This is a genomic window from Shewanella sp. MR-4 (genome assembly GCF_000014685.1).
Lineage (GTDB): Bacteria > Pseudomonadota > Gammaproteobacteria > Enterobacterales > Shewanellaceae > Shewanella.
Genome location: NC_008321.1, coordinates 748337 through 863679 on the forward strand (window position 1 = coordinate 748337; position 115343 = coordinate 863679).

The 115343-nt window shown below is 48.4% G+C and carries 102 protein-coding genes, 1 pseudogene and 2 riboswitches (2 of these 105 running past the window's edge); of the genes and pseudogenes, 37 read left to right on the plus strand and 66 right to left on the minus strand.

Translation table 11 applies throughout. The features are described from left to right. On the plus strand, window positions 1-410 hold the 3' end of the coding sequence (locus tag SHEWMR4_RS03360; RefSeq protein ID WP_011621441.1) for a dicarboxylate/amino acid:cation symporter. It extends 841 nt beyond the left edge of the window; the window shows 410 of its 1251 coding nt (coding positions 842-1251); the start codon falls outside the window, past its left edge; it ends in the stop codon at window positions 408-410. A 35-nt stretch (window positions 411-445) separates the two neighbouring features. On the opposite strand, the gene SHEWMR4_RS20685 is transcribed toward SHEWMR4_RS03360, so the two are convergent. From SHEWMR4_RS20685 to SHEWMR4_RS03395, 6 genes are all read right to left on the minus strand, one after another. Then, window positions 446-1674 (minus strand): IS3-like element ISShes2 family transposase gene (locus SHEWMR4_RS20685; protein WP_086022259.1). Its coding sequence is split into 2 segments (ribosomal slippage): window positions 446-1323 and window positions 1323-1674, totalling 1230 coding nucleotides; the frame shifts between segments, so codons are not numbered across the junction. 100 nt (window positions 1675-1774) lie between these two features. Beyond that, complete coding sequence (locus SHEWMR4_RS03375) at window positions 1775-2245, minus strand: hypothetical protein (RefSeq protein ID WP_011621444.1); 471 nt, start codon at window positions 2243-2245, stop codon at window positions 1775-1777. Window positions 2246-2653: 408 nt separating this feature from the next. Continuing rightward, window positions 2654-3142 (minus strand): TIGR00645 family protein, encoded by a 489-nt coding sequence (locus tag SHEWMR4_RS03380; protein WP_011621445.1) that lies wholly within the window; start codon window positions 3140-3142, stop codon window positions 2654-2656. Window positions 3143-3849: 707 nt separating this feature from the next. Beyond that, complete coding sequence (locus SHEWMR4_RS03385; RefSeq protein ID WP_011621446.1) at window positions 3850-4623, minus strand: hypothetical protein; 774 nt, start codon at window positions 4621-4623, stop codon at window positions 3850-3852. A gap of 142 nt (window positions 4624-4765) precedes the next feature. Then, window positions 4766-5755: a nuclease-related domain-containing protein gene (locus SHEWMR4_RS03390; RefSeq protein ID WP_011621447.1), complete on the minus strand. Its 990-nt coding sequence runs from the start codon at window positions 5753-5755 to the stop codon at window positions 4766-4768. Between the two features lie 706 nt (window positions 5756-6461). Next, window positions 6462-7454 (minus strand): class 1 fructose-bisphosphatase, encoded by a 993-nt coding sequence (locus SHEWMR4_RS03395; RefSeq protein ID WP_011621448.1) that lies wholly within the window; start codon window positions 7452-7454, stop codon window positions 6462-6464. 295 nt (window positions 7455-7749) lie between these two features. Between SHEWMR4_RS03395 and SHEWMR4_RS03400 the strand changes: the two genes are divergently transcribed. After that, on the plus strand, window positions 7750-10041 hold the full coding sequence (locus SHEWMR4_RS03400; RefSeq protein ID WP_011621449.1) for a S9 family peptidase: 2292 nt from the start codon (window positions 7750-7752) through the stop codon (window positions 10039-10041). Between the two features lie 353 nt (window positions 10042-10394). On the opposite strand, the gene arcA is transcribed toward SHEWMR4_RS03400, so the two are convergent. Then, window positions 10395-11111 carry a two-component system response regulator ArcA gene (gene arcA / locus SHEWMR4_RS03405; RefSeq protein WP_007644695.1) on the minus strand — a complete coding sequence of 239 codons (717 nt, stop codon included), beginning with the start codon at window positions 11109-11111 and terminating at the stop codon, window positions 10395-10397. Window positions 11112-11697: 586 nt separating this feature from the next. Between arcA and SHEWMR4_RS03410 the strand changes: the two genes are divergently transcribed. The 3 genes from SHEWMR4_RS03410 to SHEWMR4_RS03420 all read left to right on the plus strand — a co-directional run bounded on the left by SHEWMR4_RS03410 (window position 11698) and on the right by SHEWMR4_RS03420 (window position 15164). Continuing rightward, on the plus strand, window positions 11698-12132 hold the full coding sequence (locus SHEWMR4_RS03410; RefSeq protein ID WP_011621450.1) for a DUF3293 domain-containing protein: 435 nt from the start codon (window positions 11698-11700) through the stop codon (window positions 12130-12132). 241 nt (window positions 12133-12373) lie between these two features. Continuing rightward, window positions 12374-12548, plus strand: a riboswitch (Lysine riboswitch). A gap of 143 nt (window positions 12549-12691) precedes the next feature. Then, on the plus strand, window positions 12692-14047 hold the full coding sequence (gene lysC / locus SHEWMR4_RS03415) for a lysine-sensitive aspartokinase 3 (protein ID WP_011621451.1): 1356 nt from the start codon (window positions 12692-12694) through the stop codon (window positions 14045-14047). Window position 14048: 1 nt separating this feature from the next. Beyond that, complete coding sequence (locus SHEWMR4_RS03420; RefSeq protein WP_011621452.1) at window positions 14049-15164, plus strand: succinylglutamate desuccinylase/aspartoacylase family protein; 1116 nt, start codon at window positions 14049-14051, stop codon at window positions 15162-15164. Between the two features lie 54 nt (window positions 15165-15218). Here SHEWMR4_RS03420 and SHEWMR4_RS03425 read toward each other — a convergent pair whose 3' ends face one another. Further along, on the minus strand, window positions 15219-16184 hold the full coding sequence (locus tag SHEWMR4_RS03425) for a zinc transporter ZntB (protein ID WP_041408686.1): 966 nt from the start codon (window positions 16182-16184) through the stop codon (window positions 15219-15221). Between the two features lie 180 nt (window positions 16185-16364). Between SHEWMR4_RS03425 and SHEWMR4_RS03430 the strand changes: the two genes are divergently transcribed. Next, complete coding sequence (locus SHEWMR4_RS03430) at window positions 16365-16739, plus strand: YacL family protein (protein WP_011621454.1); 375 nt, start codon at window positions 16365-16367, stop codon at window positions 16737-16739. 89 nt (window positions 16740-16828) lie between these two features. On the opposite strand, the gene SHEWMR4_RS03435 is transcribed toward SHEWMR4_RS03430, so the two are convergent. Beyond that, window positions 16829-17458, minus strand: coding sequence for a response regulator (locus SHEWMR4_RS03435; RefSeq protein WP_011621455.1), 630 nt, complete (start codon window positions 17456-17458; stop codon window positions 16829-16831). Beyond that, window positions 17451-19247, minus strand: coding sequence for a nitrate/nitrite two-component system sensor histidine kinase NarQ (narQ, locus tag SHEWMR4_RS03440; RefSeq protein WP_011621456.1), 1797 nt, complete (start codon window positions 19245-19247; stop codon window positions 17451-17453). Before narQ ends, SHEWMR4_RS03435 begins: the two co-directional genes overlap by 8 nt. Before the next feature lie 243 nt (window positions 19248-19490). Here narQ and nrfA point away from each other — a divergent pair, with 243 nt between their 5' ends. Then, window positions 19491-20894 carry an ammonia-forming nitrite reductase cytochrome c552 subunit gene (nrfA, locus tag SHEWMR4_RS03445; RefSeq protein ID WP_041408688.1) on the plus strand — a complete coding sequence of 468 codons (1404 nt, stop codon included), beginning with the start codon at window positions 19491-19493 and terminating at the stop codon, window positions 20892-20894. A gap of 150 nt (window positions 20895-21044) precedes the next feature. Here the strand turns inward: nrfA and SHEWMR4_RS03450 are convergent, their stop codons facing one another. Then, window positions 21045-22979: an EAL domain-containing protein gene (locus tag SHEWMR4_RS03450; RefSeq protein WP_011621458.1), complete on the minus strand. Its 1935-nt coding sequence runs from the start codon at window positions 22977-22979 to the stop codon at window positions 21045-21047. Window positions 22980-23184: 205 nt separating this feature from the next. On the opposite strand from SHEWMR4_RS03450, the gene SHEWMR4_RS03455 reads away from it, so the two are divergent. Then, window positions 23185-23955, plus strand: coding sequence for a phosphatase PAP2 family protein (locus SHEWMR4_RS03455; protein ID WP_011621459.1), 771 nt, complete (start codon window positions 23185-23187; stop codon window positions 23953-23955). A 52-nt stretch (window positions 23956-24007) separates the two neighbouring features. Here the strand turns inward: SHEWMR4_RS03455 and SHEWMR4_RS03460 are convergent, their stop codons facing one another. After that, window positions 24008-24556: a DUF2799 domain-containing protein gene (locus tag SHEWMR4_RS03460; protein WP_011621460.1), complete on the minus strand. Its 549-nt coding sequence runs from the start codon at window positions 24554-24556 to the stop codon at window positions 24008-24010. A gap of 206 nt (window positions 24557-24762) precedes the next feature. Between SHEWMR4_RS03460 and SHEWMR4_RS03465 the strand changes: the two genes are divergently transcribed. After that, window positions 24763-25098, plus strand: a complete 336-nt coding sequence (locus tag SHEWMR4_RS03465; protein WP_227499227.1) for a hypothetical protein — start codon at window positions 24763-24765, stop codon at window positions 25096-25098. A gap of 270 nt (window positions 25099-25368) precedes the next feature. Continuing rightward, window positions 25369-26226, plus strand: coding sequence for a PA4780 family RIO1-like protein kinase (locus tag SHEWMR4_RS03470; RefSeq protein WP_011621462.1), 858 nt, complete (start codon window positions 25369-25371; stop codon window positions 26224-26226). Window positions 26227-26954: 728 nt separating this feature from the next. On the opposite strand, the gene SHEWMR4_RS03475 is transcribed toward SHEWMR4_RS03470, so the two are convergent. Next, a complete protein-coding gene (locus tag SHEWMR4_RS03475) occupies window positions 26955-27188 on the minus strand; it encodes a transposase (protein WP_011621463.1) in 234 nt (77 codons plus the stop codon). 655 nt (window positions 27189-27843) lie between these two features. Here SHEWMR4_RS03475 and SHEWMR4_RS03480 point away from each other — a divergent pair. Beyond that, on the plus strand, window positions 27844-28536 hold the full coding sequence (locus SHEWMR4_RS03480) for an OmpA family protein (protein ID WP_011621464.1): 693 nt from the start codon (window positions 27844-27846) through the stop codon (window positions 28534-28536). 239 nt (window positions 28537-28775) lie between these two features. Next, a complete protein-coding gene (locus tag SHEWMR4_RS03485) occupies window positions 28776-29603 on the plus strand; it encodes a molybdate ABC transporter substrate-binding protein (protein WP_011621465.1) in 828 nt (275 codons plus the stop codon). 336 nt (window positions 29604-29939) lie between these two features. Here the strand turns inward: SHEWMR4_RS03485 and mgtE are convergent, their stop codons facing one another. The 11 genes from mgtE to SHEWMR4_RS03540 form a co-directional block, all read right to left on the minus strand. Further along, entirely contained in the window at window positions 29940-31304 is a 1365-nt protein-coding gene (gene mgtE / locus SHEWMR4_RS03490) for a magnesium transporter (protein WP_011621466.1), read from the minus strand. Between the two features lie 211 nt (window positions 31305-31515). Beyond that, window positions 31516-31791, minus strand: a complete 276-nt coding sequence (locus SHEWMR4_RS03495; RefSeq protein WP_011621467.1) for an HPr family phosphocarrier protein — start codon at window positions 31789-31791, stop codon at window positions 31516-31518. Next, window positions 31778-32632 carry an RNase adapter RapZ gene (rapZ, locus tag SHEWMR4_RS03500; RefSeq protein ID WP_011621468.1) on the minus strand — a complete coding sequence of 285 codons (855 nt, stop codon included), beginning with the start codon at window positions 32630-32632 and terminating at the stop codon, window positions 31778-31780. The genes SHEWMR4_RS03495 and rapZ overlap by 14 nt, the downstream gene beginning before the upstream one ends. Beyond that, window positions 32629-33072 carry a PTS IIA-like nitrogen regulatory protein PtsN gene (gene ptsN, locus SHEWMR4_RS03505; RefSeq protein WP_011621469.1) on the minus strand — a complete coding sequence of 148 codons (444 nt, stop codon included), beginning with the start codon at window positions 33070-33072 and terminating at the stop codon, window positions 32629-32631. The genes rapZ and ptsN overlap by 4 nt, the downstream gene beginning before the upstream one ends. A 2-nt stretch (window positions 33073-33074) precedes the next feature. Then, a complete protein-coding gene (gene hpf, locus SHEWMR4_RS03510; protein WP_007650503.1) occupies window positions 33075-33362 on the minus strand; it encodes a ribosome hibernation promoting factor in 288 nt (95 codons plus the stop codon). Between the two features lie 28 nt (window positions 33363-33390). Next, window positions 33391-34866, minus strand: a complete 1476-nt coding sequence (locus SHEWMR4_RS03515; protein ID WP_011621470.1) for an RNA polymerase factor sigma-54 — start codon at window positions 34864-34866, stop codon at window positions 33391-33393. A gap of 106 nt (window positions 34867-34972) precedes the next feature. Next, a complete protein-coding gene (gene lptB / locus SHEWMR4_RS03520; RefSeq protein ID WP_011621471.1) occupies window positions 34973-35704 on the minus strand; it encodes an LPS export ABC transporter ATP-binding protein in 732 nt (243 codons plus the stop codon). Further along, window positions 35701-36252 (minus strand): lipopolysaccharide transport periplasmic protein LptA, encoded by a 552-nt coding sequence (lptA, locus tag SHEWMR4_RS03525; RefSeq protein WP_011621472.1) that lies wholly within the window; start codon window positions 36250-36252, stop codon window positions 35701-35703. Before lptA ends, lptB begins: the two co-directional genes overlap by 4 nt. Beyond that, window positions 36239-36799: an LPS export ABC transporter periplasmic protein LptC gene (gene lptC / locus SHEWMR4_RS03530; protein ID WP_011621473.1), complete on the minus strand. Its 561-nt coding sequence runs from the start codon at window positions 36797-36799 to the stop codon at window positions 36239-36241. Before lptC ends, lptA begins: the two co-directional genes overlap by 14 nt. After that, a complete protein-coding gene (gene kdsC / locus SHEWMR4_RS03535) occupies window positions 36796-37347 on the minus strand; it encodes a 3-deoxy-manno-octulosonate-8-phosphatase KdsC (protein ID WP_011621474.1) in 552 nt (183 codons plus the stop codon). Before kdsC ends, lptC begins: the two co-directional genes overlap by 4 nt. Beyond that, window positions 37347-38324 carry a KpsF/GutQ family sugar-phosphate isomerase gene (locus SHEWMR4_RS03540; RefSeq protein WP_011621475.1) on the minus strand — a complete coding sequence of 326 codons (978 nt, stop codon included), beginning with the start codon at window positions 38322-38324 and terminating at the stop codon, window positions 37347-37349. The genes kdsC and SHEWMR4_RS03540 overlap by 1 nt, the downstream gene beginning before the upstream one ends. Window positions 38325-38884: 560 nt before the next feature. On the opposite strand from SHEWMR4_RS03540, the gene mlaF reads away from it, so the two are divergent. Genes mlaF through murA form a run of 7 tightly spaced genes read left to right on the plus strand, consistent with a single transcriptional unit; the run spans window position 38885 to window position 43508 of the window. Beyond that, a complete protein-coding gene (gene mlaF / locus SHEWMR4_RS03545; protein WP_011621476.1) occupies window positions 38885-39703 on the plus strand; it encodes a phospholipid ABC transporter ATP-binding protein MlaF in 819 nt (272 codons plus the stop codon). Next, window positions 39700-40485 carry a lipid asymmetry maintenance ABC transporter permease subunit MlaE gene (mlaE, locus tag SHEWMR4_RS03550; protein ID WP_011621477.1) on the plus strand — a complete coding sequence of 262 codons (786 nt, stop codon included), beginning with the start codon at window positions 39700-39702 and terminating at the stop codon, window positions 40483-40485. Before mlaF ends, mlaE begins: the two co-directional genes overlap by 4 nt. 54 nt (window positions 40486-40539) lie before the next feature. Beyond that, window positions 40540-41013, plus strand: coding sequence for an outer membrane lipid asymmetry maintenance protein MlaD (gene mlaD / locus SHEWMR4_RS03555; RefSeq protein ID WP_011621478.1), 474 nt, complete (start codon window positions 40540-40542; stop codon window positions 41011-41013). Between the two features lie 11 nt (window positions 41014-41024). After that, window positions 41025-41678 carry a phospholipid-binding protein MlaC gene (locus SHEWMR4_RS03560; protein ID WP_011621479.1) on the plus strand — a complete coding sequence of 218 codons (654 nt, stop codon included), beginning with the start codon at window positions 41025-41027 and terminating at the stop codon, window positions 41676-41678. A gap of 5 nt (window positions 41679-41683) precedes the next feature. Beyond that, window positions 41684-41968, plus strand: coding sequence for a lipid asymmetry maintenance protein MlaB (locus SHEWMR4_RS03565; protein ID WP_011621480.1), 285 nt, complete (start codon window positions 41684-41686; stop codon window positions 41966-41968). 16 nt (window positions 41969-41984) lie between these two features. Then, window positions 41985-42236, plus strand: a complete 252-nt coding sequence (locus SHEWMR4_RS03570) for a BolA family protein (RefSeq protein WP_011621481.1) — start codon at window positions 41985-41987, stop codon at window positions 42234-42236. Between the two features lie 12 nt (window positions 42237-42248). Then, window positions 42249-43508, plus strand: a complete 1260-nt coding sequence (murA, locus tag SHEWMR4_RS03575) for a UDP-N-acetylglucosamine 1-carboxyvinyltransferase (protein ID WP_011621482.1) — start codon at window positions 42249-42251, stop codon at window positions 43506-43508. Window positions 43509-43976: 468 nt separating this feature from the next. On the opposite strand, the gene SHEWMR4_RS03580 is transcribed toward murA, so the two are convergent. The 9 genes from SHEWMR4_RS03580 to SHEWMR4_RS03620 all read right to left on the minus strand — a co-directional run bounded on the left by SHEWMR4_RS03580 (window position 43977) and on the right by SHEWMR4_RS03620 (window position 53164). Next, on the minus strand, window positions 43977-44447 hold the full coding sequence (locus SHEWMR4_RS03580; RefSeq protein ID WP_049764453.1) for a hypothetical protein: 471 nt from the start codon (window positions 44445-44447) through the stop codon (window positions 43977-43979). A 694-nt stretch (window positions 44448-45141) separates the two neighbouring features. Then, a complete protein-coding gene (locus SHEWMR4_RS03585; RefSeq protein ID WP_011621483.1) occupies window positions 45142-45474 on the minus strand; it encodes a YggL family protein in 333 nt (110 codons plus the stop codon). Between the two features lie 345 nt (window positions 45475-45819). Beyond that, on the minus strand, window positions 45820-46848 hold the full coding sequence (locus tag SHEWMR4_RS03590; RefSeq protein WP_041408961.1) for a methyltransferase: 1029 nt from the start codon (window positions 46846-46848) through the stop codon (window positions 45820-45822). A gap of 187 nt (window positions 46849-47035) precedes the next feature. Continuing rightward, a complete protein-coding gene (locus SHEWMR4_RS03595) occupies window positions 47036-48448 on the minus strand; it encodes an alkaline phosphatase (protein ID WP_011621485.1) in 1413 nt (470 codons plus the stop codon). 73 nt (window positions 48449-48521) lie between these two features. Beyond that, the gene (gshB, locus tag SHEWMR4_RS03600; RefSeq protein WP_011621486.1) at window positions 48522-49469 is read right to left on the minus strand and encodes a glutathione synthase; all 948 of its coding nucleotides are present in this window, start codon (window positions 49467-49469) and stop codon (window positions 48522-48524) included. 108 nt (window positions 49470-49577) lie between these two features. Beyond that, window positions 49578-50309, minus strand: a complete 732-nt coding sequence (gene rsmE / locus SHEWMR4_RS03605) for a 16S rRNA (uracil(1498)-N(3))-methyltransferase (RefSeq protein ID WP_011621487.1) — start codon at window positions 50307-50309, stop codon at window positions 49578-49580. Window positions 50310-50317: 8 nt separating this feature from the next. Beyond that, window positions 50318-51094: an endonuclease EndA gene (gene endA / locus SHEWMR4_RS03610; RefSeq protein ID WP_083757877.1), complete on the minus strand. Its 777-nt coding sequence runs from the start codon at window positions 51092-51094 to the stop codon at window positions 50318-50320. Between the two features lie 126 nt (window positions 51095-51220). Further along, entirely contained in the window at window positions 51221-51826 is a 606-nt protein-coding gene (locus SHEWMR4_RS03615) for a SprT family zinc-dependent metalloprotease (protein ID WP_011621489.1), read from the minus strand. Window positions 51827-52006: 180 nt separating this feature from the next. Further along, on the minus strand, window positions 52007-53164 hold the full coding sequence (locus SHEWMR4_RS03620; protein WP_011621490.1) for a hypothetical protein: 1158 nt from the start codon (window positions 53162-53164) through the stop codon (window positions 52007-52009). Window positions 53165-53513: 349 nt separating this feature from the next. Between SHEWMR4_RS03620 and blaOXA the strand changes: the two genes are divergently transcribed. Then, on the plus strand, window positions 53514-54311 hold the full coding sequence (gene blaOXA / locus SHEWMR4_RS03625) for an OXA-48 family class D beta-lactamase (protein WP_011621491.1): 798 nt from the start codon (window positions 53514-53516) through the stop codon (window positions 54309-54311). A gap of 306 nt (window positions 54312-54617) precedes the next feature. Here the strand turns inward: blaOXA and SHEWMR4_RS03630 are convergent, their stop codons facing one another. Next, on the minus strand, window positions 54618-55529 hold the full coding sequence (locus SHEWMR4_RS03630) for a LysR family transcriptional regulator (RefSeq protein ID WP_011621492.1): 912 nt from the start codon (window positions 55527-55529) through the stop codon (window positions 54618-54620). 122 nt (window positions 55530-55651) lie between these two features. Here SHEWMR4_RS03630 and SHEWMR4_RS03635 point away from each other — a divergent pair, with 122 nt between their 5' ends. From SHEWMR4_RS03635 to fusA, 3 genes are all read left to right on the plus strand, one after another. Further along, complete coding sequence (locus SHEWMR4_RS03635; RefSeq protein WP_011621493.1) at window positions 55652-60205, plus strand: biotin carboxylase N-terminal domain-containing protein; 4554 nt, start codon at window positions 55652-55654, stop codon at window positions 60203-60205. Window positions 60206-60399: 194 nt separating this feature from the next. Continuing rightward, on the plus strand, window positions 60400-61848 hold the full coding sequence (locus SHEWMR4_RS03640) for a diguanylate cyclase (RefSeq protein WP_011621494.1): 1449 nt from the start codon (window positions 60400-60402) through the stop codon (window positions 61846-61848). Between the two features lie 449 nt (window positions 61849-62297). Further along, window positions 62298-64391 carry an elongation factor G gene (fusA, locus tag SHEWMR4_RS03645; RefSeq protein WP_011621495.1) on the plus strand — a complete coding sequence of 698 codons (2094 nt, stop codon included), beginning with the start codon at window positions 62298-62300 and terminating at the stop codon, window positions 64389-64391. Between the two features lie 128 nt (window positions 64392-64519). Here fusA and SHEWMR4_RS03650 read toward each other — a convergent pair whose 3' ends face one another. Continuing rightward, window positions 64520-65407, minus strand: coding sequence for a LysR family transcriptional regulator (locus SHEWMR4_RS03650; RefSeq protein WP_011621496.1), 888 nt, complete (start codon window positions 65405-65407; stop codon window positions 64520-64522). A gap of 94 nt (window positions 65408-65501) precedes the next feature. On the opposite strand from SHEWMR4_RS03650, the gene SHEWMR4_RS03655 reads away from it, so the two are divergent. Then, entirely contained in the window at window positions 65502-65654 is a 153-nt protein-coding gene (locus tag SHEWMR4_RS03655) for a hypothetical protein (protein WP_011621497.1), read from the plus strand. Between the two features lie 225 nt (window positions 65655-65879). Here the strand turns inward: SHEWMR4_RS03655 and napB are convergent, their stop codons facing one another. From napB to SHEWMR4_RS03720, 13 genes and pseudogenes are all read right to left on the minus strand, one after another. Beyond that, on the minus strand, window positions 65880-66311 hold the full coding sequence (gene napB / locus SHEWMR4_RS03660) for a nitrate reductase cytochrome c-type subunit NapB (protein WP_011621498.1): 432 nt from the start codon (window positions 66309-66311) through the stop codon (window positions 65880-65882). Beyond that, window positions 66308-67291 (minus strand): quinol dehydrogenase ferredoxin subunit NapH, encoded by a 984-nt coding sequence (napH, locus tag SHEWMR4_RS03665; RefSeq protein WP_041408962.1) that lies wholly within the window; start codon window positions 67289-67291, stop codon window positions 66308-66310. The genes napB and napH overlap by 4 nt, the downstream gene beginning before the upstream one ends. 11 nt (window positions 67292-67302) lie before the next feature. Further along, a complete protein-coding gene (gene napG, locus SHEWMR4_RS03670) occupies window positions 67303-68037 on the minus strand; it encodes a ferredoxin-type protein NapG (RefSeq protein WP_011621500.1) in 735 nt (244 codons plus the stop codon). Between the two features lie 51 nt (window positions 68038-68088). Next, entirely contained in the window at window positions 68089-70569 is a 2481-nt protein-coding gene (gene napA / locus SHEWMR4_RS03675) for a nitrate reductase catalytic subunit NapA (protein WP_011621501.1), read from the minus strand. Then, window positions 70566-70850, minus strand: a complete 285-nt coding sequence (locus tag SHEWMR4_RS03680; protein ID WP_011621502.1) for a chaperone NapD — start codon at window positions 70848-70850, stop codon at window positions 70566-70568. The genes napA and SHEWMR4_RS03680 overlap by 4 nt, the downstream gene beginning before the upstream one ends. 240 nt (window positions 70851-71090) lie before the next feature. Then, the gene (locus SHEWMR4_RS03685) at window positions 71091-72716 is read right to left on the minus strand and encodes a collagen-binding domain-containing protein (protein WP_011621503.1); all 1626 of its coding nucleotides are present in this window, start codon (window positions 72714-72716) and stop codon (window positions 71091-71093) included. 15 nt (window positions 72717-72731) lie between these two features. Further along, the gene (locus SHEWMR4_RS03690) at window positions 72732-73274 is read right to left on the minus strand and encodes a PilW family protein (RefSeq protein WP_011621504.1); all 543 of its coding nucleotides are present in this window, start codon (window positions 73272-73274) and stop codon (window positions 72732-72734) included. A gap of 2 nt (window positions 73275-73276) precedes the next feature. Then, window positions 73277-73675: a prepilin-type N-terminal cleavage/methylation domain-containing protein gene (locus tag SHEWMR4_RS03695; protein WP_011621505.1), complete on the minus strand. Its 399-nt coding sequence runs from the start codon at window positions 73673-73675 to the stop codon at window positions 73277-73279. After that, window positions 73675-74109, minus strand: a complete 435-nt coding sequence (locus SHEWMR4_RS03700) for a GspH/FimT family pseudopilin (protein WP_011621506.1) — start codon at window positions 74107-74109, stop codon at window positions 73675-73677. Before SHEWMR4_RS03700 ends, SHEWMR4_RS03695 begins: the two co-directional genes overlap by 1 nt. Before the next feature lies 1 nt (window position 74110). After that, window positions 74111-74482 (minus strand): type IV pilin protein, encoded by a 372-nt coding sequence (locus SHEWMR4_RS03705; RefSeq protein ID WP_011621507.1) that lies wholly within the window; start codon window positions 74480-74482, stop codon window positions 74111-74113. 216 nt (window positions 74483-74698) lie between these two features. Continuing rightward, a complete protein-coding gene (locus SHEWMR4_RS03710; RefSeq protein WP_011621508.1) occupies window positions 74699-75949 on the minus strand; it encodes a lipocalin-like domain-containing protein in 1251 nt (416 codons plus the stop codon). After that, a complete protein-coding gene (locus SHEWMR4_RS03715; protein ID WP_011621509.1) occupies window positions 75946-78615 on the minus strand; it encodes an ABC transporter permease in 2670 nt (889 codons plus the stop codon). The genes SHEWMR4_RS03710 and SHEWMR4_RS03715 overlap by 4 nt, the downstream gene beginning before the upstream one ends. Before the next feature lie 154 nt (window positions 78616-78769). Further along, window positions 78770-79291: pseudogene (locus tag SHEWMR4_RS03720) on the minus strand (ABC transporter ATP-binding protein); the annotation flags it as partial. A gap of 376 nt (window positions 79292-79667) precedes the next feature. Next, window positions 79668-79793: riboswitch (glycine riboswitch) on the plus strand. A 151-nt stretch (window positions 79794-79944) separates the two neighbouring features. Between SHEWMR4_RS03720 and SHEWMR4_RS03725 the strand changes: the two are divergent. From SHEWMR4_RS03725 to SHEWMR4_RS03735, 3 genes are all read left to right on the plus strand, one after another. Further along, window positions 79945-81303, plus strand: coding sequence for an alanine/glycine:cation symporter family protein (locus SHEWMR4_RS03725; protein ID WP_011621511.1), 1359 nt, complete (start codon window positions 79945-79947; stop codon window positions 81301-81303). A 128-nt stretch (window positions 81304-81431) separates the two neighbouring features. Next, a complete protein-coding gene (locus SHEWMR4_RS03730; RefSeq protein WP_011621512.1) occupies window positions 81432-86735 on the plus strand; it encodes a PAS domain S-box protein in 5304 nt (1767 codons plus the stop codon). Window positions 86736-86800: 65 nt separating this feature from the next. Further along, a complete protein-coding gene (locus tag SHEWMR4_RS03735) occupies window positions 86801-87817 on the plus strand; it encodes a two-component system response regulator (protein ID WP_011621513.1) in 1017 nt (338 codons plus the stop codon). A 63-nt stretch (window positions 87818-87880) separates the two neighbouring features. Here SHEWMR4_RS03735 and ygfZ read toward each other — a convergent pair whose 3' ends face one another. Beyond that, window positions 87881-88837: a tRNA-modifying protein YgfZ gene (gene ygfZ / locus SHEWMR4_RS03740; protein WP_011621514.1), complete on the minus strand. Its 957-nt coding sequence runs from the start codon at window positions 88835-88837 to the stop codon at window positions 87881-87883. Window positions 88838-88974: 137 nt separating this feature from the next. Beyond that, entirely contained in the window at window positions 88975-90204 is a 1230-nt protein-coding gene (gene serA, locus SHEWMR4_RS03745; RefSeq protein ID WP_011621515.1) for a phosphoglycerate dehydrogenase, read from the minus strand. 155 nt (window positions 90205-90359) lie between these two features. Here serA and SHEWMR4_RS03750 point away from each other — a divergent pair, with 155 nt between their 5' ends. Further along, window positions 90360-90968 carry a DUF2238 domain-containing protein gene (locus SHEWMR4_RS03750; RefSeq protein WP_011621516.1) on the plus strand — a complete coding sequence of 203 codons (609 nt, stop codon included), beginning with the start codon at window positions 90360-90362 and terminating at the stop codon, window positions 90966-90968. A gap of 367 nt (window positions 90969-91335) precedes the next feature. Next, window positions 91336-92001 carry a helix-turn-helix transcriptional regulator gene (locus tag SHEWMR4_RS03755; RefSeq protein WP_011621517.1) on the plus strand — a complete coding sequence of 222 codons (666 nt, stop codon included), beginning with the start codon at window positions 91336-91338 and terminating at the stop codon, window positions 91999-92001. Window positions 92002-92184: 183 nt separating this feature from the next. Here SHEWMR4_RS03755 and SHEWMR4_RS03760 read toward each other — a convergent pair whose 3' ends face one another. Together SHEWMR4_RS03760 and SHEWMR4_RS03765 are read right to left on the minus strand one after the other, a co-directional pair. Beyond that, window positions 92185-93693, minus strand: coding sequence for a curlin (locus tag SHEWMR4_RS03760; RefSeq protein WP_011621518.1), 1509 nt, complete (start codon window positions 93691-93693; stop codon window positions 92185-92187). Window positions 93694-93707: 14 nt separating this feature from the next. Next, a complete protein-coding gene (locus SHEWMR4_RS03765; protein WP_011621519.1) occupies window positions 93708-94127 on the minus strand; it encodes a curlin in 420 nt (139 codons plus the stop codon). Between the two features lie 401 nt (window positions 94128-94528). Here SHEWMR4_RS03765 and SHEWMR4_RS03770 point away from each other — a divergent pair, with 401 nt between their 5' ends. After that, on the plus strand, window positions 94529-97036 hold the full coding sequence (locus SHEWMR4_RS03770; RefSeq protein WP_011621520.1) for a S8 family serine peptidase: 2508 nt from the start codon (window positions 94529-94531) through the stop codon (window positions 97034-97036). A 61-nt stretch (window positions 97037-97097) separates the two neighbouring features. Here SHEWMR4_RS03770 and SHEWMR4_RS03775 read toward each other — a convergent pair whose 3' ends face one another. From SHEWMR4_RS03775 to sfsA, 8 genes are all read right to left on the minus strand, one after another. Beyond that, window positions 97098-97619: a hypothetical protein gene (locus tag SHEWMR4_RS03775; protein ID WP_011621521.1), complete on the minus strand. Its 522-nt coding sequence runs from the start codon at window positions 97617-97619 to the stop codon at window positions 97098-97100. Window positions 97620-97908: 289 nt separating this feature from the next. Beyond that, entirely contained in the window at window positions 97909-98754 is an 846-nt protein-coding gene (gene panC, locus SHEWMR4_RS03780) for a pantoate--beta-alanine ligase (protein WP_011621522.1), read from the minus strand. Window positions 98755-98805: 51 nt separating this feature from the next. Then, window positions 98806-99600 (minus strand): 3-methyl-2-oxobutanoate hydroxymethyltransferase, encoded by a 795-nt coding sequence (panB, locus tag SHEWMR4_RS03785; protein ID WP_011621523.1) that lies wholly within the window; start codon window positions 99598-99600, stop codon window positions 98806-98808. A 56-nt stretch (window positions 99601-99656) separates the two neighbouring features. Then, window positions 99657-100145 (minus strand): 2-amino-4-hydroxy-6-hydroxymethyldihydropteridine diphosphokinase, encoded by a 489-nt coding sequence (gene folK, locus SHEWMR4_RS03790; RefSeq protein ID WP_011621524.1) that lies wholly within the window; start codon window positions 100143-100145, stop codon window positions 99657-99659. Further along, window positions 100145-101452 carry a polynucleotide adenylyltransferase PcnB gene (locus tag SHEWMR4_RS03795; RefSeq protein ID WP_011621525.1) on the minus strand — a complete coding sequence of 436 codons (1308 nt, stop codon included), beginning with the start codon at window positions 101450-101452 and terminating at the stop codon, window positions 100145-100147. The genes folK and SHEWMR4_RS03795 overlap by 1 nt, the downstream gene beginning before the upstream one ends. A gap of 282 nt (window positions 101453-101734) precedes the next feature. Beyond that, entirely contained in the window at window positions 101735-102634 is a 900-nt protein-coding gene (gene gluQRS, locus SHEWMR4_RS03800; RefSeq protein WP_011621526.1) for a tRNA glutamyl-Q(34) synthetase GluQRS, read from the minus strand. A gap of 135 nt (window positions 102635-102769) precedes the next feature. Next, window positions 102770-103213, minus strand: coding sequence for an RNA polymerase-binding protein DksA (gene dksA, locus SHEWMR4_RS03805; protein WP_007644947.1), 444 nt, complete (start codon window positions 103211-103213; stop codon window positions 102770-102772). Between the two features lie 163 nt (window positions 103214-103376). Then, on the minus strand, window positions 103377-104081 hold the full coding sequence (gene sfsA / locus SHEWMR4_RS03810; RefSeq protein ID WP_011621527.1) for a DNA/RNA nuclease SfsA: 705 nt from the start codon (window positions 104079-104081) through the stop codon (window positions 103377-103379). A 231-nt stretch (window positions 104082-104312) separates the two neighbouring features. Here sfsA and pepB point away from each other — a divergent pair, with 231 nt between their 5' ends. Continuing rightward, window positions 104313-105605 carry an aminopeptidase PepB gene (gene pepB / locus SHEWMR4_RS03815; protein WP_011621528.1) on the plus strand — a complete coding sequence of 431 codons (1293 nt, stop codon included), beginning with the start codon at window positions 104313-104315 and terminating at the stop codon, window positions 105603-105605. Window positions 105606-105783: 178 nt separating this feature from the next. Continuing rightward, window positions 105784-106293 carry a GNAT family N-acetyltransferase gene (locus tag SHEWMR4_RS03820; protein WP_011621529.1) on the plus strand — a complete coding sequence of 170 codons (510 nt, stop codon included), beginning with the start codon at window positions 105784-105786 and terminating at the stop codon, window positions 106291-106293. Window positions 106294-106831: 538 nt separating this feature from the next. Here the strand turns inward: SHEWMR4_RS03820 and SHEWMR4_RS03825 are convergent. The 3 genes from SHEWMR4_RS03825 to SHEWMR4_RS03835 form a co-directional block, all read right to left on the minus strand. Beyond that, on the minus strand, window positions 106832-107719 hold the full coding sequence (locus tag SHEWMR4_RS03825) for a phosphoribulokinase (RefSeq protein WP_011621530.1): 888 nt from the start codon (window positions 107717-107719) through the stop codon (window positions 106832-106834). Between the two features lie 88 nt (window positions 107720-107807). Beyond that, window positions 107808-108053, minus strand: coding sequence for a YheU family protein (locus SHEWMR4_RS03830; protein WP_011621531.1), 246 nt, complete (start codon window positions 108051-108053; stop codon window positions 107808-107810). Window positions 108054-108062: 9 nt separating this feature from the next. After that, on the minus strand, window positions 108063-109046 hold the full coding sequence (locus tag SHEWMR4_RS03835; RefSeq protein ID WP_011621532.1) for a hydrolase: 984 nt from the start codon (window positions 109044-109046) through the stop codon (window positions 108063-108065). Window positions 109047-109157: 111 nt separating this feature from the next. On the opposite strand from SHEWMR4_RS03835, the gene SHEWMR4_RS03840 reads away from it, so the two are divergent. Genes SHEWMR4_RS03840 through SHEWMR4_RS03850 form a run of 3 tightly spaced genes read left to right on the plus strand, consistent with a single transcriptional unit; the run spans window position 109158 to window position 111735 of the window. Further along, on the plus strand, window positions 109158-109664 hold the full coding sequence (locus tag SHEWMR4_RS03840) for a hypothetical protein (protein WP_011621533.1): 507 nt from the start codon (window positions 109158-109160) through the stop codon (window positions 109662-109664). Between the two features lie 46 nt (window positions 109665-109710). After that, window positions 109711-111312: a GMC family oxidoreductase gene (locus tag SHEWMR4_RS03845; RefSeq protein ID WP_011621534.1), complete on the plus strand. Its 1602-nt coding sequence runs from the start codon at window positions 109711-109713 to the stop codon at window positions 111310-111312. Window positions 111313-111324: 12 nt separating this feature from the next. Next, window positions 111325-111735 carry a GFA family protein gene (locus tag SHEWMR4_RS03850; RefSeq protein ID WP_011621535.1) on the plus strand — a complete coding sequence of 137 codons (411 nt, stop codon included), beginning with the start codon at window positions 111325-111327 and terminating at the stop codon, window positions 111733-111735. 16 nt (window positions 111736-111751) lie between these two features. Here the strand turns inward: SHEWMR4_RS03850 and SHEWMR4_RS03855 are convergent, their stop codons facing one another. Together SHEWMR4_RS03855 and SHEWMR4_RS03860 are read right to left on the minus strand one after the other, a co-directional pair. Beyond that, window positions 111752-112213 (minus strand): TIGR02444 family protein, encoded by a 462-nt coding sequence (locus SHEWMR4_RS03855; RefSeq protein WP_011621536.1) that lies wholly within the window; start codon window positions 112211-112213, stop codon window positions 111752-111754. A 35-nt stretch (window positions 112214-112248) separates the two neighbouring features. Then, entirely contained in the window at window positions 112249-114162 is a 1914-nt protein-coding gene (locus SHEWMR4_RS03860; RefSeq protein WP_011621537.1) for an ABC transporter ATP-binding protein, read from the minus strand. Between the two features lie 391 nt (window positions 114163-114553). Between SHEWMR4_RS03860 and SHEWMR4_RS03865 the strand changes: the two genes are divergently transcribed. After that, window positions 114554-114754 (plus strand): YheV family putative zinc ribbon protein, encoded by a 201-nt coding sequence (locus SHEWMR4_RS03865; RefSeq protein ID WP_011621538.1) that lies wholly within the window; start codon window positions 114554-114556, stop codon window positions 114752-114754. A gap of 20 nt (window positions 114755-114774) precedes the next feature. Here SHEWMR4_RS03865 and SHEWMR4_RS03870 read toward each other — a convergent pair whose 3' ends face one another. Next, a complete protein-coding gene (locus SHEWMR4_RS03870; protein ID WP_041408697.1) occupies window positions 114775-114999 on the minus strand; it encodes a hypothetical protein in 225 nt (74 codons plus the stop codon). Window positions 115000-115175: 176 nt separating this feature from the next. Between SHEWMR4_RS03870 and SHEWMR4_RS03875 the strand changes: the two genes are divergently transcribed. Beyond that, window positions 115176-115343, plus strand: the beginning of a protein-coding gene (locus SHEWMR4_RS03875; protein ID WP_198134662.1) for a DUF4041 domain-containing protein. It continues 1347 nt past the right edge of the window; the window shows 168 of its 1515 coding nt (coding positions 1-168); it begins with the start codon at window positions 115176-115178; the stop codon falls past the right edge of the window.

Below are 115343 nucleotides of genomic sequence, written 5' to 3' on the forward strand. Positions count from 1 at the left end.
CCCTAACGGAAAAGCTTGGGGTTAATCGCGCCGTGGCAGGTTTTGGTGTGCCGCTTGGGGCGACCATGAACATGGGCGGCGTGGCGATTTATATCACGATTGCGATTTTCTTTGTCGCCAATGCCTTCGGTATGCCAATCACCAGCGAGCAATTGCCATCGCTGCTGTTTAGTATCTTTTTATTATCTGTTGGCGCGGGTGGTGTGCCCGGTGGCGGCATGGTGATGATTGGGGTATTAATCCATCAAATGGGCTTGCCGATTGAAGCCTTTGCGATTGTGGCCGCACTGGACCGCATCATCGACATGGTGCTGACCTCCTGCAACGTGGTGGGGGATACGGCGGTGTTGACCATAGTCGACCAAACCGAAAAGACCCATCAAGTCGAGCTAGTCGATAGCGAGTCTTAAATCGCATGTCCCGTCCTAAGATAGGTTGACAGTTTTTAGGCCAGCTCCAGTAGCTGGCCTTTTCTATTGTGCACCTGATTAGGGGAGTCCATATTCAAACTCAGATGCGGTCTCATATCGTTGTATATTGCTATCGATTCTCTAACAAGTATCTTCAGCTCCGCAAATGTCCTACATCGGTGCAGTAAAAACTCCTGCTTCAGTATGCCATTCACTCTTTCTGCTAATGCATTTTGGTAGCAATCATAACCATCCGTCATTGACGGCTGGATTTGGCTCGCCTGAAGCGCATTCTGATAAACTGCTGAGCAGTATTGTAAACCTCTGTCTGAGTGATGCACTGCGTTGCCGATATAGCGCTTATCTTTTATGGCCATTTTTAACGCTTTCACCACACTCTCGGCTTTCATGTCTTTACTCACGTGATGACCGACTATCTTACGAGAACTGGCATCGGTGACCAGTGACAGGTAGTGCACACCTTGGTCTGACTCAAGATAGGTGATATCACTGACCAATACATGCCCTGCATCATGCAGTCCTTCCTCTTTCAGCAGATTAGGATGCTTCTTCATCCAGTGTTTGCTGAACGTGGTTTTGGTGTAGCTTTTCTTCGGTTTAACCAGTAAACCTTCACTTCTCAAATAGGTAAAGAACCCATCTCGCCCGAGTTTAATATCGTGCTCAACCAGCTTGGATTTTATCAACGTGTAGAGCTTACGGGCCCCTAACCTTGGCATATATTTACGCCAGTACTGGACCCAGTCTTTGATGACCGATAGCTCAGCTCTACGACTTTCCATTCGAGCAACTGCTTGATAAATACCTTGCCTCGACATACCCGCAGCACGACATGCGGCAGCGAGGTTTATTTCTCCGTTGTTTTTTGCTTGCCAGACGTACCGGATAAGTACTTTTTTCTGAGGCCTGCTCCATATTCATTGTCCATGATATCAACCATGCCATTGAGGATTTTGTTACGCAGTTTCTCTTCTGCTAACTCACGTTCAAGGCGCTTGATAGTTTCGGCAGGGGTTTCTTTTGACTTAGGCATAAGGGGATGCTGAAAAGGTTTCGACCAATCGAGTCTACCATGTTTTCTAAGCCAAACGAGTACCGTTGAACGGCCTTGAATACCAAAATGGGCTTGGGCTTGTTTGTACGTCATTTCGCCTTTTTCAACACGCTCTACAACGCCTAATTTAAAGGCTAAGGTGTAATCTCGTTGTGTGCGCTTACGGCTTGAGTTAATTGATGTTGTCATAAAGAAGTCCTCTTTATGTCAACGTATTTCAGGACTAGACAGCACAACTAAAAAAGCCACTGATTACAGTGGCTTTTTTTTATCAGGGCGAGACATGCCCTTACTGGCTACACTTCTGTTTTAGCTGGCTGACCGCTTCACTAAATCCCACGGCCACTAAGGTTGAGCTAGTGTATTTGCTTGAGCGAAACGAAACGGCCTCAAGACTTAGCTCTTGGGTTTGCAGCTGAGCTAACGCCTGCCACAGATCGTCATCAGCCTTTGGCAAACTGGTAAAGTTCATTAAGGTCGCGGTGCCGCGAAATTTCACACTGTGCTGCTTGTCGCTGCGAATAATCAACACGCTCGGATCGCTACCAAAGGCAAAGGATTCACCCATAGTGACGCTTAAAATAGGCTGGGTTTCGCCAACGGTGCAGCTTAAGCTCAGCTTGAGGCCTTTATCAATAAAGTCGATGCTATGGTTCTTGGGGGAGGGCTCTGCGGTGTCTAAGGTTGTTGCTAAATCTTCCTTGGCATATGCGTAGCCTAGATGACTGACAAGCATGAGGGCCAGTAATTTTGTTTTCACTTTACTACCTTGTTAATTGTGAGGACGAATACCGGTAATGGTTTGTGTAGCCATATCGTCAAAATGTTGGCGATTATAAGGATTTTTGACGAATTTGAATAACCCTTTTGGGTTAACTGGTCTTGAATTTGATGACAAAAGAGCAGTTTGGATTTTCAATTGCCATTTAGGTTGAAACGCTGGCTATTATCTCAAGCAATAATTTCAATTTAAACATGAGGTTATGCAATGCAGATGAAATTAATACCAAAGTGCGAGGCGCAGTTTTTGTGCAAAAAATAAAAAAGCCACTACTATCAGTGGCTTGTTTTAATCTTTGGCACTCGGCATTGTTTGGTAATGGCTGGTTTAGTGATGCTTAGCACTCACACTCAAACAGCAATGCCGCTTACGGGGCGACGTCGCTGTTTATTTACGAGTCATTTTATCCAAGTAGCCCATGGCAAAGGCCGACACCACGAAGGTGATATGGATAAGCAAATACCACATGATTTTGTCGTTATCGATATTCTTCACATCCATAAAGATTTTCAGCAGGTGAATTGACGAAATCGCCACAATGGAGGCGGCCACTTTGTTTTTGAGTGAGCCTGAATCTAATTTACCCAACCAGCTGAGCTTCTCACTGTCTTCGCCGACATCCAGCTGCGAGACAAAATTCTCATAGCCAGAAAACATCACCATCACAATCAGACCGCCCACTAGGGTGATATCAATTAAGGACAGGGTGACCAACACCAGATCCACTTCGGTCATCTCAAAAATAATCGGCAGAATATGGAAGATCTCTTGGAAGAATTTAATGCCTAAACCCAACAACACTAGACTCAGTCCCAAGTAAATGGGCGCCATAATCCAGCGTGATGCGTACATTAGCCTTTCAAATATTTTTTCCATATGGAGCAAATCCTTAGTGGTTAAAGCTTAATAATCGAATCTATGAAGCCAAAACAATAACATACTGGGTTAACGCCGCGCTATCGGCCAATCGCAAAGGCGTGAGGTATATGCAGCTAAGCCTTAGATGTGGCATAGCAGATTTGGTTTTGCGGCCTTACGGCCAAGTGAGTTAGGTTAGTGGGGTTTCACCCCACATTTGATAATAGTGCTGGTTTGTTTGGCGTTTGAATAGGCCGATTATCGGAGTGAGTATGTGGGTCATTGCGGCCTTACGGCCGAGGTAAATCAAAGTCGTGGGGCTTCACCCCACATTTGATAATAGTGTTGGTTTGTTTTGTGTTTTAATTGGCCGGTTATCGGAGTGAGTATGTGAGTCATTGCGGCCTTACGGCCGAGGTGAATCAAAGTCGTGGGTCTTCAACCCACACCCGACCAAAAGGGGAAAACGCCTGTTCCCCTTTTGGAAATCCCCCGGCGTCCCTAGCGAAATTACATGCATTGGTTAGTGGCTTCGTGCTTATTCGAAAATCACTAACGCTTCCGATGGTACATCCTGTACCCCGAAAGCTAGCGAGGCATCCATGCCTCGCACACGCGATTTTCTTCAACGCCCTTCAGCAACTTCGCAGGGGAAGGTGTACTTCTGTAGCCAGTATGTGGGCTGTTAATCCCATCTTTCTGCTTCCTTAGTAGGTTAAGTCGATTTATTTACTCCACTCTCGTGTACCACTAATATTTGACATAACATCTGCAAAATCAAAATTTGGATCAAGATTTCCAGAGAACTCACCTCGATTACCATGATATATAAAATTAGGGCAATCACACTTTTCGTAACCTTCTCCACAATCCATACACACTGGATTACAAGCATCTACCATACGGTCAATTGCATCATGCGGCTCGTAGTCATAATTAAAATGACCGTAGCCGGAACTACCATATATCCGCCCGTTTATAAAATCATCTATATCATCTGTAGTTTTAAGGTCACAGTTAAAAATTGCAGCAATGGGTCTTAAAACCACCCTTGAGTAATCAAATTTATAATCAGGCATAACGAAAAATACTTTACCGTTTTCATACATTAGGCTGTGAAAAGATAGTGCTCCATATTTTTTTATGAGTTCTTTGTACCATATTTTATTAAGCTCAACATGTTTAAATGAGTTGTTGATAGCATCCAGCAATGTAAATTTATTGTTTATGTGCTCACAGCCATCTACAGCATATCTATCGTCAAATTCTTTAATGAAAGCTTTTCTACTCGCCTTGTTGTTATTTTTTTTAGCAATAAAAACCATATAGTCAATAGCGTGAGCCAAAATGGCATTAAATGAATAAACATGGTGGAGCCTTACTTTGTTCTTACTCAAGTGGTTGGAAAACTCATTTGATGCAGGAATAAGAACATCGTTTATGTAAGAAATAAGATAATTTTCACCTTTTTCATTAGGTATTTTATTGTGCTTACCCATATCTAAACCTCCATGTTGACATGTAACTCTTTGTTAATGTTGCAAAGTTGGCTAGTTGAAATTTTGAGCAGAGAAATAAGCTCTCTACACGATCTTTAACCGTTATTTTAAAGTGTAATTTAGAATAAGCTTTCAAAAACCTTTAAATCACTTGCGAGCTATGGCTGCAATCTTGGCAGGTGAGGGTATAGCTCTGGTTGCGTTTTTGTATTTTGATATTTTTGCTTTGGCACTGTGGGCATGCTTGTTTCATTGGCGTGTTTTTGGTGCATTGATTGCATTTTATGTAGTAACCAAACTTACCGTACATCGGGGTGTAGTTTGTTGATTCGCCGCAATGTTTACACCGAAGCATGCTGTTTGTTGTAGGTTGCGCTATTTCAGGTTTTTTCGCTTCCACCATTTTTTTAACGACAAAGGAGGCTACAGGTTCTTTGATTTGTGGTGTGTGTACGGACGTTATTTCGGTCGTAGATTGAGATGGGTCTAGATGGCGATCGATTAAGAACTTAGCGATTGAATTCAGTTCTTCTTGATTAAAGTCTGGGCGGGTATCACTCACATTAATAATTCGGAAGAATTTGCTTTTAAGATTCATAATCTTTTCAAGCTTCTCGACTAAAAACTCTGTCTTAACTAACTGCTCTGAAACTGCCGCAGGCATAGTTTCTCTGTTGATGACCGCATCGCTTGAGACCGTACATAAATGATCCCAACACCGCATACCAAAGCCTTGCTGTCTTATCCCGAGTAACTTACCGAGAATTTCACTTCTATGCTGCTTTAGCATCTCTTTAAGCAGTGATTGTTGTAGTTCAACCTGTTTGATTGGTGATGGCATACCAAACCAGTTATTGCCGTGACTGCGAGTCCATTCGCCATGTTGGTTTACATCCACATGACCTTTTATGCTTTTAGACTCAATTAAAACAAAGCCGTAGGGATAAATAATTAAGTGATCAATTTGAGCTGTTTCGCCGTTAAAGGTGAATCGAAAATCATTGATAACGAGTACTTCTGGATGATCTTTGAAAGCGCGGCGCAGATAGAAGGCAACGTCCTGTTCTTGTTTTTGACCCGCAATCGTTTGTGGTGTTTGGGTATTTTGCAGTGTTTTAGTTTTCAGAATCATTTATCAACAGCGTCCATTCATAACTTGATAATATCCATCCCCATAATACTCACTTTGCCATTGAAAGATAAAGACAAAAATCCCTAAACGTTAACGTTGGTCAAAGATGAAAGAGCGAATAGGCGCAGATTTTTCGGGAGTTACAGCCAACACAGAAGTTACAGAAGTTCACCTTCCCCTGCGAAGTTGCTGAAGGGCGTTGAAGAAAATCGAGTGACGCAGACAGGATGTCTGCGTAGCTACAAAGATGGGACATGCATATCTTTTTCAGTCAATTGCACCTAACACCAATACACCAGAAGTTCACCATCCCCTCGGAGTTGCCGCAGGGCGAATAGACAAATTGCGTGAGTCTTGCCATGGATGGCAAGCTAGCTTTCGCAGGTGCAGGGACGCATCCTTCGGAAGCGATAGCAAATTTGTCAATGAGCACAAGGGGTTTTCAACTCCGTTAGGGGCGTCTTGGAGCATCCAAGGAGGATAGGACGAGCAGTCCTCCTTGGTCGGGTGTGGGTTGAAGACCCACGATCTTGATTCACCTCGGCTGTTAAGCCGCATAAACTTTAAATGTAAAACCCATCGCTAAAACTTTACTGATCCCTGATTTCGCAATCAAAACTCAAATGTCGCATTCCGCGACAACAAAAAAGCCACTATGGTCAGTGGCTTTTATCTGTAAAAAAAATCAAAGCTTAAGCGATTCGGCTTAATCCAGAGTTGGTTCTTCGCTGTAATCGATACCATGGTAGCTTAGGCAAGCGTCCACTTCATTGGCGCTACCTAGGATAACCGCAACGCGTTGGTGAATTTGCGTCGGTTGAATATCCAAAATGGTTTCATAACCGGTAGACGCCTTACCGCCAGCTTGCTCAACTAACAAGGCCATTGGGTTGGCTTCGTACATTAAACGCAGCTTGTATGGCTTTTTCGGATCTTTATTGTCGGTTGGGTAAGTAAAGATACCGCCGCGAGAAAGTACGCGGTGCACATCACCGACCATGGCGGCAATCCAGCGCATGTTGAAGGATTTTTCGCGCGGGCCAATTTTGCCTAGCAGTAAATCGGCGATATAGGTCTGCATTGGCGCTTCCCAAAAACGTTGGTTCGACATGTTAATGGCGAACTCTTGGGTGTCTGGGCTGATGCTCATGGCCGCGTTGGTCAGTAAAAATTCGTTGGTTTCTGGGTGCAGGGTAAAGAGTTGCACGCCTTGGCCTGTGGTGAGGGCGAGCATGGTTGATGGGCCGTAGAGCACATAACCTGCGGCTAACTGATTGCGACCCGATTGCAAAAAGCTTGTTTCAGTCAACTCGCCAGCAGGGGCGGGCAGGACAGAGAAAATGGTGCCGACCAGCGAGTTGATATCGATATTCGATGAACCATCTAAAGGGTCGAAACATACCAGATATTTACCATTGGCGCTGACTTCAACCACATGATCTTCTTCCTCAGAGGCTAAGCCGCGCACTGTGCCGTCGACTTTTAATGCATCTTTGAGCATATCGTTGGTGATGATATCCAGTTTTTTCTGGGTTTCACCTTGCACGTTTTCCTGTTCGGTTGCGCCTAACACACCGGCTAAGGCACCGTGGCGCACGGCATGGCTGATGGCTTTGGAGGTATCGGCTAAGGTCAAAATCAGTTGCGAGAGGGATTCGTTCACTGCCTTTGAGGTTAAGTGCTGGGCAAGAGTCTGCATGTTAGGTCCTTTAGGGGTTCAACATTGAGGTCAATTTCATTATTTGCCGCGAATAATAACTCAGTTAGTCGACAATTTCAGCGATGTTGCTGTGGGTTTTAATCAATTTAAGCCAAGAGGGTTATCCTTTGTGTCAGACTGAGTGGGTTATCTTGAAAATTGAGCTAACCGCAGGAGTTCGCCAGCTAATTTGTATCTGTATATTGCCTGCGCTTTTTATTTAGGCTTTGCCTTGGCACAATGACGGCAGTTTTTGATCGCCACCTAAAGGCGAGTATGCTTCCAAGGAATAATAATGACTAAAAATGGGTTAGCTTCTTCCCTGCGCTCGGTGACATTGGGCGCCTCATCCCTACTGATAGCGAGTCAACTGGCCATGGTTTCTAGCGCGATATTGACCCCCGCCTATGCGCTTGAGGGCGGCACAACGCCGCTGACTATCGAGCGCATGAATGCTTCGCCTGCCTTGGCGGGCACGAGTCCCCGTGGATTAAAGTTATCCCCAGATGGTCAAAGGGTGACCTATCTTGCGGGACGTAAAGACAACCAGAACTTTTACGATCTCTGGCAGATGGACGTGAAGACGGGCGAATCTAGCCTGTTGCTAAACGCCGATAAACTGGCGAGCAATGAGTTATCCGATGAAGAAAAGGCCCGCCGTGAGCGCCAACGTATTTATGGCGAAGGCATTATGGAATATTTCTGGGCGGACGATAGCAAGGCGTTGTTGATCCCTGCCTCGGGGAATCTGTATTACTTCTCCTTAGCGGATAACAGCGTCAGCCAACTGCCGATAGGCGAGGGCTTTGCCACCGATGCGCGCCTATCGCCCAAGGGTAATTTTGTGTCCTTTGTGCGGGACCAAAATCTGTATGTGCTCAATTTAGCGACTAAAAAGCTTGAGGCCATGACCACAGACGGTGGCGGCGCGATTAAAAATGCCATGGCGGAATTTGTTGCCCAGGAAGAAATGGATCGTATGACGGGTTACTGGTGGGCGCCCGATGAGTCGGCCATTGCCTTTACCCGTATCGATGAGTCTGGCGTTGAGTTAGTCACCCGTAATGAAATCTACGCCGATGGCATTAAGCTTACCGAGCAGCGTTATCCGGCGGCGGGTAAAAACAATGTCGAGATCCAACTGGGGGTTGTGGCCCTTAATAATAAAGCCATCAATTGGGTCACCTTAAGCGATGATAAAAATAAGGATATTTACCTGCCTCGCGTCGATTGGTTGCCCGACAGTAAGCATTTATCCTTCCAGTGGCAGAGCCGCGATCAACAAAAATTAGACCTGCAACTGGTGGCGCTCGATGCGCTGACCAAGCCGAAAACCTTAGTCAAAGAGCGCAGCGATGCTTGGGTGAATCTAAACAATGACCTGCACTTCTTAAAGCAGCAATCGGCGTTTATCTGGGCCTCTGAGCGTGACGGCTTTAATCATCTCTATTTGTTTGACCTAAAAGGTAAGCTGAAGACACAACTGACCAAGGGCAATTGGGCAGTCGATGAGCTGGAATATATCGATGAAACCGCAGGCTGGGTGTATTTCACCGGCCGCAAAGATACCCCTATCGAAAAACATCTCTACCGTGTGTCGTTAGCGGGTGGCAAGGTTGAGCGCGTGAGCAGCGAGGCGGGGATGCACAATCCGGTATTTGCCGATAGTCAAAGTGTGTATCTGGATTATTTTAATAGCTTATCTCAGCCGCCACAGATCAGTTTGCACGGCGATAAGGGTCAACACTTGGCGTGGGTCGAGCAGAACCAAGTCAAAGCAGGTCATCCTCTGTATGACTATGCTGGCCTGTGGCAACTGCCTGAGTTTAAAGAGCTTAAAGCCGAAGATGGTCAAATCTTACAAACGCGTCTCTTTAAACCTGTGCCCTTCGATGCGAACAAAAAATACCCTGTGGTAGTACGCGTTTATGGTGGCCCACATGCGCAATTGGTGACCAATAGTTGGAGTGAGCAGGATTACTTTACCCAATACTTAGTGCAGCAAGGTTATGTGGTATTTCAACTGGATAACCGTGGCAGTGCCCATAGAGGCACTCAGTTCGAACAGGTGATTTACCGTCACTTGGGTGAGGCGGAAGTGAACGACCAAAAGGTTGGCGTCGACTATCTGCGCAGTCTGCCCTTTGTCGATAGCGATAATGTGGCGATTTATGGCCACAGCTACGGCGGTTATATGGCCTTGATGAGTTTGTTTAAGGCGCCAGATTACTTTAAGGCGGCGATTTCGGGTGCGCCCGTCACCGATTGGCGCTTGTACGACACTCACTACACCGAGCGTTATCTCGCCCATCCCGCGAATAATGAACAAGGTTACGAAGCCAGTAGCGTGTTCCCCTATGTGAAAAACTATCAGTCGGGGTTATTGATGTACCACGGCATGGCCGACGATAACGTGTTGTTTGAAAACAGTACTCGCGTGTATAAGGCGTTGCAGGACGAAGGCAAACTGTTCCAGATGATTGATTATCCAGGTTCTAAGCATTCGATGCGCGGTGAGAAAGTGCGTAATCATTTATATCGCTCACTGGCGGATTTCCTCGATAGACAGCTTAAAAGCGGCAAATAACCCACAGCAGAGCACTGTTTAACCAAGCGTACGCAGTTAAACTAGCGCATGCAGTTATCCAAGAGTGAGGCTAACACCTCACTCTTTTTTTACACTCGGTATTTGGCTAATACCTTAGCTACCACCTTAGCTAACATCTGAGTTAAGGCTGTGGATAGCACTTGGTTGTGAGTAAGTGCTCCATTCCAATCGATGCGCTTAAGGTTTGCGATGGCTATTTAAACTTGGTTATTCAAGTTTAGCGATTCAAGTTTGGCGGGGTGATAAAGCGGGGCAGAGGATTGGCCATATTGCAGAGATAAAAAAACCAGATCCGAGGATCTGGTTTTTATTATTCAAACGGACTTCGAAGATTAGTCTTCTAAGTTACCGCAGAAACGGTAGCCTTCACCGTGGATAGTCGCGATGATTTCTGGCGTATCTGGCAAGCTCTCGAAGTGCTTACGGATACGACGGATAGTCACGTCAACAGTACGGTCGTGTGGCTTTAACTCACGGCCAGTCATCTTCATCAGCAGATCGGCACGAGTTAAGATTTTGCCTGGGTTTTCAACAAAGTGCAGCATAGCGCGGAATTCGCTACGTGGCAGTTTGTAAGATTCACCCTGTGGGCTCACCAGAGAACGGCTATTGATCTCTAGGCTCCAATCGTTGAAACGGTAGTATTCGACAGAGCTCTTTTCTTCGACTTCGTTACCAGCGCTATTCACACGAGTCAGAAGGTTGCGAGCACGAATCGTCAATTCACGTGGGTTGAACGGCTTGGTAATATAATCGTCCGCGCCAATTTCAAGTCCAAGGATTTTGTCGACTTCGTTGTCACGGCCTGTCAGGAAGATCAGACCAATGTTGTTGATTTCACGTAATTCACGTGCCAACAACAGACCGTTTTTACCTGGTAGGTTAATGTCCATAACCACGAGGTTAATTTTGTTTTCCTGCATAGCCTTATGCATTTCTGCGCCATCATTGGCCTCAGTTACCACATACCCTTCTGCCTCGAAAATACTTCTCAGCGTGTTACGGGTAACGGCTTCATCTTCAACGATCAGAATGTGCGGATTTTGCATATTAATTACCTAAATTTTAACCAATTTTATTCTAACCATAAGGAACACTTACATCGGATCCTTATATTCATAAAATGTTGATACTTCCTCTAACTGCTCTGTGCTTCAAAGGAAAGATCTTTACGGCGACACGTCAGGATGTATATAAAGTGCACGTTTAAAGTGTAATACGATAAAACGTAACCAGTATCAACTTCGATAAGCAATAGTTATAAATAGTTCCTTAACTATTGTTTTTTTTAAAATGTTTAAATGATAAATCAAATGTAGAACACATTTTAAAAGATGTCTGGCTAGCTTTGGGTGATTTCACTGAGGAATCTAACAAACCCTTGTCAAGATTAAGCAAACTTAATGTTATCTGCTCAACTAGCCAATGGCGACATTGTACTCGTTTTAGGCATTTGTTAACAAATGAAATGTTAACAAATTTCTGGATGAAGCCCTGATTTACCATGATATTTACTTTAGTTATTGATTAGTATAACTAATGTATTTTTAATTCTTGTGACCTAGTTCACGCCTCTTTGGATTTTGAAGGCGCTCTGCTACACTAGCTCGGGTTCATTTTTCGACTAGACAACCAATGGACAACATGACTCAAGATTTGTGGCAGCATTACCAGAAGCCGTTGTTTTTGCTTACTCAAGCATTATCCTGTGATTTTTCCTTTGCTGTAATTACCGCCCATAATCCCGCTTCAACCCTCCTCAGTCCCAGCCAAAACCGTTTACTCGACCGCCAACTTCTCCGTGATATTGAATTAATCGGCAGCCCCTATCGTGCAATGGTGGGCGCATCGCCAGATTTATCCCATATGGAAAAGAGCTGGGCCGTGTTCGTCGATAGAAGCATGGCGCTGCAGTTGGGGAAAAAGTTTAATCAATATGCCATCTACATGGTGGAAAAGGGCGAGGTGAGTTTAGTGCCTTGCACCATCACCGGGCATGATGAAGTGTGTTTAGGCCTGTTTAATGATCACGTGCGTTTGGTTTACGAACTGCCGGATCTAGCGACCTAAGCCGCGCGAGTTTATTGCTATTTTTCTTGTCCGGCTTTGCCTGTAAAGGGCAAGGCTAGGTCGGTTATTTTTTAATCCTGTTAATGCCTGCATGATACCTCGCCACCATTTTTGCTTTGGCTTTACCGCTAAATTGCTCATTGTTTTTAAAAGCGTTTATTGAATTTGTTTATGCGATGTGAAATTAGCATTGACTTCATTAGGGGTTTATTGCTACTTTTTTCGTCCCTTTCCGGCGGAAAGGAACAGAAGAGGAGCGTTAACTAGGTAGTCAGTCAGAGGAGCACAAACTCCAGCGATGATTGATGAGGGAGATTAACGCCGAGGCATAGATGTGGTTGCTGCATGTTTATGTCGGTCGCTTAGGCTGAATCCTAACGATTGTCACCTGTAATTGGTGGAGAGCTTCTGGTGACGATTGCTGTTTCCCTTCTATTGGGGTGCGTATCATTGAGCACCAGGCTCTTCGAACGAAGTTGGTTCGGAGCGTAATCATGTTAGTTAATCAAGATCTTATCCTAGTTTGTGCCGTGTCTTCTGCTTCTGCGGAGGTACGATAATGTCTCTTGTTGTCGCAAAATTTGGTGGTACCTCTGTCGCCGATTACGGTGCAATGAATCGCTGCGCCGATATCGTACTGGGCAATCCCGATTGCCGTTTAGTGGTGGTTAGCGCCTCCAGTGGCGTGACTAACCTCTTGGTTGAACTCACTCAAGAGTCGATGAATGACGATGGTCGTTTACAGCGCTTAAAGCAAATAGCCCAAATTCAATACGCTATCTTAGATAAACTGGGTCGCCCCAACGATGTAGCTGCGGCATTGGATAAGCTGTTAAGTCGTATGGCGGTATTGAGCGAAGCGCTGGCATCCCAACGCAGCAAGGCCACCATGGATGAGTTATTGTCCCTTGGCGAGCAGTGTTCGTCGGCATTATTTGCGGCGGTATTGCGCGAAAAAGGCGCCAACTCGAGTGCCTTCGATGTGCGCCGAGTGCTGCGCACCGACAGCCATTTTGGCCGCGCCGAGCCACAGGTTGAGCAAATTGCCATTCTCTCTCGTGAGCATTTACTGCCGCTGTTATCTGAACAAGTGATTGTGACTCAAGGCTTTATTGGTTCAGATGAGGCCGGACAAACCACCACACTTGGCCGTGGCGGTAGCGACTATTCTGCGGCACTGTTAGCCGAAGCCTTAAAAGCCTCTGCGGTTGAGATTTGGACCGATGTGGCCGGGATTTACACGACCGATCCGCGTCTTGCGCCAAACGCCCATCCTATTGCCGAAATCAGTTTTAACGAAGCCGCCGAAATGGCGACTTTTGGTGCCAAAGTGCTGCACCCTGCGACGATCCTGCCTGCGGTGCGCCAGCAAATTCAAGTGTTTGTCGGTTCGAGTAAGGAGCCTGAAAAGGGAGGCACTTGGATCCGTCATCAGGTTGAAGATGCGCCTGTATTTCGTGCGGTTGCGCTGCGCCGCGACCAAACGCTACTCAATTTACACAGCCTGCAAATGTTGCATGCTCAGGGCTTCTTGGCTGAAACCTTTGCCACACTGGCAAGGCATAAGATCAGTGTGGATTTGATCACCACTTCAGAAGTTAACGTATCGCTGACCCTAGATAAAACCGGCTCGGATTCAAGCGGCCAAGGGCTGTTGAGCGAGGCGTTGCTGCAGGAATTATCACAGCATTGCCGTGTACGTGTTGAAGATGGTTTAGCACTGGTGGCGATTATCGGTAACCGTATTGCCACCACTGCGGGCATTTGCCGCCGGGTGTTTGAAGTGCTTGAGCCCCACAATGTGCGTATGATCTGCCAAGGCGCCAGCCCGCATAATTTGTGCGTATTGGTCGCCGAATCAGAAGCGGCGCAAGTGGTTAAAGCACTGCACGAAAACCTGTTCGAAGGCGCGTAATATGCAACCGACTGCGTCGTCTTTAACCATTGGGGAGCTTGCCGCAGGGCAAGCACTCACTCTGCCGATTTACCACTTCAAGCCAAGTGGTCATGTTTCTGGCCCTAAAGTGTATATTCAGGCCAATGTCCACGGCGCTGAGGTGCAGGGGAATGCGGTGATTTTCCAATTGATGAAGCAGCTTGAGCGCTGTGACATCTTAGGGGAAATCACCTTAGTGCCCTTGGCAAATCCGCTGGGGATAAATCAAAAGAGTGGTGAGTTTACGCTGGGGCGTTTTGACCCTATCACAGGGGCAAACTGGAACCGCGAGTACTTAAATCACTCGATTGATTTACCCGCTTGGTACCGTGAACATGCCGAGCTTAGTGATAGTGCGCTTATCCAAGCTTACCGCAGTACCTTAGTTGAGGCGTGTCAGCAGCGATTACGTAACGAGTGGGGCGTGACCACGGGCCACAGATTAGCGGTTAACCTGCAGGCCATGGCCCACGAGGCGGATATAGTATTGGATCTGCATACCGGGCCTAAATCCTGTAAACACTTGTATTGCCCAGAATATGATATTGTGGCGGCGCAGTTTTTCTCGATTCCTTACACCTTAGTGATCCCCAATAGTTTTGGCGGGGCTATGGATGAAGCGGCATTTTGCCCTTGGTGGCAATTGAGTGAAGTCGCCAAAGCACAGGGGCGAGAACTTGAGATCGCTGTTTCGGCCTTTACCTTGGAACTTGCGAGCCAAGAACGCATTTGCCTTGAGGATGCTTTAGTCGATGCTCAGGGGATTTTGGCCTACTTGAGTCATCGTGGGGTGATCGCCGAGCGAGTCGCACCCGCAAAGATGCCACGTTTTGGCTGTTATCTTAAGGATTACAAAAAGTACCATGCGCCCATGGCGGGATTGGTGGAATATGTGGCGCCCGTGGGAGAGCCACTGGCGGCGGGTGAGACCTTAGTCAATCTGCTGCGGCTCGACTTATATGGCAGTGAGCAGGAGCTGACGGCGCTAAGCTTGCCGCAGGATTGTGTGCCCATACTCCATTTTGCCTCGGCGTCAGTGCATCAAGGCACAGAGCTTTATAAAGTCATGACGAATTTGTTTGAATTGCCACAGTAACGGCAATGGGTAAAACAAAACGCCAATCATAAGATTGGCGTTTTTTATTCCAGTCTACAACCACTTAAAGCGATAGAAGAGTGCCATTTGCAGGGCGACCAGCGAGATAAGAATGCCGCAGAAGGTCGCAAAAGCCCAAGCATTATCGGCACCGGGAATGCCACCAATATTGACCCCAAGCAATCCGGTCAAAAAGCCCAGCGGTAAGAAGATTGCCGAGACTAAGGATAAGAAATACAAGCGCTTGTTTAGTTGCTCCGATTGTTGACTGAGTAATTCTTCCTGGGTCACATTGGCCCTATCGCGCAGGGCGTCTAAGTCTTCAATGGTGCGGATCAGCTTATCTGTGGTTTCGCGCATCTTGAGTCTTTCGGATTCATTAAACAGCACAAATTGATCCGAGAGCATCTTGGCGTAAGCTTCTTTCTGCGGGCCTAAATAACGGCGCAGCGCCACGGTTTGCCTGCGTAGCTCGGCGATATCTGTGCGTAAATCTTTTACATTGCCAGAGACAACTTGTTCTTCTAACTCAGAAAGTTGCTCTTCAAGGGTGTCGATAAAATCCACTTTACGGGTGGTGAGTCTTTCGCAAACCGCAAGGATAAAGTCCCCTGTGGTGGTGGGACCGGCGCCTTCCATAATGAGTTCTGCAACATCTTTAACCGAGAGTAGCTCGCGATCACAGGTTGAGATAATCCGTTGTTTGTCGGCGTAAATTCGCACTGCAACCATGTCTTCGGGGGCCGAATTGGGGTTTAAGTTTACCCCGCGCAGGGCCAGCAAGACGCCTTCACCTGCAAACACGGCCCGTGGGCGGGTATCTTGGGCCAGAAGGGCATCGGTTTCGACTTTATTTAGGCCGCTGTTTAGCACCCAATGACGGGCTTTTTTATGGCGATAACGTAGGTGTATCCAGATCAGTCCATCCTTAGGATCCCAGTTTTCAAGCTCTTCTGGGCTTAAGGTTGAACCTGCCTGAGCGCCACTAAGCACTAAGCTGTAGATAAATCCATCGTGCATATCGCATTCCATCTCTTACTCAATCATGGATTCAAGCTAACTGATTTCGTTGCGAAAATGAAGTATAGGCGTCGTTTGTGCTGATAATTGCCTCACTTCTCGGGCCTAAATTGCTGGTCAAGCAACTTATGATGAAATAGATTAAAATTAGCCATAGTTGTGATGCATTGAGAAGATAAAATGGAATATGAATTTCGGCGCAATAGTTTGACGGGCACTTATCTAGCCAGCTTTAGTATGGACCATGAGGTGCTGGGCCAATGGTTTTCGGAAGAGTTGGGGCCAGAGTTAGCCAAAATTCAACAAGTGCTCGATATTATCAAAGATATTCAAGCGGGCAAGCGAGATTCTTGGCGTCTGATTGGTGGCGATCTCACCCTAGATCTCGATGAAGAACAGGCGCGGATTTATGCCAATGCTCTAGGATTTGAGCAGGAATATGAGCTCGAAGAATCGATGTCACTCTACGATGCGGAATCAGAAGCCTATTGTGGCTTAGAGGATTTAGAGGAAGCCCTGTTAAGTTGGTATGAGTTTGTGGAAAAAGGGCGCTAGCTAAGCCCTTTTAATCTCGATATAACAAAGGCAATCTATTGATTGCCTTTGTTATTTTTAACCTTGCGTTTAATCATGAGGTTTCAGCATTAGTTATTCAGATACCTTACTGCCATTTCGGTTCTCGATTTAGCATTGGCCTTACGCAGCAGATTTTTCACGTGTACTTTTACTGTGCCTTCACTGATATGTAAGTGCTCTGAAATCATCCGGTTGCTTAACCCTTCCGCCAGTTGTTGCAGGATCTGTAGCTCCCTTGGTGTGAGGCTTGAGATCCATTCCTGTTCATCGGCGGCATTTTTAAGCTCGTACAGATATTCTTCGACTTCGTCGCTGATCACTCTGTGGCCCAACATGGCATTTTTGAGCTTATCGAGCAGCAGATCCGGTTCGGTATCTTTCAGTAAATAACCATCGGCGCCCGCGCGCAGTAGTCGAATAACATCTTGTTTTGCATCGGAAACGGTGAGGATCACTATCCTTGATGTCACGCCTTCCTGGCGCATGGCATTGAGGGTATCGAGCCCAGTCATTCCCTTCATATTCAGATCGAGCAGTACAATATCGGGCTCATCGGTGGCTACGGCGCTTAAGGCATCTAAGCCACCGCCCACTTCACCGAAGAGACTAAAGTCAGGATCGGATGCGATCAGTTGGCAGATCCCTTTGCGAAGAAGAGGATGGTCATCGACCACTAGGACTGAATAAGGCTTACCCATGTGTAGGCTCCTGTTGAGAAGGGAAAACTAATGTAACTTTGGTTCCCTGAGACAAATTGGATTTGTTATTAGGTGTTAAGGACATCTCCGAGTTTTCTTGGTCTAGTTGTTCGGCAATTCCCTTGCTATTAGTGTGCGTATCATTGCTACTAAATACAACAGTTCCGCCTAATTTACTTGCGCGTTCGTGCATTATCCCTATGCCAAAGTGTTGATCTCGTTCTTTAAGATAACCAATCCCTATGCCGTTATCACTGACGCTGATATTGACCATACCATTGTCATCTTTATAACAGCGAATGATGACCCGACTGGCATTCGCATGCTTGATGGCATTGAGTGTGGCCTCACGGGTGATCTGCAGAATGTGGATATGCTGCTTGGCCTCGAGCCATTGGGGCGAAAGTTTGTAATCGAGGTGGATCTTGATATCGGTATTGGCCCTAAGCTGCTCTAGCATGGCTTCCATCGCGTTCTTCAGATTCGGTTCCTTAATGGTTAATCTGAAGGTGGATAATAACTCCCTGAGCTGTACATAGGCTGTACTCACCCCTTCGTTTATCTCCGTCAGTTGATTCTCCACCGCAGGACTGCGACAGCTATGATCCAAGTTTTTGCGTAGCAAACTAATTTGAATTTTGAGGAAAGACAGAACTTGGCCGAGGGAGTCGTGTAACTCTCTGGCGATAACCCCACGTTCTTCCATCAAGGCCAGTTGTTGACGCTGCTCGGTGGCGTTATGGATAACGATGGAGCGGGTGAGCATGATGGCAAAGTTTTTAAACAGCGGCGTATTGGTATCCTGCGCCGAAATCAGTTCTAAGTAACCTAAGTCGGCCTGCTCAAATTGCAATGGAAAGCGGGTGCAAAGGGGAGTCGTTTCCGGCCAGCCGCCATCAGCTTCAACCACTTCTAGCTCTTGCTCTGGGTACTGAATGATCAGTCTTAAATGGTCGATAGACTCATAGTCCTTCAATTGATTCAACGCCGCCTTGAGCGCCTTGTAGTCCAGCTTTTTGGCATTAAGTGTCAATAGGTTATCGTATAAAAATGCTAGCTCATTGTTTGCCCTAGTGAGTGCTAGGGTCTTTTCGGCGACTTGGGATTCTAAGTTGCTATACAGGGTTGCCAGCTCGCGTGCGGTTTTTTGCAGCGCATGGGTTAGGGCGGTGAGCTCGATATATTCAGTCTCGGGCATTTCTATCTCGAAGTTGCCCTTGGAAATGGTATTGGCCGATTCCATTAACTGCTGCAAGGGCACTACGACTTTGCGCTTGGTAAAACGTACCGCGAGAAAAGCGATAACGAGCATCAGCCCAAGCCCAAAAATCTGGCTCGCGGCAAGGAGGCGCAACTTGAAGGCGGCATGGTGCTCCATTTCGAGCACTAATAAATCGATAGTATCGACAAAGTCCTTGAGCGAGGCGGCGTAGTCGCGGGAGTTTTCCTGCTCAATGTAGTACTTCATGACCAGCCATTTATCGATAACGAGCTGATACTGTTCGGCGATTTTTTTCGGGCTGAACCAGCTGTTTGATGGTTGCAGCGCCTCGGAATGCAGAGTGTTTTCAAACTCGGCAATTTTTTCTTGGGCGGCTTCACTGCCTGAATTGGCATAAAACATCAGGCGATAGCTTTGCATCCGCAGTGAACCCGAGGCATTGATGGCCTTTGCATCGCCTAAGCTGTAAGACAAATTGATGATTGCGAAGATGGCTAGGCTGCTAGAAAGCAAAATCAGTACTAACATTAAACCCAGTATTTTGGAGGTAAGGCTGCCTCGTTTCATATGTCCATTACCTAATATATGGCCATTGATTTAACGGCTCTTTAGTCGTGTTTTTTACATTAGAAAATAATGTATTACATTAACAAAAACATAAAAGTGTGAACAACAACACTATTACATTTTGATCTAGCGCAAACTTCGCTCTAGATACCCCCTAAGAGGTATGTCTTTGGTGGGTTTAAGCCACTAACTTTGGCCTTGGAGATGTCGTGATTTATTAAAATAATGCAACACGGAGATGAGATGATGAAGAAGATGACAGGTAAGTCCTTTGCACTCAGTGCATTGGTAGCCGCGAGCTTCATGGCTGCGGGTGCGATGGCGAGCGATAAGACCGAGCCTCGCAACGAAGTATATAAAGACAAGTTTGCTAATCAATATAATAGCTGGCATGACACAGCGAAAAGCGAAGAGATCACCGATGCATTAGCGGGCGATCCAAGCTTAGTGATTCTGTGGGCTGGTTATGGTTTTGCTAAAGACTACAACGCACCACGCGGCCATATGTATGCTGTGACCGACGTGCGTAACACCCTACGTACTGGCGCACCTACCAACGCCGAAGATGGTCCAATGCCAATGGCATGTTGGAGCTGTAAGAGCCCTGACGTACCTCGCCTGATTGAAGAACAAGGTGAAGATGGTTACTTCAAAGGCAAGTGGGCTAAAGGTGGCCCAGAAGTGGTGAACACAATCGGTTGTAGCGACTGCCACGAAAAAGGCACGCCAAAACTGCGTATTTCACGCCCATTCGCTGAACGTGGTATGGAAGCATTAGGCACTCCATTCGACAAAGCCTCGAAGAAAGACAAGCAATCTATGGTTTGCGGTCAGTGTCACGTTGAATACTACTTCGAGAAGAAAGATGATCGTAAAGGCTTCGTAAAATTCCCTTGGGATTCAGGTACTACTGTTGAACAAATGGAAGCTTACTACGACGCTATCGAGTTCTCTGACTGGACTCATTCACTGTCTAAAACCCCAATGTTGAAGGCGCAGCACCCTGGTTATGAAACCTGGAAAATGGGCGTACACGGTAAGAACGATGTGAGCTGTGTTGACTGTCACATGCCTAAAGTGACTAACGACAAAGGTCGTAAGTACACAGATCATAAAGTGGGTAACCCATTCGATCGCTTCGATGAAACCTGTGCAACTTGCCATAGCCAAAGCAAAGAGTTCTTAGAAGGCATCACTAAAGAACGTTATGCCAAAGTGAAAGAGCTGAAAGCACGTGCCGAAGGTCAATTAGTGAAAGCACACTTCGAAGCGGCTAAAGCGTGGGAAGTAGGTGCAACTGAAGCCGAAATGAAGCCAATCCTGACTGATATCCGTCATGCTCAATGGCGCTGGGACTTCGCGATTGCTTCTCACGGTGTAGCGGCTCACGCTCCAGAAGAAGCACTGCGTATCCTAGGTACTGCGGTTGATAAAGCGGCCGATGCCCGTGTGAAATTAGCCCAATTACTGGCGAAGAAAGGCGTGACTGATGCTGTTGCTATCCCTGATATCTCCACTAAAGCCAAAGCTCAGGCAGCTCTGGGTATGGACATGGACAAGATGAATGCAGAGAAAGAAGCATTCAAGAAAGACATGTTACCTAAGTGGGATGCAGAAGCGAAAAAACGCGAAGCAACTTATAAGTAATTCCTGTTGAATATGAGCTAACCCCTCATAGCAAAGCCCCCGCAACTTAGGTTACGGGGGCTTTTTTTATTGCCTATGCGTCTTATAAAATCAGTTGCTTAGCTTTTATCTCAGAGCAATATGTCTTAGTTAACCCATCAATGCATTTGCTTAAGGCTTACCGATGAAATCACGCTCAAATTGTTCAGGTGTGACGGGTTTGCCATATAGATAGCCTTGCCCTAAATCGCAGTCTTCACTGCGGATAAAACTGTCCTGATTTGGGTTTTCGACGCCTTCGGCAATCACCTGTAGTTTGAGTTTTTTGCCAATCGCTATGATGGCCTTAGTTAACTCTCTGTCTTGTTCGCTGTTTTCGAGTTTGCTGATAAAGCAGCGGTCGATTTTTAAGGTATTGAAGGAGTACTTCTGCAGATAGCTTAATGAAGAGTAGCCGGTGCCAAAGTCATCGAGTGAGATGCGGATCCCCAGTTCCTGCAACTGGATAATGGCCTTATGGGCTAAGTGTTCGTCCTGTAACAACATGCCCTCGGTGATCTCCAGCTCCAGCGCGGTGGCGGGTAATTGGTATAAGGTTAATAGCTCGGCAATATGTTCAACAAAGCGAGGATTACGCATTTGCACCGGGGAGATATTGATGGCGATTTTAAAGTCCCGCTGCAACATTTGGCACCAGTCAGCGGCTTGCTTAATGGCGCTGTGCAGGACGAAGTTGCCTATCTCCATGATTTGCCCATTACGCTCGGCTAAGGCGATAAATCGGTCTGGAGAGACTTGACCCAACACCGGATTATGCCAACGTAGTAGCGCTTCTGCGCCAATGACCTTGTGGGTTTTTAGTTCAATAAAGGGTTGATATTGCAGGCTGAGTTCGTTTTTTTGCAGTGCGTCGACTAAGCGAGACTCGAGTTGATAACGCTGACGAAGTGCGGTTTGAGTATCTTGATTGAAAAAGCTATAGGGTATGCCTTCGGCCTTGCTGATGGTCATGGCGGCGCCCGCTTTTTGTAGCAAAACCGCGGCATCGATACCATCGCTTGGGGCCTGTGCTATGCCAATCGAAGAAGGCGTAGTGATCACAAAGTCTGCAATGCCAAAGGGGGCATTGCAGCAGTTGATTATCTGATTAAGTAGTTTATTGGTTTCGCGCTGAGAGGGCTTGTGGGCTTGTACGAGAACAAACTCCGCCCCTGCGATGCGGGCAATAAAGGTATGGCCGTCTGTGCAATGCTGTAATCGCTGGCTCAAGATGGTCAATATCTTATCGCCGATAAGGTAACCATAGCTGTCATTGATGGATTTGAAGTTACGTAGACCTAGGTAAAACACTGAGATTTTTTCTTTACGGTTAATCTCTTCCAGCATTCTAGCCAAAGTGTTGAGTAGATTGAGCCTGTTGGGGAGGCCAGTCAGCGGATCGTAGCTCTTATGGTACTCAAGTGAGCTTTCGGTCGTGGTACGTGTTTCGATTTCGCGGATTAGCTTGGCACTGAGTTCAGCGAGCTCGTGGGTTCGCTGCTGTACTTTTTGCTCGAGTTGCTGGTTATGGAGCTGCAATTTAGCTTGTTGGTACAGGGTGATCAAATTGGCTTCGATGGCATTTTGAAACCGTGCTAGCAAACTGCGGAACTGCTGACTGTAGTTATGCTCCTTGCTGTCGAGCATACAAATAGTGCCGAAGGTGCTGCTATCGGGCCAGTGTAAGGGGAGGCCGCAATAGGCAATCATCCCTAGCTTGATGTCGGGGTTTTTATCCCAATTGGCGTCTTTCAAGGCATTGGGAATATGGAGCTCTCGACATTCTTTCATCACGGTTTCGCAATAAAGACCATGGCCTAAATGGTCTTTATCGTGGGGTTTGTAGGGATTTCCCAAGCTATGGCTCGAGACGAATACTTCAATCTCTGTAGGGTGGACACGCATAATAAGCGCGGCGGGCGTATCCACAATCTCGGAGAGTAGATCTAAGGTTTGTTGCCAATTTTCTAGCATTTCAGGCGGTACAGTAATCTTATCTGTATCAATCGCCATATCTGCGAATAAGCGCTCTCTTTGAGATTGTTGAAGGGCAAACTTGTAGGGCATTTGAGGCTCATCCGAAAGCACATTGTTGTTTATAAACTATAGTCTTTTTATCTCAGCGTGAGTTTACCGAAACAATTAAGTTTGCTTTAATTTGTAAATGGTATGTTAATTGCGGTGTTTTGTGTTTCTTAAGCTTTTGATAAGAATTCGCCCGTAGTCTGGTGCTGGGTATTTTTGGCTAGTGGATAATTAAGTGCATCACAATATGAAAAGTAATGTTAGGACGACATTTTTCAGCTTCGCAAAGGGACATTTGCTTGCACCTTGGCTCGTGTTTGCGGTGATTATTTTTTGGCTCGAATTGACCCATGCCGATATGCGATTCGCCAGCATGTTATTTCACTGGCAGGGTGGTGTCGATTCTTGGCCACTGCGTGGCCATTGGTTGACTGAGAATTTGCTGCATGTCACTGGGCGAAACCTGGTTATTTTGCTTGCCGTTGTCGTGGTTAGCTGTATTGGTTTAAGCTTTCGCGTCAACAGACTTCGCCCTTACCGTAAAGGCTTTATCTATTTATTCTGCAGTGTGCTGGCCAGCGTGGTGTTAGTGCGCCTTGGCAAAAATTTCACCCATATGACTTGCCCTTGGGATGTGATTGAGTTTGGTGGTCGTATGCTGCACTCATCCCTGTTTGCTCGCTTGCCTGATGGCGCCGCGTTTGGTCAGTGTTTCCCCGGTGGACATTCGAGTGGTGGTTTTGCTTGGGTAGCAAGCTATTATGTGTTGAAGGAATACCGCCCAGCTTATGCCAAAGCGGGACTCATCTTTGGGATAGTATTAGGCGCGGTGTTTGGTTTTGCGCAGGAGCTGCGTGGTGCCCACTTTTTGAGCCATGATCTCTGGAGTTTGGCAATTGCCTGGACATCCGCCAGCTTGCTCTACTATGGCTTCTTCCTTCGTGTGCCCAAGGTTAAAAAGATTAAAGTCGCCAACCAAATCAGTATTATCAATACTAAAGAAGCCATCTCTAAGTGATGGCTTATTCCTCAAGTCACTCTTATCCCTCAAGCTAGTCTGAGGCGAAAGCTTAGAAGCGAAACTCAAAGCGGATATCGCCTTGACGCAATCTGAGTCTTTCGTCGAGGAGATGGTTTTTCTCGTTCAATAGGATGTTCTTCTGCCGCAGCAGATCGGCTTTATCGGTGAGATTGTTCAGCTTGTTGTTGATACTACTGAGCTGGATATCGATAGCATTTAAGCGGTCGGCAATTTCGGCCAGACGTTTATTCACCAAATATTGCTCGTGTCCTTGGTTATAACGCTCAACAAACTGATTATTGCTACAAACGCCAGAGTAATTTTCCCCTGCTAAGCCCACGCGGTAGCCATTTTCGGGCAGACAATAGCTGATAAGCCCCTGTTGGTACCCTTGTTGCCATTGGGCTGCGTCCACCTTGAGGTTAAACTCATGACAATCCTGCTGATATTGATTGAGCAGACTCGCGTTGGCGCCTCGATTGCCATCGGCTAAGCCTGTGGTATACCAATCATTATCTCGGCATTCTTCGAGTGAGAGGCTAGTGCATTGGGTGAGGGAAAGGGCGGTGAGAGCTAAAGCAAGGTTAAGATAACGCATTCTAGGATCGGATAGTCACAAAATGGCATCAGCATAAAGCTTAGGTGAGAGCAGAGCCAGCGCTATATTGCGCCCACAATACGGTTACCCTGCACAATACTGTGGCTGGCTTTTCCTTGCTCAGTCACAACTTACTCGATGCAATAATGCTAAGGTATTGAGTTAATATTAGTTTTAATTTTTAACCCATTGTATTGGACATGCTTATGCAGGTTTTGCTACCTCCATCAGATAGCTCGCTCTTGGGCACAAAACGGTCTGTACCACACACAGTGACGACTTCTGCGCCTGCAAAAGAGCTGAAGACGGAGCTTAAGAGTGGCACTGAATCTCAAGAATCGAGCGCTCATAATGCCACGACAGAGGTCGGTGTCCTGCAATCCTTTGCCCATGGCGCGCTTGGATTGGCCGAGCCACAGGGTTGTGAACATACGAGTGAGCAGGAAGCATCGCCCCAAGATGAGGCTCAAGGCTATTACAAAGCAGGGCAGTTACTCAAAGCCGCCGCAACAGTTGGCAGTGTGATCGCACTCTTTGTATAAATCACTATTAACTTCAGTATCTTGTGATATAAATCAATCCAAGTGTTTCTTAAAGCTATGGCTGGGTCATGAGGGGACATTTTCAGCAAGTTTACTGACTTTAAATCTACTGCGTTTTGCTATTGTGTTCCTAAGCTAGGTGCTTTAGTTTTTACTGAAGCGAGGTATTTTTCACTGAATCTTTTTATCTATCATCTTTAAAAGGTTGCTTTTATATGAAGATTTGTCCGGCACATTCCATCTTACGCCTAACTAAGGTATAAGGTCGGTATGAAAACTCCTAAACGAATCCAACCTCTGGTTGATGAAGGACTGGTTGACGAAGTCATTAGCCAGTTGATGAGCGGTAAAGAGGCTACAGTGTACGTGGTACGCTGTGGTGAGGATATTCGCTGCGCTAAGGTATATAAAGAGGCGGATAAACGCAGTTTTAAGCAGGCGGTGGTTTACCAAGAGGGCCGTAAGGTCCGTAATAGTCGCCGTGCTCGGGCAATGGAAAAAGGCTCTAAATTTGGCCGCGAACAAATGGAAGAAGCCTGGCAAAATTCAGAAGTGGATGCGCTGTTCCGTTTAGCCCATGCGGGAGTGAGAGTGCCGACGCCATTTGGTTGTTTCGATGGCGTGTTATTGATGGAATTAGTGACCGACAGCGAAGGCCATGTTGCGCCCCGTCTTAATGACGTGAGCCTCAGCGCTGAGCAGGCCATGCGTGATCACGCTTTGGTGATGATATATGTTAAACGTATGCTTTGTGCCGGTTTGGTCCATGGCGATTTATCCGAATTTAACGTCCTAGTCGATGCCGATGGCCCAGTGATCATCGATTTACCTCAGGCAGTCGATGCCGCGGCCAACAACCATGCGAAATGGATGCTGGAGCGTGACGTTAATAACATGACGCAATATTATGGCCAGTACGCCCCAGAGCTGCTCAAGACACAATATGCAAAAGAAATGTGGGCGTTATTTGAAGCGGGTGAATTAAAACCTGATACCCAATTAACAGGCAAGTTCACCGAGGTCTTAGTCGATGCCGATGTCAATTCAGTGTTAGATGAGATCCAAGCTGCCTACGATGAAGCACAGGAACGTAAGCTGCGACTTCAAGAAGCCAATGAAGATTATTAGTGAAATATTCTTCAATAAAATAGACGCCTTATGAGCGTCTTTTTTATTGGGATTAATTATTTTGGGACTGATTTTAAAGCCTGTGGCATTGCCATCCTTGGCATGGGCACTTAGCCCCTTCCTTTCCATTGAACCACTCAATAAAAGGACAAGACCGAAGGGAGAAATATATTGATGGGTCACAGAGCCCTATCGACATATTAATCTTTGGGGGAGACAACTCCCTCGAGCCTTGCCGAAACCTTTGGTGTTGCAAGCAACACAGCCATCCGTGGCGCGCTATCCTAGTCTAGCGCTGGATCGTCATTGATCCGTGAATAAAAGGACAAGACCCAAGAGGGTAATATGTTCGTGACTTGGGGGAGCACAATTCACATATTTGATCTTTGGGGGAGATAGCTCCCTCTAAAGCCTTGTCAAAACCTTTCCTCTTTTGCTATTGCATACCCTTTAAGCATTAAGTTGACAGAGCCGGACAGTAAACAGCACAGTTATTATTGTTATTTTGTACGATTTATATCTTAGGTCGTTGGGGAGCGATAATAGATACCCATCCGACCCTGTCTAAACTGTTATTTATTGCTAATCCAATTAATTGGATGACAAGGCCGGACGTAAAAGGGCGCTGTTATTATTGTTTTTAGCACAACTTTCATACCGAGTTAGACCTACAGGGCAATATGCAATGGGGTCCGGCCTTGTCGATAAGGGCACTGGGCGAGGTTACCTCAACCTATAGTGCGTAATTCACTGTTTAGCTGTTTAATGCGTTTCTGCAACTGCGCAATTTCAGAGATTAAAGCGCACTCCCTTTGCTGCGGCTGTTGCTCACTTTCCCTTACCCATTGGTAAACCGCTTTAGCCGAAATACCGTACTGTCGTGCGACATCAGAGAGTAATCTGCCTTTGACTTTCACTTCAAAAATAACGTCAGGTTTAAGACTATGATTGGCGATTCCCATGGGTTATCCCTCTTACTCTATGTTCTGTCTGCTTGCTGGTTCTTTCGGTGCTTTCCTTGGTGATTAATGACGCTGTTCTATATCCCACTGGCTATGTCCTAGGTGGCGCAGGGACAACCATTCGTGGCGACAATGACTAATAAGTTTCATCAGATGTTTCATCTCTATTCTCCTCAATCCACTTAGGGATTGTGCTTCGATTACATGCCTCACAACGGGCACTTAGATTAACGTCCATTGATGTCAAACAGCTTACATAAGGTGTTGAGTGAGTGGCATTGAGCGCCTCTGCTCTTCTACCTATTTATTAGTATGTAAAATCCGTGCCAACATTTATAAATTTTTATTTATATTAAAAATCATAAACTTATTAAAATGTTTCAAACGGTGACTTTTTAAAGCCATGTCTGAAACGGTGCAGCTTGCACTATTTCAGTGCTTTTACTCTAAATGTTATCTAGATGATATTAAGATGTTTTTATTTAGTGTTGTTTTCGATTGAATCAGTCATAAACTGAGCAAAGAAGCGATTAAAGATTGTCTCAAAAGAGAATGCTTATATACTGCGATTTTTTATGGTGTCCTTTGGCGACTTGCCACGCCCTTTGCCTTTTGGCGGGCAAATACCATCATCAATCATGTTATGAGGTCATAAATGATGAAGCCTTCTCTGATCAAATCACTGCCAGCATCTAAGCTTGCGATTGTTGTGGTGACAGGCGCCTTGATTGCGTCTGGCTGTTCTACAGTCAATCCCTATACCAATGAGCAACAAACGGCAAAAGCAACGACGGGTGCCTTAATTGGTGCGGTTGCTGGCGCGGCTGTTGGGGTTGCGTCCTCAAGCAAGAGCGATCGCGGTAAAGGTGCCTTAATTGGTGCCGCCTCAGGCGCCGCCGTCGGTGGTGGTATTGGTTACTACATGGATGTGCAAGAAACCAAACTGCGCCAACAACTGGCCTCGACAGGCGTGAGTGTGACCCGCGACGGTGACAATATTATTCTCAATATGCCAAACGAAGTGACCTTTGGTGTTGACCAAACTGAGCTGAGTGATGGCGCTAAGCGTGTACTTAACTCAGTGGCGCTGGTGGCCAAGGAATACAGTAAGACTCAACTGAACGTATTAGGTTACACCGATAGCAGCGGCTCAGATTCTTACAACCTACGTTTATCACAAGTCCGTGCCAGCGAGGTGGGCAACTACCTGATGAGCAAAGGCGTGGCTTCTGCTCGCGTTAAATCTAAGGGCATGGGTGAGGCGAGTCCTATCGCATCGAATGCGAATGCCGCAGGTCGCGCGCAAAACCGTCGAGTGGAAATTGTGTTAACCCCAACGGGGCAATAATTTCCATAAAATAAGAGTCGCCTACGGGCGACTTTTTACTCTCTGCACTCGGTGACTCTTTGCATTAGGCAACATGTTGCATTCGGGGACAATTTGTCCATTCACCTAAACAACTTAAGTGATCTTGGCCACAATCGTCCCGATTTGAATTTATCCAGTAGCGGTAATACTTGATCCGCTAAAGGTTTTGCCGTCTTGTATGCACTAGGACATTTTCCTGTGCAAACGGAGATAACAGCATGGCAAAACAGGGTTTAGTGTTAGCAATCAGTTTAGGGTCGACATTGATGGCGGGAATGGTACAAGGTGCGCCAATGAACACTGCAGCGACAGCCCCTATTGAACTCAGGGCCGCAGGTAGTTTAAAGGCGGCGATGAACGATATTATTGCCGCTTATCAAGCGAAATCTGACGCTAAAGTCGCGGCGCAATATGCGCCTTCAGGCCTACTACTCAAGCGGATCCAAGAGGGTGAGCGAGTGGATATCTTCGCTTCGGCGAATATGAAACACCCGCAGGCCTTAGTCGATGCGGGAGCGGGTCAACAGGTGCAAATGTTTGCCCGTAACCAGCTCTGTGCCATTGCCCAGGCGGATGTACCACTCACCAGTGCGAACTTATTAGACACCCTGCTCGCGCCGCAAATAAAGCTTGGGACATCAACGCCAAAAGCCGATCCCGCGGGGGATTATGCTTGGGCCGTGTTTGCGAAAGCCGAGGCCTTAAAAGCTAATGCAAAAACCACATTAGAAACCAAAGCATTGCAGCTAACGGGTGGGCCTGAGAGTGCTAAACCGCCCAAAGATCGCAATCCCTATGCTTGGGTGATGGAAAATAAGCAGGCGGACGTGTTCTTAACCTATTGCACCAATGCGGTGCTGGCACAAAAAGAAGTGCCGAGCCTCAAGATTGTCGATTTACCGCCAGAGTTAGCCGTTGGCGCCGACTATGGCTTATTGGTGTTAAAGGATGCCAATAGTGCGGCCGCGCCTCTGGCCGAGTTTATTTTATCCCCTGAGGGACAAGCGATTTTAACGGGCTATGGCTTTCAGCCACCTAAAAAATAGTGGTTATACCAATCGTATTAAATATCTGTTCATTCAGCGGGAGTTAAACGGGCTTTAGACAAGGCGAAGGCTTGAAGGCATAGTGGCGCTCTGTCGAAAGCCTTAAACGCAGTATAAAGCACGTTCAACCCCGCCCTTGGGGAGCCTCACAGGCATCTCACTCCCGTGTTACATTGACTTAAAAGGGAATAACCATTTCTTCGTCAATGCGCCTTGGATTGAGATGCCTGTGAGGCTCTGAACTGATTAGATATTTAATGTGATTGGTATTAAACGACCTATTAAAAATGGCGCCCTATGGCGCCATTTTTGTTGTTCGTTTTAGCCGATTGAGTACTAGTGCATTAAATATAAAGTCGCTAATCCTAAGAAGGCAAACAGGCCAATAACATCGGTGACTGTGGTGAGTACCATACCGCCCGCTAACGCCGGATCTACTTTTAAACGCTTTAAGATCAGCGGAATACTGGCGCCAGCCAGTCCAGCGACTGTCATATTGATGAGCATTGCGCCGCCAATTAGGCTGGCAAGCGCCATATCATCTTTCCAAACTAATACCGCGATAAACACCAAAATCGACCACATGAGGCCGTTCAAAAAGCCAATGGCGAGTTCTTTGCCAATCAGCCAGCGGGCGTTACTCTGGCCAATATGGCCTAAGGCGATCCCGCGGATCACTAGGGCTAAGGTTTGATTGCCCGCGACCCCGCCCATGCTCGGTACAATCGTCATTAAAATCGCAATCGTGGCGAATTGTTCGATTGTGCCTTCAAACATATTGCTGACAGAGGCCGCCAGCAGGGCGGCAAACAGGTTAATCGTCAACCAGAGTGAGCGGCGTAAGGTACTCTTTACCACAGGGGCGAAGGTGTCTTCATCGTCATCCATCCCCGCCATCCCCATCATGGAATGTTCGGCATCTTCACGGATAACATCGACCACGTCATCGATGGTAATACGCCCGAGTAACTTGCCCTCACTATCGACCACGGGCGCCGATACCCAGTCATGGCGCTCGAAAAGTTGCGCCACTTCGCTGTCGGACATGCCCACGGGAATGCTCTCGATATCGGTATCGATAATGCTGCTGATATGAGTATTGGGATCGCAGGTGAGCAGATCCGCAAGCTTTACCCCGCCGAGTACGCGATCGTGCTTATCCACCACGTATAAGGTGTCAGTGGTGTCGGGCAGGTTGCCCCGTTGGCGCAAATAACGCAGTACCACATCGATATTTACATCGGGTCTTAAGGTCACAGTATCTGTGTTCATTAAGCTGCCCGCGGTTTCATCGGGGTAGGAGAGCGCCTGCTCGACCCGCTGGCGGTTTTGCAGACTCATTGACTGCAATACTTGCTTATAGACGGTATCCGGCAAGCTTCGCAGAATATAAGCGAGATCGTCCGTATCCATGCTGGCGGTGGCTTTGGCGACTCGCTCTGGGCTCATAGCGCGGATAAGCGGATCTTTTAACTCTTCACTGAGTTCATCGAGAATATCCCCGAGCTGATCTTGATCGATAAGTTGCCATAACACTTGCCGTGCCTTAGGGGGCGAGGACTCTAGAATCAATGCGATATCTGACGCCGCCATGTTTTGCAGCATTTGCCTGACATGCACAAACATACCGCTATTGAGGGCATGGCTCAGTTGGTCGAGACGTTGTTCGACTTGTAAGCTGTCTGAGGCTTCTACAGGCATGTTTCCTCCAAGGTAGCGACAGTGGATGGGGCGTTTGGCTGTTGAGAACTTAAGCCAAAGGACTTAAGCCAAAGCGCAGCAGTATATTGTAATTGAGCGCACGGGAGGGCGTCGAGTCACAAATGTGTTTTACTGGTATAAGGTGCTGAAATCAAAACCAAACAGGGTACTGAATAACGGTAGGGTGCATTGAGATGAGATGTCGAGGCAATTAGCAGGCTTCGTCGAACTTAGCGTCGATAAGCGCGCAAATGGCATTGAGCGCGGGCTCCGCATCTGGACCTTCGGCAATCAGGGTAATGGTTTTACCCATACCCGTTTCCAGCATGAGTAGCCCTAAAACACTGGCGGCAGAGGCCTGTTTTTCACCTTGGATCAGCGTAATGCTGGCATCAAACTCTGAGGCCAACACCACGAGCTTTGTCGCGGCGCGGGCATGTAAACCGAGTTTATTGCAGATGGTGATTTGGCGCTCAAGCTTTGGCATGGCTTAACTCTCGGTGGCGGGCATTCACTTTGTGTTTACCGTTGCTAAAGCGTTTAGCCAGTTGCTCGGCCACGTAAACTGATCTGTGTTGACCGCCGGTACAGCCGATGGCGATGGTCAGATAGCTGCGGTTATTACGCTCTAAGTGAGGCAACCAAGTCTCGAGTAAATTCTCAATTTGCCAGATGAACTTATTGACAAGCGGCTGGCGATTTAAAAACTCGGCAACGGGTTCATCTAAGCCGGTGAGAGGGCGCAGCTCGGGTTCCCAATGGGGATTGGGTAAAAAGCGCACATCAAACATAAAGTCGGCTTCGGTTGGCATACCATGCTTAAAACCGAAGGACTCGAAGTTGATCACCAGTTCCTTATCGACACTGCCAAGCAGGATTTGCCGCACTTGGTCGCTGAGTTCATAGATATTCAGATTCGAGGTATCTATGTAGTGATCCATCTGTTGTGACAGGGGCTCGAGCAATTTGCCTTCAAGTTTGATGGCTTCTTGCAGTGATACTCGGCTCTTAGATAAGGGATGTAAGCGCCGAGTCTCGCTGTAGCGCTTTAGCAGTACTTTATCGCTGGAATTTAAGAAGAAGCTGGTGAGTTCAGTGCCCTCGGGCAGGCTTGTGAGCTGTTTGACGAGTACCTTGTCTTGCTCCGGCAGATTACGCACGTCGACGCTGATGGCGACGAGATCGTTACTGCCCTTGAGCTGTTCGAGTAAGCTGCCAATCAACGGCAAGGGGAGATTATCGACACAATAATAGCCGAGATCTTCAAGCACTCTAAGTGCGACCGATTTGCCTGAGCCTGAGCGCCCTGACACTATGACCAGTTTCATCCAGTGATTACCTGATAGAGTTCCGTTTCATCATGCGTCTTGCGCAATTGCTTCAATATTTGTTTGTCGCTAAGCTTTTCAGCCATGCAGGACAAAGTGCTTAAGTGCTGTTGACATTGGTCAGCAGGCACCAGCAGAGCAAATAAAATGTCGACAGGTTGTTTATCGATAGCATCAAAGGCTATCGGCTCCTCACATTTCACCAATATGGCTATGGGTTGTGTTATATCGGTTAATCGACCATGTGGGATGGCGATGCCGTTACCTATACCTGTGCTCCCCATCTTTTCGCGCGCCACTAGGCTTTCGAAGATCTCTTGAGATGAGAGGGTGGGGTACTGGGCAGCGGCTAAGTCGCTGATGAGTTCCAGTACCTTTTTCTTACTGCCCGGAGTGGCGCAGGTTGTGCACTCCGGCCGCAGTATGGTACGAAGTTCCATTGCTAGTGTTTTGTTAACTTCTCTTTGTGTTTAATAACCTGACGATCAAGCTTGTCAATCAGGACGTCTATGGCAGCATACATATCTGCATGCTCTGAAGTCGCGAAGACTTCACCACCGGTGAGGTTGATTCTCGCTTCGGCAATTTGTTGCATTTTCTCAACATTGAGCACAACGTGCACATTATTGATCTGTTCGAAATGACGTTCAAGTTTTGAAAACTTTTCCTCAACATATGCCCGTAACGATTCGGTAATCTCGATATGGTGTCCACTCAGGTTTATTTGCATATAAACGTCCTCCGATTTCCACTGTAGGCTATAAACTTTTACGCTGATTGGAAGGGGGAATAAGCATCGCTTCTCGGTACTTCGCAATGGTTCTGCGCGCAACGTTAATTCCCTGTTCTGCCAGAAGTTGCGCCATCTTGCTGTCGCTTAATGGTTTTTTCTGGTTTTCCGCTGCAACCAGTTTCTTAATGAAGGCTCTGATTGCCGTGGATGAGCACTCACCGCCATCATCAGTCCCGACGTGGCTTGAGAAGAAATATTTTAGTTCAAAAAGTCCCTTTGGGGTATGCATGTACTTTTGCGTCGTCACCCGTGAAATGGTGGATTCATGCATCTCGACCGCCTCGGCGATATCGTTCAGGACCATAGGTTTCATGGCTTCTTCACCGTATTCGAAGAAACCCTGTTGATATTGCACTATGCAGTTTGCCACCTTGAGCAGTGTTTCGTTGCGGCTTTCAAGACTTTTGATAAACCATTTAGCCTCTTGCAGATGGCCGCGAATAAATTGGCTATCGGCCTGACTTTTGGTGCTGCGCGCCATGGCTGCATATTGCTGATTAACATTGATTTTTGGCATGCAGTCAGGGTTTAATTCGACCACCCAACGGCCGTTTTTCTTCGATACCGATACATCGGGGATCACATATTCTTCATCGACAGGGGTGATGAGTAAACCGGGGCGAGGGTTTAAGGTTTGGATCAGCGCTATGCTGTCCCTTAAGTCGTCCTCTTTGAGTTTGGTCTTACGCATTAATAATCTAAAGTCGCGGGCAGCGATCAGATCTAAATGATCTTTGATCAGCATGCGGGCGTTTTCGAGGTGTGGGGTGTCCGGCGAAAAATGGGAGAGTTGGATAAGCAGACATTCGCTTAAATCCTTTGCCGCGACACCAACGGGGTCGAAGTGTTGAATACGCTTGAGCACGGCTTCGACTTCATCCAGTTCTATCTCTGGATTGCCCATGGCCTCGAGGATATCTTCAGTACTTTGAGTGAGATATCCCTGATCGTCGATGGCATCAATAATTGCGGTGGCGATGGCTAAATCGGTTTCAGAGAAGGGCGTAAGGTTTTTCTGCCATTCTAAATGTTCGTACAGGCCTTCACTGGTTTCCCCTTGAAAGGGCATATCATCTTCACGGCTAGCACCAGAACCTGAGTTTGGCGATGCGGTAAAGACTTCATCCCAAGTGGTGTCCATGGGCAGTTCTTCGGGCAGGGATTCTTTGGTCAACGACTCGGCAATATCCACGGTGGAATTGTCTTGTTCCTGTGGCTGAGCCGTCGTTTCGCTAAAGTCGGTATCGGCGATATCTTGCTTACGTTCGGTAGGCGCGTCAAATTGCTCCTCTTCCAGCTCGAGAAGAGGATTAGAGTCTAAGGCTTGCTGGATCTCTTGCTGCAGTTCCAATGACGACAATTGCAACAGACGAATGGCCTGTTGAAGTTGTGGCGTCATGGTTAACTGTTGACCCAGTTTGAGCTGGAGTGACGCTTTCATGTTACCGCTGATCCCTACGTTATTATTGTGAATTTAGGCCGCTTGTTATCATATTGATGGCGCTTATTAAGCCAAAATTCAAGGCTAATTGGCTCTGTTTAAGTAACTATAGCCTGAATTGTTCACCTAAGTACACAGCCCTAACTTGCTGATTGTCTAAGATCTCTGCGGGAGTTCCTTCGGCTATCAGATTACCGTGACTGACAATGTAGGCATGTTCACAGACGTCTAAGGTCTCGCGCACATTGTGGTCTGTGATCAGTACCCCAAGGCCTCGGCTCTTGAGTTGTTCGATGATTTTCTTGATGTCGATAACCGAAATCGGGTCGACACCTGCGAAGGGTTCATCGAGCAGAATAAACTTTGGATTGGCCGCTAAGGCGCGGGCAATTTCGACGCGGCGACGTTCACCGCCCGATAACGACATGCCTTGGCTGTCGCGAATATGGGTGATATGGAACTCTTCTAACAGGTGTTCCAGCTCTTCTTCGCGTTGATCGCGATTGAGCTCTTTACGGGTTTGCAGCACCGCCATGATATTGTCGTGCACGGTCAGCTTGCGAAAGATACTGGCTTCCTGTGGCAGGTAACCAATGCCTTTGCGGGCGCGCAGATGCATGGGATCGGCGGTTAAATCATCATCGTCGATAAAGATATGGCCTTTATCGCTTTTCACTAAACCCACGACCATGTAAAAGGTCGTGGTTTTACCCGCACCGTTTGGGCCGAGTAGGCCGACGACTTGACCCGTTTTGACCGTCAGGCTGACATCTTTCACAACCTGACGACTCTTATAACTCTTAGCGAGATTCTGTGCTTTTAAGGTGATTTGGGTCATTGAGAGTCCTGTTTTTTCACAGGTTTGTCCGTGGGCTGATTCTTGAGTTCTTCCTGATAGTTGTCAGGCTGAATAATGGTAATCACGCGATCATCACCGCTACCCGTGCTCTCAGCGATCAGTTTTTGCTGAATAATATTGTAGCGGATGAGATTCCCCGTCACTTGGCTACCCGCTTGGTCTAGGGTGGCTGAGCCGGTTAAGGTCAAGGTGCGAGTCGCCATTTCATAGCGAATTTCTTTGGCGCTGGCAGAAGCTGGACGCCCATCGTCGAGGATCTGGCTGTAGGTCGCAGGATTACCCGTTGCCACTAAAATCTTGCTGTTGTCCCCTTCGGCAGAAAACGCACGTAGTTGATCCGCATGGATTTTAATCGAACCTTGGGTGACTTCTACGGGGCCGAAGAAAATGATCTGATTGTTTTTAATGTCCGCAGTTTGGCTGACGGCCTTAATTTTAACTTCTTGCTGTAAGTCACCGACCTTGGTGAAGGCGCTCATGCTTGTCATCAGCATTAGGCCGGCAAGTAATATGTTATTTTGCTTCATAGGTTCCTACTACCTGACTGGTCAATTTCACTTCCTGCGCGTTAAGGTCGGCATAAAGGCCTTGCCCTTGAATATTAAAATCTTTCCCTGTGACGTAAATGATGCGGTCAGAGGTCATTATCATAGTGTTGAGATCGAGTTCTAAAAAACTGGTGGACAATGTCTGTATGGGTTCACCAGGGCTGATGGCATCGATAATAACATTATTTTCTAATACAACCTTGCCGGTATCTTTGTTGAGTCGACCTTGGTCGGCTCGGATCTGCCATTTTGCTTTACCTTGGTCGGGATAGACAAGATAGACGGGAGCAGTAAAGTCGGTTTGGTTTTTCAGCTCATAGTGTTCCATGTGCTTTGCCGTGACGCGACTGTTAACTTGCCCTTGCTCATTAAATTCAATGCTGCGCAGATCTTCGATAATGTAATCGGGTCTGTCACTGACATTCAAGCTGTCATCCGTATCGCCACCGCGTTTTTGCTGCACTTGCCAATATAGCACCAGTGCAGTGCCAAAAAAGGCGATAATGGCGAGGGTCACACGACTCATATGCTCATCCCATGGGCGGAAGTGAACTTATTTTGGCTCAGTAAGAGCAGATCCGTGAGTTCCCTGAGTGCACCGTGGCCACCATTTAAGTGAGTCACAAAATGGGCATGTTGGCGGACATAGGGATGACCATCGGCAACACAGGCGGCAAGGCCGACCACATTCATCACCGGCAAGTCGACAATATCATCACCGATATAGGCGACTTCTTCTGGGGTGACATTGTAGAGCGACAGCAGCTCTTCATAGGGGACGAATTTATTATCTACGCCCTGATAAATATGGGTTACACCCAGTGCCGTCATGCGGTTTTCGACAATTTTAGACTGGCGGCCAGTGATAACCGCCAGATTAAAACCACTGGTCAATAATGAGCGCACGCCATAACCATCGCGGGTGTGGAAGGCTTTGAGTTCTTCCCCCGAGTTGCTCAAATAAATGCGGCCGTCGGAAAACACTCCGTCCACATCGCAGATCAGCAGTTTAATTTTTTGTGCCCTTTGCCAAACATCGTCGCTGATGGGGCCATAAAAACCTTGCTGTGGCATTAAATCACTCCCGCTTTAACCATATCGAGCATATTGAGCGCACCGACAGGATGATTGTCTTTATCTATCACTATCAGGCCGTTGATATTTTTGGAATCCATCACTTGCAGCGCCTGTGCCGCTAAAACGTTTTCAGTAATTGTGACACAGTTTCGCGTCATCACATCGGCAATCGGCGTGGTGCGTAGGTTGACTTGGGCATCGATAACGCGGCGCAGGTCACCGTCGGTAAAGATACCCACGAGTTTGTTTTGCTCATCGATAACTGCGGTCATGCCAAGGCCTTTCTTGGAGATCTCATACAGGGCATCGGTGATGCAGATATCGTGTTTAACCAGAGGTAAGTCATCACCGCTGTGCATCACGTTGCTGACCTTAAGCAGCAGCTTACGACCTAAGGCGCCGCCCGGATGGGACATGGCGAAATCTTCTCGGGTAAAACCTTTGGCTTGCAGGAGGGCAATGGCGATGGCATCGCCCATGACTAAGGTTGCTGTGGTACTTGAGGTTGGCGCAAGCCCAAGCGGGCAGGCTTCCTCTGGTACTTCAATACATAAATGAATTTTAGATAGACGCGCCATGGTGGATTCTGGCTTGCCTGTCATGGCAATCACTGGGATGGCTTTACGTTGGATAACGGGCATCAGCGCGAGGATTTCGCTCGACTCGCCCGAGTTGGAAATCGCAAGAATCACATCATTGTCCGAGAGCACGCCTAGGTCACCATGGCTGGCTTCACCTGGATGGACAAAAAAAGCTGGGGTACCTGTGCTGGCTAGGGTGGCCGAGATTTTATTGCCAATATGGCCTGATTTTCCCATCCCCATCACTATCACTTTGCCGGTACAGTTGAGAATAAGTTCGCAGGCTTGGGCGAATTCAACGGAATCGACATATTGATAAAGATTGTCGAGGGCCGATTTTTCAATATCGATGACTTTACAGCCCCACTGGCGCAATTGTGATTGGTCTACCATGTCTATCTCTCTTCTTGCATTGTCTTTGTCGCCCCGTTCTGGGATTGGAATAGCACAATTTGGTACGCGATAAAGATGATAAAATTAACGGCTTCGTACTTGAGTAGCGTCTTATTATTCAGTCTCAGCCCATGAGGGTTGAGGCAATAGGGCAGGATAACTTGTTCAGCGATTGAATGCTTTGAGCAATATCATCGTCTTAGTCGTTTTCCACCACCATTTTGGTTGCTATGGTAAGCATGATAACGACTTTGGCATTCAATATGGTTTTTGAGTTAAGTTGTCTTGCCTAGTTCAGTGTTATTTCGCTTATTTTATTAGCCTTGGCTAAACAATCCTGCTGATTTATCAACAAGGGTGAAAACATTAAGTAACACTTTAGCTTCACAGAGCGAAAACTTAGGGCGCATTCTCGCTGGAAATGAGGCAAATTGAAAGTATCGCAGGACGATAGTGTCGATTCTGTTGTAGGTTAAAGCGCAATTACGTACAATTTGCGGCTCTTCGATTGGTCTGGGCAGGAAGCGTAGGCCACCTCTTTTCAAATATCGGAATCAAGCATGACTCAAGAACAAACGCCGTTGGTTGAGATCCGTCATTTGGGCTTCAGCCGTGGCCAGCGTGTCATATATGAAGATATTAGCCTGTCTATCCCTCGGGGCAAAGTGACCGCCATTATGGGCCCCAGTGGTATAGGTAAAACCACTTTGCTTAAGCTTATCGGTGGCCAATTAACGCCCGATAGCGGCCAAGTGTTGTTCGATGGACAAGATGTGCACGCCGTGAGTCGTAATGAATTATTTGAGCTGCGTAAGCGCATGAGCATGTTGTTTCAAAGTGGCGCCTTATTCACCGATATCAACGTCTTCGATAACGTCGCCTTTGCGCTGCGTGAGCATTCGGGATTGCCTGAAGAGATTATCCGCTCAATCGTATTGATGAAGCTCGAAGCCGTTGGCCTGCGTGGCGCCGCGCAGATGATGCCAAGTGAGTTATCCGGTGGGATGCAGCGCCGTGCCGCCCTTGCTCGGGCGATTGCCCTTGAGCCTGAAATGGTGATGTACGATGAGCCCTTTGCCGGACAAGACCCGATTTCCATGGGCGTGCTGGTGAAGCTTATCCGCGAACTCTCCGATGCGCTAAATCTGACCTCGATCGTGGTGTCCCACGATGTGGATGAAGTGCTCGGAATTGCAGATTATGTGTATGTGGTGGCCGATAAAAGAGTGATCGCCCATGGCACGCCTGAGGAGCTAAAGCATGCGGATAATCCGCAGCTCAAACAGTTTATTCAAGGCGCGCCCGATGGTCCCGTGCCTTTCCACTATCCAGCAAAGAATTATCAGCAAGAATTAATGGCTAAAGGAGTTGGCAAGTGAAGTTATTTGACAGTATTGCCGACCTCGGCCGCAGCGCTATCGAGTTAGTGCTCGGTTTTGGCCGTGCGGGCCTGATGCTCTGGGGCGCGATTGTTCGCTGGCCTCGGGTACGTAAGGGGTTTCCATTATTAGTGCGCCAAATCTATGTGGTCGGCGTACAATCTATGGTCATTATTGTGGTCTCGGGCCTGTTTATCGGCATGGTATTGGCGCTGCAGGGCTACAACATCTTAGTCGGTTTCGGTACTGAGGAGAGCTTAGGCCCCATGGTGGCCTTAAGCTTACTGCGTGAACTCGGTCCTGTGGTCACCGCGCTATTATTTGCGGGCCGCGCCGGCTCGGCGCTGACCGCTGAAATCGGTTTGATGAAGAGTACCGAACAGTTATCCAGCTTAGAGATGATGGCGATTGACCCGCTGCGGCAAATCATTGCGCCCCGTTTTTGGGCTGGGGTGATCAGCATGCCGCTGTTGGCGCTGATGTTTACCGCGGTAGGCATTTATGGCGGCCATTTAGTGGGCGTGGAATGGAAAGGTATCGATGGCGGGGCTTTTTGGTCGATTCTGCAAGCTTCGGTCGAATGGCGCCAAGACATAGTGAACTGCCTGATTAAGAGTGGCGTATTTGCCGTGGTGGTGACTTGGATTGCCTTATACCGTGGCTATCAAGTGGTGCCGAATCCTGAGGGGATCAGCCGTGCAACCACCTCAACCGTGGTGCAATCGAGCCTCGCCGTACTGGCATTGGACTTTTTACTAACAGCCCTGATGTTTGGCCGCTAACGGATTGCAGCGCCAAGGATACAGATAGACGGATTAACAGAGTGGTAACTGAGCATGTTGACACGAAAAATTGAATTATTAGTGGGTGTGTTTCTCTTAGCGGGCTTAGCCGCCTTTTTGGTATTGGTGTTTAAAGTCGCCAATATCGAAGTCCAGACCAGCGACAGCAGTTATACCCTCACAGCCAACTTCACCAATATCGGTGGCTTGAAGGTACGCTCGCCAGTCAAGGTCGGCGGGGTCGTGGTTGGTCGCGTGAGTAAGATTGACTTAGACCCGGTAAAACTGGTGGCTGTGGTCACCATTGTGATGGATAAACGTTACGATAAATTCCCTGAAACCAGTAGCTTAGCTATTTTAACTTCAGGTTTACTCGGTGAGCAGTTCCTCGGATTAACACCGGGCTTTGTCGATGATGACGTGAGTATGCTTAAAGATGGTGACAAGATTGACGATACTCGCTCCGCATTAGTGTTAGAAGATCTGATTGGTCAGTTCTTATATAGTATGGGTTCAAAGGATAAATAGGGGTTACCGCTATGTTGAAACGCTTATCGCGCTTTTTACTGCCGTTAGTATGGATATTTACTGCAACGACCGCACTGGCGGATGATGCCACTGTTAACACTATGGACCCTTACGCCATGGTCAAATCCGTTGCCAACAAAACCTTCGACCGCTTTCATCAAGATAAAGCCTTGATCGATGCCGATGCAGATCATCTTAAGGTGATCGTGCGTGAAGAGTTGATGCCTTACATCGACTATAAATACGCTTCATACAAAGTGTTAGGCCAGTATTTAAAAGAGTCGACCGAAGATCAGCGCAATCGCTTCGTCGATGCCTTCGAAGGTTACCTGGTCTCAACCTATGCCCAAGCTTTTACTGAATACACTAACCAAAAAGTGGAGTTTTCTCCCGGTAGTGATTTCAGCAATGAGAAGATTGTCGACGTAAACGTACAGATTATCGAAGCGGGTCGTCCGCCGATTAAGCTGTTGTTTAAAGTGCGTCGCCTCAAGGATGACTCTTGGAAGGCGTTTGACTTAGTTGCCGAAGGCGTGAGTTTGCTGTCCTCTAAGCAATCTGAAATCTCGAATCTTATCCGCCAACAGGGGATTGATGCCGTGATCAAGATGCTGGAAGAGCGCACCAAAGACAAAGTGACTAAACAGCCTAAAGCAGGGAAGTAAGCGCCGTGGTTGAATTTGTGCAACAGGGTAACATTTGCCACCTAAAAGGGCGTTTATCACAGGAACAAGTGGCCGCGTTATGGCCGCAAAGGCAAAGCCTGTTAAGCCAAGAAACCCAAATCTTGTCGCTCACTGAGCTGGAATACAGCGACAGTGCTGGCGTGGCTTTTTTGCTGGCGTTAGTACGCGAGCATGGCACGCCACTACAGCTATGCTCAGCGTCGGATCAGCTAAAAAAATTAATCGATTTATATGATTTACAGTCCTTCTTCACCGAAGAAGCGAATTGAAAAGGTACCGAATTTCATGGAATGCAGCTTAATAGAACAGATTTTACGTGACGCGTTAGCACTGGATGAAGTGCACGCCAGCTCCGATGGCAGCCACTACAAAGTGATCGCGGTCGGTGAATGTTTTGACGGCATGAGCCGTGTAAAACAACAACAAGCCATTTATGCACCCCTGATGAGCTATATCGCCAGCGGTGAGTTACATGCATTAACGATTAAAACTTTCACGCCGACTCAATGGAAACGCGAGAAAATTTTCAACAGCTAGTAGTGAGGAAAAGTGGATAAATTAGCGATTCAAGCAAGCCCTCCGCTTGCTGGTGATGTGATTATTTCCGGCGCTAAAAACGCTGCGCTGCCGATTCTGATGGCAGGCGTGTTAGCCGAGACTGATTTTATTGTGTCGAATGTCCCCAATTTGCGCGATGTGAGCACCAGCTGTAAATTGCTGCGCTGCCTAGGCGCCGATGTGGATGAGTTAGGCAATGGTCAAATCCGTATTTCGACCAAGAACCTTAACGAGTTCTGCGCACCTTACGATCTCGTTAAGACCATGCGTGCCTCTATTCTGATCCTTGGCCCGTTATTAGCCCGTTATGGCACGGCAGATGTGTCATTACCCGGTGGCTGCGCCATTGGTGCTCGTCCAGTAAACCTTCACTTACATGGCCTCGAAATGATGGGCGCCAAGATTGAAGTGAAAGAAGGTTATATCAAGGCCCGTGTCGATGGTCGCTTAAAGGGCGCCCATATTTTTATGGACATGGTGAGCGTGGGCGCGACTGAAAACCTGTTGATGGCCGCGGCACTTGCCGATGGCGAAACCGTGATTGAAAACGCGGCCCGTGAACCAGAAGTGATCGACTTGGCTAACTGTTTGATTGCCATGGGCGCGAAGATCACTGGTGTGGGCAGTGCTACACTGCGTATTCAAGGCGTTGAGCGTCTACAGGGCTGTGAGTACCGTGTGATGCCAGACCGTATCGAAACCGGTTCCTTCCTTGTTGCCGCAGCAGTGACCCGTGGTCGTATCCGTTGCTTAAAGGCCGATCCTGCTTCATTAGAGTCTGTTATCGCAAAACTTGAAGATGCGGGCGCCAAGATCACCACTGGTGAAGATTGGATTGAGCTCGATATGGAAGGCAAGCGTCCAAAAGCGGTAAATATCAAGACGGCGCCATACCCAGGTTTCCCAACCGATATGCAGGCGCAGTTCTGCGTGCTTAACGTATTAGCCCAGGGCACGGCAACCATTACCGAAACCATCTTCGAAAACCGCTTTATGCACGTGCCAGAACTTATCCGTATGGGCGCGAACATGGAGCTTGAAGGCAATACCTGCATTATCCAAGGCATTGAGTCTTTGAGTGGTGCGCAGGTGATGGCGACCGATTTACGTGCTTCGGCAAGTCTAGTGATCGCAGGCTTAGTCGCCGATGGTAAAACCATAGTCGATCGCATCTATCACTTAGATCGCGGTTATGAGCATATCGAGCAGAAGTTCCAAGGATTGGGCGCACATGTAGAACGTGTGCAATAACATTTGCTTAGGATTCGCTTCCAATAAAAAACCAGCTAAGTGCTGGTTTTTTATTGGGTGCAATTTGTTTAGGTAAAAAGGAAAGGGACAAAAACTATTAATCTTTTTACCTATTTATGGAGTTTATTGTCATTGTTTACCCAGTGACTCGCCGCCTCTTTATTTAACATGAAGTATCCCTATAGGCTCGACGGCGACATCTGTAGCACATGGAAGTGTAAATGCCGCGTTCACATGGATGTGAAAGAGCGCCCATGTCGCCAACGGTCACTGGTGCCCCAATGCCAATTTTAACTACCCATTTACGATATGTACGTAAAAAGCAAAGGGACATTTTCGAGTTAAGCCTTAACTCTAACGCGCCTGTTTCGGATAAAAATTTTTATGGGTTAACCCCGCCAACACAGGCCGAACGATAGCGAGGTCCAGCCCATGCATTTTTTGCATGGACGATTGTGTTTGGCTTTGTTATACGCCATCACATGTAACTCCCATACAGTCTTCGATTGTTTTTGCAGATATGTCTATTTGGCATTGTTGGCTAACAGATATTTCTATTTCAATCATCACTGGCCGAATTTTATCAATTTCAGATTGGGGAGGGCGGCGATTGATATCAATGTATGTGTGTCGAAACTCAACTATGCCTTTGTAGTTGGTTCGAAAATAGTAATTTCCATTAAGACCATCGTAGGTATAGAGAAACCTATCAATAATTTCTGGCTGCTGTATACCGCCGAAAGTTAACTCTCGACCGCCTTCTTCTGTGCGGTGCTCAACATCAGAAACACCAACAACTGATTTTGTCGCCTCTACCATGCATTCAATGGGAAGCCTTACAGCGCCAACTGGCGAGTATCTAGAAACACCGTATGTGGTGTCACAGCCCCATAAAATAACCATGCTAAAAGCTGTGAGTAGTATCTTTGCTACTCTCATGAACAGAACTCGAATTGCGTATAACGCTTTAAACAGCGGAAAACGCGAACGTTTTGGCGCAACCAGTAAGCGGTTGCCCGATGATTTAACTTGTTAAATGCCATTTTTCTCACGCTCAGGTTGTTTTATTTTAGGCATTTGTATTTGTAGCAAAACAAATGCTGGCACTAATGGTGCAAATGCTAGCCAAGATTGCATTTGAAAAGCTCAAAAGTAAATGAATCAACTTTGGGTTGGAATAAATCCAAGAATAAATCCGGCCACCCATTTTAAATCAATAACATAATGCACTTTCAGTTTATCTACAACTTGCCCGAGTTAAAATGGCTTAAATAAGAACCATAAATAGTCGTATGAACAGCATAGAGGTAATAAGTTGAGCTAATTTATTCAAAAACGAAGTATTTCAGACGTGTCAAGTGAGCCCATAGTGCTTGAAAGGTGTTAGGCGATGATTATTTTCGAAGTTATATAAGTCAGTTGCTGTGAAAGTGTTGGCAGCTTGCCGTAAAGTGTCGTCGTCAACAACCCAGTAATTTGACATTAAATGTACCTTTTGAGGGTTATTAAATTGCCTAACGCCCGACTAAGGGCAGGCCAACGCATTACATTAAACTCAAGCACAACAACCATAATCACAGTGACTCATTGGGACTGGAAACGCTATGCGTGGCAGTCCCTCTTGAAGCGTTTGTTATATAGCGAAATTCACGTCTACTAATGCGCTAATTTCAACATTTGTACATTCAGGCTTATTGGTAAACCATGTTTCTATTGCCGTTCTGTCGTCCTCAGTTACAGAGTCATAGCGGCCTTTGGCAACAACAAAACAGTCAAATTTGCTATGACTTGCACCTCCGCCAATCATCAGATTTCTAGACTCTACAAAGTCGAGTAATTCGTCAATAACCACATCGTATTCTGATGCTTTATCAATGTTTAAGTCACAAGAGACAGAGAAGCCATAAACCGAAAATTCATCGCTATACAGTTTTTTTCTTAGTCTTCGACTTCTATTTTTCGCCATATTTCCTCCTATTTCGCATAGGCATTGAGTAGTTTGTCTGAGGTGATAGAGGATAAATAACTGGTAAAACCGAGGCAGAAAATAAGGCTGATCCCACCGAAAAAGAAGGTGAGTCGGTATCGTAGTGAGTTAAACCAGCTAAATCTGCTCAAACCTTTTAACCTCATATTCATACAGATATTCGCGTTTCATCATATAGATGCCGGCCAAAAAATCCAAATAATATGATTGTGTTAGAGGCGTGCGCGCAAGGCGAACCAAGATAGCGTTAAAACCTAGCCGCAGAGGCAATGGGCACTGAATTTCGGCAAGGGCGCCCCACTCACAAGCGAGCGGGGCGAAAGATTAGGCCTGTTGGAAGGAATAGAGTTTGTACTTGTTGTTCTCTGCTGGCACGGTTAATTGGCCGAACTCGGCGGCGATGGTGTCCGAATAGGGTAGGTGGCGGTTAGCGACGATTTGCCAAATCCCTTTAGATTGTAATTGCTTGGCACTATCGGCGACAAAACTTTGGGCAATGCTAGTGGTGCTGGCAAGGCCATCGTGGAACGGGGGATTGGAGATAATACCGTCGAATTTTCCACTGGTTTGCGCCAGTCCATCGGAGGGATAGACCTTGGCCGTCATGCCGTTTGCCGCCAGCGTAAGTTCGCAGGAGGCCAGCGCCATGGCATTGATATCAATACATTCTAGCGACAGTGTCGGTTGTGCCTTTAACAGCGCAGCGGCAATCACACCGGCGCCGCAGCCAAAATCCAGTACTCGGCCAGAGAGCGTTGGCAGATGGGACAGCAATAGCTCTGTGCCTTGGTCTAAATGCTTTTCACTGAACACACCGACTAAGTTGCAGATGGTGATATTGCCCTGCGGGGTGGCGAGTTGATACTGGCTAGTCCAATCGCTGAGTTTAATCTCGGGCGCAGTATCGATTAGGCTGCTGCCAAAGAGTAAGCAATGGCGCGCGTTATCGAGTTTGACGCCAGTGGCAAAGTATTTCGGCAACAGTTTGACTAAGGATTTAACCCCGCCTTTGTTCTCTCCCACGACTAAGAGTTGACCATCTGCCACTAAATGCTGAGCGGCCAGATTAAACAAGTAGGGCGCTAACGGCTTAGCCTTAGGAAAGTACACAATTACAGTGTCGTACTTATCCTGGTGGGGCAGTTGATGGCCAAAATAGCAGCGCAGTTTGGCATTAGCCTGCGGCGCTAAATGCAGGTAATGGTGGTAATCCAAGGCGAGGGCATCGACGGACTGGGCGACATCGAGCAGTGCTTTGGGCAATGAGTCTGCCTCATGGTTTAGCACTAAGACTTTATGTTGGCTCAGGGTTTCCTGATTGCGGATAATGACTTGCGATGGATTCGTTAACACTGCATGGCTACCGTAAAAAATAAGTGCGGGCATTATACCCCTTATTCGGCTACGAGCCAGCCTGCATGCCGCCGACTTAAGGGGTGCAGCAAAACAGCGCTCACTCGAACGGTGCGGAATGAAAGCCAATAAAAAAGGCAACTGTGTTAACACTGTTGCCTTTCATCTATTAGCTAATCGCAGCAAATTAGCCCTGAGACTGCACTGGTGCTAGTTCTGGTGCTGGTGCTGGTGCAGGCGCTGGAGCTGGAGTCGATACCTGTGCGGTGGCTTTTGGCTTTTTAGGCTTAGGTAACAGGCTAAAAATCTTATTGGCGATATCTGTGTTGTCTTGATGACCGTTAAACAACTCAGAGGCTGGGCCTGCGGCAAAGACTTGCACGTCGGTCCCCGTGTGGCCGCCGGTTGTCCAACCCGTATCGGTACGTTTATCAATCACATGGCGAATCGCAACGGCCATGGTTTCTAAGCCCTGCATTCTGGCAACATTTAACTTAGTCACTTCTTCTTCGGTCAATTCAAAGCCTAGCCCGCGGGATAGGTCGGCTTGCCAAGTGTCACCACCAAGAGCGGCTTGGGCTAAGGTATCTGAGCTTGCCGAGATATTACGTAGGATCTCTGGATTCCAGTTGTAGTTGCCATCGGCGCCAATCGATAACCCGCCAGTATTATGGTCGGCGGTGATAACCATTAAGGTATCGGGATTTTGGCGTACGAATTGTTCGACGACTTCAATCGCATTGGCAAACTCATCCATTTCGCCCATGGCGGCGGCGATATCATTGTTGTGTCCCGCCCAGTCGATAAGGCTACCTTCGACCAGCAGCACAAAGCCTTGCTCATTTTGCGACAGTAAGCTGAGGGCTTTTTGAGTCAAGGTGCTGAGTTTTTTAGCATCTTTTTCATCAATCGCCCAAGGCAGTTGCACCTCGGCAAACAAACCTAAGACCTTAGGCTGGGTAATGCTGGCCAGATCGTCAAAGCGGGTAATGTGTTGATAACCCTTGGCGGTGAACTGGGCTAACAGCTCTGGAGGAAAGTACTTTTGCCCGCCACCTAAAAACACATCGGCGTTGGTTTCGAGATAACTTAATGCCAGTGCGTCGTAGTTTTTACGGCTCTCGTTATGGGATAAAAAGGCCGCTGGTGTGGCATGGTTGATTTGTGACGTGACCGCCACACCCGTGCTCAAGCCTAAGGTTTTGGCTTTTTCAAAAATGGTAGGCAGTGGCTGTTTTTGTGTATCGACCGAAATGGCGCCGTTATAGGATTTGACTCCTGTCGCGAGGGCAGTCGCGGCGGCGGCCGAGTCGGTGACATAACCACTGACGCTGGCGGGATAAGTGCTCGCCATGCCAACCAATAAACGGTCGAAGACGGTTTGTTCGACTTCTTCGGTATCTGGATTGTCCTTGTAATAACGATAGGCACTGGTATAGGAAGGCCCCATGCCGTCGCCAATCATGATCACAATATTTTTCGGGCGTGAGGGGGCTTTTACTGGGCCAGTCTCATTCGCTCCTGCTTCAACTGCCAGTGCGGAGGTGGAGAGCCATAAACTCATACCAAGCAATAACAGTGGCGCTTTGGTGAAACTCATATCAGATCCCTAGAAGTCGTAGGCGCTCTGTGGGCGCCTTCAATGAATAATATTATCTTGTAGGTGTACAAGCTTACTGGGCAAGACGGGCTTCGATGGCATCGAACAGCATGCCAGTAATGTCCACATCGAATGCCGCTTGGATTTCACGGATACAGGTTGGGCTGGTGACGTTAATCTCGGTCAGCTTGTCACCAATCACATCCAGACCCACAAAAATCAGGCCGCGTTTTTTCAGCTCTGGGCCAATGGCGCGGGCGATTTTCCAATCTGAGTCCGATAACGGCTGGGCAACACCGCTGCCGCCTGCGGCCAAGTTACCGCGGGTTTCGCCTTTTTTCGGAATGCGCGCTAAGGCGTAGGGCACGGGCTCACCGTCCACCACCAGAATACGCTTGTCGCCCTTGGTGATTTCAGGAATAAAGGCCTGCGCCATGGCGTATTGGTTGCCATATTGGGTCAAGGTTTCGATGATCACCCCAAGGTTAGGGTCGTCCTGTTTCACGCGGAAAATTGAGGTGCCGCCCATGCCGTCTAATGGCTTGAGGATAATGTCGCCCTTGGCTTGGTGGAACGCGCGGATGCGATTAGCATCGCGGGTCACTATGGTTTCTGGCGTAAATTCGCTAAACCATGCGGTGAATAGTTTTTCGTTGGCATCGCGCAAGCTTTGCGGCTTATTTACAATCAGCACGCCTTGCTCTTCGGCGCGCTCTAGCATGTAAGTGGCGTAGATAAATTCGGTATCGAACGGTGGGTCTTTACGCATTAACACCACGTTCAACTCGCTCAGCGGCGTGTCTTGAGCCTCGCCTAGTTCGAACCATTTATTGGCATCGTTGATGACCTGTAATGGACGCATATTGCCCATAGCTACGCCGTTGACCATGGCGAGGTCGGCCATTTCCATATAAAACAGTTGGTAACCCCTTTCCTGCGCCGCCATTAGCATGGCAAAACTGGAGTCTTTCTTAATGTTGATCTCACTGATGGGGTCCATCACTATGCCGAGTTTTATCATTAATCTGTTCCTTATTGATTGCCGTCGCAGGCAAAAAGCATTTATGGATTAGCCAGTAATCGATTCGCCAGCCAGTGTGTTACCCGCTGGCGTTTAACCATTTTAGATTTAACCTAAGTCACCGAATCTAAGTTGCAGCGCGGTAATCGCCGTGAGTGAGGCGGTTTCGGTGCGCAGCACTCGGGGGCCGAGTAACACATCGGTAAACTGGTAGGTTTCCGTCATGGCGATTTCTTCCGCCGATAATCCCCCTTCGGGGCCGATCAGCAGGCGTACACGGGTATGGGATAAATCTAAGCCATTGATACCGTGCGCTGCTCTTGGGTGCAAGTTGAGTTTGAGTGCGCTGGTCGGTTCGCTGCACCATTCCTGTAATTCCATGGCGGGGCGAACGATGGGCACTTGGCTACGGCCAGATTGCTCACAGGCGCTGATCACAATCTTTTGCCATTGCTGGATTTTCTTTTCGAGACGCTCACCAGTGAGTTTGACGCCGCAGCGGTCAGAAAACAGTGGCGTAATGGTATTCACCCCTAGCTCAACGGATTTTTGAATGGTGAACTCCATCCGATCGCCGCGGGAAATCACTTGGCCTAAATGCAGGTTGAGGGGCGATTCCGATGGATTAGCCTCACAGGAGAGCACTTTTACCGTGACCGATTTTTTACCCGCATCGACAATTTCGGCAAGATAATCATTACCATCGCCATTAAACAGGCTAATGTGTTCGCCACTGCCCATACGCAACACTTTGCCAATATGGGCTGCGCCATCCTCATCTAAATTCAGCTGTTGATTTACGGCTAATGGTTGAGGTTGATAAATTCTTGGAACTCTCATTGTCGACCTTATTCGGCTAATTGTTGGCGCAGTGGCGGCGCATTGCAGGCATTCTGCACAAAGGGATTATGATTACCTTGGATTTGCGCTATGGCGTTATCGCGTTTGCATTCAATAGTATCAACTGGATAGCTTTTATCCCATGCTTTGAACAATTTTAATTGCTGCGAGGCGATTTTAAGGCCGTAGGTTTGCTGCATATACAGGTAAGTGCGGGCTATTTTGCCGCGGGCATTAGCGGGCGGCTGGGCTTGGCGATTCTTAAAGTCGATGACTATGGCGCATTGACCATATTGGTCGGCCTTACCGTTCCATTGGCTAAAACGGAAGTTGCTGCGATCGCCGTTCACTTCACCAATCGCGGGCACCAGATTGTGCATGTCCGCTTCCATTTTATTGAATTCTTTACTGTTATCGGCGCAGTTTTTACGGCCGCCCTTTTGCCAGCATTGTAATTGGTGACCAAATTCCCACGCCGGGACTATATGTTCCCACTCGATGCGGTTGGCGCGGGTCTCTTGTTTACGCACTTGATAGCCGCAGCTGTTGAGATCTGGCTTCCAGGATTTGCCCTTTATTTGGATATCACAGCCACAATAAAAACTGACCGCTGGCAAGGTGCCCTGACGGCTGCCTTGATATAAAGATTGGGACAAGACCTTGGCTTGGCTAAAACTATTGGGGTGTGAAGGAGAGGCATGGACTGAGGCCGAAACCGCCAGCCAACTGAATAGGCACAGCAAGGCTTGCCGAGACCTTAAGGCTATCTTGGAGTTGTTCAATATTTATCCCAAAAAGTAATCTGTACTACGCGAGCCTGTGGCTCGTCTCTTATACCCGAATGGTAAGGGAAATACTGCGCCTTATGCAAATCGCTCGTACTTTTGGCCGAGGATTTAGTGTACGGCGGATTATTCGGCGGCTTCGGTAAAGGTGAGGTGGGTATGGCAGCGTTTGCATAGATAACGGGTCTCACCACGCAACACTTTATTATGGCGACGGATGCTCAGCCGAATCGGGCCGCAGGCGCAGCGGTATTCAAAGTCTTTCCCTTTAACCGACTGAGTATCGAAACTGTGGGTGGTATTGGGGCTCACCTTGAACAGCTTGAGCATGATGGATTGCCACTCGCGGCCATGGGGTTTGGTTTTGCCAAAGAGTTGGAAACAGAGCAAATGGCTTATTTCGTGGGGCACCACTTCGGCTAAAAAGGCTTCGCTATTTTCCCTGAGTAATACGGAATTAAATCGTAGGCGATTCTGTTGCAAATGGGCCGTGCCCGCACTCCGTCCCCGCAGGGTAAATTGAGTTAGCGGCCGCGCAAATGGACGCTTGAAGTAGATTTCCGCCTGCTGGTAACAGTCTTCGATGCGTACCAAGATTTGTTGCTGCAGGGGTGTCAGTGGCTTTGGCTGGCGTTGTGGCGTGGCCGAGTTAGCCGCCGTTGCTGAGGTGATACTCGTGGATGAGATGGCTTTACGGCGCAGGCTATTGAGTAGGGATCTCGGGTTAAACATAGACTTAGGCGTTAACTCTTATTTTGCAAAGCATCAATTAAACAACTCATCTAGCTATCGCAAGACATCTATTACGATTCGCTGAGTTCAAAACTCTCATGCTCAAAGCCCTCATTCAAGGCGACTTGCAAGCGTTCGCATCATAACGAACGCTTGCAGACAATGCCAGTATTGCGATTGTTACAGGCTCGCCGCAGCTTGCATCACCATAGTGCGCACTTGCTCGACGATGGCTTGTTCAGTGGCATTGTCGTAGCCCTTCACCCTTGGGGTGTGGATATGGCCGACCTTGGCTGGGCTGTTGAACTTTTGCTGTAACACAATGGCGCGATAAGAAATCTCGTTTGAGAGATACCCACCGCCAGAACCTTCGACCGAGGTTTCATTTTGCAGCTCGTTTAGGGAGCTGGCATTAAATTCGCCGCGGGCTAGGGTGGTCACTGTATGGTTGTCGTTGACTTTCCATTGGCCGTCTTTGACCTGCATGGCGGCGACGGGCAGTGAAAACTCAACAAACTCAGGGCCGATAAAGTCTTTACCATTGAGTTTGGGGGCGACAGGCGCGGTTTTGCTTCCGCCTGTGTACAGATTTTGGTTATCCGGCGCGGCGGCGCTACGGTTACGGCCGGGGAAGCGTTCAATATCAAAGTCACTGCGGCCCATGCTGACGGTAAAGACAAACTGGGTTTTAGGATCGCGATAAATGGGGCTGAGTAAGGATTCGATAATGCCTTGGTCAAAATCCTCGAAGCGCACTGGGATCATCGCGGTTTCGATTTGGGCTTTTTTGCCGTTGATATCAAACCTAAAACCATCGAGGGCAAGGGCGACCAAGCCTGAAGGATTGCTCTGGCTGATGTCTTTATCGAGGAAGAAAGGGTCGAATCCCGTCAGGAAGATTTTTATCTGAACATCGTCGCCGAATTGGATATCGCTAAAACCGCGAGATGCCTTCTCGACGGCGCTGGCTAAAATATTCTGTTGCCAATCGGCCATTTTGAAATTGGCGCTATTGCTCTTGATGCTATTTAACATTGAGAGCCGAGCCCAGTAGAGGGATCTGTCGTCAAAGTGACCTGACTGCACATCACGCACCGCCTGTTGCCACAGTCTGTGGCCTTGGCGGGCTGCAAGTTGGGTTGCATCGCGTTCATTCTTCTGTGCGGAAAGCTGAGTCGCCAAGCCTTCGTCCAAGGCTTGATAGCGGTTGACCACTTCTGCCATGGTTTTTTCTGCAGTAGGAATGCGGGAAACTTCCACATCTCCTAGGAGTTGTACGGCAGCTGCGGTTTGCGCCACTGTGCTGGCGAGGATAAAAACGAGGCTGGGCTTTAACATTGGCGTTTCCTTTTTATTTTAATCACTTATTTTGCTGGAAAAGGGCGATGTTCCTAAGGCGTTTGGGTTTGCTTCATCCTAGAGAGGATGTAACTTATGCCAAAAAGTCACAATGATTGTTTTGAGTATAAGAGTTTACCTAGAGTGATTCGAGGATCTTATTCCTGTTTTGCATATTGAGGTCAGTGTACGGGCGTTAATCAGCGTTGAGTGGCGAGAAACGCGGGCATAAGTGCCTGCCTTATTTTTGCCACAATTGGTCAGCAGTTTGCTAGGGAAAGCCCGCCAAGACGGTGCTACTCTTAGCGCCTCATTTTTATGGATTTATTGCATTAGGCAAGGGGACATTATGCGTGCGTTAGCCTTATCGGCTGTGTTGATGGTGACAACGATGATTGGCATGCCTGCGGTGGCAAAGGAGTGGCAAGAGAACAAGAGCTGGAATGCTCACTTTAGCGAACATAAAACCCAAGGCGTGGTTGTGCTCTGGAACGAGAATACACAGCAGGGTTTTACTAACGATCTTAAACGGGCAAACCAAGCATTTTTACCGGCATCGACCTTTAAGATCCCAAACAGTTTAATTGCCTTGGACTTAGGTGTGGTTAAGGATGAGCATCAGGTCTTTAAATGGGATGGACAGACGCGAGATATCGCCGCATGGAATCGTGACCATGATTTAATCACCGCGATGAAGTATTCGGTTGTGCCTGTTTATCAAGAATTTGCCCGCCAAATTGGCGAGGCTCGTATGAATAAAATGCTGCACGCCTTCGATTATGGCAATGAGGATATCTCGGGCAATTTGGACAGTTTTTGGCTCGATGGTGGTATTCGCATTTCGGCTACCCAGCAAATCGCTTTTTTACGCAAGCTGTACCACAACAAGCTGCACGTTTCTGAGCGTAGTCAGCGCATCGTGAAACAAGCCATGCTGACCGAGGCAAATGCCGACTATATCATCCGAGCGAAAACCGGCTATTCGGTCAGAATTGAACCGAAAATCGGTTGGTGGGTTGGCTGGGTCGAACTGGATGATAATGTGTGGTTTTTCGCGACCAATATGGATATGCCTTCCGCTGAGGGCTTAGGGTTACGTCAAAGCATTACGAAAGCAGTGCTGAAACAGGAAAAAATTATTCCTTAGAAGTGGTTAGCGGCGCATTTGTGTAAAATAGCCGTCATATAAGCTGTAAAGATATATGGACAAAATGCTTATGCTTATGCTGATGCGCTCATAGCTAATTGCTCATACTTAATTCGGTCAGACACCATAGACTTATACTCAGCGAGCTACCAGTTAGTCTGAGCAGTCGCACCTTATTCCTAAACGCAAAAAGCCTAGTCAATTCGCTAGGCTTTTTGTTATCTCAATGGCATGGTCTTTCAACATAGGTATGTGAATCAAGGAGAGGAGATATAGGCAAAGGAGAATACCGCTGCGATAAAGTGCTTAGCCCATCAAGGATTGCAGGCTTTCTTGGCTACTAAAGCGTTTGACGAAAAAGTCCAAGAAGGCACTGATATTAGTGGCTAATTGGCGACGGCTCGAATACACCCCATAGACCTTAAAGGGTTCGATTGGCCATTCTTGTAGTATGGGAACCAGTTGACCATTCGCCAACTCCGTCTTGCAGGCGGAGTTGGACAGCATGGCAATACCAAAGTCATCGAGGGCTAACTGCTTGACCATAATAGGGCTATTAACCCTAACCTTACGTTGAAAATTCACCATGGTCTTACGTGCGCCTTTACCGAGGGGCCAAATGGGCGCAGAGCGTGATGTCCCGAGTAAGATGCCACTGTGCTCACTTAATTCCTTGGGGGTTGCAGGCGTGCCTCGGGCTTTTAAATAGGCCGGGCTTGCCACGAGAATGGGTTGGCGCTCGAACAGTAATCTTGCAACAAGATCAGAGGATTGCAGTGGCCCATATTTGATAGCTATGTCATATCCTTCACCCACTAAACCGATATCATTGTCGGTAAACTGGACATCTAATTCCACATTGGGATATAAACGCATGAATCCGCTACAGAGGTTAGCGATTAATTCTTGGCTAAAAGAGACTGGAATAGCTATCCGTAATGATCCTGACACATCATCATGGGTACTCTCGATAACAGCCTTGGCCGCTTCCACCTCATTGCGAATGGAATCACAGTGTTGATAAAAGAGGGCCCCGACTTGAGTAAGGCTTAAGTTGCGGGTGTCGCGTTGTAATAATCGCACGCCAAGTTCTTCTTCGAGCTGCGCGATTTTGCGACTTATGGTGGATTTTGGGTGGCCGGTTTCACGTGCAGCTTGGGAGAATCCCTTCGCTCTAACTACGGCTGCAAATAGCATCATACCGTTTAAATCTGGCATGTTTTTCCCACTGTCTCATATTTGGAACATAGCGTCTTATGCAGTTTAATGGCATTTGGCGGGATAACAAAGTTATATTTATTGGCTAAAAATTTTCAGAGGCTAAAGCAGAGGATCTTTTGATGACCAGCAATAATCAGCCCACACACATGACTCAAGCCCAAACGCCCGATCCGCTTTTTTTACAAGCCGAGCATTTGGCAAAAGATTTTTCTCTGTTTCCTAAACACAGTAAACAGAGCTTATCAGATGAAATTAAAGGTCTTTTAAACGATGACGCCATTCAGGCAAATTTAAAAGACTTGGCATCTTTAGATGTCGATGGTTACGTCGCAAAAGTGATCCAGCCGACCCAAGATAAAGGTCGTCCTGGTGCAAAACGTATCATTGCTGACCTAAAAGGTCGCTTGATTACCGAAACTCACTTGGGTTCTTTCTACAGCGCTGAGGTCGAGCTGAATTTCGGTTCACGCACTCGTCGTATCGGTTTTATTGCCCAAGAGCGTACCACGGCTAACGGCGCGTGGATGCCTGAACATCACTATGCGGCCTGTAAAGCGATTCGTCATTTCGCCGAATTGTCTATGCCTATCGTTTATCTCATCGACACCCCTGGGGCCGATGCGGGCGAAGTGGCTAACAGCCAAAACCAAGCACATTCTATTTCTAAGGCGATTGCTGAGAGTGCCAACGTTGACGTGCCAACAGTCGGTATCGTTATCGGTGCGGGTTACTCGGGCGGTGCGATTCCATTAGCGGCGGCCAACATCCTGTTATCGCTGCGCGATGGTATTTTCAACACGATTCAGCCACAAGGTCTGCAGAGTATTGCGCGTAAGTACAACCTGTCATGGCAGGAATGTGCTAAGTCTGTGGGCGTGTCTCCAGAAGAGCTATACACCGCGGGTTGTATCGATGGCATCATCGATTTCTCTCCTGGTGACCGTGACGAGCGTCAGCACAACTTACGCCGCGCTATCATCAGCAGTATCGAAGCTGTTGAACGTGCAGCCATCAACTTTGTGCGTGAATCTAAAGATTTACGTGAGCACTATGACCGCAGTTTAGCGCGCTTCCTCAGCCCATCTAAAAACCTGATGGCGTTAGAGTTAAACGCAGAATTGGCCGTGGCAACTAGCCCGACCAACCATCACAACCTGTTTGGTAGTGCTTACCGTTACCTGCGTTATTTAACGCTGCGTAGCCGCATTCATTCAATCTCTCAGGAGCAATACGGACGTCTGTCACGTGTTAGCGTGCCTGAAGGTGACTTGTTAGCTCGTATCCAGCAAGAGCAAGACCGTGTATTCCAAGCTTGGTTATCAAGCCCTGATAAGCTGGTTTACGATGAAGATCTAAACAAGCTGTGGGCGAACTTTATTGCTAAGCGCGATGAAGTGTCTACCGAGCGTAACATGCTGACTCGTTTGATTTTGGGTGAACCAAAAGAGAACTACAAAAAAGCACGTAAGGCGCTGTTATTTAACATCGGTTGGTCTTTATATCACCGCTGGAAGAGCAATGCGGCAAACAACTTCAAGGGCTTAATCCAGCACCTTGAAAATCTGCCAAAGTCAGTGACTCAAGCCAAGTGGCCTGAACTGAATCAACTGACTGTGCTCGATGTGGTTGTGAACGACGAACTGCGTGAAGACTTCATTTGGCAATGTCATAACATCCTGATCTTTAACTCACTGTACGACAACGTTGTGGGCAGCTTAGCGTCTATCGCGAAAGAAGCCATGATGTCTAAGAGCCTGTCTCGTAACTCAGTGAACAACCTGCTGCACAAGTCAATTGACCATGCGCTGTCGACTCAGGATACCGCTAACGACAAGGCGAAATTCTACAAGTGGCTTAAGTACTTTATGGGCCAATCTAACCGTGCCGATCTCTTGGTGCGTGTAGAGCAGTGGAAGAGTGTGGGGTTCCCACAACTTAACGACAGTTTATTCGTTATCCTGACTTACTTCTTCGAGCGTTTACTGCCTGAATACTTCGACAGTGAAAGCGATAACAGCAAGTACACTGGCGCGATTAACCCTGTGCGTATCGGTCGTCGTAAGGACTTCTGGAACCGCTTGACCATGGGTTATCAGGACTTACTGATCCAAAAAGTATTACGTGACGAAAAACGTACCGGCAAGATGACGTGGGAAAATGTGATTAAGCAATTTTTCACTCATTTTGAAGAGATCAATGGCGACAAAATGTCGGCCAACTTGCTTAACTTCCCTGGTTTCCGTCTCTCAATCGAAGATGCGTTAGACAAAGGCATTCGTCCTTGCGGTCTGATCACAGGTATTGCTGACTTTAAAGAAAAAGGTCAAAAAGTCCGTGTGGGTGTGGCTGTGTCTAACACTGCATTCCAAGCGGGGGCCTTCGATATGGCGAGTGCTGAGAAATTCTCTGCGCTGCTGATCGAGTGTGCTAAGCGTAAGCTACCTGTTGTTTGCTTTATCAGCTCAGGCGGTATGCAGACTAAAGAAGGTGCTGCGGCACTGTTCTCTATGGCTGTTGTGAACGACCGTATCACTCGTTTCATCCGTGATAACGAATTGCCAGTACTGATGTTCGGTTTTGGTGACTGTACTGGTGGTGCGCAGGCGAGTTTCGTGACTCACCCATTAGTGCAAACCTATTACCTGTCTGGTACTAACATGCCATTCGCGGGTCAAATGGTGGTGCCAGCTTACTTGCCTTCGACTTCGACACTGTCTAACTACTTGTCGAAAGTACCAGGTGCAATGGCGGGCTTAGTCCACAACCCATTCAGCGAAACCTTAGATAACCAATTGGCGAGCATCGATCCTCTGATGCCAATGCCAACGGCGAAGATCAGTGACGTGATCATCAACGCCCTATCAACACTGGTTGTTGAAGCGCCTGTTGAAGAAGAAGTGATTGTTCAAAACGATCCACGTAAGTTAATGAAACCAATTAACAAAGTATTGGTTCATGCCCGTGGTTGTACCGCTGTTAAGTTGATCCGTAAGGCTCACGATAACGATATCAACGTGGTATTAGTGGCGTCAGATCCTGACATGACCGCCGTACCTGCGGATATGCTGAAAGACTCAGACAAGTTAGTCTGCTTAGGTGGTAACACCTCTGACGAAAGTTACCTGAACGCTTACTCAGTGCTCAAAGTGGCCGAATACGAGCAAGTTGATGCACTGCACCCAGGTATCGGCTTCCTGTCTGAAAGCCCACAATTTGCGGCATTGTGTGTGAACAATGGGGTTAACTTCGTTGGTCCTAGCGTGCATTCAATGACGACTATGGGTAACAAGTCGAACGCGATTAAGACATCACAAAGCCAAAACGTGCCAGTAGTACCAGGTTCACACGGTATTCTGACGAACGCTGAGCAAGCAGTGAACGTGGCCAATGAAATTGGTTACCCTGTGCTGCTCAAAGCGGTACAAGGCGGTGGCGGTAAAGGTATCCAGGTCGTTAAACGCCCTGAGGATATGATTGGTTTATTCCAAAAGACCTCTACCGAAGCGGCTGCGGCCTTTGGTAACGGCGACTTGTACTTAGAGAAATATGTAACGTCACTGCGTCATATCGAAGTGCAGTTACTGCGTGACAAGTTTGGTAACGCTAAGGTTCTGGGTTTACGTGACTGTTCTGTACAACGTAACAACCAGAAAGTGGTCGAAGAGTCTGGTTCAACCATGCTGCCAGAAGAACTGAAGAAACAAGTGCTGGCTTACACCCGTGCTTTAGGTGATGCGACCGATTATATGGGCGCAGGTACAGTTGAGTTCATCTATAACTTAGATGCGAACGAAGTGTACTTCATGGAAATGAACACCCGTCTGCAGGTAGAGCATCCAGTTACTGAAGCGACTTCAGGTATCGATATCGTGAGCGCGCAGTTTGATATCGCTGCGGGTCGTTCAATCGAGAACCTAGAGCCGAAAGAAATTGGTTATGCGATGGAAGTGCGTGTGACTGCAGAAAAAGCAGCACTGGACAGCCATGGTGTACTCCAACTTATCCCAAATCCTGGCAAGATCACCGAATGTGTATTCCCTGATCATCCAGATGTGGAAATCATCTCGATTGCCGCCGCGGGTAAAGAAGTATCACCATACTACGACAGCTTAATCGCTCAGGTGATTATGCGCGGTGAAAACCGTGAAGACGTTATCGCGAAACTGCACGCTTACTTAGACAGCGTAGTGCTTAAAGGTATCGCGACTAACATTCCATTGCTGAAACTGATCCTAAGTGATGGCACCTTCAAAGAAGGCGTATACGACACTAACTACCTGCCACGTTTCATGGCTGAGCTAGATATTCCAGCGCTGATCGCTGAAATGGAAGCCGCTGCTGAAACCGTGGGTGTAGACACTGAGTCACTGCGTGTCGGTGAAAGTAACGAACTGAAAGTATTAGCCCAAGGCGCAGGTATCTTCTATACCTCTCCAGCCCCTGGCGAACCTGACTTCGTGAAAGAAGGCGATATTGTTACTGCAGATCAAACGCTTGCGTTAACTGAAGCGATGAAGATGTTCTCTCAGGTCAACTTAGCCGGCTTCAACCGTCAAGGTGCAGTGCTGTACCCTGAAGATAAGAAGTACCGCATCGAGCGTATTCTGAACAGCAATGGTCAGCAAGTATCGCAAGGTGACTTACTCTTCGTGGTATCGCCAGTAGAAGATTAATCGCGCTTAAGCGATGAGTGCATCGAAATACCCGCCAGTTGGCGGGTATTTTTTTATCCGATTAAATAGCATATGGACAAACCCTGTAAGCCTATTTCCATAAACAATCTAGGGTTTATTGGTATTATCTTAGTATCGCGTATACACTTTTTTTACCTTGTAAGACTAACTGATGAGTGTATTCGAGAAGCGACATGGGTTGCAGATTCTGGGTTTTATTCTTCTGTTTATGCTCACCTTTATGTGTCAATGCCGAGCGCTTGGCCTCATACCTCAATGCTGCAGACGATCTCAGCAGTGCCACCCAATTAATTCGTTATTGCGTCGATCCCGATTGGTTACCCTATGAAGCGATTCGTGATGGTCAACATGTTGGGATTTCGTCGGATTATATTCGTTACATCGAATCCCATTCATCGTTAAAGTTTAGTCTGGTACCTACCACCTCTTGGACACAAACCTTAGATTTTCTGCAAACGGGACGCTGCAATTTAACTCCGCTACTCAATAAGACTGTGACTCGGGAGCAGTTTTTGCATTTTAGCCATGTGTATTTTCGTTCCCCCAATGTATTGGTCTCTCTCAAGGACCAGCCCTTTTTGCAAGGGTTTGAAAACATCGGTCCGCGCACCTTGGCGGTGCCTGATGGCTATCGTCTCGCCGAATATATTCAGCATTACTATCCCAAGGTTCGCACTATTACAGTGGCGAGCGAGCCTGCGGGGCTTGAGGCTGTGCTTGAGAAAAAAGTCGATCTCTTTGTGGGGTCGATGTTTTCCGTCAATGCCTATATTCAGCAGACGGGATTCAATCACCTAAAAATTGCCGGTTGGGGTGGCCCGGAGGATGAACTGCGGGTGGGGGTGAGCGCTGGACATGAGGCGCTGCTGCCATTAATCAATCAAGTGCTAGACAATGTAGATGAGCTGGAGCGGATCAGGATTTACCAGAAATGGAACAACATCACTATCATCGATGAAACCAACTACTTACTTATCTATCAAGTGATTGCGGCGACACTGTTAGTCGTGTGCCTACTGGTAACGCGCACTTATATGATCAGTCGTTACAATCGCCGACTAACCGATAAAAACCAGCAGCTTGAAGAATTGCGTTTGCAGTTAGAGCAAAGCAATACCGAGCTTGAGTTTTTATCTACCCATGATCCGCTCACGAAACTCTACAATCGGCATTACTTTAATCGACAATTTGTCCATGAACACCGCGCCGCCGCTTCCACGCAAGGGGCCATTTGCTTGGTGATGTTAGATATCGATTTCTTTAAAGAGATCAATGACACCTTAGGCCATTCCGTTGGGGATACTATTTTGATGGAGTTGTCCTCTGTGTTGCAGCATTGTGTGCGTGAAAGCGATGTGGTTGCGCGTTGGGGCGGGGAAGAGTTTGTGATCCTCTGCCATAACACCTCGCTCGAGGCCGTTAAGTCTCTGTGTCAGCGGATTGCAACAGCCATCAAAGATAACCATTTCAGTGGTGATGTGCGCCTGACTTGTAGTTTTGGGATTGCCAAACTCGCTGCAAATGAGCCGATGCAATCTTGCTTCGAACGGGCAGATAAGGCGCTATATCAGGCAAAAGCACAGGGGCGGGATCAGATTTGTGTCGGTGAAACTCACCTTTAAAGTGGTAAATACATTGGATGAAATGAGCGTATTCCTAAGCTCGCAGCGGATTTTATTCAGAAATCCTGTATTTATCCTAGAAAACCTTCCCAGTTGCGCATTTTTTTACAGAGTTGGGCGGTTTGTTGGCTGGCTCAAGATGGTCTTATCGCTATTTGTTAACAGCTAAAGCGTGGAAAAGTATCGCTACAGACAAAAATCTGCTTATTTTTAGGGTTTTTACTAATTGATTGAATATTGAGCTAAATTATTTTATTTAGTTGTTTTCAAATATTTTTCTGATTTTTTTTTAATTTTTTCCGCGACTTTATCGTGAAAAATTGCAAGAGCCATTTGCGCATAGCGGGGTTCCAATTTACAATATGCGCCTAAAATAATCTGATGTGCGGTGTGTCGGTGGTTTGTCGCATACTCCGTCTACTTCTTAAACTAATCATTAAAGTTGAATCATGACCGAATTATCCAAATACAGAAACATTGGTATCTTCGCTCACGTTGACGCGGGTAAAACCACGACCACCGAGCGCATTCTTAAGCTAACTGGTAGAATTCACAAAGCTGGTGAAACCCACGATGGTGAATCTACAACAGACTTCATGGTTCAGGAAGCTGAGCGCGGTATTACTATCCAATCAGCAGCAGTAAGCTGTTTCTGGAAAGACCACCGTTTCAACGTTATCGACACCCCTGGGCACGTTGACTTCACCGTTGAAGTTTACCGTTCTCTGAAAGTGCTTGACGGCGGTATCGCTGTATTCTGTGGTTCTGGTGGTGTTGAACCTCAATCAGAAACTAACTGGCGCTATGCTAACGAATCTGAAGTTGCTCGTATCATCTTCGTAAACAAGTTAGACCGTATGGGTGCTGACTTCTTACGTGTTGTTAAGCAAACTAAAGACGTTTTAGCTGCTACACCATTGGTTATGGTTCTGCCTATCGGTATTGAAGACGAGTTCAAAGGTGTTGTTGACCTGTTAACTCGCCAAGCTTACGTGTGGGATGAAACTGGTTTACCAGAAAACTACTCTATCCAAGAGATCCCTGCTGACATGGTTGACTTAGTTGAAGAATACCGTGAACAGCTGATCGAAACTGCTGTTGAGCAAGATGACGATCTGATGGAAGCTTACATGGAAGGCGAAGAGCCATCTATTGAAGACCTGAAGCGTTGTATCCGTAAGGGTACTCGTACTATGGCATTCTTCCCAACATTCTGTGGTTCTGCGTTCAAGAACAAAGGTATGCAACTGGTTCTAGACGCTGTTGTTGACTACCTGCCAGCACCAAACGAAGTTGATCCACAACCTTTAACTGACGAAGAAGGCAACGAAACTGGCGAATACGCAATCGTTTCTGCTGACGAGTCATTAAAAGCATTAGCATTCAAGATCATGGACGACCGTTTCGGCGCCCTGACCTTCGTACGTATTTACTCTGGTCGCCTGAAGAAGGGTGATACCATTCTTAACAGTGCAACTGGTAAGACTGAGCGTATCGGCCGTATGTGCGAAATGCTTGCAAACGATCGTATCGAAATTGAATCAGCTGAAGCTGGTGACATTATCGCTATCGTGGGTATGAAGAACGTACAAACTGGTCACACTCTGTGTGATGTTAAGTATCCATGTACTCTGGAAGCCATGGTGTTCCCAGAGCCAGTTATCTCTATCGCAGTAGCGCCAAAAGATAAAGGCGGCAGCGAGAAGATGGCTATCGCTATCGGTAAGATGATCGCAGAAGATCCATCATTCCGCGTAGAAACTGACGAAGATTCAGGTGAAACCATCCTTAAAGGTATGGGTGAACTGCACTTAGACATTAAAGTGGACATCCTGAAGCGTACTTACGGTGTTGAGCTGATCGTGGGTGAACCACAAGTAGCATACCGTGAAACCATTACTCAAATGGTTGAAGACCAATACACCCACAAGAAACAATCTGGTGGTTCTGGTCAATTCGGTAAGATCGAATACATCATCCGCCCAGGTGAGCCAAACTCTGGCTTCGTGTTCAAGTCTTCAGTTGTTGGTGGTAACGTTCCTAAGGAATACTGGCCAGCAGTTGAGAAAGGCTTCGCGAGCATGATGAACACTGGTACTATCGCTGGCTTCCCAGTGTTAGACGTTGAGTTCGAACTGACTGACGGTGCTTACCACGCAGTTGACTCTTCAGCAATCGCGTTCGAAATCGCTGCTAAAGCGGCATTCCGTCAGTCTATTGCTAAAGCTAAACCACAACTGCTTGAGCCAATCATGAAAGTTGACGTGTTCAGCCCAGATGACAACGTTGGTGACGTAATCGGTGACTTAAACCGTCGTCGCGGTATGATCAAAGACCAAGTTGCTGGTGTAACTGGTGTTCGCGTTAAGGCTGACGTTCCGTTATCAGAAATGTTCGGTTACATCGGTACTCTGCGTACAATGACTTCAGGCCGTGGTCAGTTCTCTATGGAGTTCTCACACTACAGCCCATGTCCAAACAGCGTTGCGGACAAAGTTGTTGAACAAGTTAAAGAGCGTAAAGCTGCAGAAGCTAAGAAGTAATTCTTAACTTTACCAAATAGAAACCGCTGCTAAGCCTAGGCTAGCAGCGGTTTTTTTATGAGTGAAATTTAAGGATAAACACAATTTGAGAAGGAGAGCCTAAGGCGAACCATACACTTGAAGTGGCATTAGCTCAGCGTTTTCTGTTTGCTTAACTCCAGTAATGCATTAGCCGCTGGGGTTAAGGGCAGATTTTGCCGCCAAATCAATGCTAGATCCCAGGTTCTCGCCGGTTGCATGGGCCTAAATACCAATTTGCTGGTGCTGAGTTTTTGGCAGATGGGTTCTGGTAAAATGGCCAGTCCCATATCGGCCTCGACCATGGCGGCGAGGAAGTCCCATTGACCGCTTCGAAACGCGATATTCAATTGCACTCCCGCCTTACGACTTAGCCGATTGATTAACTTAGCGAGGGAGAAATCCTCGTTATAGAGAATAAAGGGATAAGGCTCAAAATCCTGCCAGCTGAGGTGGGGTTTAGCTGCCAGCGGATGCCCATCGGGCAAACAAGCTAGCAGGGGATACTTGGTTAGCGGTTGGTTGACCAGCTCAGTCTCATGGGTGGTTGGCAGTGCGGTAAAGGCGATGTCTAAACTGTTATTCAGCAGCGCTTGCTCACAACCAAAGCCACCGTATTCATACATTTGCAGCTCAACGCCGGGATAGCGTTTCCGGTAACTGGTCAGTAGTCCGATAATTAGACTGCTCATCATAGGGCAGACGCCTAATCGTAACCGTCCCGTCTTAAGTCCGCTTAAGTTGCTCATGTCCTCTTGCAATCTATGCCATTGCCCGAGTATTTCCCGCGCGCTGTGCTCAAACAGTTGCCCTGCTTGGGTCAGCTCGACTTTCTGATTGTTACGGATAAGCAATGTCTCTCCTAAACTCTCTTCGAGCCTCTGGATAATCTTGCTCAGCGTGGGCTGGGTGATAAAGCATTTTTCCGCGGCACGGGTGAAGTTTTCCGTTTCGACTAAGGTCAGAAAACATTGCAAGGTCTTGATTGGAATGTTCATGCTTAAATGGAATCCATTGTATGGCGTTAATTCATTTTACTGATGATGGCCTAAGTATTACTTTGAGCTTGTTAACAGAACAGGGGAATAATCAATGAAATCCACATCGAGTTTATGGGTAGGTGCTTTGTGGCAGGCGGCTATGCCTGAAGCAAAGAATGTGCAAACTGCTAAAGCGGCGCAAACTAGATTAACGGCTCCAGCGGGTGATTTGCATAAAGCAAAACAACAAGTAAACCCAGCCTAGGCTGGGTTTTTACTTTTTGGTACTTGAGTATTTTAGTTCTCTTCCCATCCCTTATCTTTCCCTGCCTAATATCTCTCCGCACTGCTTTCTACATTCTGTGCTAACGCTGATTTTTTTTACTGCACTCTTACCCTATTAATGGCAAAACCCTCTAAGACTTTTAAATTGCGGAGAGTAAAAAGCCACTGGGTTGGCAGTGGCTTTTGGGGGCAGGGAAGTGCTGTGTTATTGGTTTGAGAACTTATTCTCGACTAGAGGCGCCTTGTTTTCTGCCTGTGCAACGTGGCACTGAGTACAGAAATAGTTATGGCCATTGAGCGTGCCTTTATCGTCGATTACGTGGGACTTCGCCACTGGCGTGGCCTTCATCCGTGGGGCTTTATCCCAGCTGTGACAAGTTAAACAGCCATTCTTATCCAAGGTGATTTTGTAATCATCCTTATGGGGAATGAGTGGCGGTTGGTCGGTAAAGCTGCGCTCTAACGCCTTGCCACGGCTTGGGTAGACGGGCATAGCATCGGCTGGGCGAATATCCGTTACCGTGCTATCGCCAGCAAGGGATTTAATGTTTACGGGTGTGGTTTGTGTGTCTGCTTGTTGGCCTGAGCAGCCGCCGATGGCTAATACAATCGCAGCTAAGGTGAGTATTTTTTTCATTGGTCATTCTCCGCCTTGGGGGCAATGTGTTGACGAATTGGTGAAGTGGTTGATGGCGACTGACAATCGGTCGAATCGCCTTTACTAAGTTGAGCCTGAGTGGCCGTAAAGCGTGTTTGATAGCGAAATACGCGTTGTGCGCAGACGTCGATACAGCGGCCGCATTGGGTGCAGTCTGGGCTAGCGATCACCGGGTTTTGCCCTTTTAACGCCGGCTTTAATACTTGGCGTTCAGGGCAAACACTAAAGCAGTCCATGCAGTTATCACAGGCACTGGCTTTGCTGGCAACGATCTTGACCGGGCTCCATTTGCCGATTAAGCCAAACAGGGCGCCTGTTGGACACAGGTGACCACACCAAGCGCGCTCGGCGATAAACAGATCCAGCAGAAATATCGCCGCTAAGATCCATAAACCACTGAGACTGCCAAATAACACGGCGCGATAGACTAAGGGCACAGGGTTAACCCATTCCCAAATCAAGTTGCCCGTGAGCAGTGGCAATAACAGCACGAGAGCCAGCAGGTAATAACGTAAATTGCGCGGTAACTCGCTGGTGCGAGGGAGGTTCAATTTACGTCTGAGCCAGCTTGCTGCATCGGTAACCAGATTGACCGGACACACCCAACTGCAAAACACCCGGCCACCGGCGAGGGCATAAAACAGTATGACCAAGGCGGCGCCTATCAGTAGGCTAAGCTCGGGAATATGCCCACTAATGAGCATTTGTAAGCTCACGAGCGGATCGGCAAAGGGAATGGTATCGAGCAGTAAACTGGCCGATAGATTACCCTTAAATAGCCAAATTCCCAGTAATGGCCCAAGTGCAAATAAGCCTAATAAGCCGAATTGCACCGCGCGGCGTAGTAGCAAATATTTGTGTGCGCCAAACCAACCGAGTTCTGCAATGGCTGCGGCATGCTCGCCCTGCATGCGGGCTTTTGAGTTCATGGTCTGGTTATTCATAGACTTGTTACTCATAGACTCATTGCTCATAACGTCAGCCCCTTATTCAACATCTCTAAGGTAGTTTCTTCGGTGTTGATATAAGTGTCATGCGCCGCCGCTTTACCGAGCGCCAGAGCGGTCGGTAACACCTTAATCGCGGCCGTGTCGAGCACGCAGGCATGCTCGCATTTACCGCAACCCGTGCAGGTATTGCTGTTGACTGTGGGTAAAAACATGGCGTGGTGATCGCTATGTTGATTGCGTTGGCGTTCTAAGGTGATGGCATTGTCGATTAACGGACAAACCCGATAACAGACGTCACAACGTAATCCCTTAAAGTTTAGGCAGTTTTTCTCATCTATCAGTACCGCAACACCCATCTTAGCATCGCTAATTTGCTCAAGTTGAGGATCAAGCGCGCCCGATGGGCAGGCTTTGATGCAGGGAATATCCTCACACATTTCGCAGGGAATGCGTCTTGCAGTAAAGAATGGCGTGCCAGTGGCGGCGCCATCAAACCAACGTGCCAGCGATAGGGTGTCGTAGGGACAGGCCTCGACACACAAACCGCAACGCACACAGGCGGAGAGAAAATCGCTTTCTTCAAGGGCGCCCGGCGGTCTGCAAGCTTGGGGGGCGAGCTGGCTTTGGCTTTTTGCCGTGGCCGTCAAGCCTAATCCCACGAGCCCCATCACGCAGCCAGCCTTAGCCGTCGTTGCCAAAAACTGGCGACGGTTGACTTGCTTGACTGTGAATGGACTCTTCACTTGCTGACTCACCTTAGCACTCCTTAATCGCTTTCAAATACGCTTATCGCTATCAAATGAGGCTTAGGCCTTCATCACTTTAACGGGACACTTCTTAAAGTCAGTTTCTTTTGACAGTGGATCGGTTGCATCCAGAATCAACTTATTAACTAACTGACGCGCATCGAAGAAGGGCATAAACACCACGCCGCGTGGCGGTTTGTTACGACCTTTGGTTTCGACACGGGTTTTGACCTCACCACGGGGGGATGCGACTAGCACTTCATCACCACGTTGCAGACCACGGGCCTTAGCGTCTTCAGGATGCATAAAGATTTGTGCATCGGGGTAAGCGCGGTACAGTTCAGGTACACGGGCGGTCATCGAACCTGTATGCCAGTGTTCGAGTACACGGCCGGTAGACATCCACAGATCGTATTCTTCATTTGGCTCTTCTGCTGCAGGCTCGTAGGGCAGGGCGAAAATCACCGCTTTGCCATCGGGTTTACCGTAGAACTTGTAGCCTTCACCTGCCTTCACATAAGGATCGCTACCTTCAACGAAGCGGCGCAGGGTTTCTTTGCCCTCAACCACAGGCCAGCGTAGGCCGCGGGTTTCGTGGTAACGGTCGAAGTCGGCTAAGTCATGGCCATGGCCGCGACCGAAGGCGGCGTATTCTTCGAAAATGCCTTTTTGTAGATAGAAGCCAAAGTGCGCGCTTTCATCGTTTAAGTCGCCCTTACAATCTGTGGTCGGGAACTTGTTGATGACGCCGTTGGCAAACAGCACTTCATAAAGCGTTTTGTCAGCGTATTCAGGTTGCTTGGCGATAAGCTCAGCAGGCCACACTTCAGACACTTTAAAGCGTTTTGAAAACTCGACTAATTGCCACAGATCCGATTTAGCCCCTTCTGGCGCTTTGACCTGTTGATGCCACATATGGGTGCGGCGCTCGGCGTTACCATAGGCTCCTTCTTTTTCTACCCACATGGCGGTAGGCAGGATTAAGTCGGCGGCCATGGCGGTGACGGTTGGGTATGGATCGGATACCACGATAAAGTTTTCTGGGTTACGGAAACCTGGGTAGATTTCATCGTTGATATTCGGACCCGCCTGCATATTGTTGGTACACATGGTCCAATAGCAGTTGAGTTTACCGTCTTTGAGCATGCGGCTTTGCAGCACGGCATGGAAGCCAGGTTTTGGCGGAATGGTGCCTTCTGGTACCTGCCACACTTTTTCGGTGATGGCGCGGTGTGCATCGTTAGCCACTACCATATCTGCAGGTAAGCGGTGGGCGAAGGTACCGACTTCACGGGCAGTACCACAGGCCGAAGGTTGACCCGTTAATGAGAATGGGCTGTTACCTGGGGTGGCGATTTTACCTGTGAGTAAGTGGATGTTGTAGAGCATGTTGTTTGCCCATACGCCACGTACGTGTTGGTTGATCCCCATGGTCCACAGACTCATGACTTTTACCTTAGGATCGGCATAGGCCTTAGCTAAGGTTTCTAATTTTTCAGGCTCTACACCACTCATCTTCGCCGCATATTCCAGCGTATAAGTGCTGACGAACTTAGCGTATTCTTCGAAGCTGATAGGGCTGGATTTACCATTGCCTGGGTTTTTAGCTTTCTTCTCTAACGGATGATCTGGACGCAGGCCATAACCGATATCATCCACACCAAGGGCAAACTTAGTATGCTTAGTCACAAAGTCGGTATTCACGGCTTTGTTTTGAATGATGTAGTTAGCAATAAAGTTGAGGATCACTAAGTCTGACTGTGGGCGGAACACCATAGGGTTGTCCGCTAAGTCGAAGCTGCGGTTCTCGAAGGTGGAGAGTACGTGTACGCGGCAGTCTTTGTGGCTTAAGCGGCGGTCGGATAAACGCGCCCACAGGATCGGGTGCATCTCGGCCATGTTGGCGCCCCAGAGCACAAAGTGATCGGCGGCTTCTAAGTCATCGTAACAACCCATAGGCTCGTCGATACCGAAGGTACGCATAAAGCCACCTACGGCCGATGCCATACAATGGCGGGCATTAGGGTCGATATTGTTAGTGAGGAAACCGGCCTTATGTAATTTAGAGGCGGCATAACCTTCCCAAATGGTCCATTGGCCAGAACCGAACATACCGACTGAGGTTGGTCCCTTAGTGGCGATGCTGTGTTTCCACTTAGCGGCCATAGTATCTAAGGCGACATCCCAGCTAACTGGGGTAAATTCGCCTTCTTTGTGGTATTTGCCCTCTTTCATCCGCAGCAGCGGCGTGGTTAATCTGTCCTTGCCGTACATGATTTTCGACAGGAAGTAACCCTTAATACAGTTCAAACCACGGTTAACAGGGCTTTCAGGATCGCCCTTAGTGGCGACCACTTTACCCGCTTTGGTACCAACTAATACGCTACAACCCACACCGCAAAAACGGCAGGGCGCTTTATCCCACTTAATATTATCTGACTCGGCGGCTTCGACCATCTTCACGGGAAGCGTGACGCCAACGGCTGTGGCAGCGGCAACCGCTGCGTTAGCCTTGAGAAACTCGCGGCGGCTAATGCTCATAGTGTTTCCTCACTCTCTTGTTCTAACAGTTTTTGTTCTAGGGGTTCTACTTGGTGGTAAATCAAACTGGCGGATAGCACGCCGGACAGGGCATTGATGGCTTCAACATTGTCGAGAATGGCTTTTTGGCTATTCCCTTCGAGAGTAATGACCAACTTACCTTCGGGGGAAATGGCGTGGATATCGCAACCATTTAACGCGGCAATATCGATCTCAACCTGTTGTAAGGCATTGGGGGCGGCATGTACCACAAGACTGGTGACATGGTATTCCTGACTCATAGCAGTACCTTTATCTTGAGATTCATTCAGTTGATTTCGATAAATATCGCGACAACTCAATGTGGATAACTGTGAGTCTAGACCTGATAAAAATTGTGGGTATACCTCACAAGAGGTATTGGCGGGGATAGTCGATCGGGATCAAAGTTTTGCGCGTGATCTAACTCTCAGTTTGAAATTTAAACAATCCCTATCCCTTTGGAGAGGGAGTCGGCGGGTGACTTAAGCGGGGGATTAGGCCTATAAATATTGCCATTGCTTGAGCAGGATGACCGCGGGCTTAGCGTTACCTTCGCCTAAGTCGGCTGCGCCTAAGGCATTGTCATAGTGGATTTTTCCATTTCCGGTCGCTGTGATGGATTTGCCCCTCACCGAGCCGAAAATCTCAGGGCCGCCGGGGAGATTGACCTTAGATTTGGGTGCGTAGAGCGCGGCGTAAATTGGCACGTTACCGCTAACAGTCACATCCTTATCCGAACCAGAAAAAATAGACAGTGGCGGCTTGTTGCTGTCGGTCAGGGTTTGCCCTTTAATGTTATTGCCGTTATTTGTCCCCGCCGTAAAGGCGACCTCACCGCCAACAAACAGGGTAAGGCTCGAGCCTGGGGCAATATTTAGCTGATTCGAGCCACTCATCTTAAAGTCACCATTGACTATCAGGGTGACATCGCCACCACTGATATTGAGTACCCCATCGGCACTCATGATTAAGCTATCGAGGTTATATACTGGCGTTTCACTGCCGAAAATGTTTTCTGATGTGGGGGTTAGGCTGGGGAAATAATCACCTTTCCAGCCGAGTTCGGTCTTACTCGACCCCGTTGGCGTGATAGTGACATTAGCGTTGGAATCAATGGTCCGTGCGCCGTTATTGGGCATCTTAAAGCCGCCCATCACAGCGCCTATATCCAATGGATCGCAGGATTTTGCGGGCAAGGGGGGCAAGTTGGGGCGCGCGTTGACTAAGTTACCAATCTGACTATCTTGATGGAAGTTACCGTCGCCACCATATTGCAGTGTGCCATTCACTTGGGCTTTGGGCGCCGTGGCGGCATTGTTATTGGCTTTGACTGAGCCTTCCACCGTGCCGCTATTGGCCAAGTTAAAGTTATTACCCGCTGCGATATTTCCACTGATGGTCCCCGCGCCTAGGGTGACATCATTATTGGCCTGAATGCTGCCATGAATATCCGCCGAACCCGTGAGGGTTACGCTGCCGGTGGCACTGACATCGCCATAAATCGGCGCGCTACCCGTGAGCGTAATATTGGCATTGGGCTCTATGGTCGTGACATTGCCTTTGCCGTGTTGATTAAGCTCACTGCCACCTTGGCCGTTACTGATGCTTTCGCCATAGGCGCCTTTACGGGAATCGTAGCCATCGATGCTACTGCTGCCGGTTAAATTTAAGCTCTCGCAGGACACAATCGCATCATTGAAAATTGTGTTTCCGTGACTGCCCTGCAGTGTGAACTGGGCATTGAGTTTGGCCTCGCCTTCTAAATGATTGCCACGACTGTCGAGGCTAAGATCGGCCCCGGCGATTTGGCCGTTTTCGAGGGCATAGCTGCTGCCTTCGAGGCTGCCATCGGCTTCGGCGGGGAGTTGCTCATAAAGGGTTTGCAGGCCTTGATTAGGCGCGCGCTGTAGCTGAGTCTTGAGTTGGTTGTAGCTCTCGTGCATCCCCTGTTCGGCGAGTAGCTGCGCATTGACCTGCTTTTGAAAGTTACCGCTCAGTCGCTCTTGCACTAGATTATCCCTGAGCGAGGTGACCACCAGCAAACTCGCTAACAGACTGAAGACCAAGACGATAAGCAGTACCGCGCCGTGTTCCTTGTTGCCTAAAGCTGGTCTTAGATTATCCATTATGGCTTCCTTGCTTTATGGGTTCTGTTGGCTGTTGAGGGCTTGTTGCCATAGGGGTTTACGCAGGGCGATATCGAGCTGGATCCCTTGGCCATATTGCGCGGGGAGTTTTTCGGGCTTGAGTATTACAGTCACCAGTTCGCCATTCAGTGTAAAACGGGTCGATTCTAGCCCCGTGAGTAACACCTGGGCGCCATCGCCGTCGTCACAGCTTAAATTAGGGGCGTTAAAACGGTAGGTTTCGTTGTAATCACTGGTTTTGCTGGTTCCTAGGCAAGTTAAACTCGGTTGGGCTGGGGATGCTGCAACTGCCAGCACTAACTCATTCGCGCTGAGGGATACGATATTTGAGGCACGTTTGACGCTCTTGCTGAGGCTAAGGGTGGCGTATCTCAGCGCATCGGCAGCGTTTTCGAGGCGTTTACTTTCTTCAACAGTGGCCTTGAGCGGGGCGAAAAAGTTGACCACGGCCAGCATAATAATCAGCCCAAGCACCATAGCGATCATCAGCTCAGATAAGCTAAAGCCCGCTTGCTGTTTTTTCGCGCTTAAGGACATAGCTACACCTGACATAAGTGCGGAAAGCTGGCGTTGAGGCTCACACTGTTATTGTCCTCAATGCGGCCGTCCTGCCAAGTCACAGTGATGGGCATAGTGTCTTGATAAGTGTTCGGTAACACTAAGCTGTAACCGCTGGGCATATCTTGGCTGAGGCTGGCCCTAAAATTGACATCCTCAAAGCGTGCGGGTTGGCGCTGAATATCGCAGATCCTCGGCCAGATCCTTTCAATGGCATTCTGCGCTTGAATGGTGGCGACCGTATACTGGAAGCTATTGGTCGCATGCTGCAATGAAGATAGCTGAGCTTTGCCGAGCGCCAGCAACGAAGTGACCGAAACCACTAATGAAATCAGCACTTCGGTCATGGTAAAGCCTTGTTGTTTCTCACTCAGCACCATTATGCGCATGCCGCCTCCTGTAGATAACTTTGCCCGCTTGGCAATATGCATAGATTGAGCGTTTCGCCTTGGGTGTTTTCGAGGCTCATCTGGGTTTTAGTGGTGTTGCCTGTCGCATTGATATTGAGGGTGTTAAAGCCATCGATGCTGACGCCGCGGTTAGATGGGCTAAAGACTTTAAGTTGTTCCTGATTGCTGATAACTAGCCAGCGTCCATCTTCTGTCGCTTCCAGTGTCACCGCCTGATTGCGCTTGATGGCCTCCCCACGGGCGAATTTATAACTGGAGATCAATTCATTCGCTGTGCTGGTGAGGCTTTCTCTGGCGATCAAATCCCGATAGGAAGGCAGGGCGATGCTCGCCAAGATACCTATGATGGCAATCGCGACCATTAACTCGACTAAGGTGAAACCCGCATTAGTGCGACTTGCCATCTTAGTGGGTCCAGCAATGGGTTGCGGGGGCGCGTACACCTTTATGATCGAGGCTTAAGGTACCGCAGGAATCCGATTGACGACTGGTGGGGACGGCCTTGAGGCTAAAACCTAATTTATCCGCCGTGGGCGTGTAGCTAAAACTGTAATAGGCACTGTTGGTTAAACTCTGCGAAGCGGGATACAGGCCGTTGCGGGAATAATGCCGCTCGAGCGCTTGGGCGCTACTGACGAGATATTGCTGCGCATCGAAGCGTCGACCCTGTTTTAAGTACTCATTAAACGAAGGAATCGCAATGGCGGCAAGGATGCCAATAATGGCGACGGCGATCATCAGTTCAATCAGGGTAAACCCTTTACGTAAAGCGCTCATCCACCCCTCCCTGTGTTATTGAACTGAATAGAATCGTCCGTAAACTCGATAACTATCTTGTTGTTTTAATTGTTTTGACAACGTTGTCATATCAATTTATTGGGATTTTGATCGAAATGCAATCACTGAGTGAAAATTCAACAGCATTTGCAATCGATAGTATGAGAATGGAAAGTGTTAAGTGGCTTTACTTGAGAGGCTAATCACATTCGGACATTAATAGCCCGTTAGCTCCATATAACCCGTGCCGCTATGACTGCCGCTAAGCTCAATTGGGCCTTCCCAATACTGGGTGGATAACGCCATGGCACTATTGGGGTTTAAGGGTGAGATGTTAATGTCGATTTGTTCACTCGGAATTTGCACTTGCCAGCTAACGGGGTATTTCCCCGTGCTGGTGGTTTGCCACTCGAGTGTCGTCATTTTTATCCCATCGGGGGTGTCGCGGGAATTGATGTTGCGTCCGGTACCATCGGCAAACATTCGTCTGGCGCTGTAAAAGGCGGATTGCGCTTTATCGGAGGATTGTTCCCTGAGCTGAAATAGCATCAGCGCCGAACCATCATCTAACCTAAGAGCAAACCAATCCCAGCCCTGCTGGCTCTTATTTAAAAACTGCGAGCTCCATTCTCTATCTAGCCAGCCTTGACCTGTGACTTTTTCGACGCGGTTTTCCACTTGGCCATTAATCTTGATATGGCGGGTGATTTCGCCGTGAATCGTGATAAAGGGTTGGCTGTAGTAGTAAGAGGCGACTTTGCTGTCGCGACTCTTAATGCTGTAACCCTTATCCCCTTGATATTGCAGTGGTGCTTGGCTGTTAAGCTCGAGTTGATAACTAAAGTCGTCGTTTGCAACGCTCAAGGTTGCAGGGAACAACTCATTTGACTGACTACGCCATTGCCAATTATCGAGGTGAATTTGGTAGGGATCTGCGCTTACCCCTGCAAGTAATCGATGCGCCCGCGACCATTTTTCATGGGCGAGGTGAAAAGTGCTGGAGGTGAGTGCGCTGTGGGCAAAATAAAGCTGATCCGTCGCCCAAGTGGACTTAGGATTAGGTTCCACGTTTTGCGGTTCAGTGTGCTTAGGTTTTAGCGCTACCCTAAATTGCGTCCATTGGGCGCCAAGTTGCTCACCATTCTCAGTGGTTAAATTAGCTGTGAGATACCACCATTCCTGACGAAAATCCTGATGGGCGAGGTGATCTTGAGGAAATTGAAAGTGGTTTCCTGGCGTCACCTTGGCAAAGCTTTGGCTATCAGCGCTTGCTTGCCCCAGTAAAGTCCCCATGGATTGAGGCTCGGTCGTTGAAGGCGCTTTATCGCAGCCGCTTATTGTCGCAAGCAGTAAGCCACCTATGGCACTCTTCAAAATAAAGCCTGCGCTTGTACTGATCTTAAATCGCGTTGCAGACGCTAATGGATTAAGGTGCCAAGTCTTGGTTTGAGGTACGCGAGCGCTCATAGGGTTTCCTGCTGCAAACTGGCGATTAAGGGCCTGCGGGTTTGCCAGTAAAGCGGTAAGAGTACGGCTAAGGTGCAGGTCACTAAGGCAATGAGGATGGCTTTTCCATAGGCGAACCAATCCCATATCATCTTGATTGTCCAGCCGAAGGCCTGCAGGGTGATTTTATCAATTAATAAATAGCCGAGCAGCGCGCCTGTGGGCATGGCCATCAGGCAAGTGATGACCACGACTAGCAGCATTTGGCTGAACACCATAGTCCGCAATTGGTTACGACTTACCCCGAGGGAATACAGCCTCGCCAATGGCGCTTGCCTGGATTGAGTTAACATCAAGCAGGCGCTAAATAGCCCTATGGCCGCCACCAGCAAAGTTAAGCTATTGAGCACTAAGGTGATTGAGAATGTACGTTTAAACATGGCAATGGCCTGAGCCTTGATCTTGGCTTGGCTGTAAATTTGCGCCTGCGCTAAACCCAATGTGACGGCCAATTGCCCTTGCAGGTCATCGAGCTCAGCCTCGCTGAGTTTGAGGTGAGTCGCTGTGGTTTGCTCTTCTGGCTCGACAGAGTGGAAACTGGCCGCAAGGCTAATGGGTAACACGGGTAGCTGCGCCCGTTGCCATAGCTCATGGCTGATGATGAGCTCATTACGGGTATTACCATGGTCGTAGTAGATACCTGCGATCACCACGGGATTATTGGCGGTTTTGTCTAGCACATTTAACGCCAAACTATCGCCGAGTTGCAGTTGATACTTAATGGCCATGGGTTCGCTGACTAACACGTAGCGCCCTTCAAAGTAGGTTTGCCAGAGATCCGGCAAGCTTTGTTTGAGTGTGCTGGTGTGTTGAATCGATGCATCATCGCGGCTAATCAGGTTGACTGGGATAGTTTGTGCCGCCCCTTGGAGTGATACTTCGGCCTCCACTTGCCATTGCTGATACAGGCCACTCAGGCGAGGATCTTGGCTTAATTTATCGCGCACTTCGGCCATATGGTTGGCGCTGGGGCGCAGGTAAAAATCGGCATGCAGACGGGTTTCTAACCAGCTTCTTAAGGTTTGCTCGAAGCTACCGACTAAGGTGTTCATCGACACATTGGCGCTCAGTGCCAGCAGTATCGCCATCATGGCGAGGGACAATGGCGCGATAAGCTCGCGGGTTTCGGCAAGGAGATAGTGCTTAAGTCCGGGGCGAGTCAATGGCAGCAGCAAGCTGATGCCCCAATGCAATACTTGCGGTAATAACAATGGAATCGCGACGGCGACCATGCCCAGCAATACCAAACTGGTGTTATAGCTTTGGCTGAAGGGCATGAGTATTGCGGCGAGCGTGAGTAGGCCGCAGGCTAAGATAAACTGCCTGCCATGGGTTTTGTTGTGAGCTTGCGTTTGTTGATAACGATTAGCGCCTTGGGCGAGGGATTGGCGGGTTAAGTCAAAATACAAGGGTAAACAGGCGGCCAGGGCGGCGACTAAAGTGAGGGCTATCGCCTCGGCTAACCAACGCCATTGCCAAATCCCCGGCAACAAGTGGGCGCCGTAGAGTTGCTCTAAGGTCATAGCGACCATAGGTTGCAACCAGTGACTGAGCTGTAATCCTAAGATAAATCCCATTAGCGAGCCTAGCACCACCAACAGTAGTAACTCGCCAAGCAGGGCAAGCATAACTTCGCGCCGCGCTAAGCCCTGTTGCAGCAATTGGATTAATAGACGTTGGCGTTTCATCAGGCTGTAACGTACACCGTTATAGGCAATAAACAGTCCGACCACAAAGGCTAACATGCTCATCGCATTGAGGTTTAAATGAAAACTGCGGGTAAGCGCCATCAAGGCTTGGCCTTGATCCTGTTGACTGTAACTGGCGCGAAGCGGCGTAATGCCTAAGGTATCGAGCCGCTGCTTTAAGGCGGGGAGCTTATCCCTGTCACTGAATAGGGCGATATAGCTGAGTTTACCTTGCATCCCGAGTAAGCTTTGGGCGAGGGAAATATCGGTCAGAATCGCACTGCCCAGCCCCCAGCTATCATCGATACTAATGACCTTAAGCTTGTCTGGTGCAAAAGACGCGGGCGCGAGGTCGAGTTGGCCATTGGGCGCGATCTTATTGGCAAGGCTCTGACTCATAACCACTATCGGCTCACCACTCATTAACTCGGCGAGCGGCATCGCTCCCATCGACATTCTAGGATTGGCTGCTTGCTTTGTGCTGGCGTTGTGCTTTTGCCCCTCTTTTGAGCTTAGGCTTGCCGTCAGCGCGGCGACGATATCACTGCCTTCAATTTGCCAGAACTGACCGTTCAGGCCCGCCACTCTGCCACTGACAACCGCAAGGCTTTGGCTTATGCCCGCTTGGCGCAGGCTGAAATACACGGATTCGTCGAGGGTTTCTTGGCCAATGGGCGCGCTTAAGAGCACATCGGCTCGCTGGCTCAAGAGTTCTGTGGCCTCACTGTAGCTACGAATGGCATTATCATTGGTGGCTTTAACCCCGATAAGTAAAGTCACGGCGAGGGCAAGTCCAAGCAAAATCGCGCCCGCTTGTAGCGGCGCATGGCGATAATGGGCGAGAAAGACCTTTAATACCCAATAGATCCGCAGCCATGGGTGGTTTCTGCTTGGGGTTTTGTTGTCACTTGCCTTAGGGGTTAATGCTGGACTCATCATCTAGTTAACCGGAGATAGACACAGCGGCGTGGGAAAGATGCCAGCGTTTGTGCATAAAGGCGGCGCATTCCTCACTGTGGGTGACCATGAGTATGCTGGTTTGGCTTTCTTTGGCCAGTTCGCACAGCAGCGACATTACCTGTTTTCCCGATTCATCATCGAGGTTGCCCGTGGGTTCGTCGGCCAGCAGTAAACTCGGGTTGTGGGCTAAGGCTCTGGCGATAGCAACCCTTTGCTGTTGCCCGCCTGAAAGTGCCTCGACCTGCCGATTGAGCAGTGAAGCCAGCCCCAATTTGTCGACGAGATAATCGCACCAAGGATTCCAACTGGTGCCATTGAGGTTGAGTGAAAAACCTATGTTGTTTCTCACATTGAGCGGCGTCAGCAGATTAAATTGTTGAAACACCACGCCCAAATGATTGCGCCTGAACTCGCTCCAGTGTTTGTCTTGCCAATCTTGGGTGGATTGATGATTCAACACTATCTGGCCGCTGTCTGGCGTTTCAAAGCCAGCGATCAAATTTAGCAGTGTGCTTTTACCGCTGCCGCTGGGGCCCGTGAGTGCGATGGTTTCACCGCGATGCAAGGTTAAATCGACGGCTTGCAGTACGGTATGGCGCTGCTCGCCGTCGCGAAAACTTTTACTCACTTGGATAAGTTTGGCTACTTCTGACATTTATCCTTCCACTAGGGATTTCCCCAACCTAGACGCCCGACTAAAGATAAAACATTTTATCTTCTGATAGATACTGCTATTTGGTCCTTAAGGTTCACTTTGCATGGATTCAGACTTAGGTTTTATGCTGTTTAAATTATCAGCAATTGTGGTTTTAGGTACGCATTCTGTGAGCGAATGGGCTTGAGCTATTTTTGTGTTTGTTGCATGCTGTGCGACCTGTTAAATCGATAGCGGACTATCGATTTAACAATCCGTTCGGATGAAGGTAGCAGGAGAGTGGGGAATTAACCCCACACCGACGAGGCAACTTTGTTTTGGGATCTTTCCCGATACAAAGCACTCTTTCAGGTGCCGCAAGGCGTGGACTGTTACTGGACGAGCCTCTGGAGAGACTACCGATTGCGTTAAGTCGCGATAATAGGTGGCGCCGAAGGCGAAAGTAGGTGCGTCGATGGATGCATTCTGCGAAACGCTCAGGCAAAAGGACAGAGGAGAGGATGACTGCACGGTCTCTGTCGTTTGTCTTTTGGACTCTTTCCCTGCCTTTATTGGCTGGGTGATAGTCTTTCTTTAGGCTGGCAGCGGTGTGTCACAGCCATTTCTTTTCCTCCTCCTTTATTAATTTAGTTGTTTAATAATTGAGGAATATCATGAGTTTTCAAGCTTTACTCAGCAGCCTGAACGGTATCGTTTGGGGACCCGTTACCCTGTGTTTACTCGTGGGTACGGGCATTTATCTCACCTTGCGTTTGCGGCTTATCCAAGTGTTTCGTCTGCCAATGGCACTCGGCCTATTGTTTAAACCTGCCAAAGGGCATGGGGATTTATCTTCCTTCGCCGCCTTGTGCACGGCACTCTCCGCCACCATCGGTACGGGCAACATTGTCGGGGTGGCAACCGCGATTAAGATGGGCGGCCCAGGGGCATTATTTTGGATGTGGCTGGCGGCCTTCTTTGGCATGGCGACCAAATATGCCGAATGTATGTTGGCGGTAAAATACCGCACTACCGATGCGCGCGGACAAATTGCGGGCGGCCCTATGTATTATATCGAGCGGGGTTTGGGCATACATTGGATGGCGAAGTTGTTTGCCCTGTTTGGTGTAGGGGTGGCATTTTTCGGTATTGGTACTTTCGCCCAAGTGAATGCGATTAGCGATGCCCTGACCATTGCCTTTGAGGTGCCCACTTGGGCCACGGCATCGGTGCTCACCTTGTTAGTTGCGGCGGTGACCTTAGGTGGGGTTAAGCGTATTTCTAACGTGGCGCAAAAGTTAGTGCCAGCGATGTCAATTGGTTATGTGCTGGCTTGTGTGTGGATTTTAGCGAGTTTTGCGGAATCGATTTTACCCGCCTTGCAATTAGTGGTGGAGTCGGCCTTTACACCTGTCTCGGCGGCGGGGGGATTCTTAGGTGCAACTGTGGCGCAGGCGATTCAAATGGGGATTGCCCGCGGGGTGTTTTCCAACGAGTCGGGCCTCGGTAGCGCCCCAATCGCTGCCGCGGCGGCAAAAACCAATGAGCCGGTCGAGCAGGGTTTAGTCAGCATGACGGGCACCTTTTTCGATACCATCATCATCTGCACTATGACGGGACTGGTACTGATTATCACCGGAGTCTGGAGCGGTGATACTGCAGGCGCTGCCATGACCAGCGCGGCCTTCAGCCTAGGCGGCTCGGCAGTCGTTGGTCAGTATTTAGTGACTATCGCCTTAGTCTGCTTTGCATTCACCACTATTTTAGGCTGGCACTACTATGGCGAGCGCTGCTGGTACTATTTAGTGGGTGAGCGTGGGCTGCGTGCCTATCAAATCCTATTTTTAGGTTTGATTGCCGTGGGGGCTTTTATCAAGCTGGATGTGATCTGGTTACTGGCCGATACGGTAAACGGTTTAATGGCGATACCTAACCTGATCGCGATAATTGGACTTAGGCACGTTATCATCGCTGAAACTCAAAGTTATTTTGTTCGGGCACTCTCAAACCGTACACTAGACCCAATTTATTAATGTTGTGAAAACAATATATTAGTTCACATTATTTTAACTTTGAGATTGTCGATACCGCGTTCTTCGTTTACTTTATAAGAGCTACCCCAAAATGGGGAGACTTAACACGGGTACTTTGAGGCGACGCCATGGACAAAAGTAAACTTCGTACTTTTCGCAGCAAGATCTTATCCCATATTGCGCTGCCATTGATTCTAATCATGGCAGCCGTTTATGGTATTAATGCTTGGTTTAATTATCTTTCTGCCGAGAGCAAGCTTTACGATTCCTTAGCTCAGGCATCCAACCATTCCGCCTATCGCCTACAACTGCTACTCGAGCATGCGCAGATCAATACTCAAGGAATGGCGGATTTTATTGGGTTTATCACCAATAAAGAAGACATCAGTAACAGCGAGAAAATCAAACGGATACTCACCAATCGCCTCGAACGCAACCCCGATTTTTACGGCTCTGCCGTTGCCTTTAAGCCATACACTTTTGCAAATAAAAAACTCTTTTCTCCCTATGTTTTCCGTGATGGTGATGACTTCCATTACTTAGATATTGGCGCCGAAGGCTATGACTACACAGACGGCTCTTGGGATTGGTGGTCTAAGGCGATTAATCAAGCGGGAGGATATTGGTCTAAGGTTTACTTTGATGAAGGAGCCGGCAACACCTTAATGGTGACCTATTCTGTCCCCTTTGGTCCTGAAAATGCTTACTTTGGGGTAGCGACTGTCGATTTAGCCCTAAATCAATTACCCGAGCAGCTAGGTGTGTCACCGAGTCAGTTAGTGGTGCTCGATGATCAAGGACGGCTCATCTTCCACAGCGATAAAGAAAAAGTGCTCGCGATGACTTCGGCCGAATGGCTAGATAGGAATACTCGTCAGAATAAAGACTTTTGGGCGCTATTGGATAAGGGGGTGAATGGCCAAGCACGGTTTGTGGATGACAAGAACCTAGTCTACCTCGCCAGCGTTGCATCGGTCGCTAAGCATAAGTGGCGCGTGATTGTCATGGTGCCCGAGCAACAACTATTGTCTACGCTATTGGATGATATGGCCTCCGTGGTACTCAACCTCAGTTTACTGACGCTGCTGCTGATATTGACCTGCTATATCGCCGCGAAACGTCTGACGAGGCCGCTTGAAATGCTGGAGTCTGGTATTTTGGCCTTCGGTCAGGGGAAAACTCAACAATTAGCGATCCCTAACGGAGCCGTCAGTGAAATAGTCACCTTAAGCAGCACCTTTAATCAGATGGCGGAACTCCTCGCCGAACGTGAACAGGCGATTTTAGATTCCCGTGGAAATCGCTTTGCACGGTTAATCGACGGTATGAGTGATAAGTCATTCTACTGCTCGCTCGACGCTTCAGGGCAGCTGGCTCAGGTGAGTGAGGGGGTTACTAAGGTCTTAGGTATGTCGCCTGAGCTACTCAAGCGCAAGTATCAAAGATTATTTACCGCCAATCCCTTAAATGAAAAGAATTGGGAATATACAGACTTGGCCCTCAAGGGACAAAACGTACCCTCTCATCAAGTGGAATTACTCGATGCGGGTGGTCATCCGCGCAGGCTCGATCTCTTTATGCAGCCCCTAGTCTCAGATACGGGCGAGCTGATGTCGGTAGAGATGTTATTTACCGATGTGACAGAGCAGTTCTCCGCCGCGGCTTGGTCTAATGCCGTGCTCGAAGCGGCACCAGAGGCCATGTTAATCGTGGACCAAATGGGATTAATTGTCTTCAGCAATACTCGCTGCCAAATTCTCTTCGGTTACGAAGCCAGCGCAATGTTAGGGCTGCAGGTCGAATCATTATTGCCAGAAGCATTGCGTAGTAACCATGCCCGCGATCGCCTGCAATTTTTGCGTGAAGGGCGCGATCGCCCCATGGCCAATGCAAAGCATGTGCGGGCGCTCAAAGCCGATGGCGGGGAGTTTGTCGCCGAAATCGCCTTGAGTATTTTACCTGCCGATAACGAGGGGCGTCGCCAAGTGGCGGCTTCGATTCGGGATATGACCCAGAAGTTAGCCGTCGAGCAGAAAATTCGTGACAGCGAATTAAGGTTCCGCGGTCTGGTGACGAATATTCCCGGCGCCGTCTATCGTACCCGCATAGGCGATGTGTGGGTGATGGAATATGTCAGTGAAAACATTGCTGATATTACAGGTTATGCCGCAAGCCAGTTTATTGAGAATCGTCAACGCACCTTTGAATCGCTGATCTTGGAAGAAGATCGTGCCCTGTGCCATCAACATATCGATAGGGCGCTGGCGCAGCAGGAAACCTTTGAAGTGGAATACCGCATTCGCCATCGCGACGGCAGTGTGCGTTGGGTACATGAAAAGGGCAAGGCGAGTTATACCGATGAGGGCTTCCCGCTGTGGTTCGATGGCAGTATCGATGATATTACCGAGAGTAAGCTGGCTCTGGTCGAGCTTGAGAGTTCACGTCAGCAATTAACCAATATTACAGAGTCGATCCCTTGTACTGTGTATCAGTTGCGCTGGATTTCACCTGTCGATCGCACCTTTACCTTCTTATCTGGCGCGGCGTATCACATGCTTGGCTTACATCGCGATGATTTACTTAAAGATTTCAATATCATTGCCGAGCGGATTTTTGATGAAGAACGCTCAGAGGTTGTGCGTGCCTTAGCGGGCAAGAGTGAGGATAAATTGCAGTGGGTGCGTGAGTTCCGTTATCGCCACCCTAATGGCAGCACCCGTTGGATGGAGGCGGGAGCCAGCGGTCATATTTGCGATGATGGCGCCATTATCTGGAATGGCTATGTGATGGATATTACCGAACGCAAAGCCATGGAAGAAGAGCTTGCAGTGAGTGAAGCGCACTTTAAGGCATTGTTTGATGGCTCCACCATTGGCATTGTGAACATCGATGCTAAAGGGGTAATCCTCGATTGTAACGACCAATATTGTGAAGACATGGGCCAGTCCCGTGAGTCACTCTGCGGCATGTCGATTTTCGAGGTTTTAAGCCTACAGGATAAAGAAACCGCCAAGGCGCAGTTTAAGGAACTGGCGGAGGGCCGAGTCGATCATTATCGCGGTGAGCGAAGCTTTATTCGCCCCAATGGTGAACCGCTGTGGATGACGGTCAATGTGTCGGCACTCTTCGATAGCCAGAAACGGTTTGAATCGGCCGTGGTCAGTATGGTCGATATGACGGAGTTAAAACTGCTGTCTGACGAGCTGTTAGTCGCGAAGGAAGAGGCGGATGCAGCGAGTAAAGCCAAGGGTGACTTCCTCGCCAACATGTCCCACGAAATCCGTACGCCAATGAATGCGATTATCGGTATGTCGCAGCTTTGTTTGCAGACGGAACTCGATAAGAAGCAGAAAAATTATGTGGAGAAAATTGAGCGCGCCTCAAAATCCTTGCTCTCCATCATTAACGACATCCTCGACTTCTCCAAAATTGAAGCCGGTAAGTTAGATATCGAATCGGTTCCCTTCCAGCTCGATACTATGCTGGAAGATCTCAGCGATATGTTCTCCGAGAAAGCGGCCCATAAACAGCTTGAACTGTTGTTTGCAGTGGCGCCGAATGTGCCTAGGCACCTGTTTGGCGATTCGCTACGCCTTGGGCAAGTGCTGATCAACTTGATGAACAACGCAATTAAGTTTACCGAGCGGGGCGAAGTGTTGTTATCGCTCAACTTGGTTGAGCAGCAAAATGATGATGTGGTGCTGCGCTTTAGTGTGCGCGACAGCGGTATCGGCTTAACCGCCGAGCAGCAGGCCAAACTGTTTAAATCCTTCAGTCAGGCCGACACCTCGACCACCCGTAAATATGGTGGCACAGGCTTAGGGTTGGCGATTTGTAAGCAGTTAGTCGAACTGATGGGCGGCACTATTGGGGTTGAAAGCCAGTTCGGCCACGGCAGTACCTTCTACTTTACCGTTAAGTTGCAGATTTCTAGCGGTCAAAAGCTGACGGTTGCGCAAGAACTCGAAGGTATGTCAATTCTGGTTGCCGATGATAATGCCACCGCCCGTGACATCATGCGCACCACATTAGAGAGCATGGGCTTTAGGGTGGATACGGTGCGCTCCGGTGAAGAGGCTGTAACGCGTTGTAGCCAGCAGGAATATGCCGTCGCCCTGATCGACTGGAAAATGCCGAATCTTGACGGAATAGAAACGGCTAAGCAAATCAAACAATTGGCGAAGAACGCACCGCGGATCTTGATGGTGTCGGCCCATGCTACCCAAGAGTTCTTAAGCCAAATTGAAGCGTTGGGCTTGGCGGGCTATATCAGTAAACCCATCAGTGCCTCGCGGTTGCTCGATGGTATTATGAATTCCCTTGGTCGAGCTGGCGTCCTGCCTGTCAGACGTAACAGTGAGAGCATAGATCCTAAACTCCTGCTGCCGCTTAAGGGCAAACGTATCCTCTTGGTGGAGGATAACGAGATGAACCTTGAGGTGGCCACCGAGTTTTTAGAGCAAGTGGGGATTATCTTATCCATCGCCACCAACGGTCAGATAGCGCTCGATAAGCTGGCGCAGCAGAGCTTCGATCTGGTGTTGATGGATTGCCAGATGCCAGTGATGGACGGTTATCAGGCCACTCAGGCGATTAGAAAACGGCCAGAACTTGCCGAGTTGCCCGTGATTGCGATGACGGCTAATGCGATGGCGGGTGATAAGGAAATGTGTTTAAAAGCAGGGATGAATGACCATATCGCTAAGCCGATAGAGGTCAACTTGCTGTATCAAACCCTGCTTAAATACTTAGGTGCCGGTGTGCTACCGACCGAAGCTGCTTCTCCTAATCAATTGGTTGAAATCCCCGTTAAACCTATCAATCTGGATTCAAAGTCCGTCGTAAAATGGCCTGAACATCCGGAATTAGATATCGATAGGGGGTTACAGTTAGTTCAAAACTCAACCCGCCTTTATCAGCGGATATTTGATCGTTTTGTGACCAGTCAACGTAATGTGGTTGAGTTGATTAATAAAGCGCTCGCCAACGACAAGCGTGACGATGCCGTGCGGATGGCGCATACCTTAAAGGGGCTAGCGGGTAACTTAAGTTCCAGCAAGCTGGTGGAATTGGCGCGTCAACTGGAGCTGCACCTCAGCGAAAAGACGGAATACCAGACGGAGTTGGACCAAATCCAAGTCTTAGTCGCGTCGATTTGTGAAGCCATTGAGCGGGTTAACCCTCAGTTTGAAGAGCCAACTCAATCGGCGACAGAGCACTTGTCCCAGGAGGCGCTGGTGAGTGCCTTAAACCAATTGCGTCAAAGCTTGGAGGATGCCGATTCCGATGCGGTGACACAAATTGATGCATTAAAACCCCAAGTGAGTAGCAAGTTATGGCAGCAACTCAGCCCTGCGCTGACTATGATTAATCAGTATCAGTTCGATGAAGCGGTGGATTTGATTGATGAAGTGCTTGCGGAATTAGCATGAAGACCGGTCAATTGAAGAACGGTAGTTGACCATAAATAAAGCCACAGGATAAGGTGAAAGCGTTGATGGATAAGGCAACAATATTGGTCGTCGATGATACCCCGGAAAATATCGATATTTTAGTGGGCATACTCGGTGAGGATTATAAGGTCAAGGTGGCGATTGATGGACCAAGAGCACTCGCCCTTGTCGCCAAAACCCTACCGGATTTGATTTTACTCGACGTGATGATGCCCGGCATGAATGGTTATGAGGTGTGTAAGCTGCTTAAGCAGGAACCTCTAACTTGCCATATACCAGTGATTTTTGTGACCGCATTGTCTGAGGTGGCCGATGAGACCCAAGGGTTTGAATTAGGTGCCGTCGATTACATCACTAAGCCTGTTAGCGCCCCCGTGGTTAAAGCGCGGGTACGAACCCACCTCGCACTTTACGATCAAAAGCGCCTACTAGAGCAACAGGTGAAAGAGCGTACTCAAGAGCTTGAAGAAACCCGCTTCGAAATTATCCGTCGTTTAGGCCGCGCCGCCGAATACAAAGACAACGAAACGGGCCTGCACGTGGTGCGTATGAGCCATTATGCACGGCTGCTGGCCGTGAAATTAGGCTTGCCTAGCACCTTCTGTGAGCTGTTGTATAACGCCGCGCCCATGCATGACATCGGGAAAATCGGCACGCCCGATGCGGTGCTGAAAAAGCCCGGTAAGCTCGATGCCGATGAGTGGGAAATCATGCAACAACATGCCGCCATTGGCGCCGAGATCATTGGCGAACATGGCGATCCACTGCTGCAAATGGCGCGGCGCATCGCCTTAACCCACCACGAAAAATGGGACGGTTCGGGTTATCCCAATGGCTTATCGGGGGAGAATATTCCCATCGAGGGGCGGATAGTCGCGATAGCGGACGTTTTCGATGCGTTAACATCTCAGCGGCCTTACAAGGAGCCTTGGACCATTGAAGCCACGGTGGAGTTGCTCGAAAGCCAAGCGGGCAAACACTTTGACCCTAAGCTGGTGGACGAGTTTAAGCAAATTCTGCCCGAGGTGATTGCGATTCGAGATACTTATCTCGAACATTAAAAAAGAAAAGGCGCCTAAGGCGCCTTTTTTAACTCAAACTCTTATTAGCTTAATAACCGCAAACTATTCCTCTTCGAGCGAGTAGGGCAGCGCTTGGATCCCTAAGCTGGATTGCTCGTCATCAGCGAAACGCAGCTTGGCATTATTCTGGGTATCGTTTGCGAGCACGGCGGTCAGTAACACTTGATTGCCACGCTGCACGAACTCAATAATTTGTCCGCCCTTGCGGTAGCCATCTTCTAATGCAATCTCGATAACGCTTTCTAAATTAATCGTTAATGCTGTGGTGCCCTGAAGAATATAGAGTGCGCGCTTGTTACCACCACGGTATTTCATCCGGGCAACGGTTTCTTGGCCCATGTAGCAGCCTTTGTTAAAGCTAATGCCGTTGATCGCCTGTAGATTACACATCTGCGGAACATACTGATTGGCATGGCTTGGTGCTAGGTTAGGGTAACCTGCGGTGATTTCTAACGCTTGCCAAGCGCTGGCATCAAAGACTGTGTGCTCGCCCACTAAGGCCGTTGCCGCTTCTGGCTGTAGCACCAGAATAAAACGGTCTGCATCCTTTAGGATGGCGCCATGTTCAACCAGTGTGAGTTCTTCAGTGATTTCACCGAAGTGTTGAGTCACAAACGGCACTGCTTGTTCGCCCGCCACACCGAGTAAGGTCCACTCGTCAGAGGCATTGCTCAGTGTCGCCTTACTAAATACCGCATATTTTTGCAGTTGCGGCAGGTCTAGCTCTAGGGTGTCCTTTGGCATCAGCATCAACAGCACATCTTGGATGGCGAAGGTGCGGAAGCTGGCGAGCATCTTACCCTTAGGGTCGCAATGTGCGCCCCAGCGCCATTGGTTGGCTTCGAGTGAGCTGATATCCGTGGTGACTTGGCCATGGATAAAACTGCGACCCTGTTCGCCGACCACTTTGATGAGGCCGAGGTGGGATAGGTTGGCGAGCATAAGTGGAGGCATTGAGGCGTCCAGATCCCAAGTGGGTGTCGAAACTGCAATAGTCATAGCGGAGATCCTGAAAATGAAGACGATGCAAGAGGCTAGATTGTAGCGGAATTAAGCGGCGCTCAAAAGCATAAGGCGCACATATCTTGAATGAAATGTGCGCCTTATAAATACACTCAAGCTGAGTGCGAAAAGCCTTAGAACAATACGCGGGTGCGCAGAGTGCCTTCAATGGCCTTAAGTTCGACCAGTGCTTCCTCGGCTTGGTGAGTATCGACTTCCATCACCACATAACCGATTTCAGCAGTGGTTTGCAGATACTGAGCGGCAATGTTGATGCCTTTTTCAGAGAAAGCTTTGTTGATTTTGATCAGCACGCCAGGACGGTTTTGGTGAATGTGCAGCAAGCGCGAAATGCCTTTGTGCATTGGCAGCGACACTTCAGGGAAGTTAACCGCAGAAACGGTCGAACCGTTATCTGAGTATTTGGCTAACTTACCAGCCACTTCGATACCGATATTTTCTTGGGCTTCAGCAGTACTGCCGCCCACGTGCGGGGTCAATAGCACATTGTCTAAGCCACGTAATGGGCTGATAAATTCATCATCATTCGATTGTGGCTCGACAGGGAATACGTCGATTGCCGCGCCCGCAAGGTGACGCTCTTTAAGGGCAACCGTCAGGGCATCGATATCAACCACAGTGCCGCGTGAGGCGTTGATGAAGATGCTGCCTTTACGCATGGCTGCAAATTCTGCTGCGCTGATCATATCTTTAGTTTGCGCTGTCTCAGGGACGTGTAAGCTCACCACATCGGACTGTGCCAGTAATTGTTCCATCGAATGGATTTGCTGAGCGTTACCTAATGGCAGTTTGTCTTCGATATCGAAAAACACCACGCGCATACCTAAGGTTTCAGCCAAGATCCCTAGCTGAGTACCAATATGGCCATAACCTATCACACCTAAGGTTTTGCCACGGACTTCGTAACTGCCTGCGGCTGTCTTCATCCAGCCACCACGGTGGGCAATCGCATTACGCTCAGGAATGCCGCGCATCAACATGATGATTTCGCCTAATACCAGTTCAGCTACGCTGCGGGTATTAGAAAACGGTGCGTTAAATACCGGGATACCGAGCAATTCGGCGGTCGCCAGATCCACCTGGTTAGTGCCGATACAGAAACAACCAATCGCAATCAGTTTTTCGGCACGTTTTAACACGTCAGCGGTCAATTGGGTACGGGAACGAATACCAACAAAGTGAGCATCTTTGATGGACTCGAGCAGGGCTTCATCACCTAAGGAGGCTTTGTGATACTCGATATTGGTGTATCCAGCACGTTCAAATACATCGACCGCAGATTGGTGGACGCCTTCCAACAACAGGATCTTGATCTTATCCTTGTCCAGCGAATGTTTCGCCATGATATGGGTACCCTCTAATTAATTGAAATGGTTCAGTGTGATATGCTGACAGCCTTGGACCTCCAAAGTAGCACTTTTTTTGCTCACTGTGGAGGGCTAGATGGCTAAAGTTAATATTCTAGAATTAGAACAATATCGCATAAGAGGAAGGAACATTGAATAACAAAATTGCTTGGTGCGGTATTTACCTCTCAGTTTTAATATGGTCGGCGATAAAACCCGCAGATCCATTCACTTGGTGGCTCGAAGCCTTGCCCGCATTAGTGGCCGTGCCCTTACTCTTTTTTACCCGCAAGCGTTTCCCGCTGACGCCCTTAGTGTATTTTTTGGTACTGGTACATTGCTGTGTGTTGTTTGTTGGCGCGCACTATACCTACGCCGAAGTGCCGCTGTTTGACACTATTGCCCAGTGGATGGGCAGCGAGCGCAATAACTACGACAAGGTTGGGCATTTTGCTCAAGGCTTTATTCCTGCCATGCTAGCCCGTGAGATTATGTTACGTAATCAAGCTGTTAAGCCTGGTGCTTGGTGTGCCTTTTTAGTCACCTGCTTTGTGTTGGCCTTTAGTGCCTTCTATGAACTGATTGAATGGTGGGTGGCCGCTGCAACTGGCGAAGGCGCCGAGGCCTTCTTAGGCACTCAGGGTTATGTGTGGGACACGCAATCGGATATGTTTTTAGCCCTAATAGGTGCCATTGTCGCGTTAATCAGTTTATCGCGTGTTCAGGATAAGCAAATAGCCAAACTTGTCGGTCAAGCTTAAACTCGAACCCTTATCGATAAATGCCCTCGAAGCTTCCATTCGAGGGGATTTTTTATTCCTCAAGTTGTCATCTTTTGCTGTTAGTTTTTTGTTTAAACTTTCGATTGAGTATCTTATAGACTAAGGTGCTGTTCCGACTGAATAGGATTAAGTTCTAGGATTAATCACTGCCTAATGGTGAATTCTTGGTCTGTTAGTCGAACTGACTATATAAAAAGAGTGATTATTTAGTACATTTGGGTGATGGCATTCATGCGGTAACTAGTCAGAATGGGCTATGTTAATTAATTGTACTTTGTGTACATTTGCCCTCTTCAGTTCAGCATTAGGTTATAAAAACTAAATACTTTTCAGGGAGAAGAGTAAAGTGAATACTATCAACGAGTTAGTTTTTCTGCATCAAGTGGCTGCGCCTTGCCATTTAGCGATACTCGCAGAATCTATCGGATTAAAAACACGGATTGTTAAACAGGCTTCCGAGCTAAATTTAGATAAAGGGCAACGCAGTTTTTGCCTTATCGCCCAAAAAGGCGCTGCCTTAGATAATAAAGGCATTCCGCTGTTGGCCTCACGTCTGGTGCCCCATGTTCCCGTCGCTTTGTATCAAGTCGAGCGTAATTCCTTAGACCAAGAGTCAGCCATGTTGCTGGGGATCCGCGGTCTGTTATTTGCGGATCAGCGGATGGATTTGATGCTAACGGGGCTGCGCAAAATGGTGGCCGATGAGCTTTGGTACGATAGAACCTTACTCAGTAAGATGTTTCGCCGGGTGGTGCAAAAGTTGGATGGGCAAAATGATATGCCCGCCGATACCGTTGCCATGTTGCAAGCGCTTACCTCAAGGGAGCGAACCATTATTCAGTTCGTCTCTAGCGGCGCGCGTAATAAGGAAATCGCCCATCGACTCTGCATCAGTGAACATACGGTGAAGGCGCATATTTCCTCTATTTTCCGTAAGACCCAGTCCCGCAATCGTGTTGAGCTATTGCGTTGGGCTCAGACCTATCAAACACATTTTGAGTTTTGCAGTTAAGCTCAAAGCTTAAGCCTTAAACGCACTAAGGTGAGTTGCGAGTGAACTGGGCGGTGATTTACGTCGGCAAGATAAGACGAGCGGCAACTCACTTTTGTGCTTTATACGCAAATAAAAACGGGAACATGATTCATGTTCCCGTTTTTATTGGGCCGCCTACAGCAGACGGCCTATCGATAGAGATTAGTACTGAACAACGGTCGCAACGTTCATATCACCGGTTTGGTTAACGCTGATGCTGTTGCTGTTGCCTGCTTGCGAACCGACAACTAAGTTGTCATTACCAGTTTGGGTGATCATTAGGCTGTTGTTATCACCACGCACACCGAATGAGTTTGATGCGAATGAAGTGCCGCTATCGCCACCCACCCAGTTACCGTTACCCGCTTGAGTGATTTGAGCTGAGTTTTCATCACCTTCGATGATTAAATCGATAAGGTTCAGATCGCCACGGTGTTGCAGTGCAGTCACATCGGCGTTGTTGTTACCCGTTACACTGATGATAGTCTCATTTTGATCACCATCTTGCTCAACATCCACTTCGTTGTCGTTACCCACTGCATCCACATAAGCGAAGTTCGTATCACCTTCTTGGCTGATTTCGATGCTGTTGTCTTCACCTGTTGCGAAGGCAACCAGCTCGTTGTTATCACCCTTAGAAGATAAGTCGAAATCGTTGTCAGTACCGTAAGCACCAAAGGTCGCGAAGTTAGCATCACCACGTTGTTTTAAGTCAACGTCGTTGCTATCGCCCCATACTTGGAACTCTGCACCGTTGCTGTCGCCACGTTGCTTGATAGTGATATCGTTGTCGTTACCTTGGATGTCGGCAACTAAAGTATCGCCTACAGTATTGCGGTTGCCGTCTTGGGCGATATCGATGCTGTTGTCATCGCCTGTGGTCATTGACAGGTAAGCAGTGTTGCTGCTGCCTTCTTGTTTCATGGTGATGTCGTTTTCGCTACCTGCTAAGGCGTAAACGAAACCAGTGTGGCTGTCACCCTTTTGATAGATATCGACGCTGTTGTCGTTACCCGCGATGCCTTTAGCCGCACCAAAGTTGTTGTTACCAATCTGTTCAACCGATACGTCGTTGTTATTGCCCACGTTAGCGGTCAGGTCGAGTGCGATTAAACCCGCTTGGTTGTTGCTACCGTATTGCTTGATGTCGCCATCGTTGTTATCGCCTTGAACGCGGAATACTGCGAGGTTAGCATCACCTTCTTGTTCTACGAAGGCGCTGTTTTCGTTGCCAGTGATTTCAACGTAGCTTTCGTTCACTTCACCTAATTGGTTCACAGAAACTAGGTTGTCGTTACCAGCTATGTCGTTGCTGCTTTGGTTGAAGAAACCATCCTGCGCTACTTCAGCTTCGTTGTTATTGCCAGTGACGTTAACTGACGCAACATGCCAATCCGTTTGTTGAGTCACAGTGACTTGGTTGGCATCACCCGTTGAGTTAACTTGCGCTTCATGCCACACACCGTCTTGCAATACGGTGGCAACTTGGTCGTTACCCGTTTGAGTAACTGCTGCAGCGTTAATTAACCCTGTTTGCGCCACTAAGGTGTCTTGACCTTGGCCAGTTTGTTCAACGCTGATGTCGTTAATCAGACTGGCAGCAAATGCTTGGCCACTTAAGCCAGTTGCAATAGCTAGCGCAATGAGTGATTTTTTCGCTTGTGATTTCATGTGACTCTCCCTGTTTAATACTGAGTTATTGAGATTGCAGCACCATCTGCAATCTGCTGGATCGAAAAATTGCCGCTTCCTAGTTGGTTCAATTGCACCAAATTGTCATTGCCAATCTGGGTGATTGAAGCCGTGTTTTGAGTGCCGACTTGCAGTAGTTGGACTTCATTGTTGGAACCAATCTGTGTCACAAGCGAAACGTTGTCGTTACCTGCTTGCGTCGCATAGGCGCTGTTATCGCTGCCCGATTGGATCACTATCGCTTGGTTTGCCGTACCTTGCTGCACTAGGTCGATAAGGTTATCGCGCCCAGAACGCTCAATGAGCGCCTGCAGGGTAATGGGCAGTTCACTGACATCCGCCGCTTGGCTGGGTGACAGACAACTACATAACAAGATGAGCAGTACCAAAAAGCGTGTTAATAGACTTGGCACAAGTGACTCCTTGTATGTATAGGTGTTTTGGCTGGCTGAAAAACACACCAACCAATTCAGGCATCAAGGTACGAGTCATAGGGCCGAGAGACAATTGGCCGAAAGGGTATTTATTTGTTGGGGAACAATAGCCAGCTAGGTAGGATTAACTTTTGTTAATCCTATGATAAATCAGTTTATTGTCTATGTGTGCGCCGTACGTCTTCCCTTTTAACCTACCAAGTCGGTCTAGTAGTTAAGTCGTATTTCGCAGTGGGCGGCTTTTTTAAGTTGAAACATTATGGCAACAATTTACCGGCAAACATACTGGATGTTCGTCGCTATTATCCAATCAATTTTGAGCGGAGGCTGCGTAATTGCGGTTCCAGAATTTCAACGTAAAGGACTATAGGAAGCTCAATATGTCGATAAAACTCTCACCACTGGCGTTAGCAATTGCAGGAGCGATGACACTGTCAGCCGTGCCCGCTATGGCAAAAGATGCCCCTGTCTATGAAAAAGATGCCATTCTCGTGGTGTATAAAGACAATGCGACGAAGGCGGAGCGCTCGGCGGCTCAGCGTTTAATTCGTGGCACCTTAACCGATGCCAATGCGGACGGTGTCGATGATAAGTTCCAGCATTTACTCAATGGCAAATTGGCACGTTTAGCCCTGCGTAAGGGCGCCAATATTGAAGATGCGATTAAGGTGATTAGCCGTCATCCGGCGGTGAAATATGCCGAACCTAACTATATTCTTAAGGCGATAGGCACGCCTGACGATCCAAGCTTTGCTAGCCTGTGGGGCATGAATAACACGGGACAAAACGGTGGCACCGTCGATGCGGATATCGATGCACCAGAAGCGTGGGAAATCACTACCGGCAGTTCGGATGTGGTGATTGGGGTGATTGACACTGGGGTGGATTACAATCATCCCGATCTACAGACCAACATGTGGGTGAATGGTGGCGAGATCCCGGGTAACGGTATCGACGATGACGGCAACGGCGTGATCGACGATGTTCATGGTTACAGCGCGGTCAACAATAACGGTAACCCAATGGACGGTAACGGCCACGGTACACATGTGTCTGGCACTATTGGCGCTAAAGGCAATAACGGCGTGGGTGTCGTTGGGGTGAACTGGGACGTTAAAATCGCCGCCTGTCAGTTCCTCGATGCCGATGGTTATGGTTCTACCGCAGGCGCGATTGCCTGTTTGGACTACTTTACCGATCTTAAGGTTAATCATGGCGTGGATATCAAAGCTACCAACAACTCTTGGGGCGGCGGCAGCTTTAGCCAAGCATTAAAAGATGCGATTGAAGCGGGTGGTGAAGCAGGCATTTTATTTGTTGCAGCAGCAGGTAACGATGCGGTCGATAACGATGCCAGCCCACATTATCCCTCAAGCTACGATTCGGATGTGGTGTTGTCTATTGCCAGTACCGACCGTAATGACCGTATGTCAGATTTCTCCCAGTGGGGCTTAACCAGTGTTGATATGGGCGCGCCTGGCACGGCGATTCTGTCAACCATCCCAGGCGGTGGCTATGCCACTTACTCTGGTACCTCAATGGCGACGCCCCACGTGACAGGTGCGGCGGCACTCGTGTGGTCATTAAATCCAGATCTCTCGCCAGTAGAAATGAAATCCTTACTGATGGCGTCGGGTGATGCGAATGCGGACCTCACTGCTAAAACCGTGGCAGGTACGCGCCTCAATGTGGCAAATGCCTTAGAGCAGGCAAACCCATCTCCTAGCTATAAGTTTACAGTATCGCCAGCATCGCAATCGGTGGAAGCGGGTAACACGGCAAGTTATAACTTTAGTGTCGGTAGTGTGGCAGGGTGGGAAGGTGATGTGGCTCTTAGCGTAGCCGTGTCTCCAGCGCTTGAAGGCGTATCCTTATCAGCCTCAACTGTTTCTGCGGGTGGTTCATTTACCTTAGATGTTGCGACAACGGCGCAAACTGCTTGGGGTGATTACAGCATCACAGTAACAGGTACCGATGGCACCATTGAAAAGTCTAAAGTCGTTTCACTGAATGTGTTCCCTCAGGGATTAAATGACTTTAGCTATGGCAATGAAAACGCTGTTGCTATCCCTGATAACAACGCTAATGGCGTGGTGAGCACTATCGACGTGACCGACGATGTGCAGATTTTTGGTGTGACCGCCGATGTGAATATCAGCCACACTTGGATTGGTGACTTACGTGTCGTGTTAACCTCTCCAGCGGGTACCGAAGTGGTTCTGCATAACCGTGAGGGCGGCAGCGCCGACAACATCGTTAAGAGCTGGGACTTAAGCGCGTTTGACGGTGAAAATGCCCAGGGTACTTGGTCATTATCTGTTGACGACAATGCGGGCGCGGACACGGGGACCCTGAATAACTGGGGCTTAGTGATCAGCGGTTTAGGTGAAGCCTCTCCTGCGGCACCTGTTGCAGGTTTCGAGTATGCGGTTGAAGGCTTAAGCGTTGCCTTTACTAACACTAGTACCGATGCAAACGATGATATCGTGAGCTATAGCTGGGATTTTGGTGATGACACAAACTCTAGTGAAATGAACCCAAGCCATGTGTTTGCTGCCGCTGGTACCTACAGAGTGTCGCTTACCGTGACTGACGCCATGGAGCATAGCAACACTGTGACCATGGAAGTGCAAGTGTATGAGCATAGCATCAGTGCTGCTGTGACTCGTGCGTTAGTCTCTCGCCGTGGCAGTGCTATGGTTGACCTCACATGGGATAGCGCTTTAGGTGAAAGCGTCGCCCTGTACCGTGATGGCGAGTTAGTGGCCACGACTGAAAACGATGGTAACTACCGCGATCGCTTCACAACGACGGCATCGAGTGTGACGTACCAAGTGTGTGAAACCACAGGCTCACTCTGTTCTGCGGCGGTTGTCGCGCAGTTCTAATGAAGCCATAAATTAACAAGGCGACCCTAGGGTCGCCTTTTTTGTTCTCTAGACTCGAAAGCTAAGGTTTTTCTTTCACTTCCTCAGGCTCGGTTTCGGCGGAAATTTGTGTTTTCCTGTCGGATAACTGCTGTATTGCCTGGGTGTTATTTGAGGTTAAGCCATTAAAATGATAGTTAATTTTATTGAGCTGGCTGATGTATTCAGGGTCATCCTTTTCCTTATGTTGCCAGTAACGCTGCCGCTCCAATTTTTGTAATTCACTGGCCCTTAGGATTTCAAAATAGCTGTTTTCCTGCTTTAGCCGATACAGCTCGGCATCGAGCAGTTGCAGCAATTTTTCCTTAGAAATCGTTTGGCTATTGAGTAAGGATTGCAGCGGGTCGACAGGCGTCTCGCGTTTGTCTGAATCGGTTTCCGTGGTGATCCCTAGCTGATACTCAATCTTATGTTGGCTATATTCCTGTGGGCAGGCGGTTTGGCTAAAGACGACCTTATCGTCCTTGCGACATTTATAGACAGTATTCGCCAGCGCCGTTGTTGGCAGTGCCATACAAATAAGAGTCACTATGAGTCTTGCCATTCGACGACAGATCCTTTGTATCCGCGATGATGAATAAAATACGTATTGCTACTGCGCCAGATTGAAGCTGAGTCTGCGTGTTCTTTAAACTCTAGCAGCTATATATCTGAGGGGCAGAAATACTTGTTACTGAGCATTAACAACCGTGAATACTATGGCGTAACTCAAAGAATAAAACCAGTTTTTTGACGATGGAATTTTTTTGACACTCAATAGATTGAGACGCGTCTGCGCAGAACCGCACAAACAAAAAAGGAGCCTAAGCTCCTTTTTCTCATGCTTAAAACCCTTAGCGGTCGAAGCGCAGATTATCGATAAGACGCGCTTTACCTAAGTAAGCGGCGGCCAAAATAACTAGTGCTTGATCCTGTGGCTCGGCATTCGCCAGGGTGGTAGCATGGCGAACTTCTAAGTAATCCGGGGTAAAGCCTGCGGCGATAAGGCTCGCTTTGGCTTCCTCTGTGACTTGTTCGATGCTAACGCCTTGTTTGATGCCTTGCGCCATAGCATCGATGGCTTTTTTCAACGCCGGCGCGGCGGCTTTTTCTTCCTCTGTCAGGTAGCCATTGCGTGAACTCATGGCTAAGCCCGAGGCTTCACGAATGGTATCTACACCAATAATTTCAATCGGCAGTGACAAGTCTTCAACCATAGTGCGGATCACTAACAGTTGTTGATAATCCTTATTACCAAAGAAAGCGACATCGGGCAGCACTATGTTGAACAGTTTGCAGACGATAGTTGCCACGCCGCGGAAATGACCGGGACGACTGGCACCGCAGAGTACATCGGAAATTCCCGGTACTTCGACATAGGTTTGCTGCGCCAAGCCTTTGGGATAAATAATCGCTGGCGTTGGGGTGAACAGCAGCTCGGCACCCGCAGCGGTCAGCGCTTGGCTATCGGCCTCTAAGGTGCGCGGGTAGGCATCGAGATCTTCGTTCTGTCCAAACTGCATGGGATTCACGAAGATTGATACGACCACATGGTCGCACTTCTTCGCTGCTTCTTTCACTAAGGTGATGTGTCCCTGATGGAGATTGCCCATGGTCGGCACAAAGGCGACGGTCTCGCCCTGGGCACGCCATGCCCGCACTTGAGTACGAATATCATCGATATGGGCGCTAGTGATCATTAACTCTTACCTTGCTAAAACTTGAAATTAGTTGAACCTGTGCTCTGACTCTTAGCTAAATGTGTGCTCTGAACTTGGGAAGGTGCCATTGGCCACTTCTTCAATATAAGCGCGTACTGCCGAGCGGATTTCACCCGTTTGCTTGAGGTAGTTCTTTGAAAAACGTGGAATATAACCACTCGAAATACCGAGCACATCGTGCATCACTAGGATCTGACCATCTGTGGTGGCGCCAGCGCCGATGCCGATCACTGGGATAGTTAATGCTTGAGTGATGGCGGTGGCGAGAGATTCCGGAATACATTCAACCACTAAGAGTTGTGCGCCAGCAGCTTCTAAGGCTTTGGCTTCATCGAGAATGCGCTGGGCATTTTCAGCATCGCGGCCTTGTACTTTAAAGCCACCAAAAACGTGTACCGATTGCGGGGTAAGGCCCAAGTGGGCGCAGACAGGAATACCGCGCTCGGTCAGTTTAGTCACGGTTTCGAGTAACCAGTGACCGCCTTCCAGCTTCACCATATTGGCACCCGCCTGCATCAGTGCAGTGGCGTTTTCCATTGCTTGTTCTGGCGTGGCGTAACTCATAAATGGCATGTCGGCGATCAGCAGTGAACGCTCGATACCGCGACGCACACAACGGGTGTGGTAAGCAATATCGGCTGTCGTGACAGGCAGCGTATCATCGTGGCCTTGCAGAACCATTCCCAAAGAATCGCCGACCAGTAGCACATCGATGCCTTCGCCGTCGAACGCACTGGCAAAGCTGGCATCATAGGCTGTCAGAGCGGTGAATTTTCTACCTTCCTGTTTGTATTTCAACAGGGTTGAGCTAGTAACTTTAGACATATGGGTGATCTTCAAACCAAATAGAAGTGGTGTTATAAGCTAACTTGGGGCTGACTTCAATGATCATTGCCCAGTAGTTGTAACTCGGCCAAGTATTTTTCACTGATAAGGCTGCGTAGCGGCGTTTTACAGGGTAACACCAGATCCGGTGCTATGGCCGCCAAGGGCACTAGCACAAAACTACGCTCCTTCATGCCGTAGTGCGGCACTTTGAGTCTGGGCTCATCGATAATGGCATCGCCATATAAGAGTAAGTCGAGATCTAAGGTTCTGGGGCCCCAACGTTCTTTACGGACGCGGCCCTGAGTGTTTTCAATCTCTTGCAGTGCATCTAACAGGGCGATGGGCGCCAGAGAGGTCTCAAAGCTGGCAACGGCATTGATATAGTCGGGTTGCACTACGTCACCCATGGGAGCTGAGCCGTAATAGGGCGATACCTTGAGGCTTTGATTTTCAGCCAAGGCGGACAAGGCCGCAACGGCATTGTCCAATTGAGCTTTGGGATCTTCAAGATTTGCCCCGAGGGCGACAAAAACTTGAGTCATTATTCTTCGGCTTTGGCTTTCGCGGCACTTGGGCGGCGGCGACGGCGCTGTGGAGCGTTACGGTTACGATTGCCCGAGGCTTTGTTACCACTGCGGGCAATGGCTAAACGTTCGGTTTCATCTGCTTCAACAAACTGTTGCCACCATGCCGCACTCTTAGCGACATTGCCACCTTCGACTTCGCCGCGCAGTAACAGTAAGTCGTAGGCGGCTCTAAATTTAGGATGCTCTAACAGTTTAAAGGCGCGCGTGCCTTGGCTGCGATCGAAGCGTAACTGCAATTGCCAGATGTCTTTTGCTGGAGTGCTGAAACGGCGTGGAATGCTAATAGTTTGGCATTGCTGCTCAATCACATCACCCATGGCGGCAAAAAATGCATCGTATAAGGTCAGGCCGCTCTCGACCGCGATATCTTCGGCGCGTTGACGTAGTGGATACCAAAGGATCGCCGCATAGAAGAATGACGGAGTGACAGGTTTATCTTCGTTCACGCGCGTATCCGTGCTCTTCATAATGGCTTGCACCATTTTCATAGCAGGGCCTTTCGGCGCTTCTTTTAGCAGAGCATCCACTTGAGGGAATAGGGGCTCGAATAGCTTATATTCCTGCATCATCTCAAAGTTGGCCATGGCCTTACCGGCGAAGAAGAGTTTCAGTACTTCTTCATACATGCGGGCGGCAGGAATGTCTTTGAGCAGCGGTGCTAATTGTTTGATAGGTTTAGCGGTCACTTCATCGATAGTCATGCTGAGCTTAGTGGCAAAACGCACGGCTCTGAGCATACGTACCGGATCTTCACGGTAACGGGTTTCGGGATCGCCAATCAGCCTTAAGGTTCCCGCCTTAAGATCATCCATACCGCCGCCATAGCTGCGGATAGAGTAGTCGCTGATATCGTAGTAAAGGGCGTTAACGGTAAAATCGCGGCGCTCTGCGTCTTCATCGATTTCGCCATACACGTTATCCCTGAGCAAACGCCCTTCGGCATTGGCTTTGGAAATTTTTTCATTACTTTCACCGTGGTGGCCACGGAAAGTAGCCACTTCAATCACATCGCGGCCAAACACAATATGGGCGAGGCGGAAACGGCGGCCCACCACACGGCAATTGCGGAATAACTTTTTAATTTCTTCCGGGGTTGCATTGGTGACTACGTCGAAGTCTTTCGGTTCGAGTCCGAGGAGCAAATCCCGTACACCCCCACCGACCAAATAGGCTTGAAAACCTGATTTATTCAATCGGTATAGTACTTTAAGTGCGTTTTCGCTGATCTGCTTACGGGAAATCGAATGCGCGTCCCGCGGCACGAGCGATAAGCTTAAGCCGCCTGAAGTGAGTTCTGGCGTTTGGGGTTCAATCTGAGCTGGAGTCGGAGCGGTCGTTTTAGGCGCGTCTTCAAATAGCTGCTTGCAGAATTGGCTGATACGGCGAAAAATGGGACACCTCGGAATGTATCTGTTATGTGATTAAAAATCTGGCGGCTATGATATACCAATTGCGCTCCGATGGGTATATCGCGATTTTTGAGCTATGCCACGACTTAGCGCTGATAAAATGATGCTTTTTGGCCGATAACTCGCTCATCCGCCCTAAGGGGCTATCAAGATTTCCCGCTGTTTAGGGATAGCCGATGGCTGAAACTGGGCCACTGCCTGGGCCAGCATTTGCGGCGCCGTCGTCGGCTCCACCGGCGCTTGGCCTAAAAAGGCGAGGGCAGCATTGAGACTCGCCTGCGGATGCTGTTTATCGATAGCCTGCGCATGGTTTTGTTTCGATAGCTTAAATCCCGGCGTCAAACAGGCTAAGGGTAAATGCAGCCACTGCGGCGCGCTTAGGCCAAAGGTTTGATATAGGCTTAATTGGCGGCAACTGGCTTCGATTAAATCGTAACCTCGCACCACTTCGGTAATGCCTTGATAGGCGTCATCGAGCACCACGGCGAGTTGATAGGCATAAAGTCCATCGCTGCGTTTGATAATAAAATCTTCGGCGGCAAAGGCTTGGTCCACTACGACCTTTCCCATCAGATTATCGCTAAATTCGGCCACTTGCGCACGATTCACGATGCGGATCGCGCCCGATTGATGCGGTGTGGCTAACCGATGGCAGCGGCCATCGTAAATTCCGCCCATGGCTTGGATCTGTTTGCGGCTGCACTGGCAAAAGTAGGCGTTATCCTCGGCGAGTAACTCATCGAGCTTGGCTTGATAGGCCTCGGTGCGGTCACTCTGATACAACACTTCATCGTCCCACTCGAAGCCGAAGGCCTCTAAGGTACGTAAAATATCATCGGCAGCGCCAGCAACTTCCCTTGGAGGATCAATATCTTCTACACGAATTAACCACTTCCCGCCTAAGGAGCGCGCCCGCAGATAACTACCAAGGGCAGCGATAAGCGATCCAAAGTGCAGCGCGCCAGAAGGCGAAGGGGCAAAACGACCTACATAGGGACGCAAAGCTGAAGTGTCAAAGGTGTGAGTTGCCATCATAGGAATTTGCAGGTGTAGCCAGTCAAAGTGGCCATATTTTAGAGGGATGCGAATAAAAAAGCGAAGTGAAACAGGGAAGGTAATGCAAGGCGCATAAACAAGTAGGCGGGGAAATCCCCGCCCGAAGATGGCCGATTAACCCGCCATTTGCTTCTCTTTGATCTCTGCAAGCGTTTTACAGTCGATACATTGATCGGCCGTTGGACGCGCTTCGAGACGGCGAATGCCGATTTCGATACCGCAAGAATCGCAGAAGCCAAAATCGTCTTCTTCGATTTTTTGAAGGGTTTTTTCGATCTTCTTGATCAGTTTACGTTCTCTGTCGCGCGCACGCAGTTCGAGACTGAACTCTTCTTCCTGTGCTGCACGGTCTACAGGATCGGGAAAGTTTGCTGCTTCGTCCTGCATGTGACTCAGAGTACGGTCGACCTCTTCACGCAACTGATTGCGCCAAGCTTCAAGAATTGTCTTGAAGTGACCCAGTTGCTTAGCGTTCATATACTCCTCACCCGGCTTTTCCTGGTAGGGACTTACACCTGCGATAGCGAGTACGCCAAGTTTTTTGGTGCCTTCAGGCATAACGCATCTCCTGTCATCATTTGCGTTTGTAGGGCGTCCTTAAGAACGGCCGCTATCTATATCAGAATCTTTACAACGAGGCAAATTTTTCATTTCACCTTGGCAGAATTTTTTGACTGCCTTCGCTAATTGAAATGAAAAAGCATTTTACTCAATCTTAACATCATACTCGGACTGGACACGATTGGGCTAGATGTATCTCATCGGGGGAGATTTCGCAGCGATAGGCTAACACTTCTACGCCAGATAAGATTGCTTTTTTCAATAAGTTAGCATATTCCGGGTCGATATGTGCCGCGGGGGCCACGCTGTGGATGTCTGTGTGTTGCACCACAAATAGCAATACGGCTCTGTGCCCAAGGCTCGCCATATGCATTAATTCCCGTAGATGTTTTTGGCCGCGAAGGCTCACCGCATCGGGGAAATAGCCTTGACCATCTTCAAGCAAAGTACAACTTTTGACTTCTATATAACAGGCGGGTTTTTGAGCGGATTCCAGTAGAATATCGATGCGACTATTCTCATCCCCATACTTCACCTCGCGACTTAAGCTGTCGTAACCTGTCAGTTCAGTGATGATACCTTTATTAAGGGCTTCCTCGACCAGGGCGTTGGCATTGCCCGAATGAATGCCGATAAGGCCACCCGTTGGCGTGGCCATTAACTCCCATGTGTGGGCGTACTTGCGCTTAGGATTATTTGAGGTCGAAAACCACACCGTTTCGCCGGGGAACAGACAGTTACGCATTGAGCCGGTATTGGGACAATGCAGGGTGATTTCAGTGCCGTCTTCGAGTTGAACATCGGCGAGAAAACGTTTGTAGCGTTTGAGTAACTTTCCCGGTTTCAGTGCTGGACTAAAGTGCATGCTATAACCTGTATCTAGGCATTCTGGCGCCTAAGACTAACAAATTTCGCAAATGTTTACAGATTTTACCTAGGTAACTTAGGCCGATGGCTTTCAGTCCTCGGCCGCTGGCAGTAAACTGCCGCCAACCAGGTCGTACTGTGTATACCCCAAAAGCTTGAGGATGCTGATACTCGTCTCCTTAATTGACATGGGTATAAAAGCAAGAACAAATCAACATAAGGACCCCTCATGAGTGAACTTAAAGTGACTGAAGTGATGAGAGTTGAGTTAACCAAAGATACCCCCGCAGCCCATTGGGGCAAAGCTGATGTGACCTTCAATGCCGAAGGCGCATTAGTCCACTTAGGTGGCGGCGATGAGCTGCGCCAAATTCAAATGGCGGCGCGTAAATTACGTAATCAAGGGATTAACACCGTCGCCTTGGCGGGGTCTCTTTGGGATCTCAATAGCCAATGGGTCTTCGCCCAAGGTTTTGCCACAGCTAAACCCGGTTATAAGATCCAATGGTGCGGTGATGACGCAGTGCAAGCCGAGTTACAACGTCGCTTAGAAGTGGCGACATTTGCCCGTCAACTGATCAACGACACCCCTGAAAATCTGTCTCCGGTGAAACTGGCGCAGCAAGCAGCCAAATGGTTAGCCGATATCGGTGGCGCTAAGGTGAGCTACCGTATCATTGAAGGCGAAGCATTATTAGAAGAGCAATGGATTGGTATCCATGCCGTAGGCCGTGGCAGCGAGCGTCCACCAGCGATGTTAGAGCTAGACTTTAACCCGCTGTCAGCCGATGCCCCAGTATCTGTTGCCTTAGTCGGTAAAGGGATTACCTTCGACTCAGGCGGTTATAGCATTAAAGCCTCTGAAGGCATGCTGGGTATGAAGTGCGATATGGGCGGCGCCGCAACGGTTACCGCAGCACTGGGCCTTGCGATTAAATCGGGCCTGAACAAACGCGTTAAGTTATTCCTCTGCTGCGCAGAAAACCTCATTAGCGGCCGCGCCTATAAGCTGGGTGATATCCTCACTTACAAAAATGGCGTGACAGTCGAAGTGGTTAACACGGATGCCGAAGGTCGTTTAGTGCTGGCCGATGGTCTGCAAGCGGCTTCTGCGACGGGTGCACCTTTTATTATCGATGCGGCAACCTTAACTGGCGCAGCTGTGATGGCGGTGGGCTCTAACTACAACGCGATTTTCTCGCCTCAGACTGAAGTGTTACAGCTGGCGCAGCAAAAGGCGTCGACAGTGGCCGAGCGTGTATGGCCATTGCCATTGGATCCTTGGCACAAAGACATGTGCCCATCTGCCTATGCAGATACCGCAAACAGTCGCCCTGTAAAAGGTGGTGGTGCAGGTGGTGCCTCGAATGCGGCGGGCTTCCTGTGGCGTTTCGTTTCGCCAGAAGCGAAATGGTTACACGTTGATTTAGCGGCGGCCTTCGAAGATTCGGCTTCTGCACTATGGGGCGCAGGTGCGACCACCAATGGCGTGCTGACCATCAGCGAACTGATTAAAGGTTAAGTTTGCCTTTGCGACTGCAGCTCGCCAGTCGGCTCGCTTTTTTGATTTAAAACCGCCTTCGGGCGGTTTTTTATTGCCTAAAATTGAGGAATAGGATGTACTGATTGTTCAAGTGTTTATTCTTATGATTCAGCAGGTTAGTTGCTGGTGTGGCTGAAATGATCGTTCGGGAAAGACTATGCTAAGGATACGTAAAGCGACTCCATTAGATGCCAACACCTGTTGGGATATCCGCAATGCGGCCATCAATAAAGGCTGCGCTGGATTTTATTCTCAAGATGATTTGCGGTGCTGGACGCAGGGCGAATTGACCGAGTCTTTCACTCGCATGGTAGGCGCACATTTTTATGTGGCTGAAATCTTTGATGATGCTACTCAAGAAGGCACTTTGGTTGGCACCATTATGCTGGATGAGCCTTATGCCCAAGTCGAAGCCTTATTCGTTTCCCCCAATGCTATGGGCTTGGGTGTTGGTAAGTCACTACTGCAATTTATTGAATCAAAAGCCTTTAACTTAGGCATTGCCCAATTGCGATTGGAGTCGACCTTAAATGCGGTCGGATTTTATCGCCACTGTGGCTTCGGCGGTGAAGGCTTAGAGGAAGACGCCGTCTATTGCTCGCCCCGTGGCATCGCCTTGGATTGTCGAGTGATGTATAAGAATCTCGTGCGAAATAAATCAGTTTAATAACGGCTAGCTTAAACACTGGTATAAAGTTAACTATTGATTAGTTGTTGCTGAATGCTGACATACCCAAGGTAACCAACAGATCAAGCATTGAAGTGGGATTCACTTCTAATACTTGTTTTGAAGGGTTGTTGGCACACCCAAGGGAATCAACAGACCAAGCATTGAAGTGGAATTAACTGTTTAGACTAAACGCAAGACGGGGTTGTTGACATACCCAAGGTAACCAACAGAGCATGCATGGATGTGGAATTAATAGCTTAGACTTAACGCAATATGGGGTTGCTGACATACTCAAGGGAATCAACAGATCAAGCATTGAAGTGGAATTGACTTCTAATACTTGTTTTGAAGGGTTGTTGGCACACCCAAGGGAATCAACAGATCAAGATGGGGGAATTAACTCCCAAGAGTATGCCAACTATCGTTCTTTCGCCTGAAATCCCGATGCCAATAAGATTAACTTCAATGGCTTAAATCAAGCTTAATCTATTGCTCAAAAAGGCTTTATTTGATTAAGCCACATCTTAACTCTATCTCAGTTTGCCTGCGGGCTATTAAGCTGTTGGCGTTTTTCCATTAAATCTTTAATCAAGGGGGTGAGGATCAGCTCCATTGCTAGGGACATTTTTCCGCCCGGCACCACTAAGGTGTTGACCCGTGACATAAAGGAGCCTTGGATCATGCTCAAATAATAGGGGAAGTCGACGTTGTTGATACCGCGAAAACGGATCACCACAAAGCTTTCATCTAGGCTTGGAATATCTTTGGCGCTAAAGGGGTTAGAAGTGTCTACCGTCGGCACCCGTTGGAAGTTGATATGGGTACGGGAAAACTGCGGCGTCATATGTTTAATGTAATCGTCCATGCTGCGCACGATTGAGCCCATGACTTTTTCGCGGCTATGACCCCGCTCCGAGGTGTCACGAATGATCTTTTGGATCCACTCTAAGTTGACGATAGGCACCATGCCGATCAGCAAATCCACATGTTGGGCCACGTTGGCATCGCCCGTGACTACGCCACCATGTAAGCCTTCGTAATACAACATATCGGTGTTTTCGGGCAGTGGACGCCATTGGGTGAAGGTGCCCGGCATTTGGTTAAAAGGCACCGCCTCATCGAAGGTGTGTAAATAGCTGCGGGTTTCGCCTTGGCCCGTGGCGCCGTAATCGCGAAAGCATTGCTCTAGGCGGGCAAAGTTGTTGGCCTCGGGGCCAAAGTAACTCAGATTGCGATTCTCAGCCTGGGATTTACGGATCATCACTTCCATCTCTGCACGGGTAAAGTGATGAAAACTATCGCCTTCTACAAAGGCAGCGTTGATCCCTAGCTGGCGAAAGATATGACTAAAGGCGGTAGTAGTAGTGGTGGTTCCTGCGCCGGATGAGCCTGTAACTGCAATAATCGGATGTTTTGCTGACATTTTTTCTACCTAGCTAGGAACCTAAAGAGCCGCTCATTTGGAGCGATAAACCGTATAAGCTATTTATACGGCACAGGGATACTGGTGGTCAATCTTGCCGTTTTGCTACTTGGTCGGCGTGGCGAATAGCAAAGGATTCATCGTCCTCGCTGTATTCCAAGACGAGTTTTCCTTGTTTAAGTGCTTGTTGGCATTGCACTATTGCGGCTGATAGTTCTTGCTCATCTAGGCTAGTAAAACTACCATCCTCCACTTGGCCTAAAAGATATTCGCGGATCAAATTGGCTAACGTCTCTTTCGGAAGTTGGAGTAAAGCATCGTAGGGGATAAGCATTCGGGTTCCTTAAGGTGCCGATGAAGCATCATTGGCGAGTAAAAAGTCTAAAATGCGCCGCTCTAGATAATAGCGCGGCTTCCAAGGTGAACCACCCTCAATAAAACCGACATGGCCACCATGAGCATGTAATTCATATTCCACATGCTCCGAAAGCTGGCTGGAATGTGGGATAACGGCATCCGTCATAAAGGGATCGTCCTTGGCGTGCAAGATCAGCGTTGGCTTAGTGATGCACTTGATAAAGGGGAGGCCGCTGGCGCGAGTGTAGTAATCTTCAACGCCCAAAAATCCATGGAGCGGTGCGGTGACTTTATCGTCAAAGTCATAAAAAGTATTAAGATTAGCTACTTGCATTGGACTCAATGCCATCGCACCCGCCAGATCGGGGTCAGCGAGCTTTTGATTGACCTTATGCTGTAACTGTTTGATTAAATGGCTTTGATACACCTTTGAAAAACCATTTTCTAAGCGTTTAGCGCAGGCCGATAATTGCAGCGGCGCCGACACGACCACTGCTCTGCTTAACAGGCTCTGCTCTTGATATTCGCCTTGATATTTGGTCAGCACATTGCCGCCTAAGCTGTAACCCACGGCTAATAAAGGTGATTGCGGATACGTTTGTTGCAGCAGGCTTAGACTAAACTGCAGGTCGTCGGTATCGCCACTGTGATAACTGCGGGCGAGGCGATTGGTTTCCCCTGAGCAGCTTCTGTGATGGTGAACCACTGCTGCTAACTCTTGTTCTTTGCAGGCCTGTAGAATACGTCTGGCATAATGGGATTGGGCACTGCCCTCTAACCCATGAATGATGACCACAATCGGTTTGCCGACTTGGGGCCTTGCTTGCCAATCTAAATCGATAAAATCGCCGTCGGGAAGCTCGAGTCGTTGTCGCTCAAGCACAGGTTTGGCCACTTTAGTGAAAACGGGCAGAATAGTTTGTACATGGGGACTTTTGGCCCACCAAGGCGGATTAAAAACGTTTGGCATGGGATCTTATCTTGATATCAACTATTGCTGAAAATTAAAACGTGTGTTTAATTTAGATTCGCGGTCATTGTAGCACAATAATTTAACACTTAGCGTCTTGGGGAGACATAGATGAATAGACGTACCTTTTTACTGGGCGCGTTTGCCGGTACGGCGGCGATTGCCTTGGGGGTAAATCTCTACTCTCCCGAATTCAGCCTCCCCGATGAAGGCGAAGAAAAAGACTATCGTTTGTTATTTGGAGTGTTGTTACCTGTGATGCTCGATGGGGCCTTGCCCGATGTGGCAACCCATAAACAGGCGGCACAAAATCGCACCTTAGATGCCATTAAGCAATCGATCGCTGGGCTGCCCGATGAGCAACAGGCGGAGCTATTCGAACTACTCGATATGCTGGAAAATCGTCTCGGTTTACTGCTGCTGACCTCGAGTATGACGCCACTCTTGATGCGTTCGCCCAGCGACTTAACGCAAATGTTGGAAACCTGGCGCCACAGCTACTTTGCATTATTGCAAACGGCTTATTTAGGCCTGCGGGAATTAGTGATGGCCAGCTATTACGCCTGTCCAGAGCATTGGAGCCGACTTCACTACGCCAAGCCTGAATTGTTCAAATAGGCTGAATTTATAATAATAACAATAATGTAAGAATGGAGAATTCCAAGTGGCAATCATAGATCCCATAGTGACAGGCTTAAATTCCGGTTGGTTACATACCGACGCCAGTCAGCTGCAAGAAAACCAGCAATTTGAAGCCGATGTGGTGATTGTAGGCACGGGCGCAGGCGGCGGTGTGGCGGCGGAGATCCTCAGCCAAGCGGGGCTTAGTGTGATCATGATTGAAGCGGGGCCGCTTAAATCCTCCAGCGACTTTAATATGGAGGAGCGGGTCGCTTACCCTAATTTGTATCAACAGGCGGCCGCGATGAAAACCGCCGATAAGGCGATTGGGATTTTTCAAGGTCGCGCCGTGGGCGGCTCGACCACCATCAATTGGACCACCTCGATTCGTACTCCTAAGGAAGCCTTAGCCTTTTGGGCGCAGCATAAATCCGTTGCGGGTCTCGACCCCGACGCTCTGGCCCCTTGGTTCGAGCAGATGGAGCAGCGGCTTAATATTCATGAATGGAATTATGAACCTAACCGCAATAATGGCGCCCTCAAGCAAGGCTGCATCAACCTAGGTTGGGATTACACTGTTATTAAGCGTAACGTGGCGGGCTGTTGGAATACTGGTTATTGCGGCATGGGTTGCCCAGTCAATGCTAAGCAGTCGATGTTAGTGACTACGATTCCGACTGCATTAGAGAAGGGCGCGCAGCTTTTTAGCCGTGCCAAAGTCGTTAAGATTGAACACCATAATGGCCAAGTGTTTGCCCTCAAGGCGCAGGCGCTTGATGTTAATTTACGGCCGACGTCGGTCGAGCTGTTATTTAAAGCCAAACACTATATTTTAAGCGCTGGCGCTATCCACACGCCGACCTTGATGATGCGCTCCGACGTGCCCGATCCCTATCAGCTATTGGGCAAGCGTACCTTTTTGCATCCTACAGTGCTCTCTGGCGGCGTATTTGCCGATGCCATTAATGCCCACAGTGGGGCGCCTCAATCTATCTATTCCGATGAATTTGTTTGGAAAAATGGTGCCGATGGCGAGTTAGGTTACAAGCTTGAGGTGCCGCCGGTGCATCCGATTTTGATCGCCTCTAAAACCTTAGGTTACGGCGCCAGCCACGCCGAATTGATGGCGCAATTTAATCAGCTACAGGTCACTATCGCCTTGATCCGCGACGGTTATCATCCCGATAGCCAAGGTGGGCAAGTGCATCTCACCTCGACGGGCTTTGCCTTAGATTATCCGCTCTCCGAGGCCTTTTGGCGTGCGGCGCGGCGGGCGTATGCCAGCATGGCCGAATTGCAATTCTCGGCGGGGGCATTAAAAGTGCTGCCCATCAGTGATGGCATGCCTTATCTGTCGTCATGGAAGGAGGCGAAAGAGAGCATTGCGCAAATGGATTTAGCGCCGCTGCGGACAATCGTCGCCTCGGCGCACGTGATGGGCGGTTGCCCCTTTGGCGAGGATGAAAAGCTCTCTATGGTGAATAGCTATGGTCAGTCACATTATCTGGATAATCTGTCGGTGATGGACGGTTCTATCTTCCCGACCAGTCTCGGGGCCAATCCGCAGCTGTCGATTTATGGCATTACCGCGCGCAATGCCACGGCGCTGGCGCAAAAGCTGACCGATGGCCGAGAGCCGCAATAGCGTGGAGTCTGCATGCAATCTATAGCATCCTTGGAGGGCGGCTGTTTATGTGGGGCGATTCGTTATCGGATTGAGGGTAAGCCCTTCGACGCCGATTATTGCCATTGCCGCATGTGCCAAAAAAGCATTGGGGCCGTGTTTGGCGCCTGGATGGATTTTAAGCTGCATCAGGTGACTTGGCTTAAGGGCAAAGTGACGGAGTTTGCTTCATCTGAGTGTGTGAGACGCGGTTTTTGTGCCCACTGCGGCTGCTCGCTGACCTACAGGCACACTGAATATCCCGACTATCTCACCCTGACGATCGCAAGCTTAGATGATCCTGAACTGGTGCAGCCTAATTACCATATTTATACCGATGAGCAACCAAGTTGGCTCAAGATTGAGGATAACTGTCAGCGTTATCCTCAGGCTCGGACTAAGTAAGCTAACGTTTGGTCTATTAAGGCGCGATAAAATTCAGCGAATTTACATCGGCTGGGGATAGGCCAAACAGGGTCAGGTAACTCACCAGATTGGTTTGTGCGCCAGTTGGCGATAATCCATTGACGGCATTTAGAATTGTGCGCTGCGCCTTACGTTCCATCATCAGCTCAACGTCGAGCATCTGCTGATACTCTTCCTCATTCAGGCTTGCCTTGGCGAGGCGGCGCAGACGGCGATAGGGCGTGAGAAACTTTTCATCCCAATCCCAAACCGCATTGACCAGCTGTTGCCACTGCTCGGTTGAATATTCCCGCGGGCCCGCCACATCGCTGGTGAGATCTAAATACTGCGCCAGCAGTAAGAGATTCACATTCACTTGGCAGTTATCCTGTAGCTCGAGGCAAAGCTGCTTATTTTGCCCGTAGCTCATATCACACCAATGCCAAATTTGACTGTCTAACGGGGTTGCATCCGACATACTGTTTCCTTGTACGTTAGGCGATAGAGGGCCAATTACTGGCCCATCAGCTCAAGTTCCATTGAATCAATTTCTTCTTGCAGCTCAAGCCATTGCATTTCACTTTCTTCCAGCGTTTGTGTCAAGCTGGTGCGCTCACTGAGTACCGATGTGAGTTTGGCTTTATTGTCCTGATCGTAAAGCTCGCTATCGGCCAGTAGATGCTCCAACTCGGCGAGGCGTTCACTGAGCTTTTGCTGATCGGTTTCAAGCTTCGCCTGTTTGCGTTTAAGTGGCGACACCTTTTGGCGTAGCTCTGCCTCTAACCGCTTTTGCTGTTTCTTATCGACGGCGGGTTTGGCATCGTCACCGTTAACGGTGGAATTCGCACTGGCGGCCTTAGCGGCATCGAGTAACCATTGGTGGTAATCCTCTAAATCGCCATCGAAGGCCTGCACTTGGCCTTGGTCAACCAGATAGTAATCGCTACAGGTTAATCGCAGTAAGTGACGGTCGTGCGATACGATAACCATTGCGCCTTCAAAGGTTTGCAATGCCATAGTGAGCGCATGGCGCATCTCTAGATCTAAGTGGTTGGTCGGTTCGTCGAGCAGTAATAGGTTAGGGCGTTGCCACACTAATAAGGCCAACACTAAACGCGCTTTCTCGCCACCCGAGAAGGGGCGTACCGGCGAGAGCGCCATATCGCCATGGAAGCCAAAACCACCGAGGAAGTTACGTAATTCCTGCTCACGGGCATTGGGCGCGAGGCGCACCAGATGTTGCAGCGGCGTATCGTCTAAACGTAAAAATTCGATTTGGTGCTGGGCAAAGTAACCGATATTCAGGCCGGGATTGGGCTCATACAATCCGGTCATCGGTGACAGTTGTCCCGATAACAGTTTGATTAATGTCGATTTACCCGCACCGTTGCGGCCTAAGAGGCCAATACGGGCACCGGGAACTAAGTTCAAATGCACTTTGCTAAGGATTTGCTTATCACCATAACCCACTGCCACTTGTTCCATTTTTATCAATGGATTGGGCAGGGCTTCTGGCGGGCGAAACTCCATATAAAACGGGCTATCGGCCTGGGATGGCAATAGCTCAGTCATCCGCTCCAGCGCTTTTAAGCGGCTCTGCGCTTGCTTGGCTTTACTGGCCTTGTAGCGGAAGCGGTCGACGAAGGACTGCATATGCGCCCGTTCTTTTTGTTGGCGCTCATAGGCGACCTGTTGCTGCGCCATACGTTCGGCACGAATGCGCTCAAAGGCACTATAGTTGCCTTTGTAATAATTGAGTTTTTGATTCTCGACATGGACGATTTCATCGACAATCTCGTCGATAAAATCCCTATCGTGGCTGATTAAAATCAGCGTGCCTTGATAGGACTTAATCCACCCTTCGAGCCAGTACATGGTATCTAAGTCTAAGTGGTTGGTCGGTTCGTCGAGCAGCAGTAAGTCGGAGCGGCACAGCAGTGCCTGGGCAAGGTTTAAGCGCATCCGCCAACCACCCGAAAAGCTTTTCACTGGGTTATTTTGCTCGGCTTCGCTAAAGCCTAAACCTGCCAGCAAGGCACCTGCGCGGGCACGAATGGCGTAGCCGCCAATGGCATCGATTTTACCGTGCAGGGTGGCAATGGCGTGGCCATCATTGTGTTCCTGCGCGATATGCAAGTCGGCCTCAAGTTGGCGATATTCTTTATCACCATCAAGTACATACTCAAGTGCAGAGACTTCCAGCGCGGGCGTTTCTTGAGCTACGGTGGCGATTTGCCAACCCGAAGGCATACTGAACTCGCCTTTGTCTAAGCTCAGGTGACCCATAATTAATGCCAGCAGTGAGGACTTACCCGTGCCATTGGCGCCGACTAGGCCGACCTTATGGCCGGGATAGATGGTCAAAGAGGCTTCGTCGAGCAGGGTTTTGCTGCCACGGATTAATTGCGCTTGGTTGATGCTGATCATTAACTACAACTTGGTCATATCATGAATGAGTAAGGGCTGTGATGATAACGTACAAGCCGATGGCAAACCACAACTTAGGCCGAGTTGCTGAGGATTTCTTACACTTTTTACAGCATCTTTTGGGCAAGTGTGGTGGCGGCTTTTAGGGCGATCTTGTGATGAGTGCGAATATGAGTGTGCGGCCGATTTGGCAAATCCTTCTTGAGTGAATCCCGCAAGATGCTAACGCCTGCTCATATCTTATGGCATCACAACTTGGTTTAAAGGCTGGCAATAGCTGGGCACTGTGGCAAAATAGCGGCCAATTTCAGGCTCACGCTTTGGGTTTCTCAAGCGAAGCGGAGTTATCTTCTGATCCAACTGAGCTGGTCTGTGCATTAAAGGTATTAGCATGACAACCAAAATCAAAAAGCGCTTCGTAGCTGGCGCAAAATGCCCAAAATGTGGCGCCAAGGACAGCATTCTGCTGTTTAAAGAAAACGGTATCGAAACCGTAGAATGCACCGACTGTGATTACCGCGAACAACAAACCGATGTGAAAGTCACAGAAAAAGCCACAGGTGCCGTGATTGGGGTGTTTAAGCCTGACTAGGCTTGGTTTTGCTCGTTAATTTAAAAGCTGGACTTAAAAAGTCTCTCCAACTCGCTGTACAGGATTGTCATTGTTTCCCCTGTGACACGCCGTGAATATATCCCTATAGGCTCAACGGCGGCATTCATGCCGCCAACGGTCACTGTTACAACAATGGCAATTTTAACGACCATTGCACTGTTCATTCTGCTAAATGCTTTTGCCCCATTTTGTGCTGGGTTGGTATATTTACGCAATTTGCCCAATTAGTTTGTCCTTACAAATACTAATAGCAAGTATCTAAGTTTGTCGTTCATATTCGATTCTTCGTATATAAGTATCTCAATACTGACATTTGTTTGATTACATTTGAGTAAATCTTGGTTAACATTGTTGCTTCATGTCGAATTCGATGTCATAGCGATAAATGGATAATTCTACAATGACTTACACTCTGGTGGTTGCTATAGCTTTACTTCTCATTGTCGGTTTTCTTCTCCTAAGAAAAACTTCAAAATTGAGTAAAAAACTTGCAGATACAGAGGCTCTTCGGTCCGTGGCAGAGTCAACAATCGAAGAGTATAAAGAAAGATACTCTCAGATATTTGAT

Excerpts from the sequence above, each read along its gene's own strand:
- SHEWMR4_RS03380 (WP_011621445.1), bottom strand. The coding sequence starts at position 3,142 with ATGGAAAAAATATTTGAAAGGCTAATGTACGCATCACGCTGGATTATG.
- SHEWMR4_RS03385 (WP_011621446.1), bottom strand. The coding sequence starts at position 4,623 with ATGGGTAAGCACAATAAAATACCTAATGAAAAAGGTGAAAATTATCTT.
- SHEWMR4_RS03390 (WP_011621447.1), bottom strand. The coding sequence starts at position 5,755 with ATGATTCTGAAAACTAAAACACTGCAAAATACCCAAACACCACAAACG.
- SHEWMR4_RS03395 (WP_011621448.1), bottom strand. The coding sequence starts at position 7,454 with ATGCAGACTCTTGCCCAGCACTTAACCTCAAAGGCAGTGAACGAATCC.
- SHEWMR4_RS03400 (WP_011621449.1), top strand. The coding sequence starts at position 7,750 with ATGACTAAAAATGGGTTAGCTTCTTCCCTGCGCTCGGTGACATTGGGC.
- arcA (WP_007644695.1), bottom strand. The coding sequence starts at position 11,111 with ATGCAAAATCCGCACATTCTGATCGTTGAAGATGAAGCCGTTACCCGT.
- SHEWMR4_RS03410 (WP_011621450.1), top strand. The coding sequence starts at position 11,698 with ATGGACAACATGACTCAAGATTTGTGGCAGCATTACCAGAAGCCGTTG.
- lysC (WP_011621451.1), top strand. The coding sequence starts at position 12,692 with ATGTCTCTTGTTGTCGCAAAATTTGGTGGTACCTCTGTCGCCGATTAC.
- SHEWMR4_RS03420 (WP_011621452.1), top strand. The coding sequence starts at position 14,049 with ATGCAACCGACTGCGTCGTCTTTAACCATTGGGGAGCTTGCCGCAGGG.
- SHEWMR4_RS03425 (WP_041408686.1), bottom strand. The coding sequence starts at position 16,184 with ATGCACGATGGATTTATCTACAGCTTAGTGCTTAGTGGCGCTCAGGCA.
- SHEWMR4_RS03430 (WP_011621454.1), top strand. The coding sequence starts at position 16,365 with ATGGAATATGAATTTCGGCGCAATAGTTTGACGGGCACTTATCTAGCC.
- SHEWMR4_RS03435 (WP_011621455.1), bottom strand. The coding sequence starts at position 17,458 with ATGGGTAAGCCTTATTCAGTCCTAGTGGTCGATGACCATCCTCTTCTT.
- narQ (WP_011621456.1), bottom strand. The coding sequence starts at position 19,247 with ATGAAACGAGGCAGCCTTACCTCCAAAATACTGGGTTTAATGTTAGTA.
- nrfA (WP_041408688.1), top strand. The coding sequence starts at position 19,491 with ATGATGAAGAAGATGACAGGTAAGTCCTTTGCACTCAGTGCATTGGTA.
- SHEWMR4_RS03450 (WP_011621458.1), bottom strand. The coding sequence starts at position 22,979 with ATGCCCTACAAGTTTGCCCTTCAACAATCTCAAAGAGAGCGCTTATTC.
- SHEWMR4_RS03455 (WP_011621459.1), top strand. The coding sequence starts at position 23,185 with ATGAAAAGTAATGTTAGGACGACATTTTTCAGCTTCGCAAAGGGACAT.
- SHEWMR4_RS03460 (WP_011621460.1), bottom strand. The coding sequence starts at position 24,556 with ATGCGTTATCTTAACCTTGCTTTAGCTCTCACCGCCCTTTCCCTCACC.
- SHEWMR4_RS03465 (WP_227499227.1), top strand. The coding sequence starts at position 24,763 with ATGCAGGTTTTGCTACCTCCATCAGATAGCTCGCTCTTGGGCACAAAA.
- SHEWMR4_RS03470 (WP_011621462.1), top strand. The coding sequence starts at position 25,369 with ATGAAAACTCCTAAACGAATCCAACCTCTGGTTGATGAAGGACTGGTT.
- SHEWMR4_RS03475 (WP_011621463.1), bottom strand. The coding sequence starts at position 27,188 with ATGGGAATCGCCAATCATAGTCTTAAACCTGACGTTATTTTTGAAGTG.
- SHEWMR4_RS03480 (WP_011621464.1), top strand. The coding sequence starts at position 27,844 with ATGATGAAGCCTTCTCTGATCAAATCACTGCCAGCATCTAAGCTTGCG.
- SHEWMR4_RS03485 (WP_011621465.1), top strand. The coding sequence starts at position 28,776 with ATGGCAAAACAGGGTTTAGTGTTAGCAATCAGTTTAGGGTCGACATTG.
- mgtE (WP_011621466.1), bottom strand. The coding sequence starts at position 31,304 with ATGCCTGTAGAAGCCTCAGACAGCTTACAAGTCGAACAACGTCTCGAC.
- SHEWMR4_RS03495 (WP_011621467.1), bottom strand. The coding sequence starts at position 31,791 with ATGCCAAAGCTTGAGCGCCAAATCACCATCTGCAATAAACTCGGTTTA.
- rapZ (WP_011621468.1), bottom strand. The coding sequence starts at position 32,632 with ATGAAACTGGTCATAGTGTCAGGGCGCTCAGGCTCAGGCAAATCGGTC.
- ptsN (WP_011621469.1), bottom strand. The coding sequence starts at position 33,072 with ATGGAACTTCGTACCATACTGCGGCCGGAGTGCACAACCTGCGCCACT.
- hpf (WP_007650503.1), bottom strand. The coding sequence starts at position 33,362 with ATGCAAATAAACCTGAGTGGACACCATATCGAGATTACCGAATCGTTA.
- SHEWMR4_RS03515 (WP_011621470.1), bottom strand. The coding sequence starts at position 34,866 with ATGAAAGCGTCACTCCAGCTCAAACTGGGTCAACAGTTAACCATGACG.
- lptB (WP_011621471.1), bottom strand. The coding sequence starts at position 35,704 with ATGACCCAAATCACCTTAAAAGCACAGAATCTCGCTAAGAGTTATAAG.
- lptA (WP_011621472.1), bottom strand. The coding sequence starts at position 36,252 with ATGAAGCAAAATAACATATTACTTGCCGGCCTAATGCTGATGACAAGC.
- lptC (WP_011621473.1), bottom strand. The coding sequence starts at position 36,799 with ATGAGTCGTGTGACCCTCGCCATTATCGCCTTTTTTGGCACTGCACTG.
- kdsC (WP_011621474.1), bottom strand. The coding sequence starts at position 37,347 with ATGCCACAGCAAGGTTTTTATGGCCCCATCAGCGACGATGTTTGGCAA.
- SHEWMR4_RS03540 (WP_011621475.1), bottom strand. The coding sequence starts at position 38,324 with ATGGTAGACCAATCACAATTGCGCCAGTGGGGCTGTAAAGTCATCGAT.
- mlaF (WP_011621476.1), top strand. The coding sequence starts at position 38,885 with ATGACTCAAGAACAAACGCCGTTGGTTGAGATCCGTCATTTGGGCTTC.
- mlaD (WP_011621478.1), top strand. The coding sequence starts at position 40,540 with ATGTTGACACGAAAAATTGAATTATTAGTGGGTGTGTTTCTCTTAGCG.
- SHEWMR4_RS03560 (WP_011621479.1), top strand. The coding sequence starts at position 41,025 with ATGTTGAAACGCTTATCGCGCTTTTTACTGCCGTTAGTATGGATATTT.
- SHEWMR4_RS03570 (WP_011621481.1), top strand. The coding sequence starts at position 41,985 with ATGGAATGCAGCTTAATAGAACAGATTTTACGTGACGCGTTAGCACTG.
- SHEWMR4_RS03580 (WP_049764453.1), bottom strand. The coding sequence starts at position 44,447 with ATGAGAGTAGCAAAGATACTACTCACAGCTTTTAGCATGGTTATTTTA.
- SHEWMR4_RS03585 (WP_011621483.1), bottom strand. The coding sequence starts at position 45,474 with ATGGCGAAAAATAGAAGTCGAAGACTAAGAAAAAAACTGTATAGCGAT.
- SHEWMR4_RS03595 (WP_011621485.1), bottom strand. The coding sequence starts at position 48,448 with ATGAGTTTCACCAAAGCGCCACTGTTATTGCTTGGTATGAGTTTATGG.
- gshB (WP_011621486.1), bottom strand. The coding sequence starts at position 49,469 with ATGATAAAACTCGGCATAGTGATGGACCCCATCAGTGAGATCAACATT.
- rsmE (WP_011621487.1), bottom strand. The coding sequence starts at position 50,309 with ATGAGAGTTCCAAGAATTTATCAACCTCAACCATTAGCCGTAAATCAA.
- SHEWMR4_RS03615 (WP_011621489.1), bottom strand. The coding sequence starts at position 51,826 with ATGTTTAACCCGAGATCCCTACTCAATAGCCTGCGCCGTAAAGCCATC.
- SHEWMR4_RS03620 (WP_011621490.1), bottom strand. The coding sequence starts at position 53,164 with ATGTTAAAGCCCAGCCTCGTTTTTATCCTCGCCAGCACAGTGGCGCAA.
- blaOXA (WP_011621491.1), top strand. The coding sequence starts at position 53,514 with ATGCGTGCGTTAGCCTTATCGGCTGTGTTGATGGTGACAACGATGATT.
- SHEWMR4_RS03630 (WP_011621492.1), bottom strand. The coding sequence starts at position 55,529 with ATGCCAGATTTAAACGGTATGATGCTATTTGCAGCCGTAGTTAGAGCG.
- SHEWMR4_RS03635 (WP_011621493.1), top strand. The coding sequence starts at position 55,652 with ATGACCAGCAATAATCAGCCCACACACATGACTCAAGCCCAAACGCCC.
- SHEWMR4_RS03640 (WP_011621494.1), top strand. The coding sequence starts at position 60,400 with ATGGGTTGCAGATTCTGGGTTTTATTCTTCTGTTTATGCTCACCTTTA.
- fusA (WP_011621495.1), top strand. The coding sequence starts at position 62,298 with ATGACCGAATTATCCAAATACAGAAACATTGGTATCTTCGCTCACGTT.
- SHEWMR4_RS03650 (WP_011621496.1), bottom strand. The coding sequence starts at position 65,407 with ATGAACATTCCAATCAAGACCTTGCAATGTTTTCTGACCTTAGTCGAA.
- SHEWMR4_RS03655 (WP_011621497.1), top strand. The coding sequence starts at position 65,502 with ATGAAATCCACATCGAGTTTATGGGTAGGTGCTTTGTGGCAGGCGGCT.
- napB (WP_011621498.1), bottom strand. The coding sequence starts at position 66,311 with ATGAAAAAAATACTCACCTTAGCTGCGATTGTATTAGCCATCGGCGGC.
- napH (WP_041408962.1), bottom strand. The coding sequence starts at position 67,291 with ATGAGTAACAAGTCTATGAATAACCAGACCATGAACTCAAAAGCCCGC.
- napA (WP_011621501.1), bottom strand. The coding sequence starts at position 70,569 with ATGAGCATTAGCCGCCGCGAGTTTCTCAAGGCTAACGCAGCGGTTGCC.
- SHEWMR4_RS03680 (WP_011621502.1), bottom strand. The coding sequence starts at position 70,850 with ATGAGTCAGGAATACCATGTCACCAGTCTTGTGGTACATGCCGCCCCC.
- SHEWMR4_RS03685 (WP_011621503.1), bottom strand. The coding sequence starts at position 72,716 with ATGGATAATCTAAGACCAGCTTTAGGCAACAAGGAACACGGCGCGGTA.
- SHEWMR4_RS03690 (WP_011621504.1), bottom strand. The coding sequence starts at position 73,274 with ATGTCCTTAAGCGCGAAAAAACAGCAAGCGGGCTTTAGCTTATCTGAG.
- SHEWMR4_RS03695 (WP_011621505.1), bottom strand. The coding sequence starts at position 73,675 with ATGGTGCTGAGTGAGAAACAACAAGGCTTTACCATGACCGAAGTGCTG.
- SHEWMR4_RS03700 (WP_011621506.1), bottom strand. The coding sequence starts at position 74,109 with ATGGCAAGTCGCACTAATGCGGGTTTCACCTTAGTCGAGTTAATGGTC.
- SHEWMR4_RS03705 (WP_011621507.1), bottom strand. The coding sequence starts at position 74,482 with ATGAGCGCTTTACGTAAAGGGTTTACCCTGATTGAACTGATGATCGCC.
- SHEWMR4_RS03710 (WP_011621508.1), bottom strand. The coding sequence starts at position 75,949 with ATGAGCGCTCGCGTACCTCAAACCAAGACTTGGCACCTTAATCCATTA.
- SHEWMR4_RS03715 (WP_011621509.1), bottom strand. The coding sequence starts at position 78,615 with ATGATGAGTCCAGCATTAACCCCTAAGGCAAGTGACAACAAAACCCCA.
- SHEWMR4_RS03725 (WP_011621511.1), top strand. The coding sequence starts at position 79,945 with ATGAGTTTTCAAGCTTTACTCAGCAGCCTGAACGGTATCGTTTGGGGA.
- SHEWMR4_RS03730 (WP_011621512.1), top strand. The coding sequence starts at position 81,432 with ATGGACAAAAGTAAACTTCGTACTTTTCGCAGCAAGATCTTATCCCAT.
- SHEWMR4_RS03735 (WP_011621513.1), top strand. The coding sequence starts at position 86,801 with ATGGATAAGGCAACAATATTGGTCGTCGATGATACCCCGGAAAATATC.
- ygfZ (WP_011621514.1), bottom strand. The coding sequence starts at position 88,837 with ATGACTATTGCAGTTTCGACACCCACTTGGGATCTGGACGCCTCAATG.
- serA (WP_011621515.1), bottom strand. The coding sequence starts at position 90,204 with ATGGCGAAACATTCGCTGGACAAGGATAAGATCAAGATCCTGTTGTTG.
- SHEWMR4_RS03760 (WP_011621518.1), bottom strand. The coding sequence starts at position 93,693 with ATGAAATCACAAGCGAAAAAATCACTCATTGCGCTAGCTATTGCAACT.
- SHEWMR4_RS03770 (WP_011621520.1), top strand. The coding sequence starts at position 94,529 with ATGTCGATAAAACTCTCACCACTGGCGTTAGCAATTGCAGGAGCGATG.
- SHEWMR4_RS03775 (WP_011621521.1), bottom strand. The coding sequence starts at position 97,619 with ATGGCAAGACTCATAGTGACTCTTATTTGTATGGCACTGCCAACAACG.
- panC (WP_011621522.1), bottom strand. The coding sequence starts at position 98,754 with ATGATCACTAGCGCCCATATCGATGATATTCGTACTCAAGTGCGGGCA.
- panB (WP_011621523.1), bottom strand. The coding sequence starts at position 99,600 with ATGTCTAAAGTTACTAGCTCAACCCTGTTGAAATACAAACAGGAAGGT.
- folK (WP_011621524.1), bottom strand. The coding sequence starts at position 100,145 with ATGACTCAAGTTTTTGTCGCCCTCGGGGCAAATCTTGAAGATCCCAAA.
- gluQRS (WP_011621526.1), bottom strand. The coding sequence starts at position 102,634 with ATGATGGCAACTCACACCTTTGACACTTCAGCTTTGCGTCCCTATGTA.
- dksA (WP_007644947.1), bottom strand. The coding sequence starts at position 103,213 with ATGCCTGAAGGCACCAAAAAACTTGGCGTACTCGCTATCGCAGGTGTA.
- sfsA (WP_011621527.1), bottom strand. The coding sequence starts at position 104,081 with ATGCACTTTAGTCCAGCACTGAAACCGGGAAAGTTACTCAAACGCTAC.
- pepB (WP_011621528.1), top strand. The coding sequence starts at position 104,313 with ATGAGTGAACTTAAAGTGACTGAAGTGATGAGAGTTGAGTTAACCAAA.
- SHEWMR4_RS03820 (WP_011621529.1), top strand. The coding sequence starts at position 105,784 with ATGCTAAGGATACGTAAAGCGACTCCATTAGATGCCAACACCTGTTGG.
- SHEWMR4_RS03825 (WP_011621530.1), bottom strand. The coding sequence starts at position 107,719 with ATGTCAGCAAAACATCCGATTATTGCAGTTACAGGCTCATCCGGCGCA.
- SHEWMR4_RS03830 (WP_011621531.1), bottom strand. The coding sequence starts at position 108,053 with ATGCTTATCCCCTACGATGCTTTACTCCAACTTCCGAAAGAGACGTTA.
- SHEWMR4_RS03835 (WP_011621532.1), bottom strand. The coding sequence starts at position 109,046 with ATGCCAAACGTTTTTAATCCGCCTTGGTGGGCCAAAAGTCCCCATGTA.
- SHEWMR4_RS03840 (WP_011621533.1), top strand. The coding sequence starts at position 109,158 with ATGAATAGACGTACCTTTTTACTGGGCGCGTTTGCCGGTACGGCGGCG.
- SHEWMR4_RS03850 (WP_011621535.1), top strand. The coding sequence starts at position 111,325 with ATGCAATCTATAGCATCCTTGGAGGGCGGCTGTTTATGTGGGGCGATT.
- SHEWMR4_RS03855 (WP_011621536.1), bottom strand. The coding sequence starts at position 112,213 with ATGTCGGATGCAACCCCGTTAGACAGTCAAATTTGGCATTGGTGTGAT.
- SHEWMR4_RS03860 (WP_011621537.1), bottom strand. The coding sequence starts at position 114,162 with ATGATCAGCATCAACCAAGCGCAATTAATCCGTGGCAGCAAAACCCTG.
- SHEWMR4_RS03865 (WP_011621538.1), top strand. The coding sequence starts at position 114,554 with ATGACAACCAAAATCAAAAAGCGCTTCGTAGCTGGCGCAAAATGCCCA.